General features: G+C 71.9%; 96 protein-coding genes (2 of these 96 cut by a window edge). 35 read left to right on the top strand and 61 right to left on the bottom strand.

Features of this window, described 5'->3' with window-relative positions; all coding sequences use genetic code 11:
* The 9 genes from ACIP6U_RS39910 to ACIP6U_RS39870 form a co-directional block, all read right to left on the bottom strand.
* Window positions 1–721, bottom strand: partial view of an FAD-binding oxidoreductase gene (locus ACIP6U_RS39910; RefSeq protein WP_401727644.1) — the 5' portion only. The gene continues 689 nt to the left of window position 1, outside the view; 721 of the gene's 1,410 nt are visible here — the first part of the coding sequence; the start codon lies at window positions 719–721; the stop codon falls past the left edge of the window.
* Window positions 722–763: 42 nt separating this feature from the next.
* Window positions 764–1,060: an antibiotic biosynthesis monooxygenase family protein gene (locus tag ACIP6U_RS39905; RefSeq protein ID WP_401727643.1), complete on the bottom strand. Its 297-nt coding sequence runs from the start codon at window positions 1,058–1,060 to the stop codon at window positions 764–766.
* A 22-nt stretch (window positions 1,061–1,082) separates the two neighbouring features.
* Complete coding sequence (locus tag ACIP6U_RS39900; protein WP_401727642.1) at window positions 1,083–1,595, bottom strand: cupin domain-containing protein; 513 nt, start codon at window positions 1,593–1,595, stop codon at window positions 1,083–1,085.
* Between the two features lie 100 nt (window positions 1,596–1,695).
* Window positions 1,696–2,646, bottom strand: a complete 951-nt coding sequence (locus ACIP6U_RS39895; protein WP_401727641.1) for an NADP-dependent oxidoreductase — start codon at window positions 2,644–2,646, stop codon at window positions 1,696–1,698.
* 89 nt (window positions 2,647–2,735) lie between these two features.
* Window positions 2,736–3,428, bottom strand: coding sequence for an EthD domain-containing protein (locus tag ACIP6U_RS39890; RefSeq protein WP_401727640.1), 693 nt, complete (start codon window positions 3,426–3,428; stop codon window positions 2,736–2,738).
* Between the two features lie 25 nt (window positions 3,429–3,453).
* Window positions 3,454–3,762 (bottom strand): muconolactone Delta-isomerase family protein, encoded by a 309-nt coding sequence (locus ACIP6U_RS39885; RefSeq protein ID WP_124002651.1) that lies wholly within the window; start codon window positions 3,760–3,762, stop codon window positions 3,454–3,456.
* Window positions 3,763–3,784: 22 nt separating this feature from the next.
* A complete protein-coding gene (locus ACIP6U_RS39880) occupies window positions 3,785–4,819 on the bottom strand; it encodes an ankyrin repeat domain-containing protein (RefSeq protein ID WP_401727638.1) in 1,035 nt (344 codons plus the stop codon).
* Window positions 4,816–5,262: a nuclear transport factor 2 family protein gene (locus tag ACIP6U_RS39875; protein ID WP_124002649.1), complete on the bottom strand. Its 447-nt coding sequence runs from the start codon at window positions 5,260–5,262 to the stop codon at window positions 4,816–4,818. The genes ACIP6U_RS39880 and ACIP6U_RS39875 overlap by 4 nt, the downstream gene beginning before the upstream one ends.
* Entirely contained in the window at window positions 5,259–5,759 is a 501-nt protein-coding gene (locus tag ACIP6U_RS39870) for a nuclear transport factor 2 family protein (protein WP_401727637.1), read from the bottom strand. Before ACIP6U_RS39870 ends, ACIP6U_RS39875 begins: the two co-directional genes overlap by 4 nt.
* Before the next feature lie 395 nt (window positions 5,760–6,154).
* Between ACIP6U_RS39870 and ACIP6U_RS39865 the strand changes: the two genes are divergently transcribed.
* The gene (locus ACIP6U_RS39865) at window positions 6,155–7,030 is read left to right on the top strand and encodes an LLM class F420-dependent oxidoreductase (protein WP_401727636.1); all 876 of its coding nucleotides are present in this window, start codon (window positions 6,155–6,157) and stop codon (window positions 7,028–7,030) included.
* 62 nt (window positions 7,031–7,092) lie between these two features.
* On the opposite strand, the gene ACIP6U_RS39860 is transcribed toward ACIP6U_RS39865, so the two are convergent.
* The 24 genes from ACIP6U_RS39860 to ACIP6U_RS39745 all read right to left on the bottom strand — a co-directional run bounded on the left by ACIP6U_RS39860 (window position 7,093) and on the right by ACIP6U_RS39745 (window position 45,530).
* The gene (locus ACIP6U_RS39860; RefSeq protein WP_401727635.1) at window positions 7,093–7,989 is read right to left on the bottom strand and encodes a LysR family transcriptional regulator; all 897 of its coding nucleotides are present in this window, start codon (window positions 7,987–7,989) and stop codon (window positions 7,093–7,095) included.
* A gap of 159 nt (window positions 7,990–8,148) precedes the next feature.
* Window positions 8,149–9,210, bottom strand: coding sequence for a LuxR C-terminal-related transcriptional regulator (locus ACIP6U_RS39855; RefSeq protein WP_401727634.1), 1,062 nt, complete (start codon window positions 9,208–9,210; stop codon window positions 8,149–8,151).
* 110 nt (window positions 9,211–9,320) lie between these two features.
* Entirely contained in the window at window positions 9,321–10,310 is a 990-nt protein-coding gene (locus ACIP6U_RS39850) for a TauD/TfdA family dioxygenase (RefSeq protein WP_401727633.1), read from the bottom strand.
* Window positions 10,311–10,314: 4 nt separating this feature from the next.
* On the bottom strand, window positions 10,315–11,421 hold the full coding sequence (locus ACIP6U_RS39845) for an aspartate kinase (RefSeq protein WP_401727631.1): 1,107 nt from the start codon (window positions 11,419–11,421) through the stop codon (window positions 10,315–10,317).
* The gene (locus ACIP6U_RS39840) at window positions 11,418–12,464 is read right to left on the bottom strand and encodes an aspartate-semialdehyde dehydrogenase (protein ID WP_401727630.1); all 1,047 of its coding nucleotides are present in this window, start codon (window positions 12,462–12,464) and stop codon (window positions 11,418–11,420) included. The genes ACIP6U_RS39845 and ACIP6U_RS39840 overlap by 4 nt, the downstream gene beginning before the upstream one ends.
* Window positions 12,461–13,417 carry a DMT family transporter gene (locus ACIP6U_RS39835; RefSeq protein ID WP_401727629.1) on the bottom strand — a complete coding sequence of 319 codons (957 nt, stop codon included), beginning with the start codon at window positions 13,415–13,417 and terminating at the stop codon, window positions 12,461–12,463. The genes ACIP6U_RS39840 and ACIP6U_RS39835 overlap by 4 nt, the downstream gene beginning before the upstream one ends.
* A gap of 33 nt (window positions 13,418–13,450) precedes the next feature.
* Window positions 13,451–14,443, bottom strand: a complete 993-nt coding sequence (locus ACIP6U_RS39830) for a transporter substrate-binding domain-containing protein (RefSeq protein ID WP_401727627.1) — start codon at window positions 14,441–14,443, stop codon at window positions 13,451–13,453.
* Window positions 14,440–15,717 carry a methylaspartate mutase gene (locus ACIP6U_RS39825; RefSeq protein ID WP_401727626.1) on the bottom strand — a complete coding sequence of 426 codons (1,278 nt, stop codon included), beginning with the start codon at window positions 15,715–15,717 and terminating at the stop codon, window positions 14,440–14,442. Before ACIP6U_RS39825 ends, ACIP6U_RS39830 begins: the two co-directional genes overlap by 4 nt.
* Window positions 15,717–16,217, bottom strand: a complete 501-nt coding sequence (locus ACIP6U_RS39820) for a cobalamin B12-binding domain-containing protein (protein ID WP_401727624.1) — start codon at window positions 16,215–16,217, stop codon at window positions 15,717–15,719. The genes ACIP6U_RS39825 and ACIP6U_RS39820 overlap by 1 nt, the downstream gene beginning before the upstream one ends.
* A 105-nt stretch (window positions 16,218–16,322) precedes the next feature.
* Window positions 16,323–17,684, bottom strand: coding sequence for an acetyl-CoA carboxylase biotin carboxylase subunit (gene accC / locus ACIP6U_RS39815; RefSeq protein ID WP_401727623.1), 1,362 nt, complete (start codon window positions 17,682–17,684; stop codon window positions 16,323–16,325).
* Window positions 17,685–17,695: 11 nt separating this feature from the next.
* Window positions 17,696–18,202 (bottom strand): acetyl-CoA carboxylase biotin carboxyl carrier protein, encoded by a 507-nt coding sequence (gene accB / locus ACIP6U_RS39810; protein ID WP_401727621.1) that lies wholly within the window; start codon window positions 18,200–18,202, stop codon window positions 17,696–17,698.
* Complete coding sequence (locus ACIP6U_RS39805; RefSeq protein WP_401727620.1) at window positions 18,192–19,973, bottom strand: acetyl-CoA carboxylase carboxyltransferase subunit alpha; 1,782 nt, start codon at window positions 19,971–19,973, stop codon at window positions 18,192–18,194. The genes accB and ACIP6U_RS39805 overlap by 11 nt, the downstream gene beginning before the upstream one ends.
* Window positions 19,974–19,989: 16 nt before the next feature.
* Window positions 19,990–20,457 (bottom strand): DUF4188 domain-containing protein, encoded by a 468-nt coding sequence (locus tag ACIP6U_RS39800; protein WP_401727618.1) that lies wholly within the window; start codon window positions 20,455–20,457, stop codon window positions 19,990–19,992.
* A 9-nt stretch (window positions 20,458–20,466) separates the two neighbouring features.
* A complete protein-coding gene (locus ACIP6U_RS39795; protein WP_401727617.1) occupies window positions 20,467–21,882 on the bottom strand; it encodes an aldehyde dehydrogenase family protein in 1,416 nt (471 codons plus the stop codon).
* Complete coding sequence (locus ACIP6U_RS39790; protein ID WP_401727616.1) at window positions 21,879–22,736, bottom strand: RNA polymerase sigma factor; 858 nt, start codon at window positions 22,734–22,736, stop codon at window positions 21,879–21,881. The genes ACIP6U_RS39795 and ACIP6U_RS39790 overlap by 4 nt, the downstream gene beginning before the upstream one ends.
* Before the next feature lie 131 nt (window positions 22,737–22,867).
* The gene (locus tag ACIP6U_RS39785) at window positions 22,868–23,671 is read right to left on the bottom strand and encodes a 4'-phosphopantetheinyl transferase family protein (protein ID WP_401727615.1); all 804 of its coding nucleotides are present in this window, start codon (window positions 23,669–23,671) and stop codon (window positions 22,868–22,870) included.
* Window positions 23,672–23,678: 7 nt separating this feature from the next.
* Window positions 23,679–25,436, bottom strand: a complete 1,758-nt coding sequence (locus ACIP6U_RS39780) for an acyl-CoA dehydrogenase family protein (protein ID WP_401727614.1) — start codon at window positions 25,434–25,436, stop codon at window positions 23,679–23,681.
* Window positions 25,433–27,244, bottom strand: a complete 1,812-nt coding sequence (locus ACIP6U_RS39775) for an acyl-CoA dehydrogenase family protein (RefSeq protein WP_401727613.1) — start codon at window positions 27,242–27,244, stop codon at window positions 25,433–25,435. The genes ACIP6U_RS39780 and ACIP6U_RS39775 overlap by 4 nt, the downstream gene beginning before the upstream one ends.
* Entirely contained in the window at window positions 27,241–28,851 is a 1,611-nt protein-coding gene (locus ACIP6U_RS39770) for a PfaD family polyunsaturated fatty acid/polyketide biosynthesis protein (protein WP_401727612.1), read from the bottom strand. The genes ACIP6U_RS39775 and ACIP6U_RS39770 overlap by 4 nt, the downstream gene beginning before the upstream one ends.
* Before the next feature lie 23 nt (window positions 28,852–28,874).
* Window positions 28,875–36,350, bottom strand: coding sequence for a beta-ketoacyl synthase N-terminal-like domain-containing protein (locus ACIP6U_RS39765; protein ID WP_401727611.1), 7,476 nt, complete (start codon window positions 36,348–36,350; stop codon window positions 28,875–28,877).
* 23 nt (window positions 36,351–36,373) lie between these two features.
* Window positions 36,374–43,000 carry an SDR family NAD(P)-dependent oxidoreductase gene (locus tag ACIP6U_RS39760; protein WP_401727609.1) on the bottom strand — a complete coding sequence of 2,209 codons (6,627 nt, stop codon included), beginning with the start codon at window positions 42,998–43,000 and terminating at the stop codon, window positions 36,374–36,376.
* Window positions 43,001–43,052: 52 nt separating this feature from the next.
* A complete protein-coding gene (locus ACIP6U_RS39755) occupies window positions 43,053–43,961 on the bottom strand; it encodes an alpha/beta fold hydrolase (protein ID WP_401727607.1) in 909 nt (302 codons plus the stop codon).
* Window positions 43,945–44,211: an acyl carrier protein gene (locus ACIP6U_RS39750; protein WP_124002631.1), complete on the bottom strand. Its 267-nt coding sequence runs from the start codon at window positions 44,209–44,211 to the stop codon at window positions 43,945–43,947. The genes ACIP6U_RS39755 and ACIP6U_RS39750 overlap by 17 nt, the downstream gene beginning before the upstream one ends.
* An 11-nt stretch (window positions 44,212–44,222) precedes the next feature.
* Entirely contained in the window at window positions 44,223–45,530 is a 1,308-nt protein-coding gene (locus tag ACIP6U_RS39745; protein ID WP_401727606.1) for an NAD(P)/FAD-dependent oxidoreductase, read from the bottom strand.
* A gap of 393 nt (window positions 45,531–45,923) precedes the next feature.
* Here ACIP6U_RS39745 and ACIP6U_RS39740 point away from each other — a divergent pair, with 393 nt between their 5' ends.
* The 5 genes from ACIP6U_RS39740 (at window position 45,924) to ACIP6U_RS39720 (ending at window position 53,976) form a co-directional block, all read left to right on the top strand.
* Window positions 45,924–46,352: a DUF3291 domain-containing protein gene (locus ACIP6U_RS39740; protein ID WP_401727605.1), complete on the top strand. Its 429-nt coding sequence runs from the start codon at window positions 45,924–45,926 to the stop codon at window positions 46,350–46,352.
* Window positions 46,349–47,950: an MFS transporter gene (locus ACIP6U_RS39735; RefSeq protein ID WP_401727603.1), complete on the top strand. Its 1,602-nt coding sequence runs from the start codon at window positions 46,349–46,351 to the stop codon at window positions 47,948–47,950. Before ACIP6U_RS39740 ends, ACIP6U_RS39735 begins: the two co-directional genes overlap by 4 nt.
* Before the next feature lie 262 nt (window positions 47,951–48,212).
* Window positions 48,213–52,070 (top strand): Pls/PosA family non-ribosomal peptide synthetase, encoded by a 3,858-nt coding sequence (locus ACIP6U_RS39730; protein WP_401727602.1) that lies wholly within the window; start codon window positions 48,213–48,215, stop codon window positions 52,068–52,070.
* 77 nt (window positions 52,071–52,147) lie between these two features.
* Entirely contained in the window at window positions 52,148–53,527 is a 1,380-nt protein-coding gene (locus ACIP6U_RS39725) for a M1 family metallopeptidase (RefSeq protein WP_401727601.1), read from the top strand.
* A 26-nt stretch (window positions 53,528–53,553) separates the two neighbouring features.
* On the top strand, window positions 53,554–53,976 hold the full coding sequence (locus ACIP6U_RS39720) for a YchJ family protein (RefSeq protein WP_401727600.1): 423 nt from the start codon (window positions 53,554–53,556) through the stop codon (window positions 53,974–53,976).
* A gap of 28 nt (window positions 53,977–54,004) precedes the next feature.
* On the opposite strand, the gene ACIP6U_RS39715 is transcribed toward ACIP6U_RS39720, so the two are convergent.
* Window positions 54,005–54,706, bottom strand: coding sequence for a FadR/GntR family transcriptional regulator (locus ACIP6U_RS39715; protein ID WP_401727599.1), 702 nt, complete (start codon window positions 54,704–54,706; stop codon window positions 54,005–54,007).
* Window positions 54,707–54,868: 162 nt separating this feature from the next.
* On the opposite strand from ACIP6U_RS39715, the gene ACIP6U_RS39710 reads away from it, so the two are divergent.
* From ACIP6U_RS39710 to ACIP6U_RS39690, 5 genes are all read left to right on the top strand, one after another.
* The gene (locus ACIP6U_RS39710) at window positions 54,869–55,390 is read left to right on the top strand and encodes a gluconokinase (RefSeq protein ID WP_401727598.1); all 522 of its coding nucleotides are present in this window, start codon (window positions 54,869–54,871) and stop codon (window positions 55,388–55,390) included.
* 17 nt (window positions 55,391–55,407) lie between these two features.
* Window positions 55,408–56,805 carry a GntP family permease gene (locus ACIP6U_RS39705; protein WP_401727597.1) on the top strand — a complete coding sequence of 466 codons (1,398 nt, stop codon included), beginning with the start codon at window positions 55,408–55,410 and terminating at the stop codon, window positions 56,803–56,805.
* A gap of 24 nt (window positions 56,806–56,829) precedes the next feature.
* Window positions 56,830–57,588, top strand: coding sequence for an SDR family oxidoreductase (locus ACIP6U_RS39700; RefSeq protein WP_401727596.1), 759 nt, complete (start codon window positions 56,830–56,832; stop codon window positions 57,586–57,588).
* Between the two features lie 14 nt (window positions 57,589–57,602).
* Window positions 57,603–58,631, top strand: coding sequence for an L-idonate 5-dehydrogenase (locus ACIP6U_RS39695; RefSeq protein WP_401727671.1), 1,029 nt, complete (start codon window positions 57,603–57,605; stop codon window positions 58,629–58,631).
* Between the two features lie 107 nt (window positions 58,632–58,738).
* Window positions 58,739–59,824 carry a hypothetical protein gene (locus tag ACIP6U_RS39690; RefSeq protein WP_401727595.1) on the top strand — a complete coding sequence of 362 codons (1,086 nt, stop codon included), beginning with the start codon at window positions 58,739–58,741 and terminating at the stop codon, window positions 59,822–59,824.
* Here ACIP6U_RS39690 and ACIP6U_RS39685 read toward each other — a convergent pair.
* The 4 genes from ACIP6U_RS39685 to ACIP6U_RS39670 all read right to left on the bottom strand — a co-directional run bounded on the left by ACIP6U_RS39685 (window position 59,762) and on the right by ACIP6U_RS39670 (window position 63,764).
* Window positions 59,762–60,388 carry a cytochrome b/b6 domain-containing protein gene (locus tag ACIP6U_RS39685; RefSeq protein ID WP_401727593.1) on the bottom strand — a complete coding sequence of 209 codons (627 nt, stop codon included), beginning with the start codon at window positions 60,386–60,388 and terminating at the stop codon, window positions 59,762–59,764. The two genes, ACIP6U_RS39690 and ACIP6U_RS39685, sit on opposite strands and share 63 nt — an antisense overlap.
* Window positions 60,372–61,124 (bottom strand): molybdopterin-dependent oxidoreductase, encoded by a 753-nt coding sequence (locus ACIP6U_RS39680; RefSeq protein ID WP_401727592.1) that lies wholly within the window; start codon window positions 61,122–61,124, stop codon window positions 60,372–60,374. Before ACIP6U_RS39680 ends, ACIP6U_RS39685 begins: the two co-directional genes overlap by 17 nt.
* A gap of 113 nt (window positions 61,125–61,237) precedes the next feature.
* Window positions 61,238–62,779, bottom strand: coding sequence for an APC family permease (locus tag ACIP6U_RS39675; protein ID WP_401727590.1), 1,542 nt, complete (start codon window positions 62,777–62,779; stop codon window positions 61,238–61,240).
* 34 nt (window positions 62,780–62,813) lie between these two features.
* Window positions 62,814–63,764, bottom strand: a complete 951-nt coding sequence (locus ACIP6U_RS39670; RefSeq protein ID WP_401727589.1) for a hypothetical protein — start codon at window positions 63,762–63,764, stop codon at window positions 62,814–62,816.
* A gap of 410 nt (window positions 63,765–64,174) precedes the next feature.
* On the opposite strand from ACIP6U_RS39670, the gene ACIP6U_RS39665 reads away from it, so the two are divergent.
* The 4 genes from ACIP6U_RS39665 to ACIP6U_RS39650 are packed head-to-tail and all read left to right on the top strand — an operon-like array spanning window position 64,175 to window position 66,395.
* Window positions 64,175–65,068 (top strand): DMT family transporter, encoded by an 894-nt coding sequence (locus tag ACIP6U_RS39665; protein WP_401727588.1) that lies wholly within the window; start codon window positions 64,175–64,177, stop codon window positions 65,066–65,068.
* A 37-nt stretch (window positions 65,069–65,105) separates the two neighbouring features.
* Window positions 65,106–65,621, top strand: a complete 516-nt coding sequence (locus ACIP6U_RS39660) for an NUDIX hydrolase (RefSeq protein WP_401727587.1) — start codon at window positions 65,106–65,108, stop codon at window positions 65,619–65,621.
* A 43-nt stretch (window positions 65,622–65,664) separates the two neighbouring features.
* Window positions 65,665–66,057: a YidH family protein gene (locus ACIP6U_RS39655; RefSeq protein WP_401727586.1), complete on the top strand. Its 393-nt coding sequence runs from the start codon at window positions 65,665–65,667 to the stop codon at window positions 66,055–66,057.
* Window positions 66,054–66,395 (top strand): DUF202 domain-containing protein, encoded by a 342-nt coding sequence (locus tag ACIP6U_RS39650; protein WP_401727585.1) that lies wholly within the window; start codon window positions 66,054–66,056, stop codon window positions 66,393–66,395. Before ACIP6U_RS39655 ends, ACIP6U_RS39650 begins: the two co-directional genes overlap by 4 nt.
* 19 nt (window positions 66,396–66,414) lie before the next feature.
* On the opposite strand, the gene ACIP6U_RS39645 is transcribed toward ACIP6U_RS39650, so the two are convergent.
* A complete protein-coding gene (locus ACIP6U_RS39645; RefSeq protein WP_401727584.1) occupies window positions 66,415–67,380 on the bottom strand; it encodes an NADP-dependent oxidoreductase in 966 nt (321 codons plus the stop codon).
* Between the two features lie 156 nt (window positions 67,381–67,536).
* On the opposite strand from ACIP6U_RS39645, the gene ACIP6U_RS39640 reads away from it, so the two are divergent.
* The 3 genes from ACIP6U_RS39640 (at window position 67,537) to ACIP6U_RS39630 (ending at window position 70,290) form a co-directional block, all read left to right on the top strand.
* On the top strand, window positions 67,537–67,833 hold the full coding sequence (locus ACIP6U_RS39640; RefSeq protein WP_401727583.1) for a hypothetical protein: 297 nt from the start codon (window positions 67,537–67,539) through the stop codon (window positions 67,831–67,833).
* A 195-nt stretch (window positions 67,834–68,028) separates the two neighbouring features.
* A complete protein-coding gene (locus tag ACIP6U_RS39635; protein ID WP_401727582.1) occupies window positions 68,029–69,060 on the top strand; it encodes a phosphotransferase family protein in 1,032 nt (343 codons plus the stop codon).
* 6 nt (window positions 69,061–69,066) lie between these two features.
* A complete protein-coding gene (locus ACIP6U_RS39630; protein WP_401727581.1) occupies window positions 69,067–70,290 on the top strand; it encodes an acyl-CoA dehydrogenase family protein in 1,224 nt (407 codons plus the stop codon).
* 247 nt (window positions 70,291–70,537) lie between these two features.
* Here ACIP6U_RS39630 and ACIP6U_RS39625 read toward each other — a convergent pair whose 3' ends face one another.
* The 3 genes from ACIP6U_RS39625 to ACIP6U_RS39615 are packed head-to-tail and all read right to left on the bottom strand — an operon-like array spanning window position 70,538 to window position 73,615.
* Window positions 70,538–71,131, bottom strand: coding sequence for a TetR/AcrR family transcriptional regulator (locus tag ACIP6U_RS39625; RefSeq protein ID WP_401727580.1), 594 nt, complete (start codon window positions 71,129–71,131; stop codon window positions 70,538–70,540).
* A 37-nt stretch (window positions 71,132–71,168) separates the two neighbouring features.
* Window positions 71,169–72,845 carry a class I adenylate-forming enzyme family protein gene (locus ACIP6U_RS39620; RefSeq protein ID WP_401727579.1) on the bottom strand — a complete coding sequence of 559 codons (1,677 nt, stop codon included), beginning with the start codon at window positions 72,843–72,845 and terminating at the stop codon, window positions 71,169–71,171.
* Window positions 72,842–73,615 (bottom strand): SDR family oxidoreductase, encoded by a 774-nt coding sequence (locus ACIP6U_RS39615; protein WP_401727578.1) that lies wholly within the window; start codon window positions 73,613–73,615, stop codon window positions 72,842–72,844. Before ACIP6U_RS39615 ends, ACIP6U_RS39620 begins: the two co-directional genes overlap by 4 nt.
* 273 nt (window positions 73,616–73,888) lie before the next feature.
* Between ACIP6U_RS39615 and ACIP6U_RS39610 the strand changes: the two genes are divergently transcribed.
* The 3 genes from ACIP6U_RS39610 (at window position 73,889) to ACIP6U_RS39600 (ending at window position 78,637) form a co-directional block, all read left to right on the top strand.
* Entirely contained in the window at window positions 73,889–75,928 is a 2,040-nt protein-coding gene (locus ACIP6U_RS39610; protein WP_401727577.1) for a DUF4157 domain-containing protein, read from the top strand.
* Window positions 75,929–75,952: 24 nt separating this feature from the next.
* The gene (locus ACIP6U_RS39605; protein WP_401727576.1) at window positions 75,953–77,221 is read left to right on the top strand and encodes an exo-beta-N-acetylmuramidase NamZ domain-containing protein; all 1,269 of its coding nucleotides are present in this window, start codon (window positions 75,953–75,955) and stop codon (window positions 77,219–77,221) included.
* Between the two features lie 81 nt (window positions 77,222–77,302).
* Window positions 77,303–78,637 (top strand): serine-threonine protein kinase, encoded by a 1,335-nt coding sequence (locus tag ACIP6U_RS39600; RefSeq protein WP_401727575.1) that lies wholly within the window; start codon window positions 77,303–77,305, stop codon window positions 78,635–78,637.
* 18 nt (window positions 78,638–78,655) lie between these two features.
* Here ACIP6U_RS39600 and ACIP6U_RS39595 read toward each other — a convergent pair whose 3' ends face one another.
* Window positions 78,656–81,463: a penicillin acylase family protein gene (locus tag ACIP6U_RS39595; protein WP_401727574.1), complete on the bottom strand. Its 2,808-nt coding sequence runs from the start codon at window positions 81,461–81,463 to the stop codon at window positions 78,656–78,658.
* Window positions 81,464–81,684: 221 nt separating this feature from the next.
* On the opposite strand from ACIP6U_RS39595, the gene ACIP6U_RS39590 reads away from it, so the two are divergent.
* Window positions 81,685–82,290, top strand: coding sequence for a hypothetical protein (locus ACIP6U_RS39590; RefSeq protein ID WP_401727573.1), 606 nt, complete (start codon window positions 81,685–81,687; stop codon window positions 82,288–82,290).
* Window positions 82,291–82,426: 136 nt separating this feature from the next.
* Entirely contained in the window at window positions 82,427–83,152 is a 726-nt protein-coding gene (locus ACIP6U_RS39585) for a 3-keto-5-aminohexanoate cleavage protein (protein ID WP_401727572.1), read from the top strand.
* A gap of 72 nt (window positions 83,153–83,224) precedes the next feature.
* Here the strand turns inward: ACIP6U_RS39585 and soxR are convergent, their stop codons facing one another.
* Window positions 83,225–83,749, bottom strand: coding sequence for a redox-sensitive transcriptional activator SoxR (soxR, locus tag ACIP6U_RS39580; protein WP_401727571.1), 525 nt, complete (start codon window positions 83,747–83,749; stop codon window positions 83,225–83,227).
* Between the two features lie 131 nt (window positions 83,750–83,880).
* On the opposite strand from soxR, the gene ACIP6U_RS39575 reads away from it, so the two are divergent.
* Complete coding sequence (locus ACIP6U_RS39575) at window positions 83,881–84,342, top strand: MaoC family dehydratase (RefSeq protein WP_401727570.1); 462 nt, start codon at window positions 83,881–83,883, stop codon at window positions 84,340–84,342.
* Window positions 84,343–84,379: 37 nt separating this feature from the next.
* On the opposite strand, the gene ACIP6U_RS39570 is transcribed toward ACIP6U_RS39575, so the two are convergent.
* The 3 genes from ACIP6U_RS39570 to ACIP6U_RS39560 all read right to left on the bottom strand — a co-directional run bounded on the left by ACIP6U_RS39570 (window position 84,380) and on the right by ACIP6U_RS39560 (window position 86,544).
* Window positions 84,380–85,012 carry a TetR/AcrR family transcriptional regulator gene (locus tag ACIP6U_RS39570; RefSeq protein ID WP_401727569.1) on the bottom strand — a complete coding sequence of 211 codons (633 nt, stop codon included), beginning with the start codon at window positions 85,010–85,012 and terminating at the stop codon, window positions 84,380–84,382.
* A 73-nt stretch (window positions 85,013–85,085) separates the two neighbouring features.
* Complete coding sequence (locus tag ACIP6U_RS39565; protein WP_401727568.1) at window positions 85,086–85,331, bottom strand: YiaA/YiaB family inner membrane protein; 246 nt, start codon at window positions 85,329–85,331, stop codon at window positions 85,086–85,088.
* A 61-nt stretch (window positions 85,332–85,392) separates the two neighbouring features.
* The gene (locus tag ACIP6U_RS39560; RefSeq protein WP_401727670.1) at window positions 85,393–86,544 is read right to left on the bottom strand and encodes an acyl-CoA dehydrogenase family protein; all 1,152 of its coding nucleotides are present in this window, start codon (window positions 86,542–86,544) and stop codon (window positions 85,393–85,395) included.
* Between the two features lie 88 nt (window positions 86,545–86,632).
* Between ACIP6U_RS39560 and ACIP6U_RS39555 the strand changes: the two genes are divergently transcribed.
* Window positions 86,633–87,274 (top strand): TetR/AcrR family transcriptional regulator, encoded by a 642-nt coding sequence (locus ACIP6U_RS39555; protein WP_401727567.1) that lies wholly within the window; start codon window positions 86,633–86,635, stop codon window positions 87,272–87,274.
* 544 nt (window positions 87,275–87,818) lie between these two features.
* Window positions 87,819–88,823 (top strand): DMT family transporter, encoded by a 1,005-nt coding sequence (locus ACIP6U_RS39550; protein ID WP_401727566.1) that lies wholly within the window; start codon window positions 87,819–87,821, stop codon window positions 88,821–88,823.
* 9 nt (window positions 88,824–88,832) lie between these two features.
* Here ACIP6U_RS39550 and ACIP6U_RS39545 read toward each other — a convergent pair whose 3' ends face one another.
* The 10 genes from ACIP6U_RS39545 to ACIP6U_RS39500 all read right to left on the bottom strand — a co-directional run bounded on the left by ACIP6U_RS39545 (window position 88,833) and on the right by ACIP6U_RS39500 (window position 100,980).
* Window positions 88,833–89,915, bottom strand: coding sequence for a Zn-dependent alcohol dehydrogenase (locus tag ACIP6U_RS39545; RefSeq protein WP_401727565.1), 1,083 nt, complete (start codon window positions 89,913–89,915; stop codon window positions 88,833–88,835).
* An 11-nt stretch (window positions 89,916–89,926) separates the two neighbouring features.
* Window positions 89,927–91,315, bottom strand: a complete 1,389-nt coding sequence (locus ACIP6U_RS39540; protein WP_401727564.1) for an aldehyde dehydrogenase family protein — start codon at window positions 91,313–91,315, stop codon at window positions 89,927–89,929.
* Between the two features lie 117 nt (window positions 91,316–91,432).
* The gene (locus ACIP6U_RS39535) at window positions 91,433–92,770 is read right to left on the bottom strand and encodes an ABC transporter ATP-binding protein (RefSeq protein ID WP_401727563.1); all 1,338 of its coding nucleotides are present in this window, start codon (window positions 92,768–92,770) and stop codon (window positions 91,433–91,435) included.
* 163 nt (window positions 92,771–92,933) lie between these two features.
* Window positions 92,934–93,674: a class F sortase gene (locus ACIP6U_RS39530; protein ID WP_401727562.1), complete on the bottom strand. Its 741-nt coding sequence runs from the start codon at window positions 93,672–93,674 to the stop codon at window positions 92,934–92,936.
* A gap of 133 nt (window positions 93,675–93,807) precedes the next feature.
* A complete protein-coding gene (locus ACIP6U_RS39525) occupies window positions 93,808–94,359 on the bottom strand; it encodes a hypothetical protein (RefSeq protein ID WP_401727561.1) in 552 nt (183 codons plus the stop codon).
* Between the two features lie 119 nt (window positions 94,360–94,478).
* Window positions 94,479–95,714, bottom strand: coding sequence for an MFS transporter (locus ACIP6U_RS39520; RefSeq protein WP_401727669.1), 1,236 nt, complete (start codon window positions 95,712–95,714; stop codon window positions 94,479–94,481).
* Window positions 95,715–95,737: 23 nt separating this feature from the next.
* The gene (locus tag ACIP6U_RS39515; RefSeq protein ID WP_401727560.1) at window positions 95,738–97,201 is read right to left on the bottom strand and encodes a CitMHS family transporter; all 1,464 of its coding nucleotides are present in this window, start codon (window positions 97,199–97,201) and stop codon (window positions 95,738–95,740) included.
* A 138-nt stretch (window positions 97,202–97,339) separates the two neighbouring features.
* On the bottom strand, window positions 97,340–99,577 hold the full coding sequence (locus tag ACIP6U_RS39510) for a molybdopterin oxidoreductase family protein (protein ID WP_401727559.1): 2,238 nt from the start codon (window positions 99,575–99,577) through the stop codon (window positions 97,340–97,342).
* 171 nt (window positions 99,578–99,748) lie between these two features.
* Entirely contained in the window at window positions 99,749–100,366 is a 618-nt protein-coding gene (locus tag ACIP6U_RS39505) for a TetR family transcriptional regulator (RefSeq protein ID WP_401727668.1), read from the bottom strand.
* Window positions 100,366–100,980, bottom strand: coding sequence for a hypothetical protein (locus ACIP6U_RS39500; RefSeq protein WP_401727558.1), 615 nt, complete (start codon window positions 100,978–100,980; stop codon window positions 100,366–100,368). The genes ACIP6U_RS39505 and ACIP6U_RS39500 overlap by 1 nt, the downstream gene beginning before the upstream one ends.
* A 171-nt stretch (window positions 100,981–101,151) precedes the next feature.
* On the opposite strand from ACIP6U_RS39500, the gene hmgA reads away from it, so the two are divergent.
* From hmgA to ACIP6U_RS39485, 3 genes are read left to right on the top strand one after another with little or no spacing between them, the layout of a single operon-like run.
* On the top strand, window positions 101,152–102,477 hold the full coding sequence (gene hmgA, locus ACIP6U_RS39495) for a homogentisate 1,2-dioxygenase (RefSeq protein WP_401727557.1): 1,326 nt from the start codon (window positions 101,152–101,154) through the stop codon (window positions 102,475–102,477).
* Between the two features lie 26 nt (window positions 102,478–102,503).
* Window positions 102,504–103,253: a GntR family transcriptional regulator gene (locus ACIP6U_RS39490; RefSeq protein WP_401727556.1), complete on the top strand. Its 750-nt coding sequence runs from the start codon at window positions 102,504–102,506 to the stop codon at window positions 103,251–103,253.
* Between the two features lie 40 nt (window positions 103,254–103,293).
* Window positions 103,294–104,436, top strand: a complete 1,143-nt coding sequence (locus tag ACIP6U_RS39485) for a type ISP restriction/modification enzyme (RefSeq protein ID WP_401727555.1) — start codon at window positions 103,294–103,296, stop codon at window positions 104,434–104,436.
* 101 nt (window positions 104,437–104,537) lie between these two features.
* On the opposite strand, the gene ACIP6U_RS39480 is transcribed toward ACIP6U_RS39485, so the two are convergent.
* Window positions 104,538–105,254 carry a TetR/AcrR family transcriptional regulator gene (locus tag ACIP6U_RS39480; protein WP_401727554.1) on the bottom strand — a complete coding sequence of 239 codons (717 nt, stop codon included), beginning with the start codon at window positions 105,252–105,254 and terminating at the stop codon, window positions 104,538–104,540.
* A gap of 63 nt (window positions 105,255–105,317) precedes the next feature.
* Between ACIP6U_RS39480 and ACIP6U_RS39475 the strand changes: the two genes are divergently transcribed.
* Together ACIP6U_RS39475 and ACIP6U_RS39470 are read left to right on the top strand one after the other, a co-directional pair.
* Window positions 105,318–106,265 (top strand): ATP-binding cassette domain-containing protein, encoded by a 948-nt coding sequence (locus tag ACIP6U_RS39475; RefSeq protein ID WP_401727553.1) that lies wholly within the window; start codon window positions 105,318–105,320, stop codon window positions 106,263–106,265.
* A complete protein-coding gene (locus tag ACIP6U_RS39470; RefSeq protein ID WP_401727552.1) occupies window positions 106,262–107,044 on the top strand; it encodes an ABC transporter permease in 783 nt (260 codons plus the stop codon). Before ACIP6U_RS39475 ends, ACIP6U_RS39470 begins: the two co-directional genes overlap by 4 nt.
* Window positions 107,045–107,175: 131 nt before the next feature.
* Here the strand turns inward: ACIP6U_RS39470 and ACIP6U_RS39465 are convergent, their stop codons facing one another.
* From ACIP6U_RS39465 to ACIP6U_RS39455, 3 genes are all read right to left on the bottom strand, one after another.
* Window positions 107,176–107,445: a hypothetical protein gene (locus ACIP6U_RS39465; protein ID WP_401727551.1), complete on the bottom strand. Its 270-nt coding sequence runs from the start codon at window positions 107,443–107,445 to the stop codon at window positions 107,176–107,178.
* Window positions 107,446–107,571: 126 nt separating this feature from the next.
* Window positions 107,572–108,378, bottom strand: coding sequence for an anti-sigma factor domain-containing protein (locus ACIP6U_RS39460; protein WP_401727550.1), 807 nt, complete (start codon window positions 108,376–108,378; stop codon window positions 107,572–107,574).
* Window positions 108,375–108,917 (bottom strand): sigma-70 family RNA polymerase sigma factor, encoded by a 543-nt coding sequence (locus tag ACIP6U_RS39455; protein WP_124002580.1) that lies wholly within the window; start codon window positions 108,915–108,917, stop codon window positions 108,375–108,377. Before ACIP6U_RS39455 ends, ACIP6U_RS39460 begins: the two co-directional genes overlap by 4 nt.
* Before the next feature lie 251 nt (window positions 108,918–109,168).
* Between ACIP6U_RS39455 and ACIP6U_RS39450 the strand changes: the two genes are divergently transcribed.
* The 4 genes from ACIP6U_RS39450 to ACIP6U_RS39435 all read left to right on the top strand — a co-directional run.
* Window positions 109,169–110,704, top strand: coding sequence for a DUF4331 domain-containing protein (locus ACIP6U_RS39450; RefSeq protein ID WP_401727549.1), 1,536 nt, complete (start codon window positions 109,169–109,171; stop codon window positions 110,702–110,704).
* A 207-nt stretch (window positions 110,705–110,911) separates the two neighbouring features.
* The gene (locus ACIP6U_RS39445) at window positions 110,912–112,606 is read left to right on the top strand and encodes a tetratricopeptide repeat protein (RefSeq protein WP_401727548.1); all 1,695 of its coding nucleotides are present in this window, start codon (window positions 110,912–110,914) and stop codon (window positions 112,604–112,606) included.
* Window positions 112,603–114,285, top strand: coding sequence for a nickel/cobalt transporter (locus tag ACIP6U_RS39440; protein WP_401727547.1), 1,683 nt, complete (start codon window positions 112,603–112,605; stop codon window positions 114,283–114,285). The genes ACIP6U_RS39445 and ACIP6U_RS39440 overlap by 4 nt, the downstream gene beginning before the upstream one ends.
* 63 nt (window positions 114,286–114,348) lie before the next feature.
* Window positions 114,349–115,343, top strand: partial view of a protein kinase gene (locus ACIP6U_RS39435; protein ID WP_401727546.1) — the 5' portion only. 628 nt of this gene lie beyond the right edge of the window; the window shows 995 of its 1,623 coding nt (coding positions 1–995); its start codon is at window positions 114,349–114,351; its stop codon lies off the right edge, out of view.

Below are 115,343 nucleotides of genomic sequence, written 5' to 3'. Positions count from 1 at the left end.
CGACCAGCTCGCGGTAGCGGGCCAGTACGGCGGACGCCTGGTCCAGCGGGTACAGCAGCAGGCCGGCGAAGACCGTGCTGACGGGGTGCAGCCGGTAGCGCAGCGCGGTGACGACACCGAAGTTGCCGCCGCCACCGCGCAACGCCCAGAAGAGATCGCTCAGTTCCTCGCCGCTCGCCGTGACGGCGCGGCCGTCGGCGAGCACGACCCGTGCCTCGACGAGGCTGTCGAGGGCGAGCCCGTGCTCCCCGGCGAGCAGGCCGTAGCCGCCGCCCAGGGTGAGCCCCGCCATGCCGACCGCCTTGACCGTGCCGGTGACCGGGGCGAGCCCGAAGGCACGGGTCCGCTCGATGAAGTCGCCGGCCTTGGTGCCGCCCCCGATCCACGCGGTGCGGGCGGCGAGGTCGACCTCGACCGAGCGCATCGCGCTCAGGTCGATGAGCAGGCCGCCGTCGCGCAGGGCCCGGCCGGCCCAGTCGTGTCCGCCGGCCCGTACCGACGGGCGCAGGCCGTGCCGGCGCGCGATGTCGATCGCGCGCGCCACGTCCTGCTCGTCGGCGCACCGCGCCACGACGGCGGGGCGTGCCTGGACGGCGCCGTTCCAGACCGTGTACGCCTCCTCGAAGCCGCGGTCGCCGGGGGCCAGGACGCGGCCCCGCAGCGTGGCCCGAAGCGCGCGCACGGCGGCCGTCGGTGTGTCCGATGTCGTCGGTGATGCCATGGGCCCACCGCACCTCCTCGCGTCCGCCGCAGGGCGTGTGGGTCAGTGGGGTACGAGCTCGTAGCGGCCCGACTGCACCGTCGAGACGTCGACGGCGCCCAGGAAGCCCTGGGTCTCGGGGGCGCCGAAGAACTGGCCGATGGTGGCCTCGGCGGCCTCGACGGTCTCCCAGTGCACGGTGACGAGGTACTCGCCGTCCGCGGAGCGCGCGGTCGTCCGGGACACGAAGCCCGGACGCTTGGCCATGTACTCGTCCTCGACCGTGCGGTTGAGGACCTGGAAGTCGGCGTCCTCGACGCCCTCGCGCAGATGGAACCGGATGGTCTCCACGGTGCTCATGTCGTCACGCCTCCCAGCGCGGTCACGGTGCGAGCTTGAGGTTGTACTTGGGCGCGACCTCGACGATCCGCCGCCGGTCCGCGTCGCTGAACGGGGTCGGGGCCTCGCCCTTGCGCGCGGGGACACCGAGCTCGTTGAAGAAGCCCTCCATGCCGGCGGTGGTGAAGAAGAAGATCAGCCGGGCCACGTGCAGGCCGACGTTGCGGAACCGGTGCCGGGTGCCGCGCGGCACGTAGACGAAGGAGCCCTCCTCGGCGATGAACGTGGTGGTGCCGTTGAGGAACTCGATCTCGCCGCCGAGGATGATGAAGCCCTCGTCGGCGTGCGGGTGGATGTGCGGGGGCGGGCCGCTGCCGGGGGGCACGGAGGCTTCGGCGAGGGTCAGCACGCCGTTGGTGTTCTCGGCGGTCGCCTTGAAGGTGTAGATGGCGTCGCCGAACCAGATGGTCGGGCCGGAGCCCGCCGGGTGGTGGATGACGTTGCCCTGCGGGTACTGCGTCGAGGGCGCGGTCGCGCTCTCGGTGTCGGTGCTCATCACGATCTCCGATCTCGCTTCGGGTCTCGCTTCGGGGTTGGGGGAACTGCCGGCACCTCCCGCGGGGCCCGGGGCGCGCGGGGCGCCCCGGGTGCGGGAGTCAGCCGACGTCGAGGACGATCCGGCCGCGTACGTGGCCCGTCTCGCCGATGCGGTGCGCCTCGGCCGCGCCGTCGAGGGGCAGCGCCTGCTGGATGCCGATCCGCAGCCGCCCCTCGGCGAGCAGCGGGGCGACCCGGTCCAGGGCGGTGCCGTCGGGGGCGACATAGGTGTAGGCGGCGCGGACGCCGTGTTTGCGCAGGAGCGGGGTGTGGTCGGGGCGTTCGCCCTTGAGGGTGACGATGAGGCCGCCGGGCCGCAGTGTGGCCAGGAGTTGCTCGAAGTCGGGGCCGCCGCGCGTGTCGATGACCACGTCGACGTCCTTGACCAGGTCCTCGACCCGCTCCTTGGTGTAGTCGACGACCTGTCGGGCGCCGAGTGAGGTGACGAAGTCGTGGTTGTGCGCCGAGGCGGTGGCGCTGACCTCGGCGCCCGCCAGCGCCGCCAGTTGGACGGCGACGTGGCCGACCCCGCCGGCGCCGCCGTGCACCAGGACGCGTTGGCCCTCTGTGATGTCGGCGTGCAGGTGCACCGATTCCCAGGCGGTCAGGGCGGGCATGGCCGCGCCGGCCGCGGTGCGGTCGTCGAGGCGGTCGGGGATCTCGGCCAGGTCGTCGGCCGCGGCGGCCACGTACTCGGCGTAGCCGCCGGCCAGGCGCGGGAAGCCGACCGTGCCGAACACCCGGTCGCCGACGGCGAACCGGCCGGCCCCGGGCCCTGTCTCGACGACCGTGCCGGCGATGTCCCAGCCGAGGACGGCGGGGAAGCGCGCGACGCGGACGGCGTGGCCGGCCCGGCTGAGCCAGTCGATGGCGTTGACGCCCGCGGCACGGACCCGGACGAGCACCTCGCCGTCGCCCGGCTCGGGCCGCGGCACCCGCGCGACGCGGAGTACCTCGGGCGGCCCGTAGGCGTCGATGACGGCGGCGTGCATGGTGGGGGAATCGGTCACTGTCCGTGCCTTTCGAAGTGGTGCTGTGTCACTGCCGGTCGGCGGCGATTCAACCGCCGCCGACCGGCGAACCGTGGGACGCGGGTCGTTCAGTCGGATTCGGAGCCGATGATCCAGTTCTCCTTGACCGCCATCTGGTGGAGGTAGCGCGGCTGGACGAAGGTGACGAGGTTCTCGCTCGCCTTCGCGTACTCCGGCGAGGCGACGGCCGCCTCCAGCGCGGCCGGGCTGTCGAAGGAGAGCAGGTAGGCGGCGTCCAGGAGGGCCTCGCCGATCGCGTAGGCGCCGTCCCGGGCGAAGCACTGGAGATAGCGGCGCAACCCGGGTACCCGCAGCACCAGTTCGGCGTGGTCGCCGAGGCTGGCGGCGCGGAACTCCTCCACGGTGGTGCCCTCGGTGCGCTTGACCAGGAGGACGAGCTTGACGCCCTCCTCGGGTGCCGGGTGCTCGCCGGAGCGCAGCACGTGGGCGTCGGTGTCGAGGACGACGGTCCGCCAGAACGCGGCCCACTTGGGCTCGTCGAGCCGGGCGCCCTGGAGGAACTCCGGGGTCTGGAGGGAGGCGAGCTGGTCCTCGTCGTTCTCCAGCCAGATCTCCGCTATGCCGCTCCACAGCGGGTCCTCCGGCTCGGGGCCGAAGGGGACGCGGGTGTCGACGAGGTACCTCTTGATCTGCGGGATCTTGCTCGCGTACTGCACGGCGTGGACGTTGACCCAGTAGTCCTGGAACTCCTGCTCGGTCATGCCGGGTTTGGGGTGCGCGAAGATCAACTGGTGGATCATGGCGGCCTCCTGAGGGTCGCGAGGGTCAGACCTTGTAGGCCTTCTTGACGTCTTCGGCGAAGCCGAGGTAGTCGCGCAGCGGCCAGACCTCCTCGAACTCCAGGTACTCGCGCATCGGCAGCCGGCCCAGCGCGGTCCGGTCGAGTTCCTCGGCGTTCGGGGCGTCGATGATCCCGATCACCATCTTCTTGGCGGCGACCTTCCACAGGCCGACGGCGAACCCGGAGTCGAGGGTCTCCTGGGCGTGTTCGGCCTCTTCGCGCTCGACCTCCCACAGCTCGTCCAGGGTGATCCGTCCCTCGTGCTTCCAGCGCATCTGGACGTAGAACAACATGGCGGTTCCTTAAGGGAGTTGGTCAGGCCGCGGCGAGCGCCGCGATCCGCACGGTGAGGGCGTCGTCCCGGCCGAAGACCTCGACGGCCAGGTCGAAGGGGGTCTTGCCGTCGTGCCCGACCAGGTCGATCGGGGCGCCCGCGTCCAGGAGCACGGTCACGCAGTCGGCGTAGCCGTGCCACAGGGCGTCGTGCAGCGGGCTGTAGCCGTTGGTGGCGCCCTGGAAGCCGAGGTCGATGCCGGGCTGGGCGACCAGGTCGGCGGTGATGCCGGCGTGGCCGTTGTAGACGGCCTTGTGCAGCGGTACCGCGCCGAAGCAGGGTTCGACGGCGTTGATGTCGGCGCCCGCGGCCAGCAGCAGCCGGACGATCTCGTCGTGGCCGTCGCGGGAGGCGACGAGCAGCGGGGTGTGGGCGTCGTTGAAGCCGTTGAGCATGGGCGCGCGGGCGTCCACCTCGGCGCCGGCGGCGAGGAGTTGACGCACCGCCTCGGTGTCGCCGGCGGCGACGGCGGCCATCAGGGGCTGTGCCTCGACGGCCGAGGCGTCGTGCTCCTGGCGCTCCTTGAGCAGCTGCTCGGCGCGCAGGAGCTTGTCCTTGCCGAAGGTGTTGACGTTCAGCTCGTACGCGAAGTGCTGCTCCAGGGAGAAGCCGTAGTGCGTCTGGACCTTGAGTCCGGCGCCCCGCTCCAGCAGGTACTCGACGAGGTCGGGGTACTTGTACCAGAGGGCGTCCATCAGCGCGGTGTGCCCGGTGGTCGGGGCGACGGCGTCCACGAACGCCCCTGCCTCGACCAGGAGTTGGGCCACCTTGAGGTCGCCGCCCTGGCAGGCCTTGTGCAGGGCGGTGGCCCCGGCCCGGGTGTCGGCGGTGTGCACGTCGGCCCCGGCGTCGATCAGGACTCCGGTGGTGGCGGGGTCGGCCTGGCCCGCGGCGATCATCAGGACGGTGAGTCCGGAGGCGCTGTCGCGGGTGGAGGGGTCGGCGCCGGCCTCGATGAGCCGGCGTACGTCGTCGGTACGGCGATCCCGTACGGCGGCGATCAGTTCGGCGCTCATGAGCCCCCGCTCTCGGGGGCGTCGCCGCGGATGGCGCGGATGATCGTCGAGGGGTCGGTGTGCGACTCCCAGCGGACGATCTTCCCGTCGCGGACGGTCAGCCAGTGGGTGAAGATGATCTCGAAGTCCTGGCCGGTCGCCTTGACCTTCGACACCTCGTGGATGACCCCGGCGGCCTTGTCGCCGTCCACCACGAGGTCGAGGAGCTCCTCGAAGGTCACGTCGCACTGGCCGGCGAAGACACCGACGCTGGCGGCGACGTCGTCGCGGGTGTGGAAGGTGCCGATCCACTTCATGTCGTCGTTGTAGCCGGGCACCACGCGGTAGTTGATCCACTCCACGTCGTCGGCGAGGAGGCCGAGCGCGGTGGGGAAGTCGCCGCCGGTGAGAGCGGAGAACCACTGCTTGGCGACGTCCCGGGTCTGTTCGGTGAGCTCGCTCATGACGTCTCCTTCTGGGCGTGCTGGTCGAGCTGGTCAACGGGGTCGGGCGGCCCGTCCGGCGGGGTCATGATCTGCTGGTTGCCGTCCGCCCACAGGGCCGTCATCACCACGCCGGCGATACGCCAGCCGGCCGGGGTGCGGGTCAGGTCGAAGCGGTAGCGGCCGCCGAGCGTCCAGGTCGCACCGCCCTGCGGATTGGGCAGCAGATGGGTCGCCTGGAAGTGCGCGGTGACCACCGCCGCGTCCCCGTTCACCTCGGCGACCTGGTTGCCGATCATGTGCTGGGTGGCCCTGAGGTGGCCGAGACCCGCCGTCCAGTCGGCGATGATCTGCGTGCGGGTGCGCACGGCCGGTTCGCCGCCGAAGAGGCTGGTGTAGTCGAGCGCCACCTTCTCGGCGAGCAGCGCGGGGAGCGCCTCCCACTGCCGCAGGTCGACGGACCACAGCATCCTGGTGCAGGTCTCGATCACGTCGAGACGGTCTTCCGCGGAACTCATGGGCGACTCCGGGGGTGACACGGGATGGTCGTACGGACGGTGGGCCACGCCCGGCGGGCGCGTCGCGATCGACGCTAACCAGGCCGGTGACCTGCGGCGCGGCCCGATGGCGGGGCCCGCCGGACTCTGGAAGCTCTGACCCGGTACTACGTCAGTTGCGGGAGGGGGCGACTACTTGACGCAGTGCCGTCCCGCGTCTGACGGAATGCCCGATCACCCCGCCCCGCGCCGCTCGGGGGCCGCTCCCGGTGGGAAGGGTGAGGCGACGACCGACGAGGAGGTTCCCATGGCGAACGTGACCTACAGGCGGGGCGGGACTACGACGTCCGAAGAGGACGACGGATGGGGTCTGGCCGGAAACGGGTGACGCCCCGGTGATGGACAACCGCAGGTGCATGCGCGTCGGTGTGGTCTTCCCGCACCTGGAGATCGGCCCGGATCCGGGAGCCGTCCGGGACTGGGCCCAGGCGGTGGAGGACCTCGGCTTCCGGCATGTGGTCGCCTTCGACCACGTGCTGGGCGCCGGCACCGGCACCCGGCCCGGCTGGTACGGCTTCAGCAGCGAGGACCTCTTCCACGAGGTCTTCGTGCTGTTCGGCTTCCTCGCCGCGGCCACCCGCACCCTGGAACTCGCCACCGGCGTCCTGGTGCTGCCGCAGCGGCAGACCGCCCTGGTGGCCAAGCAGGCCGCCGAGGTGGACGTGCTCAGCGACGGCCGGCTGCGCCTGGGCGTGGGCATCGGCTGGAACCGGGTGGAGTACGACGCCCTCGGCATGTCGTTCGCCGACCGGGGCGCCCGCTGCGCCGAACAGGTCGAGCTGCTGCGGGCGTTGTGGGCGCGGCCCACCGTGAGCTTCGACGGCCGCTGGCACCGGGTGGACGACGCGGGCATCCTGCCCAGGCCGGTGCGCGGCACGATCCCGGTGTGGTTCGGCGGCAGCGCGGAGCCGGTGCTGCGCCGGGCCGGTGAACTGGGCGACGGCTGGCTGCCGGAGCGCCCGCCCGACGAGACGGCCCGCGCGATGGTGGGCCGGGTGCGCTCCTACGCGCTGGGCGCCGGGCGTGATCCGGCCGAGCTGGGCGTGGAGGCCCGGCTGGTCCTCTCGGAGGTGCCGGAGCCCAAGTGGCCGGACTTCGTGGCGGGTTGGCGCGACCTGGGGGCGACCCACCTGTGCCTGAACACGATGGGTCTGGGCCTGGCCACCGCCGACGACCACATCCGGATGCTGCACAGCACCCTGCGCGATCTGGGCCCCGTGGCGGGGAGATGAACGCCGCGGCAGCGCCGCCGCCGGCCGCTCCCCCACCGACCGCCCCATGCTCGCCCGTGCCCCTATCGCCCGTACTCCTCGGCGAGGAACCGGATCGTCTGGTCGACGAAGACCCGCATCTCGCGGGTGAGGTTCTTGCCGCGCCGCCAGGCGAGCTGGGTGAACACCTCGAAGGGGATCTCCCAGTCGAGTGTGACGAGCAGGCCCGCGTCCAGGGCGTCCTGGACGGTGGCGGTGGGCAGCAGGCTGATGCCGAGCCCCGCGGCCACCCCGCGCTTGATGGACTCGCTGGTGCCGAACTCCAGGAAGGGCAGCGCCTCTCCGGTGCCGTCGTTCAACTCGGCCTCGAACAGCTCGCGGTAGGCGCAGCCGGCCTCGGCGGAGATGACCTGGGTGCGGCGCAGCTCCTCCGTGGTCACCTTGGGCAGCCGGGTGAGCGGGTGGTCGGGGGCGGCGACGACGCTGAGCGGTTCGGAACCGAGGACCTCGGTCTGCACGCCGGGATGGCTCGTCTCGGCCTCCATCAGGAAGCCCATGTCGAACATGCCCTGGCGAAGCGCGTGACAGGTCTCGGCGCACAGGCTGGGCCGCAGCACGATGTGCAGGGCCGGATAGCGGTGGTGGAAGAACTCCAGCAGGGGCGGCATGCGATAGGAGGTGATGGACTCCATCGAGCCGACCGTGAGGACGCCGGCGGGGTCGCCGGTGCCGACGGTGGCGCCGCGCGCCTCGCCGGCCAGGGCGAGCATCTGCTCGGCGTAGGGCAGGAGCCGCTGGCCCGCCTCGGTCAGTTGTATGCGGCCGCCGAGGCGGTCGAAGAGGTCCACACCGAGCGACATCTCCAGCCCCTTGATCTGGCTGGTGACGCTGGATTGTGCGTACTTCAGCTCGGTGGCCGCCTTCGAGAAGCTCAGCAGCGTGGCCACTTTGTGGAATGCCGCCAGCTGCCTGATATCCATGGTCCACTCCCTTTATGGGTCGACACCGGATGGATTTGTCGTGCCTGTTCCGGCCCAGTTCTCCGGGCCCGGTCCTCCGGTGCCGTTTCTCTTTCCAGGAGAACACCGGGCCGCGGGGGAACGCCATGTCCCCGGGTTGTCACATAGCGGCCAACGGCGTCATTTAGCGGCCAGCCCGGTGAGGTCGACGTCGAATTCGGCGTCGGGGACGATGCCCTGACGGCCGATCATCAGCCCGGCCTGGAAACGGCTCACGGCGCCCATCTCCTCCATGATCGCGGAGATGTGGCGGCGGCAGGTGCGGGTCGCCATGCCGAGCCGGCGGGCGATCACCTCGTCCTTCAGGCCCAGCGCCATGAGGCGGATGATGGACATCCGTACCTCCTCCGCGAGTTGGTGGTACTCGTCGGGCCGCCCGTCGGCCTCCCAGGGCCGGCCGATCTGCCACACGGCCTCGAAGGACCGGCAGAGATAGCCGACCAGGGTCGGTTCGGTGACGACGGCGGCGCCGGGCGGCCGGCTGTCGGGCCGCTCCTTGGGGATGAAGGCGACCTTGCGGTCGTAGACGATGAGCCGCTCCGAGAGGTCCTCGACGGTACGGACCTCGGCGCCGCGGCGGGTGATCTCCTGCACGTAGGTGCGGGTGGCGAGGCTGGTGCGGGCGGTGTGCTGGTACAGGATGCGTACCCGCACACCGCGGCGCAGCAGTTCGAGGGTGTGCTCCCGGTCGGCCTCCAGGAGTTCGGGGGGCCGGCCGCCGCCGGACTGCAGGCTCATCCGCTCCTCGCAGCAGCCGTACCGGGCGCGGTCGATCTCCCGGCGCACCTCCTCGAAGTCGTCGAGGACCGTGATGGGCACCTCGTCGGCACTGCCGTCGCGGCGGGTGCGGTACGTGGCGGCCAGCGAGCGCAGCTCCTGCTGGATCCGGGCGATCTCCCGGCGCCGCCGGGCGACCGCGACCTCCAGCGGGGTGACGAGTTCGGCCTCCGCGACCTCGGGGTCCAGCGGGACGACGGGCCGGCCGGGCAACTCCGGGCTCAACAGCCGCAGTTCCTGCAGCGCCTTGCGGATCCGGGTGACCGCGCCGGGCTCGGCGCCGAGTTCGGCGGCGATCTCCTCGTCCACGAACCGCCCGTGGTCCAGGGCGATTTCGTACGCCCGGACCGCGAGGTCGCCCAGAAGAGGAATGCCGTCGGACAACTCGTCACCCTTCCCCGTCACTTCGCCCGATCGCGGCGGGCGCGTGGGTGTGCCTTTTCCACCCTAGGACACCGACGCCGCCCCGAAGTCCTGGCAGCCGTCCACGCATTCGACAACGTCATCTCGGGGGCTCAGTAGTGCACGCGCCGGTCCTCCGGGGTCGCGCGGTAGCGCACGCTCCACAGGTTGCGCCGGATGTAGGTCCGCTGGAGCCAGCGGTCCCGGCCGTCGTAACGCGCCTGGAACACGGAACGGGCGTGCACGCCCTTGCGGTTGTTGATGAGCAGGGCCTGGCCCGGACTGAGCCGGACCTCGTCGGCGGCCACCCGGCAGGCCTGGCGCAGCGCCTCCAGGGCCGCCGTCGCGCCGCGCGTGAGCGGGCGCGTGCCGTTGGCGGAGACGGCGATCTCCGGGAACCGGGCCGCGCCGCTGAGGATCGGCACCGGTTCGGAGAGCACCTCGTCGCCCTCGGCGACGTCCCGGGTGTAACTGCCGGGCGCGTTCAGCCTGAACAGCGGGCTGCGCAGCGTGTCGACGACGCTGTCGGGCAGCGCCGCGCAGATCGCCCGGGCGTCCGCGTAGTACGTGACGGCGTCGCCGTCGGGTGCGCCGCGCAGACAGTTGAGCACCAGGAAGTCGGGGTTGGCGAGGTCGTAGCGGCCGATGGCGTCATAGGTGATGTCGCTGTGGAAGTTGAGGAAGACCGCGGAGCCCTGGTTGGTCTGGGCGTGCGCTCCCTGCGGGACGGGGACGACGTCGTGGACGATCCGGCCGTCCTTCTCGGTCAGGACGCCGATCGGTTCCCCGAGCAGTCCGGTGAGGCCGAGCAGCACCCCCTCCGCGACGAAGCTGGTGCGGCCCTGCGCGGGTCCGCCGTCGACCGGGGTCGGCGGCAGCTCCGCGTCTCTGGGCAGATTGCGGACCAGCATCAGACCGGGCGCGTCGTTGTGCCGGCCGAAGTCGATGATCTGTTGCAGCAGGGGCGTGGGCAGGTCCGCGAAGGCCTGGTGGTAGCGGGTCAGCGCGCGGTCGACGTCCGCCGCCGGGTCGGGCAGCGGGCGCAGCCGGGCGCCGAGGGCGTCGCGGACGGGATCGGTCAGCGCGAGGTCGGCGAAGGTCAAGGCGTCACACTCCGGCGAGTTGCGGCTGCGGGGCCGCGGGGCCCGCGCTCGGCAGGTCGATGGTGTCGTGCAGTCGCTGGGCCAGGTGCAGGGCGTCCTCGCCGTCCCCGGCGATGTGGGTGACGACCTTGGAGCCGCGGATCTCGGCCACCGGAACCCCCACGTACGTACCGGGTTTGAGGTTCTGGCGGCGCTGCACCTCCTCCAGGTCGACGAACCCGCCGACCACCGCGACCCAGGGCTTCTCGGTGAGCCGCACGGTGTCGATGCCGGCCGCGTGGAAGAGGCCGTGCGCGATGTCGGCGGCGTCGTCGGAGTCGTAACCGAGCACCACCGAGCGCTGGTTGAAGACGATTGCGGTGAGCTGGTTGCCCTCCCGGCTGATCGTCGTGCCCTGGGCGAAGGGGGCGCGGTTGTAGCGGCAGACGATCTCGATGTTGTGCCGCAGGGCGAGTTGGACCGCGCGCCGGTGCAGCACCTTGGCGCCGTACAGGGACATCAGCGCGGCCATGTTGAAGGAGACGTGCGGCAGCATCCGCGCCCCGCGCACCAGGTGCGGGTCGGAGGTGTAGATGCCGTCGACGTCGGAGTGGATCTCGCAGGCGCCGCCGCCCGCGGCGCGCGCGACGGCGATCGCGGACAGGTCGGAGCTGTTCTTGCCCAGCCAGGTGGGCCGCCGCTGGGCGTCCACGGCCTGTCCGCCGGGCACGACGACGACCTCGTACTCCTGGAGGGAGCGGCTCAGCGGTCCGGGGTCGGTCTCGATCACCCGGGCCCACAGGAACGCGGAGTTGGTGGTCAGTCCGACCTGGTGGCCGGCGAGCACGGTGGCGCTGCGGCCCCTGCGGTGCAGGGCGGTGGCCAGCAGATGGGCGCTGATCAGGTCGGCGGTGGCGAGCATGCCGGCCGACGTGGCGTCCTCGGGATGCACGTTGACGTCGTGCAGCCGGCCGCGCAGTTGCTCGGTCTCCCCCGACATGGCGCTGACCACGACGGCCAGCCGGCGTCCCTCGGTGTCCAGCCGGCGTTCCAGGCCGGCCGCGAGGTCGTCGTAGGAGGAGTGCGAACGGAAGGTGGAGCCGCCGAACTTGAGAATGGCGGTGTCGCTCACAGCAACCCCCGGTCGAGGACGTACTCGGCGATCTGGACGGCGTTCAGGGCGGCCCCGATCCGCACGTTGTCGGCGACCAGCCAGAGCCAGAAGCCGCGCGGATTGTGCGGGGCGACCCGGATGCGGCCGACGTGCACGTGGTCGGGCTCACCCGCGGTGCGCGGGGTCGGGAAGCCGCCCGGGGCGTCCTTGTCGTGGACGGTGACCTCGGGCAACTCGGCGAGGCGCGCGACGAGTTCGGCGCGGTCGACGGGCTCGGTGGCCTCGACCCAGACCGCCTCGGAGTGGGAGTTGACCACGGGCACGCGGACGCAGGTGGTGGTGACGTCGAGGTGCGGCAGGCCGAGGATCTTGCGGGACTCCTGGAGCATCTTCTGCTCCTCCATGGTGAACCCGGTGTCCAGCAGCTTGTCGATGAACGGCACGACGTTGAAGGCGAGCGCCGGCTTGAAGCGGTCGGCGGGGAGTTCGGCGTCGGGGTCGCTGAGCGCGAGGGCGCTGCCCTCGCGCAGTTCCGCGATGCCGTGCTGGCCCTGCCCGGAGGCCGCCTGGTAGGTGCTGACGACGACCTGGCGGATGCCCCAGCGCTGTTCGACGGTCTGGAGCAGCCGGACCAGCGGGATGGTCGAGCAGTTCGGGTTGGCGATGATCCCGCTCGCCGGGCGTCCGGCCAGCAGGACGTCGGCGTTGACCTGGGGCACCACCAGCGGGGTGTCCGGGTCCATGCGGAAGGCGTTGGTGTTGTCGATGACCAGGGCGCCCTGCGCGGCGGCGGGCCGGGCCCACTTCTCGCTGACGGAGGTGCCCGCGGAGAAGAACGCCAGGTCCACGTCTGAGAAGTCGAACCCGTCGAGGTCCTCGACCACTTGGGCACGGCCGTCGACCTCGACGGTGCGCCCCGCCGAGCGGGCGGAGGCGGCGAGCCGGACGCCGCGATGGCGCAGTCCGCGCGAACTGATGAGCTCGATCAGGGTGTTGCCTACGGCGCCGGTGGCGCCGGCGATCGCGATCCGCGGGGCCGCGGGGTCGCTGACGTAAGTCATCGGGGTTCTCCGATCCGGGTGAGCGCGGCAGGCGAGGTGTCGTCCCGGGAGGGGCGTCGCCCGAAGGCCGGCAGCAGGTGCCAGCCGAGGTTCACGCCGAGGCCCGCCAGGACGATCAGCGGGATGCCCAGGGCCTGGAGCAGCGAGATGTGGTGCCCGTAGACCGTGAAGTCGACGAGGATCGCCACGGCCGGGTAGACGAAGGACAGCACCGCGATCCTCGCGGTGGGCAGCTTCTGGTACGAGGCGTAGAGCAGGATGTACAGCAGACAGGTGTGGATCACGCCGAGTCCGACCAGCCAGGCCCAGTCGGCGCCGAGTCCGGCGGTCCGGCCGAGCGCGGTGAACGGCAGCAGCAGCGGGATGCCGACGGACGCCTGGGTGAAGGCGGTGATCTCGGGGCGGATCGACGTCAGGTGCTTGGCGATGACGGTGGCGAAGGCGTACAGGAGCGCGGCGAGCAGGGCCTGGCCGACGCCCAGGAGATACGTTCCTCCGTTGGCGCCGGTGGCCGAGCCGAGGTCGGCGACCAGGACCACACCGGCGAAGGCGAGCAGGATCCAGCCGGCCTGGTGGCGGTCGAGGCGCTCCTTGAAAAGGATCAGGCCCAGCAGCACGACGTAGAACGGCTGGGTGTGGTAGACGACGGTGGCCACCGAGATGGACGTCTTGCTGTACGCGCTGAACAGCAGCACCCAGTTGAAGACGATGCACACCCCGCCGAGCACCGCGAGCGCGAAGGTGCGGCGGGTGAAGTTGTGCGTCCTGAACAGGCCGCGGGCCAGACAGTACGCGCCGAGGGCGAGGGCGCCGAAGACGCAGCGGAAGAAGACCACGTTGAAGCTCGGCTGGCCCGACTCCAGGACGAAGACGCCCAAGGTGCCCGACAGGACCATCGCGGCGGTTAACTCCAACGCCCCTCTGGTCTGCTGTCGGTTGGTGGGAGTGGTCACGGTCGGTACCTCGTCTCCGGTCGCGGGTCGGGGTCAGTGCAGGGGGACGGCGTAGTGCAGACCGCCTCTGGTCCACAGCTCGTTGGGACCGCGGGGCACGTCGAGCCCCGAGGAGTGGCCGAGGTTGCGCTCGTACAGCTCGGCGTAGCTGCCGACGGCGTCCAGGACCCGGGCCGCCCAGGCCTCGTCGAGCCCTGCCGCGGGGCCGTGCCGGCCGGCCTGGCGGGCGACGGCGGCGCGGCCGGGGAAGCCGTCGCGGTGGGTCTCGTACTCGGCGGCGAACAGGAGTTGGAGGACCCAGCGGCAGACGCGGAACCAGCGCGGGTCGTCGTCGCGCACGACGGCGGCCATCGGTTCGCGGGAGATCTCCGCCGGGAGGATGCGGTGCGCCTCGGGGTCGGGCAGGGCGCGGCGGGCGCCGGCCAGCGCGACCTTGTCGAGGACGTACGCGGCGCAGTCGCCGACCGCGTAGGCGTGCAGGGCCTCCTGCGGGTCGCCGAAGACGACCGGGGTGACCGTGAGGCCGCGCGGCCGGTACCACTCGGCGAGGTTGTCGGGGGTGGTGGAGCCGGCGTGCACGGCCAGGCGCTGTCCGGCGAGGTCGGCCGGGTCCTCGATGCCGGAGTGGGCCGGTACGAGGAAGCCCTCGCCGTCGTAGCAGGTGACCCCGGCGAACAGGAGCCCGTGCGCGGCCTCGCGGCCCATGGTCCAACTGACGTTGCACACCGTCACGTCGGCCTCTCCGGCGGCGAGCCGGGTCAGCCGGGCGGCGGAGTCGGCGGGCCGCCAGTCGACGGCCTCGGCGTCGTCGAGCACGGCGGCGGCGACCGCCCTGGCCACGTCGGCGTCGAGGCCGGTCCAGCGACCCTCGGCGGTGCACAGGGACAGCCCCGGCTGGCCGCGCGAGACCAGGGCGCGGACGGCGCCGCGGGCGCGGACCTCGGCGAGGGTGTCGGCGAACGGGTTCCCGGGCGGCACGATCCCGCCCGTCGGGGTCGGCGGCGACAGCGGCGCCGGGCCGTTCACGCCACGCTCCGCAGCAGGGAGCCCGCGAAGTCCTCGCGGTCGTAGCGGCGTTCGTTGTGGGACAGCATCCGGGTCAGCCGCGCCGCCGTGAGGGGGGCCGCGGCCAGGGCGTCGGTGCGCGGCACCCGGACCGGCATGCCGCCGGCGCGGGACCAGGCCAGCATGCCGCGTTCGTCGATGACGGCCCTGGACTCGCCCGCGTTGTCGCGGTGCAGGCAGTAGGGCACGTCCAGGACGCCCCGCGCGAAGGCGGCGACGAGGGCAGAGCCGACGCTGTGGCCCAGTTCGAGGGTGGCCGCCAGGAGGGTCCTGGTCTCCGCCAGCAGGCCGGTCTCGGCGGTCGGCGGGCAGTGGGACCGCACGCAGTCGGCGGCCTCCTTGGCGCCGACGGCCGCGGCGAACTCCAGTGCCTCCACGTTCTCCTCGACCGCGGGGATGCGCCGGGCCTCGGCGGGCGTCTTGACGATGAGCCGCTCGGTACGACTGTGCACGGCGAGCCGCACGCTGTCCTCCAGGAGCCGGAAGGAGCCGACGGGGGTGCGCGGGAAGACGCCCATGTACGTGTAGAGCGTGACGTGCCAGTCGATGTCGCCGAGGTACTCGGCGGCCAGCGAGCGCAGGGCCGCGAGGGCCTCCAGGTCCTGGCCGAGGTGGACCTGTTGGGCGTAGCTGAGGGAGACCGAGCGCAGTCCGTGCTCGCGGAAGAACATCCCCTCCAGGACGCTGAGCGCCACCAGCAGGGAAGGCGGGCAGAGTTGGCCGAGCATGCAGCCGCCGAAGGTCTCCAGGTGCATGGGATCGGGCGCGGCGGCGGCGAGTTCGCAGCAGCGGGCCCAGTTGTCGGTGGCCTCCGGCAGCGGGACCCGGCCGTAGGGCAGGCAGTAGGAGACCGGGCCGCCCTCGGTGGCGTCGACGCCGGCGGCGACCATGATGCGGAACAGGCTCAGCGGCAGCGGTGAGCCGTGGCGGACCTGGACCGGGAAGTTCCGGGAGCTCACGTCGTCGAGCAACTCCCGTACGGCGCCCACCCCGTGGGCCTCCAGCGGGAAGCCGTTGAGTTCGTCGCCGGCGCGCAGGGCGCGGCGCGCGGAGTCGAAGTCCCCGACGCGGGTGTAGCTGTCGAGGGTCACGGTGCCGACGGTGGAGGCCCGGCAGTCGCGTACGGCGGTGAGCCCGGCCCGCATGCGGTCGAGCGGGCCGAAGCCCATCCGGGGCTGGACGACGAGCACGCCCGCCCCCGCCGCGGTGCGCACGAAGTCGGCGAACCGCGGCATCACCGTGCCTCGGCCAGGGCCGCGGGCTCCCTGGGCGCGAGGTTCCCGGCCAGCGTCCGCAGGAAGGCGCCGAAGTCGGCGAGCATCCGCGCGACCGGGGCCTCGGACTCGTTGAACACCGCGTTGAACCCGGCGTCCAGCAGGCGCTCGCCGAACCCGTCGTCGCCGCCGCGCACGCCGAGCTTGCCGCCGATCACGACGGGCAGCAGGGCGAGTTCGGCATCCCGGCGGATCGCCCGGATCAGCCGGAGTCCGTCGAGGTGGCCGTGCCCGTTCACGGTGCTGAGGACGACGAGGTCGGGCCGGTCGGCACCGCGGCAGGCGTCCATCACGGTCGCGTCCGGCGGGCATACGCCGAGATTGGTGACCTCGTGCCCCGCCTCTTCGAGGAGCAGCTGGAGGTAGACCAGGTTCCACATGTGCGCGTCGGACGAGACGCTGGAGACCACGACGCGCAGGGAGCGTTCCGGCATCGGGGTCGTAATCGGGTATTCAGACATACCCTTCACTCTTCGAATCACCAGGGGATACGTACAGCCTATTCCGAACGGAATTCCAGAACGGGCCGATCACTATTTTCTATGCGGGTCACCGCGGGAGCCCTTTTAAAGGGAGAAATTCCGCTCCAGGAAATCGGTGGTCACACCTGTTCGGTTGAATTCCGGATGACTCAGTATCTGCTGGTGCAGCGGAATGGTCGTGTGCACCCCGGGACCCTTCACATCGAATTCGGCGAGTGCGCGTTGCGCACGGTCCAGGGCGGTGGCCCGGTCGGGCCCCCAGACGATCAGCTTGCCGATCATCGAGTCGTAGTAGGGGCTCACCCGGGAGCCGGGCACGTAGTCGGTGTCGACGCGGACCCAAGGGCCGCCGGGCACGCGGTAGTTCTCCAGCAGACCGGGGGTGGGCGCGAAGTCGCGGTCCGGGTCCTCGGCGTTGATGCGGCACTCGATGGCGTGGCCGCGCACCACCACGTCCTCCTGCTTGACGGAGAGCGGGGCGCCGGAGGCCACCCGTAACTGCTCGCTGACGATGTCGACGCCGGTGACGAGTTCGGTGACCGGATGCTCCACCTGGATACGGGCGTTCATCTCCATGAACCAGAAGGTGTCGGCCGCGGCCGGGTCCGTCTCCAGCAGGAACTCCACGGTGCCGGCGCCCCGGTAGCCGACGGCCCTGGCCCCGGCGACGGCGGCGGCACCGAGCCGTTCGCGCAGCTCGGGCGAGATGTCCGGGCCCGGCGACTCCTCGACCAGTTTCTGGTGCCGGCGCTGCACCGAGCAGTCGCGTTCGCCCAGGTGGATCGCGCCGCCGAAGTCGTCGCACAGCACCTGGATCTCGATGTGCCGGGTGCGGGTGAGGTAGCGCTCGATGTAGACGGCGCTGTTCTTGAACACGGCCTGGGCACCGGCCCTGGTGCGGGCGTAGGCGTCCCGCAGGTCGTCCGGGCGGTGGACGACGGTGATGCCGCGTCCGCCACCGCCCGCCGCCGCCTTGATGATCACCGGGTAGCCGATCCCCCGGGCGATCTGCTCGGCGCTGTCGGCGGAGTCGACGGGTTCGGTGGTGCCGGGCAGCAGCGGGAGTCCGGCCTCCGTCATCAGCCGGCGGGCCGTGGCCTTGTCGCCGACGTTCTCCATGACGTCCGGCGGCGGGCCGATGAAGGTGACGCCGGCGTCGGCGCAGATCTCGGCGAAGTAGGGGTCCTCGGAGAGGAATCCGTACCCGGGGTGGACGGCGTCGGCGCCGGTCCTGAGCGCGGCGCCGATGATGTTGGGGATGTTGAGGTAGCTGCGGCTGGGCGCGCCGGGCCCGATGTGCACGGACTCGTCGGCGGCCTTCACGAACCGGGCGTCGGCGTCCGGGGTGGAGTACACGGCGACCGTCCGCACGCCCAGGTCGCGGCAGGTCCGGATGATCCGCAGCGCGATCTCGCCGCGGTTGGCGATGAGCACCTTCTCGAACATGGCGGTCCGCCTCAGCCGGCCGGGACGAGGTCGATCAGGGGCTGGTCGTACTCGACGACCTCGCCGTCCTGCACGTGGATGGCGTGGACGACGCCCCGGACCTCGGCGGTGATGGAGTTGAGCAGCTTCATGGCCTCGATGACGGCGAGTTGCTGTCCGGCCTCGACGGTGTCGCCGACCTGGACGAAGGGGTCGGCGCCCGGGGAGGGGGCCTGGTAGTAGGTGCCGACGAGAGGGGCGGTGACCTGGACGACGCCGGCGGGCGGCTGCTGCGCCTCCGCCGGGGCGGCCTGCGCGGGCGGGGCCGCCGACGCGGCCGGTGCGGCGGGAGCGACCGCGGCGACCGGCGCCACCGGGGCGTTGTCCCACTCCACGTCCACGCTCAGGGAACCGGCCCGCAGCGTGATCCGCCGCAGGGTGCCGGGGAGTTCACCGGCGAGCAGGCGGGTCTGGGCCCGCAGCTGCTCCACCGTCAGGTCGGCGGCGTCCTCGGCCGTGGTGTTCAGCTCAGTGCTCATCGTGCGTCTCCCAGTCCACTACGGGCTGCAGTTGCGGATCCCCGAAGCGGTCGTACCGCCTCCGTCGGGCTGCGACGAGTTGTTCGCCGTCGAGGTCGAGCAGGGGGGCGAGGGCCCGCGCCAGGGCGTTCTTCACCGTCAGGGCGGTGGTGTGCGGGGCGGTGTGGGCGCCGTCGGGCGGTTCGGGCACGACGCCGTCGACCACGCCGAGCCGGAGCAGTTCGGAGGCCGTCAGGCGCAGCGCGTCGGCGGCGCGGTCCGCGTGTTCGGCGGTGCCGAAGAGGATCGTGGAGCAGCCCTCGGGGCTGATCACCGAGTAGTAGGCGTTCTCCAGGATCAGCACGGTGTCGGCGACACCGAGGGCCAGGGCGCCGCCGCTGCCGCCCTCGCCGGTGACCACGGAGACCACGGGGACGCGCAGCCGGGACAGTTCGAGGATGCAGTCGGCGATGGCGACGCTCTGGCCGCGCTGTTCGGCCTCGATGCCGGGGAACGCGCCCGGTGTGTCGATGAAGTTGACCACCGGCAGTCCGAACCGGTCGGCGAAGCGCATCAGCCGCAGCGCCTTGCGGTAGCCCTCGGGATTGGGCATGCCGAAGTTGCTGCGGACCAACTCGGCGGTGTCGTGGCCCTTCTGGTGCCCGAGGACGACCAGGCTCTGCCCGCCGAACCGGGCGACCCCGCCGACCAGTGCGTGGTCGTCGCCGAAGGCGCGGTCGCCGTGCAGGGAGACGAAGTCGTCGAAGACGTACCCGAAGTACTCCAGGGCGGTGGGCCGCCCGATGTCCCGGGCCAGCGACACGGTCTCGCGGGTGGTGCGCGTGGACGGCACCGGGGTGGTGCGGATGGCCTCGGGGCCGCCGGTGTCCGGGAGTTGGGGCAGCGACGGACCCAACAGGGCCAGCAGTCGGGCCAGTTGCTCGCGCTGGTTCTCGCGCGGCACGACGGCGTCGATCATCCCGTGCTCCAGCAGGAACTCGGCGCTCTGGAAGCCGGGCGGCAGCTCCTGGCGGATGGTGTTGCGGATGACCTGGGGTCCGGCGAAGCCGATGAGGGCGCCGGGTTCGGCGAGGATCACGTCGCCGAGCATCGCGAAGGAGGCGCTGACACCGCCGAAGGTCGGGTCGGTGTTGAGGTTGATGACGGGCAGCCGGGCCTCGCGCAGCGCGGCGACCCACTGGGCGGTCTTGGCCATCTGCATCAGCGACAGGGCGCCCTCCTGCATACGGGCCCCGCCGGAGGCGGCGATCAGCAGCAGCGGCAGCCGCCGGTCCAGCGCGTGCCGGGCCGCGGCGGCGACGGCCTCGCCGACCACCGCGCCCATGCTGCCGCCCATGAACGTGAAGTCGAGGACGGCCACGACGACCGGCCGGCCGCGCACGGTCATCCGGCCGGTGAGGATCGCGTCCTGCCGGCCGGTGCGCGCCTGGGCGTCCCGCAGCCGGTCCGGGTAGGGCTTGGAGTCGGTGAAGCCGAGCAGGTCGCGCGGCGCGTAGGTGTCGGGGAACGCCTCGAAGCTGCCCGGGTCGGCGAGCTGTCCGATGCGCACGTCCGGCGGGATGCGGAAGTGGAAGCCGCACTCGGGGCACACCTTGAGGTTGCGGTCCAGGCGCTTGCCGTAGATGAAGGACCCGCAGGAGGCGCACCTGCGCCACTGCACGTCCTGCTGTGCGGCCCGTACGGGCGAGGGGCTCTGCGGACTCTGCGGCACCGGTGGCAGCTGCGTGCCCTGCGGAGGCTGCGGAATCTGTGGCATCTGTGGGATCGACACGGGGGCTCCCTTCCTCTCAACTGCCGTCGCCCGACGGCACCGGAGCGGACCGCTGCGGCCGGTGCGCGGTGGCCGCGCCGAGGCCGAACGGCGGCATGTTGCGGTACACGGTGTGGGTGCGCGCCGGGTCCACGACGTACGCCTCGTGGTAGATGCCGACCGCTCCGTTGTCGCCGACGGCCCGGTTGAAGCGGGCCCAGGCGGGCCGGTGTTCGGCGTCGAGGTTGTGCGCGTACGCCATCAGCTCGTCCATGGACCGCCAGTACTGGACGACGACGACCGTGCGCGCGAGCCAGGTCCTGGCGGCGAGGAAGCCGTACTCCCGCTGCCGGTGCAGCTCGGTCAGCATGCGGATCATCGCGAGGAAGGAGGGCACCCAACGGTGCACTTTCCAGAGGCTGTTGACGCGCATGCCGATCAGGAAGACGACGGTGCCCGCCGGTGGATCGGCCACCTGGGGCACACGCTGGACCTCGACTGCCACGGGGACTCCTCAGAAGGGGTACGTGCGGGGCGGTGTGCTGGTCGTGCGGGTCCGCCAGCGGGTGAACGCCTCCAGGGCGGCCCGGCCGCCGAAGCCGGAGCCGTTGCCGGAGGCGCCGACGCCGGCGAAGGGCAGGGCGGCGTCCTGGACGACGGTCTGGTCGCCGACGTGCACGACACCGGTGTGCAGCCGGTCGGCGATCGCCTCGCCGCGCGCGGTGTCGGCGGTGTAGACGGCCGCGGTCAGTCCGTAGTCGGAGGTGTTGGCGAGGCGGACGGCGTCGTCGTCGTCGGCGAAGGGCGTGACGGTGGCGACGGGTCCGAAGACCTCGGTGTGGAAGACGTCCAACTGCTCGGTGACGTCGGCCAGTACAGTCGGCGGGTAGTACGGGGGCAGCGGCCGTCCGCCGGTGACGAGCCGGGCGCCCTGGGCGACGGCCTGTTCAACGGCGTTGGCCACGCTGGTGAGTTGACGCCGGTCGATCATCGGCCCGATCTGGGCGTCGGAGCGGTGCGGGTCGCCGATGCGCAGGGCGTCCGCGTGCCGGGCGAGCGCCTCGGTGTAGGCGTCGGCGATCGCGTGGTGGACGAGGTGGCGCCGGGCGGACATGCAGATCTGGCCCTGGTGCAGGAAGGAACCCCAGGCACCGGCCGCCGCGGCCGCCTCCACGTCCACGTCGTCGAGGACCACGAAGGCGTTCTGGCCGCCGAGTTCGAGCACGACCCGCTTGAGCAGCCGGCCGCAGGCGGCGCCGACCTCGCGCCCCACCTCGGTCGAGCCGGTGAAGGACACCATCACCACGTCGGGCGCCTGGACCAGTGCCGCACCGGTCTCCGCGTCGCCGTGCACGACCTCCAGGACGTCCGGCGGCAGCCCCGCGTCGGCGAACACCTCGGCGAGGATCCGGCCGCCGCTGAGCGGGGTGTGCGGGTCGGGCTTGAGCAGGACGGCGTTGCCGAGGGCGAGCGCGGGGCCGATCGAGCGGGCGGCGAGCAGCAGCGGGAAGTTCCAGGGCACGATCACCCCGACCACGCCCAGCGGGACGCGGGTCACCTCGGAGGCTCGCGTCGGGTCGTCGGCGGGCGGGTGCGGGAAGCCGGGGTGGCGGGCGAGGGAGGCGCCGTGGCGCAGCTCCTGCGCGGACTGGTAGACCTCGAAGAAGGCCTTGCCGGGGATCGCGCCGCCCTCACGGACCAGCAACTCCTGTACCTGGGGCGCCCGTTCGACCAGCAGCTCGGCGGCCCGCTCGACGATCGCGGCCCGTTCCTCGGCGGGCGTGGCCGCCCACGCGGGCGCGGCGGCCCCGGCCCGCCGGCCGGCCGACGCCACGTGGTCGGGTGTGCACAGCTCGACGGTCCCGAGCGGATCACCGGTGATGATCTCCCGGCTGACCAGTTGGGTCGCGGTTTCGGCGAGGGTGGTCACCTGGGCACCTCGGTTCCGTCGGGCGTGCGTGCGGGGGTTGGGGGGTGGGGGGTCTCGGGGGCCCGGACGGGGGCGGCGCCGGAGGACCCGCTGGGCGCCGACGGGGCGGCGGAAGCGCGGTCGGGCAGGGTGCCGTACATGGGTCCCGGCGCGCGTACGGCCCCGGTCTGCCCCGCGGGCGCCGCCCTGTGCGCCGCGGCGGACGTGGCGGTGGGCGCCGGCGTGTGGCCGGCCTCCCGGGTCGGCGCGGCGGAGGCGCGGGCCGGGCAGCGTGTGCAGTCGTCGGCCGAGGGCGCCGGCACCGCACCGTCCCGGTCCAGGGCGCGGCGCAGTCTGCGCAGGCAGCGGGTGCGGATGGGGCCGACCGAGCCGAGGGGCATGGACAGGGCGGCGGCGATCTCCTGGTAGGAGGCGGGCGGGTCCTGGAGGGCCCGTAAGAGCAGTTCGCGGCACTGGTCGGAGAGGCTGTCGATGGCGCGCAGCACCTCCTGGCCGCGGTCGGCGCGCAGGGTGATCTGTTCGGGGCTCTCGTGGTGGTCCAGGAAGTGTTCGAGCGTGGCGCTGTCGCCGACCATCACCAGGCGCCGGTCGCGGGTGGCCGCCTTGATGGCCTCGCGGCGGGCCACGGTGGCCAGCCAGTCCCCCAGCCGGTCCGGGTCGCGGATGCGGTCGGCGTTCTGCATCAGCCGGAACCAGGTGACCTGCCGCACGTCCTCGGCGTCGACCCGGCTGACCCGGTGGCTTCGCGCCACCGACCAGACCAGCCGACCGAACCGGTCGACCGTCTCGTCCCACGCCTCCGCCTCGCCCCGGGCACAGCCCGCGAGCAGCTCCGCGTTCCCCATCGCCGGCATCGCTCGTCCTCCGTCTGCGACCGCCCGCGCTGCGGCGGGATCCGGCTTCCATGCAACACACCGGACACGGTGGCCGGATACGGATGACGGCGGCAGGTAGCGGTCATGCCAGGAGTGGACAGCACAACGGTTCATCGCGGGCCGCTCCGGGAGCCGGCCGGCAGCAACTCGGCCATGGCCGAGCGCAGTCGTACGGGGATCGGCCCGGCGTCGTCCTCGCTGGCCCGGATGGCGATGCCGAGCGCGAACCGGTCCCACACCTGGAGCACCTGGATCTGCCACAACGGCCGTTCGGGCTCGGGGATCTCCTCGTCCACCACGGCCAGCCCGCCGCCGCGCAGCCGGTGCACGGAGAAGGCGTCGAAGCCGCGCGCCATCCCCATACCGGTGGCCTTGGTGTACGCCTCCTTGGCCACCCAGGAGTCCGCGAAGGCGTGCCCGCGCTGGTCCTCGCGGTCGCGGCGCAGCACCTCCTGCTCCAGCGGCGTGAAGACCTTCGGCGCGAACCGGACGGCCTCGGGCCGGGCCGGCGTGTTCTCGGCGTCGACTCCGGCGGTACGGCCGCGGACGACGATCGCGGCGATCAGTCCGTTGGTGTGGGTGAGGTTGAAGTCGAGCCCCCAGTCGGCGCCGTGGACGCTGGGCCGGCCGAACCGGCCCTTGTCGAACCGCCATTCCTCCGGTGCCACATCCGCGTACTGCGACAGCACCTCGCGGGAGAGCAGCCGGGCGCCCAGGAAGCGGGTGCGGGCGGCGGGGAAGAGCAGCCGGTCGTGCCGGGCGCGTTCCTCCTCGGTGAGCAGGTCGAGGCCGCCGGTCGCGGCGGCGAACTCCTCCACGTCCTCCTCGGCGAGCAGCCAGACGTCGGCTCCGCCGGCCAACGGGTCGTCGGCCGGCTCGCGCGCGGTGTCGGGGGCCTCGGCGATCACGGGCATCTGCGGGTCACCAACTCACCTGGAACGGACGGAAGGAGAACAGCCGGCCCGCGCGGTGGGCGTCCGCCATGACCTCGGCGACGGCCTCGATGTCCGCGGGTCCGGTCGTCCACCGCGTGGGGTGGAAGCGCCGCAGCAGCCGCTCCAGACAGAGCAGCAGCACGGCGGGCGAGCGCAGCGCGGGCGCGAAGCTGTCGCGTCCGCGCAGATAGAGATGGACGCAGGCGGCCGCCGCCGACACCGCCGCGTACTGCTTGGCGAGGTCGTACAACTCCGCCGACTGCCCGGCTTTACGCCCTTGTTCGGCTACGAGCTTGGCGTGCTCGTCGGCGAGCCGGTGCACCTCGTCCGCGAGCAGCCCCGCGGTCTCGGCGCACCCGGCCAGCCAGCCGGCCTCGCGCCCCTCGGCCGCGTCCGCCTCCCGGCGCAGTTCGGCGACGGCCGAGCGCAAGGCGAGCACCGAGTCGTCACCGCCCCGGCTGAACAACTGCTGCGCGGCGGGCTCGTACGGATCCATGGGGTGCGCGGGGTCGAAGAGCCGGGCGGTGGAGGCGACCGCGTCGGCGACCGGACCGGGCTCCTGGGCGACGGCGCCCGCGAGCAGTGCGGGCAACTGCAACGCGATGTTCTTGAGGTTCACCACGGTGTTGCCGTCGGCGAAGTTGGAGATGGCGAAGTCCCGCAGCACCTTCTGGAAGATGCCGTGGCGGGGGTGGGCGCGCAGGTAGTAGCGGGCACCGAGCACGGTGGTCAGCCGGGCCAGGGTCTCCTCGAGGAGGGTCGGCACGAAGTACTTGACGACCGAGGACCAGATGCTGGCCTGGGCGGGCGCGAGCTGGAGCGACCGCACCGCGCCCGTGGTGAGCGCGTCGGCGATCAGCAGCTCGGCGAAGCTCTCCGCCAACTGCCTTTTGGAGTACGGCACTTCGAGCACGGTCCCGCCGAAGATGACGCGTCCGGAGGCGAAGTCGAGGGTGGAGCGCAGGGCGGTGTCGACACAGCTCATAGCGATGCTGGAGATGGCGATCCGCGCCAACTGGCTGCTCTTCAGTGCGACTTCGAGCCCTTGCCCGACCCGGCCGAGGAGCGCGGAGTCGGGCACGAAGCAGTCGGTGAGCCGTACGCCGCTCATGTCGAGCCCACGCAGCCCGTGCAGGGGCTCGTCGCGCAGGTGCGCCAACTGCTCCGCCGGAATCCCGTCCTTCTCCACGGCGAAGATGGAGTAGCCCCCGGGCCCGCCCTTCTCCGAGGTCCGGGCGAAGACCATCACCGCGGCGGCGACCGTCGCGTTGCCGATGGTCCACTTCTCACCGTTCAGCAGCCAGCCGCCCTCGGTGCGGCGCGCGGTCGTCTCGTTGGCGAGGATGTCGCTGCCGTGACCGCGCTCGGACAGCCCCCAGGCCAGCTTCCGCCCGGCCCGGATGGCGTCGGCGAAGTGCTGCCGCTGATCGGGGCTGCCGGCGATCCACACCGGCATGTAGCTGAGGCTGGTCAGCACCATGGCGGTGGCGGAGGTGGGGTCGCGGCGCCCGACGAGCCGGTACAGGTTGAACCCGTCCTCGACATGAACGGCCTTGCCACCGTTGGCCGCCGGCACGATCCAGTCGTACAGCCCCCAACTCGCCAGCACGTCCACGAACTCGTGCGGGTACGCCTGGCGTTCGTCGAGGTCGAGGATGCGCGGGTAGGGCATGGGACCGGCGGCGTCCCACGGATCCCCGAGATACGCCTCCAAGTCCCCCATGAGCGCGATGAGATCGGTCATGTCGTCTCGTCCCCCTCCTCGGACTCCGGCCCCCCGTCGGACAGTTGGACCGGGAGCGCGGTGAACAGCAGCCCCGCCGCGTCGAGCCGGGTGAGCGCACGCACGGCGGGCGCCAGTTCGGAGGCGGCCTGCCGCGGATCACGCCCGTCGGCCAGGGCGAGGAGGACGGCCAACACGGAGGTGAGCCATCCACTCCCGCCGGGCTCGTCCCCGTAGAGCCCCCGCTCGGGATGGGCCCGCCAGGCAAGAACGGCCGCCGCACCCGCGTACAGCAGACAGCAGCGCTCGGCGAGATCCAGTAGTTCGGCCGACGCCCCGAGCCCCCGGGCCCGGTCCTTCTGGGCCTCGGCGGCGGTGGCGAAGGTGTCGTCGAGCGCGGCCCGCAGCTCCCGCACCAAGTCCCCGCCCCGCTCGTCCCCACCGGCCGCCATCCGCCGGGCCGTGTCCTCGGCCTGCTCCGCGAACCCGAGCAGCACGAGGTCCTTGGGACGGGCGGAGAGGTCGAGCGCGGCGGGGTCGAGATCGGGAAGCGGGGCGCCGAAGGCGAAGAGGGAGGCGGAACCGGGGTCCGGGGCCGGCGTGTCCCCAGGAGCCAATGCCGTTGCATATCCAGGGAGTTGGACTGCGATCGCCCGCAGAACCCCGAAGGGGCTCGTGTCGATGGATTCGACGATCTCGTTGTCCCGTCGGGCCTTGTCGAGGACGGCGCCGGGGCCGTGGACCAGGACGGCTCGGGCGCCGAGGAGGGTGCGGGAGCGGGCGATGGACGAGGAGGTCAGGCGGGTGGCCACCCGCTTCACCACCGAGGAGCACAGGCCGAACGTGCCCGGGGAGAGGTGGACGTAGCGGGCCGCCGTCAGGGAGAGCAGGTCGGCCGCGAACAACTCCGCGGCGGCGACGGCCAGTTCACGCGAGCCGTACCCCGTGTCGGCGACGCGGACGCCGCCGACCCGCCGGTCACGGGTGAACCGCAGCGCCGTACGAAGAGCCGTGTCGGCGGTGGCCAGGCAGGCCCCGGTGCTGAGCAGACGCACCACCTGTTGGGCCCGCATCGCTCCCGCGAGGCCACCGCCCACGGCTCCGATCACCGCCGCCCGCGGCACCGGAGTCCCTTCGAAGACCAGGTCGGCGAAGTCGATCCCGCGCATCCCGGTGACGGTCTGCGCGGGCTCTCGCCCCACCCGGTGGGCCAGCTCGCGCGGCCCGAGCAGCACGGCCGTGAACGCGGCCGGTCCGCGCTCCGCCGTACGCGCCACCACGACCACCGCGTCGGCGGTGGCGCCCCGTCCGACCAGCCATTTGCGGCCCCAGAGCCGGTAGCCGTCGCCCGTCGGGTCGAGGCGGGCCTCGCCCGCGAGGACGTCGCTGCCGGCCTGTTCCTCGGAGAGCGCGAAGGCGATCGTGCGGCCCTCCTGCACCCAGTCGGCGACCGTCTTGGCCTGTTCGTCCGAGCCGGCCGCGAGCACGGTGAGCACGGCGGAGCAGGACAGCAGCGTGGCCGGCATCAGCGCGGCGTCGCGCCGGGCCGCCACCCGGACCAGGAGCAGCGTCTCGTCGAGCCCGCGCAGCGTGCCGCCCAGCGAGGGCGGCAGATAGGCGAGCGGGAAGTCGACCGAGTCGAGGCGGGCGGCGAAGGCGTGCGGGAAGTAGCCGCGTTCGTCCCGCTCCACTCCCGCGGCGAACCCGTAGACGTTCTCCACCCGCCAGGGGTCGCCGAGCAGCTCGTCGAGCCGCGCGACGGCGGCGAACTCGGCGGTCGCGACAGTACCTCCCGAACCGCTCACGTCCGTACCTCCGGATCCGCTCATGGCCGTACCTCCAGGGCCTGGTCGGGCTGTGGTACCGGGTAGTCGGCGATCGCCGGGGAGAGGGCGAGGCCGGCCGCGCGCAGCAGGGAGAGGCGTTGGTGGAAGGCGGCGCCGGTCATGATGTGGCGGGCGACGTCGGCGACGTGGCGGTTGCGCGGGGCGGCCAAGTAGGTGCCGCGGACCCAGGAGTTGAAGCTGCCCATCGCCGGGCCGCACCAGATCTGGTAGTCGACGGCGCGGTCCGCCTCTCCCGTCTTCGCCCAGCGCGAGGCCATCCCCAGGTACCAGCGGAAGATCAGCGCGGCCCGCCGCTTGGGACTGGCGGCGGCACGGGCGAGCTGGTCGGGGTCACGACGCTCGAAGTAGCCGACGGTCTCCGCCCAGACGTCCTCCAGGGGGCGCCGGAAGATCTGCGTCTCGATCCGCCTGCGGGCCGCCGCCGGGAGGTCGTCGATGCCGTCGTGGTCGCGGTAGAGCTCGTAGAGGAGCCGGGCCCGCATCGGGAAGAGGGTGCCGCGCTTGAGGACCTGGAGTTCCACGCCCATCTCGAACATGTCGGCCGCCGGCGCCATTTCACAGTCGGCGAGGTCGGCCTGCGCGAGCATCTCCTTGACCTGGCTGGAGGTGCCGGCCTCGACGCAGGACTGGTTGACCGAACCGGTCACCACGTAGTCCGCGCCCATAGCGAAGGCCGCCCAGGCCGCCTCGGGGGTGCCGATGCCGCCGGCCGCGCCGACCCGGATCCGCGTCGGGTACCCCAACTCCTTCATCAGGGCGTCCCGTTGACGCATCAGAACGGGCAGCTGCGCGGGCAGCGGGCGCCGGTCGGTGTGCCCGCCGGAGTCCGCCTCGACGGTGATGTCGTCGGCGAGCGGCACCCGTTCGGCCAGCCGCGCCTGCTCGGCGGTGATCGCGCCCTCCTCCACCAGCGCCCGCACCATCGCCTCGGGCGCGGGCCGGATGAACTGCTCCGCGATCTCGGTCCGGGAGATCTTGGCGATCACCTTGTTCTCCGCCACGACCCCGTGCGGCCCGCCCGCGCGCAGCCCGGCGAGCCGGTAGCGCACGATGTGCGGGGTGAGCCCGAGGAACGCGGACGCCTCGACGCACGGCACCCCGTGGCGCAGGTACAGGTCCACGGCGGTGCGTTCGAGGCGCTCCTCGCTCGGGCTGTGGATCAGGTTGCAGGCGTACGGCAGCCCGGGGATCTCGGCGGCGAACCGCCCCAGCGCCTGCTCCACCGCCTCGGGCAGCAGCCCGGCCGCCCCGTACGAGGCGAGGTACCCGGCCCGCGCCATGGCGATCACCAGGTCGGCCGAGGCGATGCCGTTCGCCATGGCGCCGCTCATGTACGCCTCGCGCACGCCGTACGCGTCCAGGAAGGCGCCGCTGCCCAGGCGTTCGGGCCCCGACGGCGGTACGGCGGCGATGACCTCGTGCTCCCCGCCCGCGTGCACCCGCCCGCCGACGGCCGCGCCGAGCCCGTAGCGCCCGCGCAGGATGTAGACGGTCTCGTCGAGACGCGCGAGCGCGTCCTGGATCCCGCTCTCGCCGACCGCCGGTGCCCCGGTCCCGCTCCACCGCGGCCGCGGCTGTTCGCTGCTCATGGACATGTCTCCTATGGGGGCCGCTAGTCGTGGTGGATCTCGATGCCGATGTCGTCGAGCCGGTAGATCCGCAGGGTCGACTTCCAGACGTGGGCGGTGCCGAGGAGGACGATCCGGCCGGGCTCGCGGCGGACCTCCTTGACGTGGACGTCGAACTCCATGTCGGGGTCGGTGCGCAGGATCTGCCCGCGGTAGCTCCACTTCGTCTCGACTCCGGCGCTCAGCGCGAAGCGCGGGTTGCGCAGTCCGTCGGTCAGTCCGCTCTCGACGGCGTACACCTGGAGCCCCTGCAGCAGCGCCTCGACGCCGAGCGAGCCGGGCATGACCGGGTCGCGGTGGAAGTGGCAGGAGAAGTACCACTCGTCGGGCCGGATGGCGCGGTGCCCGCGCAGATAGCCCTGCCCCTGCTCGCCGCCACCGGGCAGGATGTCCAGCCACTCGACGAGGTCCAGATGTCCGCCGGCCAGCCGCGGCCCGTGCCGGGCGGGCTCGGCGGACCGGTAGGCACGCAGATCGACCCTGCGGGTCCCGGGCGGCCGCGACGGCTGGGTGTCCAGCCAGGGCAGCACGTGCTGTCCCTTGTCGAGGCCGACCTGGTGGGCGAGCGCCTTCTCGTTGAAGTACCCGAAGAGGGACTCGCCGGTGTAGAACACCTCGCCGTCGCAGGAGAGTTCGTAGGAGAAGTTCTGGAGGATCGAGCCCGGCATGCGGTCGCTGGACAGCAGGGTCGAGCGGTGCTGGATGGTCTTTCCGCGCAGGTCGATGTCCTTCACGAGGGTGGCGTGGCCGTCCAGGTTGCGGATGCTGAACTGCTCCTCCGGGTAGGGCAGGGTGGCGCCGAGGTAGTAGCCGAGGAGGATGGCCGCCTGGAGGCTGGACTCCATGTAGATGCAGTTCGGCATGTACGGGTGGCCGTTGTCGGTGTAGTACCAGGCGTCCTCGGGCGCGTCGTACTCCGTCACCATCACCGCCCCGCGCTTGAGCGTCCCGCGCGTGCCCTCCAGCTTCATCACCCGGTCGACGAACAGGAAGTCGCCGTTGGGGATGTACGGGGCCCTGCTGTCGGCGTAGACCTCGAACTCCGGGCCCATCGCGATCGCGAGATCGCCCTTGGCCGCGTGCGCCATGTGGAACTCGTTGAGCAGGGCGGGCTCTCCGGTGGCCGGGGAGAGCCGGCCGAGGAAGTGCGGGACCGTGCCGGCGGTCTCCGGGCGGTACGGCGTGCCGGGCTTCTCGCGCAGCCGGATGCCGAGGCCGGTGACGCCGATGGAGGGGGTGCCGTCGCGCAGCACGACGACGTCGGCGACGAGCGACGGACGCGGCAGCAGGGTCAACTCGGTGATGTCGATGCGGTATTCGATCCGGCTGTTGCGCGGGGTGATCTGGCCGCGCACCTTCACCTCGGTACGGAGATCCGGCACGGGCTGGAAGCGGGCGTCGGGGAGCGTGAGGTGCAGGCCGAGCGAAAGGGCGTACAACTCCAGGAGCTGGACGGCGCCTTCGGCGACGAGCGAGCCGGCGAGTACGGGGTCGTCGGGGAAATGGCTGGTGAAGTACCAGGCGTCGGGCTGGAGTTCCTTGACGGCCTCGATCCGCCCCAGCCCGTGCGGGCCGCCCTTCCGGTCCAGCACGGTGACCTCGTCCGCCATCAGCAGCGGGCGGGCGGGCAGGCGCAGGGAGGTGTTGCAGCCCGGGGGTTGGCGGTGGCCGGGTCCGAAGACATCGGCGATACGGCCCTCGGAGAGTGCGTCGAGGTCGGCGGCGGAGAGGGCGGTGCGATGGGTGGGCGCGAGCGGCTTGAACGCCGAACGCCCGGGATCCGCCTTGACCTTGAGGCCGGGCGCCACCCGCCCCTGCACCAGCCCGGGTGAACTCTCCAGCTCCTCGTCCGTGAAGAACCCGGCACACGCGTTGTTGAGCTTGAGGATCAACTCGCCGTCGGCGTAGCAGTCGTAGTGGAAGAAGAAGAGCAGGGTGTCGCCCTGGCGCACGAACTGGTCGATCCAGATGTCGTAGCGCAGGGTCTGCCCGGTGCGCGGCAGGTCGCCGACGAAGCTGAGGCTGCTGTCGAGGAGGCGGTAGACGCGGTTGCCGCGGTTGGTGAAGTCGGCGCCGAGATAGCTGATCAGCAGCAGGTCGCACTGCCCGGCCTCGATCGTGACGGCGGGCGGCACCTGCCCGTCGACGGCGTACCAGGCGTCCTCCGGCACGTCGTACTCGGTCCGGATGAAGGAGGGCTTGAACTCCCCCGGCTCGGCGTCGAGTTGGGTGACCCGGGTGGCGAAGAGGTAGGGCGGGGCGGGGAGTCGTACGCGCCGCTGGTACCCGTCGATCCGGGCGAACCGGGGGCCGAAGACGTTGCCGACCTTGCCGGTCGCGAACTCGAGGAGGTCCTCCTCGTCCCAGACGACGCCTTCGGGTTTGGGGCGGTTGGAGCGGGGCGCCGGGGGCTGCTCGGGGCCAGGGGGCGCCACGGGCGGGACGACCGGTTCGGCGGCGGGATCGGCAACCGGCTCGACGACGACCGCGTCGACCGGCTCGGTGAAGGCTGCGGTGACCGGCGTGGCCGTCGCCGCCGCCGACAGCACCGCGACCAGTTCCTCCCGCAACTCCCGCTGGGCTTCCAGGACTTCCTGATGCGCCTCCAGGATCTCGGCACGCAGGCTGCGCACGAGCGCGAGGGTGGAGGCGTGGTCACTGGCGGCCCGCGCCGACGGCTGCGACTCCGGCTCCGGCCTCGGCTGCGGCTGCGGCTGCGGCTGCACCGCCGGCGGCACGGGCAGGGGCGCGCCGAAGATCGCCGGGCGCTGGGGCACGTCGGGACGCGGAGCCGGTGGCGGTACGGCGTCCAGGGGCCGTGCCGGGACCGCGTCGGCGGGCACCATCGTGATCGGTTCCCGCTCCAGCGTCAGCGCGGGTACGGGCGGACCGTCGGGGCGGATCGGCATCGCGGTGTCCCATTCCGTGGGGTCGGGTTCCGGGTCGGGGAACTCCTGGGCGGACGGCGTTGATTCGGGGAGCGCGGCCGAAGGCATCGGCTCGGTGAGGAGTGCCACGGGCACGGGCTCGGGTTCCCGCTCCGGCTGTGGATCCGGAAGGACCGGGACCAATGCCGGGACCGGCGCGGACACCGGCGCGGACACCGGCGTGGGCACCGGCGTGGGCACCCCACCAGCCGCCCTCTCCCCTGCCGGAACCCTTCGTATGGAGCCGACGATCCCCTCCGCGCCCCGCGCCACCAGCGGTGCCACCGGTTCGCCGCCCACCGGGAACGTGCGCAGGCCCAACGGGCGTCGGGCGGTGGTTGTGTGCGGGCGGAACGGGGTGAGGTCGACCGGGACGCCGTGGGCGGCGAGGCGGGCGACCAGGCGGGCGATGTCCGTGGCGCCGCGTGCGCCCCGGCGGTCGACGGGGACCGACAGGTGGGGGGCGTCGGCGAGGGTTTCGTGGATCCAGCGGGTGCAGGTGCTGGAGGGGCCGACCTCGATGAACGCGCGGAAGCCGTCCTCGTAGGCGCGGCGGATCAGGCGCGGGAAGTCGACCGTCTCACGGAGGGTGATGGCGATGTTGTGGGCGACGGTGTCCTGGTCGAGGTCGCCGACGGGGGCGTAGTGCCGGCTGCTGTAGAGGACGAGGTCACCGACATCGCCGGTGGGGTAGCGGTTGAGGTCGGCCAGTTCGTTCAGGTCGCCGTCCACCACCGGGCAGTGCATCACGTGATTCGCGGGCGAGCGCGCGCTGCGGCAGCCCAACGCGTCGATCAGGTCCCGGCATTGGGCCGGATCGCCCGCGACCACGACCTCGGCCGGGGTGTTGACGTGGGTGATGAAGACCCGGTCGTAACAGGCGACCGCCTCGCGGACGTCGTCCGCCGGGGCGAGCAGCACATGCGTGGCCCACACCGCCGCGTCGGGCACGTCGTCGCCGAGGTGCCACAGCGCGCGGACCGTCTTCTTCGGCCCCCGCAACCGGTCCACGAACAACGGCGACGCGTCGATCTTCGCCGTCCCGCGGGCCTCCTTGACCCAGCCGCCGGTCGCGAACAGCATGCTGCTCTCACCGAGGCTGTACCCGAACGCCCCGTGCACCGGCACCCCGAGCACCTCACGCACCAGGTCCGTCGACAGCAGCGCGTAACTCGTGCCGACGGCCAGCATCAGCGGAATGTCCTCGATCAACTCGGCCTCGCGGCGCATCAGTTCACGCCGGTCGAGTGGCCCGAGGGCACGCGGGTACAGCGCGGCCGAGCGAAGCATCTCGGCGGGCAGTTCGGCCTGCGCCTCGAAGCGCGGCAGCAGTCCGGGGAAGGCCCGGAACAGCGCACGGCCCAGGCCGAGATACGAGTTGAAGGCACCGGGGTACACCAGCGCCGTCTTCGTCCCGGGACCACCGGCGGGCCGCGCCGCGAAGCAGCTCCCCGACGGCGAGGTCCACTCGCCCCCGGCCCGGTACACGTCCGGCAGGTCCTTGGCCGCCTGCTCCAACTGCCGTACCAGGCCTGCCGGATCGTCGGCGACCAGTACGGCCTTCAGCGCGGCCGGCCGGTCCTCCGCGAGTGCGGCCCAGTCGCCGCCGTCCTCCACTGCGGCGCGGACCTCACCCAACCGCCGTACCAGCGTGTCGATGTCGTCGGCGCCGACGGGCACGACGAGGCTCCCGCCCGAGCGCACCCAGTCCGTGGCCGCCACCTCGCCCCGCGTCTGCGCCCCGCCGAGCACGATGTGGGCGTGGCTGCCCGCGGTCCCGGTGACACTGACGGATGCGGTGCGCCGGCCCTCGCGCCGTTCGCGCAGCCAGGGCCGCGAGTCGGTGGCGAGGAAGAAGGCCGACCCGGCGAGCCGGGCGCCGTCGACCTCGTCGGGGGCGATCGGCTGATAGGCGTAGTGCAGGCACAGCGCGGCCCGGATCACGGAGGCCAGCGCGGAGGCACAACCGGTGTCCCCCACCTGGGAGTTGACCCCGCCGAGCGCGGTCCGCAGCAGTCCGCCGCCCCGTACGCCCGTCCAGACGCGGGCGAGCCCCTCGACCACTTCCTCGCGCAGAGCACCGGCCTCGACCAGCTCGACGTCGGCCGGTGTCACCCCGGCCGCCGCCAGGGCGTCCTCGGCCGCGGCGGCCACGAGGTCGGGGGCGGGCCGCGGGTCGAGGGTGGGTGTGTGGTGGACGGCGAGGCCGTCGACGGTGGCGTACACGGTCCGTTCGGGCGGGATGGAGCCGGGCCGGGTGACGACCACCGCGCCGGCGCCGTCGCCCAGCACGGTGCCGGGCTCCAGGATCGAGCGGGCCAGTTGTGATTCGGGCCCCGCCGCCAGGTCGACGGCGCCGACCAGCACGGCCTCGACGCTCGGGTCGAGCAGCAGCAGCCGGGCGGTGTCGAGGGCGTCGACACCGACCGCGCTGTCGGAGGAGACGGTGAACGACGGGCCGGTGAGGTTCCACAGGGAGGAGATCCGCGCGGCCATGATGTTGCCGATGTAGCTGAGGACCTCGTTGGCCTCGATGGAGTCGTGGATGCCGTTCCGGGCTGCTTTGGTCAGCGCAGCCAACTGCTCGTCCGTGGGGTCGAGTCCGGCCGCCGCGCACCAGGCGGCGAGCTTGCGGCCGAGCGCGTACCGGGCACCGTGACCCTCCGCGCTGGGCTCCATCTCCATGCCGAGCACGACGGCGACCCGCCGCCCCTTGGCCCCGGACCCGGGACGCTCGTACCCGGCGTCCTTCAGGGCCTCCTCGGCCACCCGCATCATCAGCAGGTGCTGCTGGTTGAAGTGGTCGAGGTCGTTGGGCGGGATGCGGTAGGAGGTGGCGTCGGCCTCGAACCCGTCGAGGTATGCCGCCTTCGGCACCAAGTCGTGGGCCAGCCCGGCCCGTTCAAGGGGCCCGTCCGGCGCGGACTCGAACCCGCGCCACCGGTTCGACGGCAACTCCCGTACGCCGCTCAGACCTTCGTACCCCGCCCGCTCGAACGCGTCGAGCGTGCTGAAGGAGCCGAAGTGGGCGCCCATGCCGATGATGGCGAGCGTCGGCGGCTTCGTACGCTCCGTGTCTTCGTCGGCGGGCCCCGCGACCTGGTCCGGTTCCGACAGGACGACGTGCGCGTTGGTGCCGCCGAAGCCGAACGCCGAGACGGCGGCCCGGCGTACGCCGTCGGTGGCCGGCCAGGGCGTGGGTTCGCGGACGACGCGGTCCGCCACCGTGCCGGGCAGCGGTTCGGCCACGCCGGTGGTCGGCGGGATGACGCCCCGGCCGAGCGCGAGGACGACCTTGACCAGGCTGCTCATGCCGGCCGCGGTCAGCAGGTGACCGATGTTGCCCTTGACCGAGCCGAGCAGCGGGCCGCGCCCGAAGTAGCGTTCCACGCCGTCGAGTTCGGTGCGGTCGCCGAGCGGGGTGCCGGTGGCGTGGCACTCGACGTACTGCACGTCGTGCGGCTCGATGCCCGCGTCGCGGTAGGCGAGTTCGTAGGCCGCGAGCTGGCCGGTGACGTTCGGGGCGAGCAGGTGCTTGCCGGGGCCGTCGTTGCCGAGCGAGACCGAGTCGATCACGGCGTACACCCGGTCGCCGTCGCGCCGGGCGTCGGCGAGCCGCTTCAGGGCGACCATGGCCGCGCCCTGCCCGGTGATGATGCCCTTGGAACGGGCGTCGAAGGGCTGGCTGAAGCCGTCCGGCGGATAGGCGTGCAGGTCGGAGAAGGAGAGGTGGATGACGGTCGGGTCGGGCGCGCAGACCCCGCCGGCCAGCATCAGGTCCGCTCCCCCGGTGGCCAGTTGGGCGCAGGCGAGCTGGATCGCGTAGAGCGCCGACGAACAGGCCGCGTCGAGCGTGTGGCGCGGACCGTCGAGACCGAGGGCGGCGGCCACGACGTGGGCGGGCAGACCGCCGGGCCAGAGGTTGTGGGCGTCGGCGGGGTTGCGGGGATCGCCTGAACCGCGGGCGCCGGACGAGCCGTTGGAGCCGGCGGAGGAAAGGGCGTCCCCCTCTCCCCCGCCCCTGGCCGGGCCGCCGTCCTCCGCACAGGACGGCAGCCCGGCCGCGGGGAAGCCGGCCGCCGCGAGGCCCTCGTAGACCGCGGCGTCCCACAGCTTCCCCGCTGTGCGGCCGGAGGACGGCGTGGGGAACGGGTAGTTCCCGAACACCACGCCGGTCCTCCGCCCGACTCCCCGGCCGGCCGCGGAAGCGGGGGATACACCCGCGTCGGCCAGGGCGTTGTCGGCGACCCGGAGCGCCCAGTGGAACGAGCGGTCCAGGCCGGCCAGATAGTCGGCGGGCAGTGCGTACGCGGCCGGGTCGAGGTCCGGCACGGCATCGACGAACCCGCCGCGCGTGCAGTAGATGCGGTGCCGGTCCGCGTTCTCGTCCTCGGCCGCCGGATCGTGCCCGAAGATCCGCTCGCCGCCCTCGGTGCGCGAATCCACCGCGCCCATCAGGTTGTTCCAGTAGGTGTCCGGCGTGGCCGCCCCCGGAAAGAGGCACGACAGTCCGACGATCGCGTACTTGCCCATGACCGATCAGCCTCCGAGCGTCGTCAGACCGAGACCGCGGCCCGGCCCGGCTGCCGGAACCGGCTCTCCAGTTCCGCGTCCTCGACCGCGACCACGTCCCGCAGGACCGCCAGCACCCGGCCTCGCGGATCGAGCGCGGTCACCGTGCAGGTCACGCCGGTCCGGCCGGGCCTGATGTCCTCGACGGCGATCAGGAAGTCCCCGTCGGAGGGCAGCGGTTCGAACAGGCTCAGACGGCCGATCTCCATGGGCAGGCAGGCCCGCCCGCGCCGCTCGCGCACCCAGACCAGCACGGCCTGGAGCAACAGGTCGGCGAGGACCGGGCTGTGCAGCCGCCCGTGGTAACCGCCGTGCGCGGGACGGGAGTCGGCCAACCGGGCCCGGACCAGCAGCCGTTGCTCGTCGACCGACAGCACCGAGCGCAGTCCGCGCAGCGAGGGCCCGTGGAAGAGCGTGCCGTCGCGGTACAGCGGAGCCGCGTCGCGGCCGGCCGAACTCCCGGCCAGGGCCACCAGATCGGTGCGGTCCGCGGGCCGCGGCCCGGCGGCGCCCGTGCTCAGCCGGACGCTGTACGCGGGCCGGCTGCGCCCGCCGCTGTCCACGGAGGAGGCGAGCACGTCGACTCCGGTCCCGCCCGCGGCGGGCTCGACGGCCAGCCGCAGCCGCTGGGGCCGCTGCCCGTCGGGCTCGTCCCAGGAGACGCCCTTGAACACCTTGAACCCGCTCGCCCCGGTGACGGTCTCACCGGTCGCCGTCTCGATCGCGTTGGCCAGCACACCGAGGGCCGCCGTGGCGGGCAGCACCCGTCGGTCGCCGATGGTGTGGTCGGTCAGCAACGGTTCGTCGACCAGGTCGGACAGGGTCCGGTCGACCACCAGCGGGGCGAGCCCGGCGCCCTGCGTCTCGGGCGGCGCGGACAGCGGGGTGAGCGGGCCGGTGACGATCACGGTGTCGTGCGCGTGCCCGGCCGTGAACTGCTCGGCGAACATGCCCGCGCCGGTCGTCAGCGGCACCAGCGCGATCCCGCGCTGTGCGAACATCGCCCGCAGGTCGTCGGAGACCATTCCGCCGTCCCAGGCGCCCCAGTTCATCGCGGTGACGCGCGCGGTGGGCAGTTCCCGCTTCAGCCGTACGGCGATCCGGTTCAACGCCTCGTTGGCCATGGCGTAGTCGGACTGACCGCGGTTGCCGAAGAACCCGGCGACGGAGGAGAACAGCACCAGGTGTCGCAACTCGGCGATTCCGCGCAGGACATCGAGCACGTTGCCGAGTCCGAGCAGCTTGGTCGCCAGCACCCGGCGGATCTCCTCTGCGGACTTCTGCGCGACGAGCCGGTCGGCCAGTACGCCGGCCCCGTGCACGACACCGGTCACGCGACCGGCGTACGGCGTCAGTACGCGGCGGGTCTCGGCGGCGTCGGTGATGTCGACGGTGAGGTACTCGACGCGGGCGCCGGTGGCGGTGAGCCGGGCGAGGTTCGCGGCGATCTCACGGGATGCGGTGATCTCCCTGAACTCGGCTTCCACAGCACGGGGGTTGGGCTTCTGCCCGCCCTGTGCCGCGCGCCGCGCGATCAGCCCGCGCAGCGCGGGACCCTCGGTGCCGACGGCCCACTCGGGCTCGGGAGCGGGCCGGCTGCGGCCGAGCAGCAACAGCCCGGCCGGCCGCGCCGAGACGAGCGCGTGCAGGCAGTCGGCGGTGATGCCGCGGGCTCCGCCGGTGACCACCAACAGGTCGTCCGCGGTGATCTCCGGGACGGCCGCCGCGCGTGCCTGATGCGGTTCGGCGGCGAGGGCGACGGTACGGCGTCCGGCACCGTCGTGCGCCACGTCGGCGTACGCACGGGACAGGTCGTCGATCTCGCCGAGGAACCGCGCACCGACTGTGGTCAGTGCCAGCTCCGGCGCGAAGTCGACGGTACGGACGAAGAGTTCGGGCACCTCGATCGCGAGCGTCTTCACCAGCCCGGCGACCCCGCCGAGCAGCGGCGAGGCGTCTCCGGCACCGCGATACCCGCTCGCCCCGTCGAGCCGTGTGACCGCGACGAACCCGGCCCGGGTCCCCTGCGCGGCCACCGCCTTCAACGCGGCCAGACTGTTCTTGGCGACCAGCAGGCAGTGCTCAAGACGCCGCGTCCCCTCGGCCCACTCCGGCCCGGCCGCCGCTGCCATCTGCACGACGAGGTCGACCCGCCCGCCGGTCAGGTTCGCGGCGAGCTCCCCCTCGTCCCAACTCACCAGCCGCCGCTGGGCGTCCGCCTCGGCCACGACGTTGTCCACCCCGGGCAACGACACGACCTCGACCCGCCACCCGTCCCCGCGCAACGCCCCGGCGAGCGGCCGCGTCAACAGGGACCCGTCGTCCACGACGACCGCGGTGCGCGTCTCCGCGTAGGCACCGACGAGGGTGTGGGGCGGGGCGACCTCCGTGACGTCGGCGTAGGTACGGCCGATTCCGGGGGTGGGCGGGTAGGTGATGGTGAGGGGGGCGGTGGGAGTGGTGGGCTGGGGAGACGTCGCGGGGGCGGACACCGTGGAGGCGAGGAAGCCGGCGATGTCGTCCAACGTCCGGAGTTCCGCGAGCACTTCGGGGTCGACGTCCTCGGAGACCGGGTACGACTCCTGCAACGCTCCGAGAATCTGCACCCGCTTGATGGAGTCGATACCGAGGTCGGCTTCTACGTCCATCCCGGGCTCCAGCATCTCCACGGGGTAGCCGGTCTTCTCCGCGACAGCGCCGAGCAGGGCGTCCATCACGCCTGCGGCCACAGCCGAGTTGGCCACGGGAGCGGGCTCAGGCAGCGGAGCGACGGGCTCAGGAGTCGGCTCGGGACTCGACTCGGCAGGGATGGTGGATGCGAGGAACCCGGCGATGTCATCCAGGGTCCGCAGCTCCGCCAGCACCTCCGGATCCACGTCCTCCGACACCGGATACGACTCCTGCAACGCACCCAGAATCTGCACCCGCTTGATCGAGTCGATGCCCAAGTCGGCCTCGACATCCATCCCCGGCTCCAGCATCTCCACCGGGTACCCGGTCTTCTCCGCCACAGCACCGAGCAAGGCGTCCATCACGCCTGCGGCTACAGCCGAGTTGGAGACGGGCGCGGGCTCAGGCAGCGGAGCGACGGGTGCAGGAGTCGGTTCAGGACTCGACTCGGCAGGGATCGTTGAAGCAAGGAACCCGGCGATGTCATCCAGGGTCCGCCGCTCCGCCAGCACCTCCGGATCGACGTCCTCCGACACCGGATACGACTCCTGCAACGCACCCAGAATCTGCACCCGCTTGATCGAGTCGATGCCCAAGTCGGCCTCGACATCCATCCCCGGCTCCAGCATCTCCACCGGATAACCCGTCTTCTCCGCCACAGCACCCAACAGCGCATCCATCACGCCTGCGGGGATGGCCGAGGTGGCGACAGGGGCAGGTTCAGGTACGGGCTCAGGCTCGGGTACGGGCTCCGGCACAACCTCGACAACCCGCTCCTCGACCACCTCTTCCTCAACGACCTCCGCCTCGACAACCGCCTCCTCCACAACGGCCCTCTCCTCGACCGCTGCCCCCCGCAACGCCTCCAACAACAGCCGCGTCGACCGCTCATGAGCCGCCCCGATCGTGGCCCCCTGCTCCCGTATGAGAGCCAGTGCCGCCTCCGTGTCGGGATGTCCGCCCGCCCGTACCGACTCCTCCAGCGAGCGCACCGACGCGTGCACCGTGTCCACGTGGGCGGTGAGGATCTCCGCCTGGAGGCCGAGTCCTTCGCGTACGGCGGACTCGATGCCGTCAGTGCCGTCCGCAGGGGCAGCGGCGGCGGCCGCCGTCAGAGCCAACGGCTCCGCCAGCGCCTCCTGGTACGCCGAACGCCGTTCCTGGGTCACGTAGTTGATGCCGCGCAGCGGAATCGTCATGCCCTTGCGGGGCGCCTGTTCACGCCGGGGCTCCACGCGGTCGTCGAAGCCGACGAGCGGCAGGCCGAGGACGGCCAGTTCGATCGCCGCACGCTTGAGGGAGACCTCGCTGTCCTTGGAGGGGCCACCGTCCACCGCGAGGGTCACGACGTCCGTGCGGCCTTCGAGGATGCGGTCGACGAGGTCGGTCAGCACCCGCTTGGGTCCGAACTCGACGAAGACGCGGAATCCGTCGGCGTACATCTTCTCGATGCCGGAGACGAAGTCGACGGGCTGGAGCAACTGGTCCACGAGGGTGCGGCGGTTGGCCGCGGGGTCCGTGCCGTAGGACGAGCCGGGGGTGTTGGCGTAGACGGGGATCCGAGGGGCTTCCAGCCCGGTCGACTCCACGGCCTGCCGGAACGCGTCCGCCGCGTGGGCGACGAACCCGGTGTGGAAGGCGGCCGAGACCGGCAGTCGCTTGGCGGGGATGCGGCGGCCCGAGACGTCGGCGACCAGGCGGTCGATCTCGTCGGTGGGGCCGCCGACGACGATCTGGCCGGGGGCGTTGATGTTGCAGATGGCCACGTTGCGGTAGGTGGCGACCAGGGCCTGGACGTCGGAGAGCGAGGCGCGGATGGCGGCCATCGCGCCCGGGTCGAAGTCGGCGGGGGCGTGCTCGGGCGGGGCCATCGACGTACCGCGGGCGCGGGCGAGCCGGGCGAACTGCTCGTCGTCGAGGGCGCCGGCCGCCCACAGCGCGGTGAGTTCGCCGAAGCTGTGGCCGATGACGCCGTCGGCGCGGAAGCCGAGTTCGCGCAGCCAGGTGTACTGGCCCGCGGAGAGCGCGCCGATGGCGGGCTGGGCGAAGTCGGTGCGGCGCAGGGCGGTCTCCTGCTCGCGGCGGACCGTGTCGCTGAAGGCGGGCGGCGGGAAGACCGTGCGGGCGAGGGTGTCGGGGCCCTCGGTCAGCCGGTTGGCCCGGTCGAACGCGGCGCGCAGGGGCGGCAGTGCTATGGCGGCCCGGCGGCCCATGCCGACGTACTGGCTGCCCTGGCCGGCGAAGACGGCGGCCGCCTTCACCGAGGTGGGCAGCGCCTGGCGGCGGTAGGTGATGCCCTTGGGGTGCTGCCACTGGGGGGCGTCGGGGCGGGCGCGCAGCAACTCGACCGCCGTGTCGCGCAGTTCGGCGAACTCGGCGTCGCTGCGGGCGACGATGCCGATGCGGGCGTCGGAGGCGGGGATCGCGCCGGACTCGTCGGTGGCGGCGCCGTTCTCGATGCGCAGGGCGAGCGCCTCGGGGCCCGCCGCGTGCCACAGGCCCCAACGGACCACCGGGCCCAGGGTCTTGGCGTCGGTGTCGTCGTGCTCCTCGAGGACCATGTGGAAGTTGGTGCCGCCGAAGCCGAACGAGGAGACGGCGGCCCGGCGTTTGTCGCGCGCCGGGTCCAGCACCCACGGGCGTGCCTCGGTGTTGACGTAGAACGGGGTGGTGGTGGGGTCGAGGGCGTCGCTGGGGGTCTCGACGTTGATGGTGGGCGGCAGGACCTTCTGGTGCAGGGCGAGGGAGAGCTTGATGAGGCTCGCGGCGCCCGCGGCGGCCTTGGTGTGCCCGATCTGGGACTTGACGCTGCCGATGGCTGCGTAGCCGTGGTCGTCGTTGCCGGCCGAGACGACCGAGGAGAGGGCGGCGAGTTCGGTGTGGTCGCCGACCGCCGTGCCGGTGCCGTGCGCCTCGAAGAGCTCGATGGCGGAGACGGGCACGTCGGCGTCCTCGTAGGCGCGGCGCAGGGCGAGTTGCTGGCCCTCGGCGCGCGGGGCGTAGATGCTCTTGAAGCGGCCGTCGCTGGAGGTGCCGATGCCGCGCAGCACGGAGTAGATGCGGTCACCGTCGCGTTCGGCGTCGGCGAGGCGCTTGAGCGCCAGCATGCCGATGCCCTCGCCGATCAGCGTGCCGTCGGCGGACTCGTCGAAGGGGCGGATCTGCTGGGTCTTCGAGAACGCCGGGGTCTTGCTGAAGCACATGTACATGAGGATCGTGTTCTCGGCGTCGCAGCCGCCGGTGATCATCATGTCGGCGCGGCCCTCGATGAGTTCGCTCACCGCGAGCTTGACGGCCGCGAGGGAGCTGGCGCAGGCCGCGTCGACCGTGCAGTTGGTGCCGCCGAGGTCGAAGCGGTTGGCGATCCGGCCGGCGACGACGTTGCCGAGCATGCCGGGGAAGGAGTTCTCCTCCCACGGGATGTACGCCTTCTTGAACCGCTGCGCGATCTCCTCCGCGTCCGCCTCGCTCAGTCCGACGCTGCGCACGACCTCCTTGAGGACCGGGGTCTGCAGGCGCGCGGAGAGCGGCTGGGTGAGGGAGTTGGCGCCGGTGATGCCGAGGATCACGCCCGTGCGGGAGGCGTCGTACCAGTTGCTCTGGTCGGCGCCCGCGTCGCGCAGCACGTCCCGTGCCACGGTCAGGGAGAGCAGCTGGAGGATGTCGGTGACCTCAAGGGTGTTGGGCGGGAGCCCGAACTCCATGGGGTTGAAGGGGATCTCGGGCAGGAAGCCGCCGCGCCGGACGTAGGTCTTGTCCTCGGCCGCCGGGTCCGGGTCGTAGTAGTCCGCGGTGTTCCAGTGGCTCTCGGGAACGTCCTCGATGCAGTCCTCGGCGTCCACGATGTTGTGCCAGAACTCGCGCAGGTCGCGCGACTTGGGGAAGAGGCCCGCCAACCCGACGATCGCGATCGGTGTCTCGGCCAGACGTGAGTGCTGCACGGTGTTCCTCCGCTGGTGCTCTGTGTCTGCGGGTCGGATGGGGCGGACGTGTTCAGTCCGCCTGGGGCGGGGCAGTGGGCGGCGCGGCGAGCAGGGCGGCCAGCGCGGCGACCGTCTCCGGCTCGCCGAGCAGCGTGTAGTGGTCGCCGGGGACGGCCAGTTGGCGCAGTGGCCGGCCGCTCAGCTCGGACCAGCCGAGGTCGGGGCTGGCGGGCAGCAGGGAGCCCTGGGGTTTGACGAGCGTGACGGTGCGGTCGAGCGGGTCGGGCAGATAGCCGGCGGTGCAGCGGTTGTTGCGGACGAGCCCGGCGTGGAAGGCGGTGAACAGCTTGCGCAGGCCCGCCTCTTGCGTGTCCGCGGGCAGCAGGCCCTGGGCGGTCGCGGCGGCGAGCAGGGTGGCGAGGTCGTCCTCGTCGGTGGGCACGAAGTCGAACCGGCGGCCTCGCTTGGCGCCCAGGTACATCGCGAACCAGTCGAGCAGCAGGGTCGGTTTCAGGGCGTCGTCGGCGGGCTGGAAGGCGGCGACCGGCGCGATGGAGTCGAGGACGACGAGCGCGTCCACGACGTCGGCGCGGCCCTGAGCCGCCAACTGGGCGGCGATCTCGTAGGCGACGACTCCCCCGAACGACCAGCCGATCAGCGTGAGTCGGCGTTCCGTGAGTCCGGCCGCGGTGAGTTCGGCCAGGCACTGCGCGGCGAGTTCGCGGACGCCGGGCACGGGTGCGGTCGGGTCGAGGGCGGCCATCGCGTACGCGGGGACGTTGCCGAGGTCGCACAGGTGCGGTGCGCTGTCCTCGGGCAGCCTCGCGACGAGGTCCTGCCAGATGGTCGGCGGGAGCGCGCCCGGGTGGACGGCGCAGACCGTGCGGGCGGTCGGGCCCGCGGCGGTCCCCAGCGCCGTCAGCAGTGGGCGCCGCAGGGACCGCCGGTCCGCGACGGCCGTGTCAGGCCGTCGCGACATGGCGGTCGCTCTCCTCGGCGATGTGCTCGGACAGGGCGGCGATCGTCGGGTGGTACCAGAGCGCGGTGGCCTCCAGTTCGAAGCCGAGCCACTTCTCCAGTTCGCCCGCGAGGATCAGCGCCTCGGTGGAGTCGAGGTCGAATTCGTCGAAGTACCGCTCCGCGTCGATCTGTTCCTTGTCGACGCCGAGCCGGACCGCGAGCTTCTCGACCAGCCAGAGCCGGGCTTCGTCGGCGGTGACACGCTGCATGGAGATTCCCCTCACTTCGCTGTGCGGTTGGCTTGGTGGTGCAGCTCGCGGGTGACGGCCTCGGCCGCCAGCCGCCCGGAGACGAATCCGGCCTCGTGGGAGCCGATGAGGTCGACGCCGATGCGCGGCGCGTGGAAGTAGGAGCCGGCCAGCTTGATCCGGCCGCCGGGCGCGTTGACGTCGTAGATCGTGCGCTGCATGGCGCGCACCTCCAGGTCGATGACCGGGTGCGTGAACGGCAGTTCGCGGATGACGAGTTCGTCGCGCGGGGCGATCGGCGAGTCGAGGGTGACGAAGTAGTCGCGCTCGGCCGTGAAGCCCTGGAGGGAGTTCATGTAGTAGGCGACCCAGGTGCGGGGGCGTCCGTCGACCGTCTTCACGCCGTAGTTCCAGCTCTGCCAGCGGGCGCGGTCGGGCGGCATGCTGGAGGGGTCGGTGTGCAGGATCGCGGTGGTCTCGCTGTAGCGGACCTTGCGCAGGATCTTCGCCTGGAGCTGGGTGGGGTGTTCCAGGACGGCGAGGGTCTGGTCGGCGTGCGCGGCGAGCACGGCGAGGTCGTAGCGCTCCTCGCCGGCGGCGGTGGCGACGACGACTCCGTCCTCGTCCTCGCGGACGCGGGTGACCTCGGCGCCGGTGCGGACCTTGCCGTTGACGCCGGCGACGACCCGGCGGACGTACTCGATGCTGCCGCCGCCCACGGTCTTCCACGCCACCGAACGGCCGCCGAGGCCGCCGGGGTCGTGGGACATGAAGAAGGCGATCACCGTGGTCGCGGGCATCTCCCAGATCAGCTCGGCGGGCACCGACCAGACGGCGGTGGCGAGCAGGACGACATAGCCGTACTTGAAGGCGTCGGTGTAGCCGCCGCGGTCCAGGTAGTCGCCCAGGGAGAGGTCGGTGCGCTTGCGCAGGAAGTCCCGGGGCGCCTCGCGGTGGAAGCGTTCGGCGTCCCGCCACAGCGGGAGGAAGTCGGCCGGGTAGCGGGCGGCGATCTCGTCCTCGGAGAGCTCGAACTCCCGGGTGCCGTAGTCGAGTCCGCGGTCCAGGTCGAAGAAGTCGAACCCGCCGGTGTGGTCCAGGGCGGTCACGCCGAGCTTCTCGAAGAAGGCGGTCAGCTCCGGGTAGGTACGGGCGTTGAAGACCACGAAGGCCGTGTCGACGCCGATCGTCCGGCCGTTCTCGTCGACCTCCACGGTGAGGGCGTGGCCGCCGGGACGGTGCTGGCTCTCGTACACGGTGACTTCGACGTCGTCCGGCAGGTGATGGGCGGCGGAGAGGCCGGATATTCCGGCTCCGACGACAGCGACACGGGTGGTCATGACAGGGCTGCACCTCGGCTCGAACAGTTCTCGGGAACGGTCACGTGGCGGGATGGGGCACGTGGAGCGACGGCCGATGCGCAGAGGGCTGATACCTCTGAAGTGGGGTGGCAGTCCGCGGAGTTGCCCGGTGGACGGCGCAGAAGGAACCGTAGGCCTGGCCGGAAAACGGGGTCAATCGACCCATCGGCGGGCGGACTTGCCCTATCGAGGCATTCGATGGGGGCCCGAGCGGACTGTCCTGATCCGGTCGGTCGGCCGCTCCGCGTGCACGCTGCCGCGTAACAAGCGGGAATTCACCCTTCCGGGGGTGTACGGAAACACGCGCCCGCGGACTCTTATGAATGACCGCCGTGGAACCGGCGACGCAGCACCGCCGAGGGGAGATCTTTCATGCCGACGATTCCGTGGATGCCCGGCACCGCGAAGGACGGGGCCGACGGCGGTGAGCCCGCCGGGCCGCCGCTGGTCATGGCATCCCGGCTGGAGCTGCGCTCGCTGCTCGGCGTGCCCCGGTTCTTCCTGCTGTCCCTGGTGATCTTCCAGCAGGTCCGTAGGTCGCCCGGCCTGCTCGGTGCCTCGCTGCGCGCCGAGCCGCTGAAGAAGACGTTCTGGACGCTGTCGGCCTGGCGGGACCAGGAGGCCCTGAACACCTTCAACAGCACCGACCCGCACGCGAAGAGCGTGCGGGGGCTGCGGCCGGGGATGAAGGGTTCGGTGTTCGTGTTCTGGAACGCCGAGCGCGACCAGCTGCCGATCACCTGGGACGAGGCGCAGCGCCGCCTGGCCGACCAGGCGGAGAAGGAGACCCGGTCGGCATGAGCACGGTCTCGGCGGAGTCGGACGGCACGGAGTCCGGGGCGGACGCGTCGACGGGCGAGGCGGCCGACGCGGCGCCCGCTCCCCCAACTGCCCCGCCCACCCCGGTCATCCCGCACGCCCGTCTCGTCCTGCTCGCCGCCTGTCTCGGCCTGTTCATGTCGTTCATCGAGGTGACCGCGGCCATCTCCACACTGCGCGCGCTCCAGGTCGACATGGAGGTGGCGCCGGCCGACCTGAGCTGGGTGTCGAGCACGTACACCCTGGTGGTCGCGGCCTGTGTGCTGTCGGGCGGGGCGCTGGGCGAACGGCTGGGCAGGCGCCGGGTGTTCCTCGCCGGCGTGGTGCTGATCGCCGCGGGTTCCCTGGTGGTGGCGTCGGCGCAGGGCTATCCGCAGGTGCTGATCGGCCGCGGGATCAGTGGTCTGGGCGGCGCCCTGGTGCTGCCCACCTCGCTGGCCCTGATCACGACGACGTTCTTCGTCGATCTGCCGCGCATGCTGCGGTACATCTCCGTCTGGGTGTCGATCTCGGGCGTCGGCCTGGCCGTCGGCCCGCTGCTCGGCGGCGTGCTGCTCCAGTCCTTCGACTGGCGCGCGGTGTACCTGGTCAACACCCCGCTCGCGGTGATCACCGTCCTCGTCACCCTGCGCGCGGTGACGGACTCCCGCGTACCCGACCGACCGCTGGACCTGCCGGGCCAGTTCTGGGCGGTGCTCGGACTGTCGACGCTGGTCTACGGCATCGCGGTGGGCGGCCGGGCGGGCTACGACGATCCGGTCGTCGTCACCGTGCTCGCGGTGGCCGCCGTCGCCCTGACCATGCTGGTGCGCACGGAGCGCCGCCGGTCCGTCCCGATGCTGGACGTCCGCATGATGGCCAACTCCCGCTACACGGCGGCCCTGTGTGTGGCGGCGGCAGCCCTGTTCGTGTTCGTCGGTGTCGTCTTCCTGGAGGTCCTCTTCCTGCAACGCGTCCGCGAGTTCGGCCCGTTGGGCACCGGCGTACGGCTGCTGCCCGCGATGCTCGCCTTCGTGGCGGCCACGGCGTCGGCGCAGCGTCTCGCCGGGCGGATACGCGCGGGCCGGCTGCTGGCGGCGGGTTCGCTGCTGACCACGGTCGCGGCGCTGGTGCTGCTGCGTCAGGAGCCGGACGGGAGCTACGCGGTGACCGCGCTGGGTCTTGTCCTGGCCGGGCTGGGCAGCGGGTTGGTGGTGGCCCCGTCCACGGCCGCCGCGTTCGAGGTGGTGGAGGGACCGCAGATGGGCGCGGCCTCGTCGGCGGTGACGGCGTTCCGGCAGGTCGGTTCGGTGCTGGCGACGGCGGTGCTGGGGGCGGTGCTCGCGGTCCGCTTCCTCGGCGTGCTGCCGGAGCGGCTGGCCGAACACCGATTGCCTGCCCCGGTGATCGACCAGGTGGTGGCGGTCGCGCGGGACGGCGGAAGTGCGTCCGGGCGGTCGACTCCACAGATCACGGACGCCGTCGCGGAGGCGTTCACCGCGGGTGTGCACAGCGCGCTGTGGGTGGTCGCGGGCGTCTCGTTCGGCGCCGCCGTGCTCGCGTCGGTGCTGTTGGCCCGGCGGGCTCCGCAGCCGAGTTGAGTGCCCTTTTCGGTACCGGAAAGGGCCTCTTCACGCACAGTGTGTGCCATCTCTCCCGGGAGTGAAGAACCCCAGGTCACCGGAGCCCGAATGGGCCCCGGACGCCCCCTGATCAGGTGTCCTGAGTGGCCGGTCCCCGTGCGGGAACCTAGCGTCGTACTAAAATTTCCTGCTTGTTAACCGAGCTGGAACCGGACAACCCCAGGCAACCCTGCGGGCCCGCCAGCGCCCCGGCGTTCCGGGAACGATACGCGAGGACCCGATGGCAGCCACACACGAGAGCAGTGCTCTCGGCCTGCTCGAGGACGAAATCCGCGAGCAGCTCGGCAACAAGGCACGATTCTCGGGAGGCCAGGCGGCCTCACCGCGCACCCTGGTCGACGTCTTCGACGCGTCCGTCCGCTCCTACCCCGACGAGCTCGCGCTCGACGACGGTACGACCCGGCTGACCTACCGTGCGCTGGCCATAGAGGTCGAGCGGCTGCGCCGTGACCTGGGCGCGGCCGGGGTCGGTCTCGGTGACCGTGTGGGTGTCCGTGTCCCGTCCGGTACCAACGACCTCTATGTGGCGATCCTCGCCGTCCTCGCGGCCGGTGCCGCCTATGTCCCGGTGGACGCCGAGGACCCGGACGAGCGGGCCGAGCTGGTGTTCGGCGAGGCCGAGGTGCGGGCCGTCGTCGGCGCCGGGCACGAGCTGACCGTCCACGGCCGCAGCGAGGTCCCGGCCCGGCGGCCCGGTGTCGAGCACGACGCGTGGATCATCTTCACCTCCGGTTCCACCGGCAAGCCCAAGGGCGTGGCGGTCAGCCACCGCAGCGCGGCGGCGTTCGTGGACGCGGAGGCCGCGCTGTTCCTGGCCGACGACCCGATCGGTCCCGGTGACCGGGTCATGGCGGGCCTGTCGGTCGCCTTCGACGCGTCCTGCGAGGAGATGTGGCTGGCGTGGCGCTACGGCGCCTGTCTGGTGCCGGTGCCCCGCTTCCAGGTGCGCAGCGGCGCCGACCTCGGCCCCTGGCTGGTCGAGCAGGAGATCACCGTGGTCTCCACGGTCCCGACCCTCGCCTCCCTGTGGGAGCCCGAGGCGCTCAACGAGGTACGGCTGCTGATCTTCGGCGGCGAGGCCTGCCCGCCCGAGCTGGTGCAGCGCCTGGTGACGGAAGGGCGCGAGGTCTGGAACACGTACGGGCCCACCGAGGCGACCGTCGTCGCCTGTGCCTCGCTGATGACCGGCGACGAGCCGATCCGCATCGGGCTGCCGCTGAACGGCTGGGAGCTGGCCGTGGTGGACGAGGCCGGCGAGCCCGTCCCGATGGGCTCCACCGGCCAGCTGGTGATCGGCGGGGTGGGCCTGGCCCGGTACCTCGACGCCGAGAAGGACGCGGAGAAGTACGCGCCCCTGGACTCGCTGGGCTGGGAGCGCGCGTACCGCAGTGGTGACCTGGTCAAGGCGGAGCCGGAGGGGCTGATCTTCCTCGGGCGCGCCGACGAGCAGATCAAGCTCGGCGGGCGCCGCATCGAACTCGGCGAGGTGGACGCGGCCCTCCAGGCGCTGCCCGGCGTCGCGGGCGCGGCGGCCGCCGTACGCACCGCGCGCAGCGGCAACCAGCTCCTGGTCGGCTATGTCGTCACCCAGGAGGGCTGGGACCACGCCACCGCCGTGGAGAAGCTGCGGGCCGAGCTGCCCGCCGCGCTGGTCCCGCTGATCGCCCCGGTCGAGGACCTGCCCACCCGCACCTCCGGCAAGGTCGACCGCAACGCCCTGCCCTGGCCGCTGGAGGGTCTGGAGACCACCGGCGGTCCGGCCGAGCAGCTCTACGGCACCGAGGCCTGGCTCGCGGAGCAGTGGACCGAGGTCCTCGGCATCCCCGTGGGCAGCGCCCGTGACGACTTCTTCGCGATCGGCGGCTCCAGCCTGGCCGCCGCCCTGCTGACCACCCGGCTGCGCACCCGCTACCCGAGCGCGGCCGTCCTCGACATCTACCAGCAGCCCACCCTGCGCAAGCTGGCCCGTCACCTGGAGGAGTCCTCCCAGGACGACGGGGCCCGGCGCACGATCGCCCCGGTGCCGACCCGCGCCAAGGTGATCCAGACCCTGCTGCTCCTGCCGCTGTACACGCTGCTCGGGCTGCGCTGGACGGTGGCGCTGGCCGCCGCCGGGAACCTGCTGCCCGCCTACTCCTGGCTGCCGACCGCCCCCTGGTGGCTACTCGTGGCCGGTGCCGCCCTGCTGTTCAGCCCGCCCGGCCGGCTCGCGATCGCCGCGGGCGGCGCGCGGCTGCTGCTGCGGGGCGTGCAGCCCGGCCGCTACGAGCGTGGCGGGAGTGTGCATCTGCGGCTGTGGACGGCCGAGCGGCTGGCCGAGTTCAGCGGGGCGACCTCGCTGACCGGGTCCTGGCTGGAGCGGTACGCGCGGGCGCTGGGCGCCAAGGTCGGCCAGGACGTCGACCTGCACTCGCTGCCGCCGGTCACCGGCATGCTCAAGCTGGGCCGCGGCGCGGCCGTGGAGTCCGAGGTCGATCTGTCCGGCTGGTGGCTGGACGGCGACCGGCTCGAGATCGGCCAGGTCAAGGTCGGCGCGCACGCCGTCGTCGGCACCCGCAGCATGCTCTTCCCGGGCGCCCGCGTGGGCAAGCGGGCCGAGGTGGCCCCCGGTTCCGCGGTCACCGGTCAGATCCCCACCGGTCAGCGCTGGGCCGGCGCGCCCGCCGTCAAGCTCGGCAAGGCCAAGCGGAACTGGCCCAAGGAGCGGCCGCAGAAGGGCACGTACTGGCGCGTGATGTACGGCCTGACCGGCCTCGTGCTGACCGCGCTGCCGCTGCTGGCGGGCGGGGCCGCGTTCCTCGTGGCACAGGCGCTCGTCGACGCGGACGCGCCCGTGAAGGGTGCCGCGCTCGCCCTCGTCCCGGCCACGCTGGCCTTCGGTCTGGCGTACGCGCTGCTGATCCTGGTCGGCGTGCGGCTGCTGAGCCTGGGGCTGCGGGAGGGCACGCACCCGACGCACAGCCGGATCGGCTGGCAGGCCTGGACGGTCACGCAGCTGATGGACCGCTCCCGCGAGACCCTCTTCCCGCTGTACGCCGGGCTGGTCACGCCGGTGTGGCTGCGGCTGCTCGGCATGCGCATCGGGCGCGGCGCCGAGGTCTCCACGGTCCTCGCGCTGCCGAGTCTGACCACGGTCGGCGAGGGCGCGTTCCTGGCCGACGACACCCTGACCGCGCCGTACGAACTGGGCGGCGGCTGGATGACGATCGGGCGCGCGGAGATCGGGCGGCGGGCGTTCCTCGGGAACTCGGGGATGACCGCGCCGGGTCGCAGCGTGCCGGACGGCGGTCTGGTGGGCGTGCTGTCGGCGACGCCGAAGAAGGCGAAGAAGGGCAGCTCGTATCTCGGCCTGCCGCCGGTGAAGCTGCCGCGCAACACCTCGGCCGGCGACCAGAGCCGGACCTACGACCCGCCGGCCCGGCTGCTGTGGGCGCGCGGTCTGGTGGAGCTGTGCCGGATCGTGCCGGTGTTCTGCTCGGCCGCGCTGGCGGCCGGCACGGTGGCGCTGCTGTGCCTGCTCGGGCCCTGGGCCCCGCTGCTGTCCGGTCTCGTCCTGCTCGCCGCCGGCGCAGCGGCCGGGCTCCTGTCGATCGTCGCCAAGTGGCTGCTGGTGGGCCGCCACCACACCGGTGAGCACCCGCTGTGGAGCGGCTACGTGTGGCGCAACGAGCTGGCGGACACCTTCGTCGAGGTCGTGGCCGTGCCCTGGCTGGCCGGTTCCGTACCGGGTACACCGGTGCTGACCGCGTGGCTGCGGGGCCTGGGCGCCCGGATCGGCAAGGGCGTCTGGGTGGAGAGCTACTGGCTGCCCGAGACCGACCTGGTGACCCTGGAGGACGCGACCACGGTGAACCGTGGCTGCGTGCTCCAGACTCACCTCTTCCACGACCGGATCTTGCGGACGGATACTGTTGTTCTCCGTGAGGGCGCCACGCTGGGCCCTGGCGGGATCGTGCTGCCCGGCAGCACGATCGGGGCCCGCACCACGCTGGGTCCCGCGTCGCTCGTCATGGCCTCGGAGTCCGTCCCGGACGACACCCGCTGGCTGGGCAACCCGATCGAGGCATGGCGCCCCTGAGCGCGGGTCACTCGGAGTCGGTGAGCGAGGCATCGACGGCACCGAGTGGCAGCGCAGCGCAGGGAGCAGAAGCGGCAGTGGCAGTTCAGCAGTCAGTGGGTCCGGACCCGTACTTCCCGGCCAACGGCGATGCCCGTTACCGGGTGCACCGCTACGAACTCACGCTGGACTACCGCCCTGGCCCCAACCGCCTGGCGGGGGCGGCCCGGATCAACGCCATAGCGGGCCGTTCGCCGCTGCCCGAACTCCAGCTCAACCTGGCCGACTTCAAGATCGGCCGGGTCCGGGTCGACGGCCGGCAGGCGCACTACACGCACCGCGGCGGCCGGCTGCGGGTGCGCCCGGCCAAGCCGGTGCGGCCGGGCGCGGCCTTCACGGTCGAGGTGCACTGGGCGGGCAACCCCAAGCCGGTGAACAGCCCCTGGGGCGGCCTCGGCTGGGAGGAGCTGGAGGACGGGGCGCTGGTGGCGAGCCAGCCGATCGGCGCGCCGTCCTGGTACCCGTGCAACGACCGGCCCGCCGACAAGGCCTCCTACCAGATCTCGATCACGACACCGTCCGCGTACGCGGTGGTGGCGGGCGGCCGGCTGCTGACCCGGACGACGAGGGCGTCGACGACCACCTGGGTCTACGAGCAGGCGGCGCCGACCTCCAGCTATCTGGTGGGCTTGGCGATCGGCAAGTACGAGACGGTGCTGCTGGGCGACCCGGGTCCGGGCGGGGTGCCGCAGCACGGGCACATCCCGGCACATCTGCTGCCGCAGTTCTCCCGGGACTTCGCGCGGCAGCCGCAGATGATGGAGCTGTTCCAGGAGCTGTTCGGGCCCTACCCGTTCGACGAGTACGCGGTGGTGGTGACGGACGAGGAGCTCGATGTCCCCGTCGAGGCCCAGGGGTTGTCGCTGTTCGGCGCCAACCACGTGGACGGGGCCCGGGGTTCGGAGCGGCTGGTCGCGCACGAGCTGGCCCACCAGTGGTTCGGCAACAGCGTGTCCATCGCGGACTGGCGGCACATCTGGCTCAACGAGGGCTTCGCCAAGTACGCCGAGTGGCTGTGGTCGGAGCGCTCCGGCGGGCCCGGCGCACAGCAACTGGCCGCCGCCGCGCACCGCTTGGTGGCCTCGATGCCGAAGGACCTGCGGCTGGCCGACCCGGGCCGCAAGTCGATGTTCGACGACCGGCTCTACGAGCGCGGCGGCCTGACCCTGCACGCGCTGCGCTGTGCGCTGGGCGACGACGCGTTCTTCCGCATGCTGCGCGGCTGGGTCGCGCTGCACCGGGGCGGCTCGGTGACGACGGCGACGTTCGCGGCCCACGCGGCACGCTACGCGAGCGAACCGCTGGACGACCTGTTCGCCGCGTGGGTGCACGGCACGCGGCTGCCCCCGCTGCCGCGCCTGGAGAGCCGGATCCCGGCCCGCCCGACCCACCCGCCGACCAACGCGGAACCGGCGTAGCCGGCACAGCGGGGAGAATGACGGGCATGTCCCGACGTACCTCGAACTCCCGGCGGGGGCGCGCCTCCGCCCCCGCTCCCAGCCCCTCGTGCCCGTGCGGTCTGCCGGACCCGTACGACTCCTGCTGCGGCCGCTTCCACCGGGGCGAGGCCGCGGCGCCGACCGCCGAGACCCTGATGCGGTCGCGTTACGCCGCCTTCGTGAAGCTCGACGAGGAGTACCTGCGGCGCACTTGGCACCCGCGCACCCGTCCCGCCCGGCTCGATCTCGACCCCGCCCTGCGCTGGACCGGCCTGGAGATCCTGGGGACGGCGGACGGAACGGCCTTCCACAGCACCGGGACCGTGACGTTCCGGGCGTCGTTCAAGGGCGGGTCGCTGCACGAGCGCAGCCGGTTCGAGCGGGTCGAGGGGGCGTGGGTGTACGTGGACGGGGAGTTCCTGGACTGATCCCCCGCCCCAAGCCGTCGGCTCCCGACTAGGGCGCCAGGATGTCCAGTTCGTGCAGCGCGCCCACGGTGATCTCGCGGGTCAGCGACTCCGCGCGGGCCGCGTCGCCCTCGCGGACGGCCTCGGCGACCTGGACGTGGAGGGTGACGGCGGCCGGGTCGGGGTCCTCGAACATGACCTCGTGGTGGGTGCGGCCCGCGAGGACCTCGGCGACGACGTCTCCGAGGCGGGCGAACATCTCGTTGCCGGACGCGGCGAGGATCACCCGGTGGAAGGCCACGTCGTGGACGAGGTAGTCCTCCAGCTTGTGGCCGCGCGAGTTGGCGACCATGCCGATCGCGCACTCGGTGAGTTCCGCGCACTGCTCCGCGGTGGCGAACTTCGCGGCCAGGCCCGCCGCGACCGGCTCGATCGCCGAGCGCAGGACGGTCAGTGAGCGCAGCTGGTGGGGGCGGTCGGCGCCGGCCAGCCGCCAGCGGATGACCTGCGGGTCGTAGACGTTCCACTCGGCCTTGGGGCGCACCGTGACGCCCACCCGCCGGCGCGACGCGACCAGGTGCATGGATTCCAGCACCCGGACCGCCTCCCGCATCACGGACCTCGACACGTCGAAACGCTGGGCCAGCTCGTCCGTGCGCAGAACGCTGCCCGGCGGGTACTCGCCGGCGGTGATGGCGGGACCCAGGGTGTCCAGTACTCGGCCGTGCAGGCCCCGGCCCGTGGTGCTCATGCACTCAGCGTACGGGCCGCGTCACGGAACCAAAAAGTCAGACTTATTTGTCACAGACTCTTGAATTCGTCGTACCTAATCGGTTTCATCGTGGTCGACGCCCGTTGTCGTCCAGGTGTCGAAGAAGACCGAGCAGACAGCGAAGAGGACAGCGAGGTAGCGATGAGGGCCCCCCACGTCGTCGTGGTCATGGGTGTCGCGGGCACCGGCAAGACCACCATCGGCCCCCTGCTCGCGGCACGTCTCGGCGTCCCGTACGCCGAGGGCGACGACTTCCACCCGCCGGCCAACATCGCCAAGATGTCGGCCGGTCACCCGCTCGACGACGACGACCGGTGGCCGTGGCTCGACGCCATCGGCACCTGGGCGCACGGGCGGGCCGGACTCGGCGGAGTGGTCAGCAGCTCGGCGCTGAAGCGGTCCTACCGCGACCGGCTGCGCGCCGCCGCCCCCGATGTCGTCTTCGTCCATCTGACCGGCGACCGCGCCCTCATCGAGGACCGGATGTCCCACCGGCAGGGCCACTTCATGCCGACCGCGCTGCTCGACTCCCAGTTCGCCACGCTCCAGCCGCTCCAGGCGGACGAGGCGGGCGTCGACGTGGACGTCACCGGCAGCCCCGAGGAGATCACCGAACGGGCCGTACAGGCCCTGTCGACCCTCCCTGAACCGACCACCCCGTAACCCCGAGGGAAACCACCGTGACCAGACTCAACGTCGAGTTGCTGGCAGCGGACGCCCCCGAGCCGATCACCTCGGCCGGACACGCTCAGCTCGGCATCGCCGTCCTGGTGGGCATCGCCGTCATCGTCGTGCTCATCACCCTGTTCAAACTGCACGCCTTCCTGTCCCTGACCATCGGCTCGCTGGTGCTCGGCGCCGTCGCGGGCGCCCCGCTCGACAAGGTCATCACCAGCTTCACCACCGGGCTCGGCTCCACGGTCGCGAGCGTGGGCGTGCTGATCGCCCTGGGCGCGATCCTCGGCAAGCTGCTGGCCGACTCCGGCGGCGCGGACCAGATCGTCGACACGATCCTCGCGAAGGCGAGCGGGCGGGCGATGCCGTGGGCGATGGTGCTGATCGCCTCGGTGATCGGGCTGCCGCTCTTCTTCGAGGTCGGCATCGTGCTGCTGATCCCGGTCGTCCTGATCGTCGCCAAGCGCGGCAACTACTCCCTGATGCGCATCGGCATCCCGGCGCTGGCCGGCCTGTCCGTGATGCACGGCCTGATCCCGCCGCACCCCGGCCCGCTGGTCGCGATCGACGCGGTCCACGCCAACCTGGGCGTGACCCTGGCGCTGGGCATCCTGGTCGCCATCCCGACGGTGATCATCGCCGGTCCGCTGTTCTCGAAGGTCGCCGCCCGCTGGGTGGACGTCCCCGTCCCCGACCGGATGCTGCCGCCGCGCGCCTCCGAGGAGCTGAAGGGGCGCCCGAGCTTCGGCGCCACCCTGGCCACCGTCCTGTTGCCGGTCGTGCTGATGCTGTCCAAGGCGCTGGTCGACATCGTCGTGGACGACCCCGACAACCGCACCCAGCGCGTCTTCGACGTCATCGGCTCCCCGCTGATCGCCCTGCTCGCCGCCGTGATCGTCGCCATCTTCACGCTGGGCCGGCCCGCCGGGTTCACCAAGGAGCGGATCACCGAGACCGTCGACAAGGGCCTCATGCCCATCGCGGGCATCCTGCTGATCGTCGCCGCGGGCGGTGGCTTCAAGCAGACGCTGATCGACTCGGGCGTCGGCCAGATGATCCTGGACATCTCCAAGGACTGGTCGATCCCGGCGCTGCTGCTCGCCTGGCTGATCGCGGTGGGCATCCGTCTGGCGACCGGTTCGGCGACGGTGGCGACGGTCTCGGCGGCCGGCCTGGTCGCCCCGCTCGCGGCCGACATGTCGACCGCCCACACCGCCCTGCTGGTCCTGGCCATCGGCGCCGGCTCGCTCTTCTTCAGCCATGTCAACGACGCCGGGTTCTGGCTGGTGAAGGAGTACTTCGGGCTGAGTGTCGGCCAGACGCTCAAGACCTGGTCCGTCATGGAGACGATCATCTCGGTGGTCGCCGGCGGCCTGGTCCTGCTGCTCTCTCTGATCATCTAGCGGTACGGAAACAGGAGTACGGCAATGAGTCACCCCCTGTTCGACATCAGCGGCCGCACGGCCCTGGTCACCGGCTCCAGCCGGGGTATCGGCCTCGCCCTCGCCCGGGGTCTGGCGGAGGCGGGCTGCACGGTGGTCCTCAACGGGCGGGACGCCGACCGGCTCACCAAGGCGGCAGCCGACCTGCCCGGTGACGTCCGCACCGCCGTCTTCGACGTGACCGACGGCCCGTCGGTGGCCGCCGGTATCGCGGACATCGAGGAGCGGGTCGGCCCGCTGGACATCCTGGTGAACAACGCGGGCATGCAACTGCGGGCCCCGCTCCTGGAGTTCACCGACTCCGACTGGCACCGCATCATCGACACCAACCTCACCAGCGCGTTCCTGGTCGGCCGCGAGGCGGCCCGCCGGATGACGGAGCGCGGCCACGGGAAGATCGTCAACATCTGCTCGCTCCAGAGCGAGGTGGTCCGCCCCGGCATCGCGCCCTACGCGGCCACCAAGGGCGCCCTGAAGATGCTCACCAAGGGCATGTGCGCCGACTGGGGCCCCAGCGGCGTGCAGGTCAACGGCCTGGGCCCCGGCTACATCGAGACCGAACTCACCCAACCCCTGGTCCAGGACGAGGAGTTCAGCGCCTGGGTGCGCCGTCGCACCCCGGCCGGCCGCTGGGGCACCACCGAGGACCTGGTCGGCGGGGTGCTCTTCCTCGCCTCGCCCGCCGCGGACTTCGTCAGCGGCCAGATCCTGTACGTCGACGGCGGCATGACGAGCGTGCTGTGAAGGGACCGCGAGAGATGCTCGGTTGTGTGATCCACGGTCAGGGCGATCTGCGCGTCGAGGAGCTGCCGGTCCCCGAGCCCGGCCCCGGGCAGGCGCTGGTCGCGGTCCGCTACGGCGGGGTCTGCGGCTCCGACCTGCACTACTGGCGGCACGGCGGGGTCGGCGACTTCCGCCTGAAGGAGCCGATGCTGCTGGGCCACGAGGTGGTGGGCACGGTCCTCGCGTACGGCTCCCCCGAGGCCTCAAGTCCCGCTGTCGGTACGCCTGTCGCCGTGCACCCGGCGACCCCGTGCGGGGTGTGCCCGGAGTGCGTGGCCGGACGCCGGAACGTCTGCCGGGACACCCGCTACCTCGGCAGCGCGGCCCGCCACCCGCACGTACAGGGCGGCTTCGCGGCCCAAGTGGTGGTCCCCGCCGAGCAGTTGAGGCCGCTCCCGGCGGACCTGGAGCTGCGCCGGGCCGCCCTCGCCGAACCGCTGTCCGTCGCCCTGCACGCCGTGCGCCGGGCCGGTGACGTCGAGGGCAGGCACGTCCTCGTCACCGGTGCGGGGCCCATCGGCTGTCTGGTCGTCGCGGCGGCCAAGGCGGCCGGTGCCGCCCGGGTGACGGCCACCGACATCCTCCCGGCCGCCCTGGAGTACGCGCGGCACGCCGGCGCCGACACCCTCGTACGGGCCGACGATCCGGACGACACGGGGTGGCCGGACGAGGTGGACGTGGCCGTGGAGGCGTCCGGGGTGGCCGCGGGTCTGGAGACCTGTCTGCGGCTGGTGCGGCGCGGCGGGGTCGTCGTGCAGCTCGGGATGCTGCCGCCGGGGCCGAGTCCGTTCGCGGGGAACCTGGTCGTGAGCCGGGAGATCGAGCTGCGCGGGGCGTTCCGGTTCGACGGCGAGTTCGACGAGGCGCTGCGCCTGCTGGCCGCCGAGCCGGCGTTCGACGCGCTGGTCAGCGCGGTGGTACCGGTCCGGGAGGCGGAGTCGGCCTTCGAGCTGGCCGCCGACCGCGCCCGGTCCTGCAAGGTCCTGCTGGACTTCGGGGCTTGATTCAGGGCTTGATTCGGGGCCCGATTCGGCTTCCCCCGGGGGCGCACTCGGCCTCATCATGAGGGGACCCCCGGGGTGACTCCCGGGGGGTAACCGTGTCGGGGGGCATGATGGCGGTTTCCCTCGGGGTCCGTATCTCGGGGCTGCTCCTGGTCGGAGCCGTGGCGGTGGCCGTGGCTGCCGTGACCAGTGACGGAAGTGGTTCCGCGGACAGAGGGGGCGGCGACAGCACGACCGTCTCCGCCGGTCCTTCGGCCGGCCCGGGCGACCGTGCCCCGGCGCCGAGCGGCTCCGCCACCCCCGTACGGCCCTCGCCCGCCGGCGCGGCGAGCGCGACGGCGATTCCGGGCCCCACCATCCACCACAGCCGGACGCCCACGCCGACACCCCCCGCCGCCGCGCCCTCGCCCACGCGCAAGGTGGTCCTTCAGGCCCCCGCGTGGCTCCCGCCGGGTCCCCGTTCGCCCGACGAGGACGGCATCGCCGACCCGTCCGGCGGCTACGACCGGCTCACCGCGCCCGACCAGTGCCGGGCCGGCCTGGACCCGGGCTCCCGGGCGACGGACCCGCAGTGGCGGCTGCTGCGCGGCCTCGCCGCCGCCTGTCTGGCCGTGCAGGGCGAGCGGGGCGGCAGCTGGGACACGGCCGCCCAGGACTACGCGGCCCTGGCGGACAAGGCCGACACCTGCAAGGGCCGGGCCGCCTACGCCGTACTCGGCGGGCTCCTCGACTTCCACCGGCGCCACCCGGCCGCCACCGTGCGGCTGAAGGCGCCGACGGGTGCCGCGCCCGCCTGCGCGTACGAGGTCTCCGGGACGGAGACCGGCGGTGACGGCGAGGCGCTGCCGGGCGAGATGGTCGGGATCGAGCTGCGCGGGACGTACTTCGAGCACGTCGAACTGCTGCGGTACGGCAGCCTGTTCATCGGCGGTGTGCAGGTGCCCGGGCCCCTGGTGATGGTGTCGCAGACGGGCGACCGGATGGTGCTGGCGGTCGAGGTGCCGGGCTTCGAGGGCTATCCGCGGAAGGTGGACGTGGTGGTCCGGTACGGCGGCACCGAGGCGCGGCTGCCGGACGCCTTCACCGTGGTCGCCCCCGGCGGGCTCCCGTCCGGCAGCCCGGATCCGGCGTCAAGGTCGCCACAAGGGGTGTTCCCGGTCCGCCCACTCCCGGCTCACCGAGCCCGTCCGTAGGCCCCGGCGCGCCTCCGGGTCGCCCAGGGCCATGCCGATGTGGCCGCCCAGGACGATGCCGATGGTGAGGGCGAGCCAGTCGTGGACGAAGGTCGCGCTGGTGCGCCACTGGATCGGCGTGAGATGGGTGAACCACATCAGCAGACCGGTGCCGAGCATCACCAGGGTCGCCCCGGCGATCCAGGCCGCGTAGACCTTCTGCCCGGCGTTGAACTTGGCGGCCGGCCGCACCGAGCGCCGCTTGTCCCGGTGCAGGGCCGCGCGCAGCCAGGTCCGGTCGTGCGGGCCGAAGCGGTTGAGGTGGCCGAGGTCGGCGCGGAAGGCGCGGGAGACCAGGCCCACCAGGAGGGGCACGGGCAGCGCGACCCCGGCCAACTCGTGCACGCGCACCACCAGTTCGCGGCGGCCGACGAGTTCGGCGAACTCGGGGATGTAGAGGAAGGCCGCCGTCACCACGCACACGCCCATCAGGGCGGCCGTCGTGCGGTGCACCCAGCGCTGCGCCGCGCCGAACCGGCGGACGTCGGCGGACGGCGGCGCGGCCGTGTCAGGTCGTAGGGTCATCGTCCCGTCCGTTCGAACGGCCGACCCAGGCGTCGACGTCGTATCCGCGCTCTTCCCAGTAGCCGGGCCGCACGTCCTCGGTGACGGTGATGCCGGACAGCCACTTGGCGGACTTGTAGAAGTACATCGGCGCCACGTAGAGGCGGACCGGGCCGCCGTGGTTGTGGCCGATGTCCTTGTCCTGCATGCGCAGCGCGACCAGGATGTCGGAGCGGCGGGCCTGGTCGAGGGTGAGGCTCTCGGTGTAGGCGCCGTCGAAGCAGCTGAAGCGCACCGCCCCGGCCTTGGCGCGCACGCCCGCGGCGTCCAGCAGCCGGGACAGCCGCACCCCCTCGAACGGCGTGTCCGGCACCCGCCAGCCGGTGACGCACTGGACGTCCTTGACCAGCCGGGTCTGCGGCAGCGCGCGCAGGTCGTCGAGCGTGTACGTCTTCGGGGTGTCGACGAGCCCGTCGACGGTCAGGCGGTAGTTCGTGGCGTTCTTGTGCGGCACGGACGAGGTGACCGAGTAGTAGCGGAAGCCGCCGCCGTTGGGGAGCAGTCCGGTCAGGCCGGTCGGGTCCTTCTCGGCCGCGCTGCCGAGGAATCCCTCCAGACCGCGCTGGAGGGTGGGCGCGGTGATCACGCCGAGGGCGCCGAGACCGATGGTGCCGAGCAGGACCCGGCGCCCGATCGGGGTACCGCGCTCCTCGGGAGGCACCGACGCCGTGGGCTCCTCGGGTTGTTCGGGGTTCACCCACCCATTCGAACACCCGCGACCCCTGCGGGGCGAGGAATCGCGGGTGCTCGTCAGAGTTCCGTAATGAGTTCTTACCGGTCTCTCAGAACCGGGACCGGCCGCCCGAAGGCCTACGGGGTCTCGCTCGCCGCCTTGTCCAGCTGGAACGCCTCGTTGCCCAGGCCGATGCGGGCGTGCTGCTCGGGGGCGCGGGAGCGCAGGACCAGGCCCTGGACCAGGCCGACGACCAGGGCCAGGCCGATGATGCCGGGCAGCACCCAGCTCAGGGACGAGTCGGGGCCCGCGCCGACCAGGACGTCGAAGTCCTTGACCGTGTAGCCGGCGATCACCAGCAGGGCAATGGCGGCGAGCGCGGAGGTGACCAGGCGCCAGGCCTGGGCGGCCACGGCCCCGCGGCGGGCGAAGAAGACGATGACCGACACGGAGGCGGCGGCCATCAACACGATCACGCCGAGGGCGCCGATGTTGCCGAACCAGGTGAACAGGTGCAGGACCGGCTCGGTCGGGTCGCCGGTGGGCTTGTCGTCGGCGATCGCGAAGACGATCACGATGACGGCGGCGACGACCGTCTGGAGCAGGGAGCCCGTGCCGGGCGCGCCGCTGGTGCCGGTGGTGCGGCCGAAGGTGCGCGGCAGCAGGCCCTCGCGGCCCATGGCGAAGGTGTAGCGGGCGACGACGTTGTGGAAGCTGAGCAGGGCGGCGAACATGCCGGTCACGAACAGGATGTGCAGCGCGTCGGTGAAGGTGCCGCCGAGCCGGGCGTCGGTCAGCGTGAAGAGCATCCCGGCGCTCTCCTTCTGGGCCACCCCCACGACCTGGGACGGTCCCGCGGCGACGGTCAGCGCCCAGCTGCTGACGGCGAAGAAGACGGCGACGCCGCCGACCGCGAAGAACATCACGCGCGGCACCAGGATGTGCGGCCGGCTGGTCTCCTCCGCGTACACCGGGGCCTGCTCGAAGCCGAGGAAGGCCGCGATGCAGAAGCAGAGCGCGGTGCCGACTCCGGCGCCGCTGAGCGTGTCCGGGTTGAAGGCGTGCAGCGACAGGCCCTCCTTGGCCGGGTCGCCGATCGCCGCGATGTCGAAGATCACCACGAGGGCCACCTCGACGACCAGCAGGACGCCCAGCACGCGCGCGTTGACGTCGATCTTCAGCCAGCCCAGCGCGCCGACGACGGCCACGGCCACCAGCGCCGGTATCCACCAGGCGACGGTCAGGTCGGCGTAGGTGTCGAAGAGCCCGGAGACCTCGAAGCCGAAGATGCCGTAGATGCCGACCTGGAGGGCGTTGTAGGCGACCAGGGCCACCAGGGCGGCGCCGGCTCCGGCGGTGCCGCCCAGGCCGCGGGAGATGTACGCGTAGAAGGCGCCGGCGTTGTGGACGTGCCGGCTCATCTCGGCGTAGCCGACGCTGAAGAGGATCAGCACCACGCCGAGGAGGACGAAGAGGAGCGGTTGTCCGACGATGCCCATCACCGCGAATGTGGTGGGCATGACACCAGCGACCACCATGAGGGGGGCGGTCGCGGCGAGCACGGAGAGCAGCAGGCCCCCCGTGCCGAGGCGGTCGGCGCGCAGGGCGCGCTCCTGCCCCTTGAACGTACTGATGCCGTCGGCGGCGGATCTGCTCGCGCTGGAACTGCCCGTGGTCATCGAGATTGCGTCCTTAGGTCGAAGTCGGGGGATGTCACACCGAGCCGAGCGCCCGGTCGCGCGCGGCTCGGAAGGCGGAGAGGGGATCGCGGTCGGGGTAGGACCACGGGGCCGTGGTGGGGTGCTCGCCGATGCGGTGGAACAGGGCGGTGGCCTCGGCGCCGCGGCCCTCGCAGACCTTGGCGTGGGCGAGGAAGTTGAGGTCGACCAGGCGGCGCGGGTGGCCCTCCTGCTCCCACTCCAGCCACCAGTCGAAGGCGGCCTTCATCACCTGCCGGGCCCGGCGCCCGCTCCAGTGGCCCGAGGCAACCGGATCGGCCGGTTCGTGACCGGCGAGGGCGAGTACGCGGTAGCGCTCGGCGTGCGCGATCACCGGCAGGATCGCCAGCGGTGAGTCGGCGGGGGCCTGCTCGGCGGCCCAGTTGGCGAAGTCGTAGACCTCGTGCAGCGGGTCGGGTCCCGCGGTGGCGCGGCGCTCGGCGAGGCGGGCGACCATCAGGTGGTGGCCGTGGTGGTGGTCGGCGTGCCGGCTGCGGACCTCGTCGAAGAGCTGCTCGGTCTCCTCGTCGGTGCCGCCCGCGCAGGCCAGCATGAGCAGGCCGAGCCAGGGCGTGGGGTCGGCGGGGGCGAGGGCGACGGCGTCCCGGCAGGCCTTCTGGGCCTTGGCGATCTTCTCCTTGCCCAGCAGGGCGCGCTGCACCAGGGAGAGCGCGAGCAGGACGGCGGCGTCGGCGGAGTCCGGCTCGGCCAGCAGCCAGTCCCGGGACCAGGCGGCGCTGTAGGACTCCAGGGCGAGGACGGTGACGCGGTGGCCGCGGCGGTCCCAGTCGTCGCCCGTCTGGACCAGCAGGGAGCGCGCGGCCTGCCAGCGGCCCTGGGCCAACGAGGCACGCGTGGCGACGAGTTCGGCGTCGTCGAGGGCCGCGTCCAGTGCCTGGGCCGCACGCTTGCGGCCCCGACCGAGGGGTGGCGGGGGTGGAGACACCGCGGGACTTCCTCACGCGACGCGCTCGTCGTCAAGGTTTCGGATTGCCGTCAACTGATCACGCACAGCAAACCGGGACCCAACGCTTTCCGTCAAGTGCCGAGTTTTTGTAACCTCCGTCAACTACCGCCACAGATCGGGCACTTGCGGTTCACCGTTCCACCACATACCCACGTCACAGCCGTCTCGACAGTGACACGTGTGGCGTACGCCATGGCGTACCGCGCGTCCGCACCGCACCATGGCCGAAACGGTCATGTCACCCCCCTTCACCCCCGACCGGGCACCGTGACCGAGGCAACGCCCCGTTTCCGGGTACTCGCAGGGGCACTCCGCTCGCGGGGACGCTACAGTCGGCCACTACGCAGCCCGTGGCCCGTGGCCCGACCGAATCCATCGAGGTACGCAGCGTGTCGCTTCTGGTTCTGATTCTCGCCGTGAGTGCGGCCTGTTGCCTCGGCTTCGGGTTCGTGCTCCAGCAGAACGCGGCCCAGCAGGCACCACTGAGCGACTTCCTGTCGCCGCGGCTGCTCCTCGACCTGATGAAGGTGCCCCGCTGGCTGGGCGGCATCGGCCTGATGGTGGCCGGCATGGTCCTGGGCGCGATCGCGCTGGGCCAGGGCGAGGTCTCCCTGGTGGAGCCCCTGCTCGCCACGAACCTCCTGTTCGCGCTCACCCTCTCCCGCAGGCAGACCAGACAGCCGCTGGGCCGGCAGGGCTGGGCGGGGCTCGCCCTGCTCGCGGGCGGCGTCACCGCCTTCATCGTGGCGGGCGAGCCGCGCGGCGGCTCCGCGGTCACCGACCCGATGCGGCACTGGCTGATCATCGGCGCGATGCTGGGCCTGGCCCTGCTGCTCACCACCTACGCCAAGCGCTCCCGCCTCAGCTCGGGCCCGGTCCTGCTGGCCCTGGCCGCGGGCCTGCTCTACGGCCTTCAGGACGCCCTCACCCGGGTGAGCGGCCAGCACTTCTCCGAGGACGGCATCGCCGAGACGCTGACCACCTGGCAGCCGTACGCCGTGCTCGCGCTCGGCGTCACGGGCCTGGTCCTGGTCCAGAGCGCCTTCGAGACGGCCCCCCTGCGCATGTCGCTGCCCGCCCTGACCGCGGCCCAGCCGCTGGCCGGCATCATCTGCGGGGTCGGCTTCCTGGGCGACCGGCTGCGCACCGACACCGGGGCGCTGGCCTGGGAGGCGGCCGGACTCGCGGCGATCGTCGTGGGCATCGTCCTGCTCGGCCTGCACCCGGCGATGCCGAGCGGCGCGGGCAAGCCGGAGCGGGTACGGGACCTCCAGCCGAACTGACCGCGGCCCGCGCACCGGCGCCTGCTTGGATGGCCGTATGAACCCTGCTGACGAGATCCTCGACATCGTCGACGAGCACGACCGGGTCATCGGACAGTCGCCCCGCGGCGAGGCCTACGCCGAGGGCCTGCGCCACCGCTGCGTCTTCATCCAGGCACGGGACGCCGAGGGCCGGCTCTTCGTCCACCGCCGCACCCCCGTCAAGCTGGTCTTCCCCTCCCTCTACGACATGTTCGTGGGCGGGGTGGTCGGCGCGGGCGAGTCCTACGACACCGCCGCCCTGCGCGAGGCGGAGGAGGAACTGGGCGTCTCCGGCCTGCCCGCCCCCGAGTTCCTCTTCAAGTTCCTCTACGACAACGGCGCCGGCCAGAGCTGGTGGTCCGCGGTCTACGAGGTCCGCTGCGAGCTGCCGGTCAGCCCACAGGTGGAGGAGGTGGCCTGGCACGACTTCCTGCCGGACGAGGAGGTCGAGCGCCGGCTGACGGAGTGGGAGTGGGTGCCGGACGGGCTGGCGGCGTACGAGCGCCTGAAGGCGTTCCGGGCCGCCCGATGACCGTGGACGTCCCGCCGGTGGGCCGACCGATAAAGTCCACACCGTGATCGATTTCGCACGGAACGTCCGGCTGTGGTTCGCCCCGCAAGAGGTCCGCGAGGACGGCCACACCCCTGATTACCGGTTCTCGCTGGCGAACGAGCGGACCTTCCTGGCCTGGCTGCGCACCGCCCTCGCACTGATCGGCGGCGGCTTCGCGGTGGACCAGTTCCTGCCGGACCTGCGCTGGGGCTGGCGCGTCGGCCTCGCCCTCGCCCTGCTCGCGGCCGGCGTCCTGTGCTCCCTGCGCGCGGTCAACCACTGGGTGCGCTGCGAGCGCGCCATGCGCCACGACGAGGACCTCCCGGTGTCCCGCTTCCCGGCCCTGCTGAGCGTGGTCGTCGCCGTCGTGGCCATCGTGATGGTCGTGGTCGTGCTGGCGGGGTGGGAGGGGTGAGCTCCGTCGAGGGTCCCGACAGGAGCGGTGCCGAGGCCCGTGATCCCGGGCTTCAGCCCGAACGGACCCGCCTCGCCTGGCGGCGTACGACACTGTCGGGCTCCGTCGTCGCCGTGCTCGCCGTGAAGACGGCACTGCACGGCGGCGCCTCCGCACCCGGAGTCGTCGCCTGTGCCGCGTGCTGCGGACTGTGGCTGGGCTTCCTGCTCGTCGCCCACCGTCGCATCAGGGTTCTCGCGGCCGGGGACGCTCCTCCGGTGCTCGTCCCGTTGCAGGCCACGACGGCGGTCCTGTGCACGGTGGCCATGGCGGTGTGCGGAGCGGTCCTGGTCTTCTAGCCCTCGGACTCTTCGTCTTCTAGCCCTCGGACTCTTCCGGAAGCCCCTCCTCGGCCTCCCAGTCCACCGTCACCACGATCTTCCCCCGCGTCCGGCCCTCCTGGTTCAGCCGGTACGCGTCCGCCGCCCGCTCCAGCGGGAACGTCTCCGACACGTGCACGGACACCACGCCCTGTTCCACCAGTTCGGTCAGCCGGGTCAGGTCCTCGGCGTCCGGGCGGACCCAGCAGTACCGGCCGCCGTAGCCGAGCACCTCGCCGTCGGCGATCGACGCCAGGCGGCCCTCGGGTGCCAGCAGGACGGCGGAGTCCTTGAGCGCCTCGCCGCCCACGGTGTCGAACACCGCGTCCACACCTTCCGGCGCCAGCCCGCGCACCCGCTCCACCAGCCCCTCCCCGTACGTCACGGGCTCACCGCCCAGTCCGCGCACGAAGTCGTGGTTGCCCTCGCTCGCCGTGCCGATCACCCGCGCGCCGAGGTGCCGGGCGAGCTGGACGGCGATCGAACCGACCCCGCCGGCCGCCGCGTGGATCAGGACGGTCTCGCCGCGTCTGACCTGGAGCGCCTTGAAGAGGACCTGGTACGCGGTGAGCCCGACCAGCGGCAGCCCGGCCGCCTCCTCGAAGGAGAGGTTGCGGGGCTTGCGGGCGAGCGTGCGCACCGGCGCGGCGACGTACTCGGCGAACGTGCCCCGGGAGAGGAAGTCCTCGCGGACGTAGCCGATGACCTCGTCGCCGACGGCGAACTCCGTGACGGAGACGCCGGGTTGGACCACGACACCGGAGACGTCCCAGCCGATGACGACCGGGAAGACGGCGTCGAGCATGCCGTCGAGGTATCCCTCGCGGCACTTCCAGTCGACCGGGTTGACGGCCGCCGCGCGCACCTTGACCAGCACCGCGTCCGGGCCGACCTTGGGCTCGCGGACCTCTCCGTACTCCAGGACCTCGGGTCCGCCGTACCGGCTGTAGCTGATGCCCTTCATGCCACCGACCCTCCGGGGTCCCCGGACGCCACGCAAGCGGGATGCGCCGGATGACCGGAAATGCGACGTTTGCATGGCAGCCTGTCCGTCGACATCACCCGGCACCCGGCACCAGCCCGCACGTCCGAATCACCCCGTACTCCGAAGGGGAGCACCATGACCACCCAGCACCTGGAACACACCTCCCACGCACACGTCCACGGACCGGACTGCGGACACGCCGAGGTGCCGCACGGGGACCACGTCGACTACGCGCACGACGGCCACCTGCACCGCGAGCACGCCGGCCACTACGACGAGTGCGAGGCCGACGCCCACGCGGCGCACGAGACGCACGAGCACCGGCACGGCGAGGGCTGCGGGCACGACAGCGTCCTGCACGGCGACCACGTCGACTACCTCCACGACGGCCACCGGCACGCCGCGCACGACGGGCACTGGGACGACCACTGACATCCAACATCCAACGTCCGACGTCTGACATCCGAGACCTGGCCTGGATTCACCCACCGACAGCTCCCCGCCGCACCCGGCGGGGAGCTGTCGGCCTATCGTGGCCCCGATCACGTTGGCCCCACACACTGGACGACATACCGACCGGTCGGCATCATGGGACTGGTCCAGTTCACGCGCCGGTAAGGAGCACCGATGAGTCCCGACCACCCGCCAGGTCTCGATCTCGACCGGTTGCGCGGACTGCTCGACCACGAGCGGCCCGGCCTGGTGCAGGGCCCCCTGTCCGGCCGGCTGATCGAGGGCGGCCGGTCGAACCTCACCTACGCGGTCTCGGACGGCACCTCGAAGTGGGTCGTCCGCCGGCCCCCACTCGGCCATGTGCTGGCCACCGCGCACGACATGAAGCGCGAGCACCGGGTGATCAGCGCGCTGCACCCGACGGACGTGCCGGTACCGCGTCCGGTGCTGCTGTGCGAGGACCCCGAGAACGAGGCGGTGCCCGGGGCGCCGTTCTACGTCATGGAGTTCGTGGCGGGCACCCCCTACCGCACGGCCGAGCAGCTCGCGCCGCTCGGTCCGGAGCGCACCCGGGGCGCGGTGCTGTCCCTGGTGGACACGCTCGTCGAGCTGCACGCGGTGGACCCCGCCGAGGTGGGCCTCGCGGACTTCGGCCGTCCGGAGGGCTTCCTGGACCGGCAACTGCGCCGCTGGGGCAAGCAGTTGGACGCGTCCCGCAACCGCGAGCTGGCCGGCATCGACGAGCTGCACGCGACGCTCGGGCGCCGGCTGCCCGACTCCCCCGCGCCGACGGTCGTGCACGGCGACTACCGCCTCGACAACGTCCTGATCGACGACGGCGACCGCATCACGGCGATCCTCGACTGGGAGATGTCGACGCTCGGCGACCCGCTCACCGACCTCGGTCTGCTGGTGATGTACAGCCTGCCGCTCGGCACGCCGGACTCGCCCGTCTCGACCACCGCCGAGGCCCCCGGGCACCCGGCCCCGGCCGAGCTGATCGAGCGGTACGCGCAGCGCTCCGGGCGGGACGTGTCGGCCGTCTCCTGGTACACCGCGTTCGCCTGGTTCAAGCTCGCCGTGATCCTGGAGGGCATCCACTTCCGCTACACCCAGGGCCAGACGGTCGGCCGCGGCTTCGACCGCATCGGCGACCTGGTCCCCGTCTTCATCGAGCACGGCCTGACCACCCTTCAGGAAGGCTGATCCGCCATGGACTTCGCGTTCGACGCGCGCACCGAGGAACTGCGCGCCAAGCTGCTCGCCTTCATGGACGAGTACGTCTACCCGGCCGAGCCGGTGGCCGAGGAGCAGCGGGCCGCGCTCGCGTCCCCGTGGGACACCCCTGTCGTGGTCGAGGAGTTGAAGGCCGAGGCCCGTCGCCAGGGCCTGTGGAACCTCTTCCTGCCCGACGCGGAGTACGGCGCGGGGCTGACCAACCTCCAGTACGCCCCGCTCGCCGAAATCACCGGCCGCTCCCCGCACTTGGCGCCGACCGCGCTGAACTGCGCGGCGCCGGACACCGGCAACATGGAGGTGCTGGCCCAGTTCGCCGACGACGCGCAGAAGAAGCAGTGGCTGGAGCCGCTGCTCGCCGGTGAGATCCGCTCGGCGTTCGCGATGACCGAGCCGGAGGTGGCCTCCTCGGACGCCACGAACATCACCACGCTGATCGAGCGAGCCCCCGATGGCGCAGACGACTACGTCATCACGGGCCGCAAGTGGTACATCTCCGGGGCGATGAACCCGGACTGCAAGATCTTCATCGTGATGGGCAAGACCGACCCGGACGGCGCGGACCCCCGCCGCCAGCAGTCCATGGTCCTGGTCCCGCGCGACACCCCGGGCGTCACGATCAAGCGCGCCATGCAGGTCTTCGGCTACGAGGACCACAGCCACGGCGGGCACGCCGAGGTCGTCTTCGACCACGCGCGCGTGCCGGTGTCCAACCTGATCGGCGAGGAGGGCGGCGGCTTCGCCATCGCCCAGGCCCGGCTCGGTCCCGGCCGGATCCACCACTGCATGCGGCTGATCGGCATGGCCGAGCGGGCGATCGAGCTGATGTGCCGCCGGGCCGTGGCCCGTACGGCGTTCGGCAAGGCGCTGGCCCAGCAGGGTGTGGTCCAGAACTGGATCGCGGACGCGCGCGTGGCCGTCGAGCAGTTGCGGCTGCTGGTCCTGAAGACCGCCTGGATGATGGACACCGTCGGCAACAGGGGCGCGCACACCGAGATCCAGGCCATCAAGATCGCCACGCCCCGTACGGTCGTCGAGATCCTCGACCGTGCGATCCAGTTGCACGGTGCGGGTGGTGTCAGCCAGGACTTCCCGCTCGCCGAGCTGTACGCGAGCGCCCGCACCCTGATGCTGGCGGACGGCCCGGACGAGGTGCACCAACGGTCGCTGGCGCGGCGGGAGTTGAAGCAGTACGTGTGACTCCGTGGGGTGGTGGGGGGTTTTCCTCGCCCCCGCCGCCCCTACCCGTCCCATCCTTCTGGGGCTCCGCCCCAGACCCCGCTCCTCAAACGCCGGAGGGGCTGGATTGTGCCGGCCTGGGCTTGAATCTTTTAGCCCGTCCGGCGTTTGAGGACGAGGCCGTTCAGGCCGAAGCGGGGGTCTGGGGGCGGCAGCCCCCAGAGATGGGACGGGTAGGGGCGGCGGGGGCGAAAAACACCCTCGGCGCTCAGGGGCGCAACGCCCGCAGCAGCAGGTCCGCCAGGTGGTCCGCGACCTCCTGCGCGCCCATCGGACCGTCGGGGCGGTACCAGGTGGACAGGTGGTGGACGGAGCCGAAGTGGTAGTCGACCACCAGGTCGGCCGGGGTCGCGGTGGAGAAGACACCCGCCGCCTGCCCCTCCTCCACCAGCGCGCGGAACCGCTCGTGGTAGCGCCGGCGCTCGGCCCGTACCTGCTTGTTCTTCTCAGGGCTGAGATGGTGCATGGAGCGGAAGAAGATCATCGCGTCGTCGAGGTTCTCGATGGTCGTGACCACGACGTCCGCCGCCGCACCCCGCAGCCGCTTCTCGATCGGCTCGTCCGCGTCCGCGAAGGCGTCGAGCCGCTCCTGCTGGACGCGCAGCACGCGCGCGTAGACCTCGTGCAGGAGGTCGTCCTTGGAGCCGAAGTAGTGGTACAACGCCCCTTTGGTGACGCCGGCCGCCTCGACGATCTCCTGCACGGAGGTGCGGTCGTAGCCCTGCTCGGCGAAGAGCCGGGTGGCGGCGGCCAGCAGCCGCTGCGGGACGGGCGTACCGTCGCCGTCCGTGGTTCTGGGCACTCTGCCGCCACCTGCCTTCCGAGCCTTGTGCTGTGTCTCAGTCTGCCTGTTTGCTGTTCTGCGCGCGGGAACGCAGTTCTCGACGGAGGATCTTGCCAGTCGCCGTCTTCGGCAGATCGGGCAGGATCTCGACCTGCCGCGGGTATTTGTAGGCGGCCAGTCTCTCCTTGCAGTACACCGCGAGCTCACCCGGGTCCGGGTCGGCGCCGGGGCGAAGGCTGATGTACGCCTTGACGGTCTCGCCGCGGTACCCGTCGGGCACCCCGACGACGGCCGCCTCGCGCACCGCCGGGTGCGTGTAGAGGACGTCCTCGACCTCGCGCGGCCAGACCTTGAAGCCGGACGCGTTGATCATGTCCTTCTTGCGGTCGACGACGTAGAGCCAGCCCTGCGGGTCCATGAACCCGATGTCGCCGGTGCGCAGTTCGCCGTCCGGGAACGTCTCGGCGGTCTCGTCCGGGCGCCGCCAGTAGCCGGGCACGACCTGCGGACCGCGCACGAGGATCTCGCCCTGCTCGCCGAAGGGCACCTCGGCGCCCTGCTCGTCGACGATCCGTACGACCGTGTCGGGGCCCGGGACCCCCACGGCCAGCGTCCCGGAGACCGGGTCGACGGGCGCCTCCAGCTGCGGCGGGACGGAGGCGCAGGGGGCGGTGCACTCGGTGAGCCCGTAGCCGTTGCGGATGTAGGGCCCGAAGCCGGCCCGGAACTTCTCCACCAGGGCGGGCGGCACCGGGGCGCCGCCGCTGGAGATGTTCGTGAAGGAGGCGAAGTGGTCCGGGGTGGCGGCCGGGTGGGCGCCCAGCGCCATGAAGGCGGTCGAGGGGCCGACCGTGTAGAGCGGCCGGTGTTCGGCGAACGCGTCGAGCACGACCCCCGGCTCGAAGCGGTAGGTCAGCGCGAGCGTGCCGACGCTGTTCAGACACGCGCCGAGCTGACAGACCATGCCGGTGATGTGGAACAGCGGCGCGAGCGCGTAGTAGACGGGCCCGTCGGGCAGGGCGAGCGCGGTCCGCTGCCGTTCGGCGTTGTACATGATGTTGCCGTGCGTGTTGGTGGCGCCCTTGGGGGCGCCGCTGGTGCCCGAGGTGTAGCTGATCAGCGCGGTGTCGGCGGGCGCCAGGTCGCGCGCGTCCGGCGCCGGGTGCCCGGCCCGCGCCACGGTGACGAGATCGTCGGCGTCGGCGGCCTGCGGCAGCCGTTCGAAGGTCAGCACGCGCGCGTCGTCACGCGTCTGGAAGTCCAGCTCGCACGCGGTCAGCGCGATCCGCACCGGCGAGTCGGCGACGGTCTCGCGCAGATACGACTCCCAGGCCCGGTCGGCGCAGATCAGTGCGGTGACCTCGCCGTCCCGCAGGACGTGGGTGACCTCCCCCGACTTGTACATCGGGTTGACCGGCACCACCACGGCCCCCGCCTTCCACGCGCCCAGCAGGGCGAGCACGAAGTGCGGGGAGTTCTGGAGCAGGATCGCCACCCGGTCGCCGCGCTCCAGACCGCGCTCGGCGAGGTACCCGGCGACCGAGTCGCTCAGCTCGTCGACCTCGCGGTAGGTGAGGCGGCCGTCGAAGTAGGCGAGGAAGTCCCGGTCGGGCGCCTCGGTCACGGCCCGGCGCAGGGCGTGCACCAGGGTGTCGAGCGGGGCGATCGGGGCGCGCTGGGCGTCGTTGAGCAGCGCCGTCCAGGGCTTGGCCGCGTACCCGGAGGCGGTCACCGCGTGGCCTCCCACTTCTGCTGGAGGTGGTTCATGTTGCTCAGCCAGCGGTCCGGCTCAGCGGCCCTGACCTGGTAGTACTGGGCGACCTCGGGGTGCGGCAGGATCAGGAAGCGGTCCTCCTCGATGCCCTTGATCAGCGCCGCGGCGACCTCCTCGGGCTCGATCGCCGTCGGCTGCAGCACCAGGTCGCCCGCGCTGCCGGTGGCCGCGAGCATGTCGGTGCGCACCCCCTGCGGGCAGATCGCGTGGACCTTGATCCCGCGGTGCCGGTACGTCAGCGACAGATACTCGGCGAAGGCGTACGCGCCGTGCTTGGTGACGCTGTAGGGCGCGGACCCGATCATGGTGAGCAGCCCGGCGGCCGACACGGTGGACACGAACCGTCCGCTGCCGCGCTCCAGCCAGGCCGGCAGCAGCTCGTGGGCGGCCCGGACGTGGGCCATGACGTTGACGTCCCAGGACGCGGCCCAGGCGTGCTCGTCGAGCCCCGTCTCGACGTTTCCGCCCTCGAAGCCGACACCGGCGTTGGCGCAGTAGACGTCGATGCTCCCGTCGAGCGCGTCGCGGGCCGCACCGACGATCGCGGAGGCGTCCCCCGGCACGGCGATGCCACCGATCTCCTCGGCGACGGCCTTCGCCCGCTCGCCGTCCAGATCGTTGACGACGACCCGGGCTCCTTCGGCGGCGAATCGTCGGGCGAGCGCGGCCCCGATGCCACCCCCGGCTCCCGTCACAACCACACCGGCACCCTGAACGGCTTCCACCATCGGTCTCCTCATGACTGCGGCTCGGCTGCGCGGCCAGACTAGATGACCGCGACTCTGTTGCGGGTCCATACTAACCGGTTGGTATGTCGCTGGAAGGGGCGGAGGAGCAGTCGCAATCGTCCGAACCGGAGGTGCTGTTCACCTTCTGCCCGCCACCCGTTCCTGAGAAGTGAACCCCTTGTTTGCCCGATTTCCTGTCCGGGCGACTCTCGGTTCCCTTTCGGGCAGCGTCGAGCATGAACTCTTCCCGTCCGGACGAGCACAGGAGAGCTGATGGCGGCGCAGCGTCCCTCGCACGAGCGGGAGCAGGACGGCGCCGGTGTCCGCCCGGCGCGGCTCGCGCCCCGCTCCCCCGCCGGCCGGCTTCCCGCCCCCGGACGGCTGGGGTCCGCCGACCCGACCGGCCTGCTCGCCCTGCAACGGCTCGCCGGGAACACCGCCGTCGGACAGACCCTCCAGCGGGAGCGCGCGGCGGACGACGGCGCACAGGAGACGGGTGAGACGGCCGTGCAGCGGTCGGTGCACAGCGTGCTGCGCGGTCCCGGGCAGCCGCTCGACCCCACGACCCGCACCGACATGGAGGCCCGCTTCGGGACGGACTTCTCCGACGTACGTCTGCACACCGACGGGGCGGCCAAGGAGTCCGCGGCGGGCCTCGGCGCCCGCGCCTACACCTCCGGCAGCCATGTCGTCATCGGCGAGGGCGGCGCGGACCGGCACACGCTCGCCCATGAGCTGACCCATGTCGTCCAGCAGCGCTCGGGCCCGGTCGCGGGCACCGACCGCGGCGACGGACTGCGGGTCTCCGACCCCGGCGACCGCTTCGAGCGCGAGGCCGAGCAGCAGGCCACGCGCGTCCTGGGCGCCGCCTCCCCCGCGGGCGGGGAGCACGCGCACGCCGAGCACGCCGGGCACTCCCACGCGGGGCACGCGCACGCGGGCGGGCCCGGAGCGGCGGTGCAGCGCATGCGGTCCAGCCGGGCCCCGGATCCGCTCCGGGCGACGGCGGACGAGCAGCTGGCACAGCGCGACCAGATCGACGACATCGTGGCGCTGTGGGTGCCGAACGAGGAGTTCGACGCCGAGGGGCAGCTCGTCCGGACCCCGGAACACGCCTACGCCGCCCAGCGCCAGGGATACGACACGGACGCACTGCGGGTCCCGCGTACCGCCTCGCTGCCCCGGGCGACGGCGAGCCGCCGGGGCGGCACTCTTCAGCAGAGCTGGGAGGTGGAGTACCAGACCTCGTTCTACGTCTACCGCGTCGAGATCATCAACACCGATGTCCGGCACAGTCCCACGCTGATCGACACCGCGCGGCGCTTCCGCATCGTCCGGATGACCCCCAAGGGGTCCGGCGGACGGTCGATGGGACGGACCTACCGCTTCGGGGACTACTGGGCCCCCAACCCGGCGTACGTGGGCGGCCAGGACCTCGACTCCCTGGCCCAGGCGCGAGGTCTGGGGCCGGACAACCGCGTCGACGGGAACACCCAGGGGCTGGTGCCGCTGCCGACCGATCCGAGCGAGCCGTTCGTCTTCTACACGCGCAACGTCGTCGACCCGAACTTCACCAACGCGGACGGGACGGCCAAGGACGAGCGCCGTTTCCTGAGCCGACGCGGCTTCGACGCACTCGCCGCCGGGGCCGAGGCGCAGGGCAGGACGCGCGCACAGACCAGGGTGTCCCGGCCGCCGACGGTGGACCGGGCGACCGCCGGGCGCCACACCGCGACGGCCATGGGCGGGTTCGCCGCGCACCAGATGATGCCGACGACCGGCCGGGGCGGCGCGAACGGGCGGCTCGCCTCGCACGAGTGGTGTCACCTCGTCGGCGACGGCGACAACGGCCCCACCGTGTTCCAGAACCTGGTGGTCGGCACCAACGCGGTCAACTCGGAACAGCTGGCCATGGAGACGGCGTTGCGGGACTTCCGGCAGCGCCTCCTGGGACTCGGCTACGCGATCCGGCTGAACGTCGAGGCGATCGTCGAGCGGACGGAGGCCGAGTCGCCGGGCATGCCGGGCGGCGCGTACAACAAGGCGGACTGGATCAGCTTCGCCATCGACGTCATCGAAGATCCCGGCCGGCGGGCCGGCGCCGGCGAGGTGAGCCGGGCACCCTCGGTCAGCGGGCCCGTGCACCGGCAGATCATGGACGCGCAGCGCGGCACGATCACCGAGTCCGAGTTCACCAGCCTCCACAACCAGGTGCGCAACAAACTGCGCTCCGTGCACGCCGAACTGAGGGAGGCTCAGGAGGCGGCACGCAGGCGGTCGCGACACGGCTCCCCCATGGCCGTCGACTACTAGCGGCGGCGCCCATACCGTGCACGCATGCGCCCCTCCAGACGAGCCCTCCTCGCAGCGACCACGGCAGCGGCACTCACCTCTTCGGCACCCCCGGCATCGGCGGCCCCGGCCCCGACGGCCCCGAACTCGACAGCCCCGGGCCGTCGGCCCCTCCGTACCGGCTTCGAGCGCCTGGCCGCGTCCGGCTACGCGCTGCTCGACGGCCGGCGGGTCGGCGTGGTCACCAACCCCACCGGCGTCACCCGGGACGTCCGGCACATCGTCGACGTCATGCACGCCGACGACCGCGTGGACCTGGTCGCCGTCTTCGGCCCCGAACACGGCTTCCGCGGCACCGCCCAGGCCGGCGGCTCCGAGGGCCGCTACGACGACCCCGCGACCGGACTCCCCGTCTACGACACGTATCTGAAGAGCGGTCAGCCCCTCGCCGACGTGTTCACCGCGTCCGGCGTCGACACGGTCGTCTTCGACATCCAGGACGTCGGCGCCCGCTTCTACACGTACATCTGGACGCTCTACGACTGCATGGAGGCCGCGCAGCTGGCCGGCAAGCGGTTCGTGGTGCTGGACCGGCCGAACCCGGTGTCCGGGCGGTCCGCCCAAGGGCCCGTGCTGCACCGGGAGTTCGCGACCTTCGTCGGGCGGCAGCCGATCTCGCAGGCGCACGGGATGACGGTGGCCGAGCTGGCGCGGCTGTTCAACGGGGAGTTCCTGACCGCGCCGGTGCCGCTGGAGACCGTGACGATGACGGGGTGGCGGCGGTCGGAGTTCTACGACGCCTGGTCACTGCCGTGGGTGCCGCCGAGTCCCAACATGCCGACGCCCGACACCGCCCTGGTGTACTCCGGGACGTGTCTGTTCGAGGGCACCAACCTCTCCGAGGGGCGCGGCACCACCCGTCCCTTCGAACTGCTGGGCGCGGAGGGTCTCGACGGGCGCTGGGCGGCCGCGGTGAACGAACTCGGCCTGCCCGGTGTGCGCTTCAGGGAGGCGTACTTCGCACCGACCTTCTCCAAGTTCCAGGGAAAGACCGTCGGAGGTGTGCAGATCCATGTGCACGACCGGGCCGCGTACGACCCCGTGCGCACCGGGATCGCGCTGCTGGTGACCGCCAAGAAGGCGTGGAGCGGCTTCGCTTGGCGCTCCGACAACTGGATCGACAAGCTCACCGGCTCCACGCACGTGCGCACGGCGATCGACGCCGGCGCGGGCACCGACGAGGTGGTGGGCGGCTGGCGCCGGGAGCTCGCCGCGTTCCGAAGGACACGGAAGGAATACCTTCTCTACGGATAGGTCCCGGTGTATGGCCATCCCTCCCCTGGAGCAGGACTATGTGCCCACATAGCACCACCACGGGGGACGAAGGGAACAGTCATGGCACAACCGACAACTGCCCAGACGGCGACGAGGGTGAGTCCGTACTGGGAGCTGACCTTCGACGCGGACGGGGACGTCGACGCGGCCGAGCGGGACCGGCTGCTCACCGAGGTGTCCCGGCGGGGCGTCAAGGACCTGGTCGTCTTCGCGCACGGCTGGAACAACGACCGCTCGACCGCGACCGCGCTCTACCACCAGTTCCTCGCGCCCTGCCGGGAGTTGGCGCCGAAGGCGAAGATCGGGTACGTGGGCGTGGTGTGGCCGTCGATGCGGTTCTGCGACGAGCCGATCCCGGACTTCCCCAAGTCCGTGGTGGCCACGGAGGCGGAGGCGGCACCGGGACCGGCGCTCGACAAGGACACCCGGCGCGCACTGCTGGAGGCGTTCCCCGGGCGGACCACGGTGGTCGAGCAGATCGCGCGGATGCTGGACGGGCGGCCCGGGCCCGAACTGGACGAGTTCGGGCGGCTGGTGCGGCTGCTGGTCGAGGCCGCACCGGACGGCCCGCAGCCGCTGTTCGCGGCGGACACGCTCGCGGAGGACGGCCCGCGCAGCGAGCCCGCGCTGCTGGCCGAGGACCCGGCGGCGCTCTGCGACGAGTTCGCGCAGGCGCTGACGACCCTTCAGCCGGGCGGTGAGCACGCCGGGTTCGCGCTGCCCAACCCCTGGGAGGGCGCGAAGGAGCTGCTGCGCCAGGGGACGTACTACGCGATGAAGCGGCGCGCGGGGACCGTCGGGGAGCGTGGACTGGGGCCGGTGATCGGGCAGTTGGCGAAGGCGGCGCCCAAGGTGCGGGTGCATCTGGTCGGGCACAGTTTCGGCGGCCGGCTGGTGTCGTTCGCGCTGCGCGGGCTGCCGGACGGGGTGCGCACGGTGAAGTCGGTGACGCTGCTCCAAGGCGCCTTCTCGCACTACGCGTTCGCCGCGCGGCTGCCGCAGGACCCGCACAAGGGCGGGGTGCTGCACGGCCGGCAGAACCGGATCGACGGGCCGCTGGTGTGCTGCTACTCCCGCTTCGACCAGGCGCTGAGCACGATGTATCCGCTGGCCTCGCGGGCGGCGCGCGAGAACAACGCGTTCGCGGGCGTCGACCTGGGGCGGACGCTCGGCCCCGAGTGGGGGGCGATGGGCCACGACGGGGTACAGGGCGTGCCGGGCACCCAACAGCTCGATCTCGCCGGGGCGTTGCGCGGACCGCTCGCCGCGTCGGGGTGCGTGAACGTCGACGCGGCGGCGGTCGTCCGGCGGGGTGGCCCGCCGGCCGGGGCGCACAGCGACATCGTGCACCCCGAACTGGTCCGGCTGGTCCTGGCGGCGGGGCGTATCGCGTGACCCCGCCGCCACTGGGCATCAGCGGTGCGAGGTGTACTCCACGACCTGCTGGAAGGTGGGCCGGTTCTGCCAGCTGATGTTGTAGTGCTTGATGCCGCCCAGGGTGCGCTGGACGATCGAGTCGGCGCACCACTGGTCGCCCGCCGCGCACAGCGAGTCGCCCGGGTAGACGGTGGAGGCGCTGGTGCCGGCCGCCGTCTTCAGGGTGCTGATGAGGATGTCCCGGCAGGCGCTGAGGCTGCCCCCGCCGCAGTACTGCTTCGCCAGCGGCCCGGACACGCTCTGCCCGAGCACCGACCGGATGTCCTTGTCGACGTAGCTCCACCAGCCGTACTGGAAGGAGCTGCCGGCGTGCGATCCGGTCGGGCCGTGGGCGGCCGACGGGGTCTCGTCGATGTAGAGGTTGTTGGTGAAGGCGGTGTACAGGTCGGTGCCGAGGCCGGGCTGGAACTCGGCCTTCACCAGCAGCGGCCACCAGGCGTCCAGGATCCGGACGGCGTCGGCGTTGGCGTACGTCTTGGAGCCCGCCGAGGTCTCGGTGCGTTTGCCGCCCGCCGTGAGCCAGGTCTGGAGCTTGGTGACGGCGGCGGCCGCCGTGGTGTCGGTGACCGTACTGCTGTTGATCACCTTCAGCAGGTCCGGCAGCACGTCCTCGGCGCGCAGGTCGGTGAGCGCCGCGTCGGCCATCGCCTTCACCAGCGACGTCCGGGTCACCCCGCCCGCCGCGACCAGCTTCTTCACCCGGTCGTTGAGCAGGTCGCCGCGGTGCACCGAGCCGTCGCCCCAGCTCGCGGTCGTGTAGTTGAGGGCCTGTTTGTTGTTCCAGGAGATGTAGTAGTCCTGGTCGATGGAGTTGGGGTGCGCGGAGGCGGGTGTGTAGTCCGAGGTGTTGGTGGTCGGGTTCCAGTTCTGCCACTCGTTGGCCGACTGCGCCCAGACCGGGAACTCGGCGTCGACGCCGCTGGGCCGCACCGGGTTGTTGCCGCTGTTGTAGTACGCGGTGTGCTGGGAGTCGGCGTAGAACCAGTTGAAGGTGTAGTTGATGTGCTGCGCCGCGCTCTGGAAGGTCTGCGGACTCTTCACGTAGTCCGGGTCGTTGAGCATCTGGAAGCCGATGATCGAGTCGGCCTCGTGCATGTAGGAGGAGCGCAGGGTGGTGTAGGCGACCTTCTTGCCGCCGACGGTCGCTCTGTACTCCACGGGCCCGTACTTCGTTTTCCAGACTCTCATCGTGTACGAGCCGGCCGCCGTGCCGTCGGCCGTGGTCGGCTTCCAGGCGTTCTTCTGCTCGATCTTGTCCATGGCCGTGCAGGTGCCGTGGAAGAGGTAGTGGTAGTCGTCCTGGCACAGTTCGACCGCGTAGGTGTCGATGATGTCCTGGCCGGAGGTGGTCGCGGACCACGAGTAGTCCTGGCCGCGGCCGAGTTCGACGTACATGCTCAGACCCGCGAAGGAGGCGCCGCGGGCGCTGATGCCCGGGCCCTGGATCTCCTGGAGCATGAGCAGCTGGGGTGCGAAGTAGCCGGTCTGCGGGCCGAAGACGGCGACCGGATGGCCGCTGGCGGTGTGACTGCCGCTGACGACAAGGGCGTTGGACATGCCGCGTTTCGCCGAGCTGAGGGCGGTCGCGGTCGCCGCGGCGGAGGCGGCGTCGGCGCTCTGGTTCGCCCCGGTGCCGGTGGCGTCGTAGATCAGCGGTTCCGTGGTCACCGAGCCGGCGTCGGGCAGGGCCTGGCCCTGGGCGGTGGCGGGCTTGGTGCCGTACGGGAAGCTCGAACCGTCGTGGATGGTGAGCGCGGCCTCGGGGTCGTTGCGCTCGCGGAAGGACTCCCAGACCTTGGTGCCCTCCTCCACGCCGTACTGGGACTGGGCGGCGAGCAGCGAGAGCGCGTTGTTGACCTCGCCGCCACCGCCGGAGCCGAACAGCGAGCCGATCACGGAGGCCAGCGCGACCAGGTCGGTGAGCTTGAAGTGGTCGATGGTGCCGGCATTGGTGATCGAGTCCTTGTGCCCGGTCAGCACGTACTCGCCGGGGAAGTACCGGCCGCTGTCGGAGGCGTCGATGTAGGAGTTGATGCCGGCGATATAGGCGTTGGCGTCGTCGAGGGCCTGTTGGCCGCGGGCTCCGTTGTTCGCGATGACGCTGTCGATCTGCGCCTGGAGGTCTGCCTCGGAGTACGGGGCGTTGCGGTAGAACTCCTGTTCAAGGCCCTGGTTGGAGGCCACACCGCCCGCGAAGGTGGTGAGCTGGCCGCGGCCCACGTGCCGGAAGACGTCCATCAGCCACAGCCGGTCCTGGGCCGCCGCATAGCCGGCACCGAACTCCGTGCCGTATCTGGTGGTACCGGTGATGTGCGGAACGCCCGTCTTCTTGTCGCGGACGATCGTCACGTCGGTACGGCCCGCGGGACTCAGGGTGGAGGCGACTTGATCGGACGCGACACCGAAGGACGCGTCGTTGAAGAAGGTGTTGATCTTCGCGTCGGTGAGGGTGGAGTACCCGGAGGCCAGGTTGGCGTAGGGCCCGAGCTGGTCCTCGGCGTGGTCGGGCTGGATGCCGAAGGCCTGGTTGAGAAGGACCTGCGCGAGCGTGGCGTTGCCGTTCTCGCCCGGCGGCAGGATGTCGGAGCACTGGCCGCCGCAGTAGTCGTTGGCGGCGGCCGCCGCGGTCGGGCCGGCCGTGTCGGCGGCTTCGGCCGCCACTTGGGAAAGCGGGGACAAAAGTCCGGCAATCAGGGCGCATACGGCAGTGGTCTTCAGGAACCAAGGGAATCTGCGGGGAGTTCTCAGTCTGTCGAGCACGTTGGGTCCGGTACGCCGTGGCATGGCAGCTCCTACCGACAGGGGGGTGAGCCGGGACGTTACCGCCGGTATCCCCGGGATAGAAGATGAACATGCGTCAAGTTTTGGTTGGCGAGCCTGCTTATGGAGGTCATCGGAAATCGGATGGAGCCAAATCGCGTGTCGATACGTCTACTCGGCGACGTCCGTACGACGACGCCGAAGTGACCGAAGTACAGGTGCAGGTGTGACGGAGGTGCAGGGCGATGGCAGGTTTCCGGAGTCTGGCGAGACAGGTCCGCGATCCGCGGAGCGATCTCGCACTGCGGCGCTACTCACTGCGCAAGTGCCTTGAGCGGTTCGCTCCGTACGGGCACAGGGCGACCTGGGACCATTTGTGCTCCCGGGCGGGGTTCGGCCCCGAGGACCGCTCCCCCGACCCGGTGCGGCTCGTGGCCGCACTGGACGAACTGGAAGAGGCGCGTTCGGTCTGGCTGGCCTACGAGGGCGACTTCGCCGAGCGGCGCCGCAAGGAGAAGCACGACGGACTGCGCAGTCCCGGAACCATCGACGACTGGCACCGACTGACCTGGGGAGGTTTCGGTGTCGCGTGGTGCGACGACCCGCGGGTCCACCCCCGTGAGCCGCTGGCCGAAGTACTGCGCCGACTGATCTCCGCACTGGAACACGACCCGGGCTCCGGCTGCCCGGCGTGCGGCGGAGCACGTCTGACCTGGAAGTACGACCTGGACCACGAGCCCTCCACCGGTCCGGTCTGCACGCACTGCGGAATCCTCGTACCACGGCCCGTGCTCACAGCCGAGGCCCTGGCGGACGCAAGGCGCGGAAGGCTGCTGCTCGTCTCGGCCTGAGTCGGACGGGGGTGCGCCGGGGATGCCGCGCCCCCGAAACAGTCGAACACCCGGTCCCGCACCGGTGTGAACCATGACCGTCCCGCTACCGAGTGCCGCCACATGTCTTGTCAGTGGTGGCTGGCACCATCGAGCCATGGTGCAGGTGTGTCTGAACGGGCCCCGGGAAGCGGCCGACGGAGCCGCGGTGCCGGTGTCGCCGGAGGCGATGGGTGAGGCGGCGGAGGCGGCCGTCGTGGTCGGCGCGACGGACGTCCATGTCCACCCCAAGACCCCGTGCGGCGGCGACTCCCTGTCGCCCAAGGTGCTCGCGCCCACGCTGGCGGCGATCCGGCGACGGGTGTCGGTGCCGGTCGGTGTGACCACGGGCGCCTGGGCGGAACCGGACCCGGCGGCTCGGCTTGCCCGTGTACGGAGTTGGGCCGCCCTGCCCGACCTGCCCGACCACGCCTCGGTGAACTGGCACGAGGAGGGCGCGGAGGAGATCGCCGCCGCGCTGCTCGGCCTCGGCGTGGGCGTCGAGGCCGGCATCTGGTCCGGCACGGACGGGGCGGCCCGGTTCGCGGCCTCACCGCTCGGCCCGAAGGTGCTGCGCGTGCTCGCCGAGGTGACGGACACCGACGCGAGTACGGCGCGGGCGTCGGCGCGCGCTCTGCTGGCCGCCCTCGGTCCCGCGCACGGCCGCCCGGTGCTGCTGCACGGCGAGGACGGCGGCGCCTGGCCGGTGCTGCGACTGGCGGGGCGTCTCGGCCTCGCGACCCGGATCGGCCTGGAGGACACGCTGGTCCTGCCGGACGGGCAACGGGCGCGGTCCAACGCGGAGTTGGTGGCGGCGGGGCTGGTCGAGTACGGCGCCGGGTGATGGTCGCGACCGCGAAGGAGGCCGGCGGCAGCGCTCCGTGCGAGCGGGGGCAGACCTCCGTACACGCAGGGCTCAACGGCAGCTCTTCGGCTCCTGCTTCTCTTCCTCCGTCGGCTGTCGCGCACCCGTCCTCCGCGTCCCCCGGCGCTCCACCAGCAGCCGGGACCCGTTCCCGCGTTCGCCCACCACGTCGTCCGGGTTGGACAGGACACAGGTGTCGAGGGAGAGGCAGCCGCAGGCGATGCAGTCGGTGAGGTGGTCGCGCAGGCGGCCGAGCTGACTGATGCGCTCGTCGAGTTCGGAGCGCCAGGCCTCGGAGAGACGGGCCCAGTCCTCACGGGTGGGCGTGCGCTCCTCCGGGAGTTCGGCGAGCGCCTCGCGGATCGTGGCGAGCGGGATGCCGACCCGCTGGGCGGCCCGTACGAAGGCGACCCGGCGCAGCGCGTCACGTTGGTAGCGGCGCTGGTTGCCCGTGGTGCGGCGGCTGGTGATCAGGCCCTTGGACTCGTAGAAGTGCAGGGCGGAGACGGCGGCACCGCTGCGCGCGGCGAGTTGACCGACCGTGAGCTCGTGGATCTTCTCGGGAATCTGGGGCACCCCTCGAACCCTACCCACCCGTCCGGCGCCCGGTCCGTTGACATTGCCTCCCGACCCGACCATGCTAAGCAGTTGCTTAGACGTGGGAACACAGCTTGGGACACAGCTTCAGGCACATGGGAGGCCGGGACATGGCAGAGCCGAGGATCTTCGCGTCCGTCGACGAGCTGAAGGCGGCGGTGGACGAGCAGTTGGGGTACACCGACTGGCTGGAGGTCGACCAGAAGCGGATCGATCTGTTCGCGGACGCGACCGGCGACCACCAGTGGATCCACGTGGACCCGGAGAAGGCGGCGGCCGGGCCCTTCGGGACCACCATCGCGCACGGCTATCTGACCCTGTCCCTGCTGCCCCTCTTCGGCCCGCAGCTGATCAAGGTCGAGAACGTCAAGATGGGCGTCAACTACGGCACCAACAAGGTCCGTTTCCCCGCCCCGGTCCCCGTCGGCTCCCGCGTGCGGGCCACCGCGCGGATCACCGGCGTCGACGACGTGGCCGGCGGTGTCCAGGTCTCCGTCGCCTTCACCGTGGAGCGCGAGGGCGGCGACAAGCCGGTGTGCGTGGCGGAGTCGGTCTCCCGGTACTACCTGTAGGCGCTCGTACGGCCTGTGGGCGCACGGGCGACGAGGGTCACTTCGCGGTGCCCGCGCCCACCATCCGCAGCACGAGGTCGGCGTAGAGCGCGCCGATCTCGTCCGGCGTCCAGCGGCCTTCGAGGCTGAACCAGCGGGCCACGTCGATGCAGAGCGACAGCACGGCGAGGGTGGTGCCCTTGACGTCCAGCACGTCGAACTCGCCGGAGTCGATGCCGTCCTCGATGATCCCGCGCACCTCGGCGTCGCACTGCCGGCGCAGCGCGAGGATCTCGGCGCGGGCGTCGGGGCCGAGCGAGTCGAGTTCGTACTGCACGACCCGCGCGGTGGTGCGTCCGCCGGCGTGCCAGCCGACGAACGAGCTGACGGCGTCCGCGAGGCGCTCGGTCGCGGTGCCCTCGCGCCGGGCCGCGGTCCGCAGGATGTCGAGGGCCTTCTCGTGGCCGATCCTGCTGATGCGGTGGAGCAGCTCTTCCTTGGTCTTGTAGTGGATGTAGAGCGCGGCCGGACTCATCCCGGCGCGGCCCGCGATGTCGCGGGTCGTCGTCGCGTGGTACCCGCGCTCGGCGAAGGCCTCCACGGCGGCGACCAGCAGCCGCCGGGCCGCGTCGGGCGTGACCTCGCCCCAGGCCTGCGTCTCGCCGCCGGCCGTCTCCTCCGCCGTACTCATCGCTCGTAAGCCCCTCTCGATGGCAAGGGCTCCACCATACCGCCGAAGCTGAGCGAGCGCTTAGGCTGCCCGCTCAGAGCTTTTCGAACGGGTTGTAGACGCCGCGTGCCCCGTCCTGCCGGTCCCGGATCACCTTGGCGAGGGTGAAGGAGGAGGTGACCAGATACAGGACGGCGATCGCGAGGAAGGCCCGCACCCAGGCGTCGGCCTGGAGCTTGAAGATGCCGATGGCGGTCGCCGCGATGGCGACGGAGAAGGACGCGACGGCCTGGCCGTAGAAGGCGGCCGTGTTCTGCGGTTTGCCCGATGCTTCGCTCATGGGGACAAGCGTCGGGCGATCCGGCGGCCGCCACATCCGTCCGCGTACTCAGCCGACGTACTCAGAACGCCGAAATCCCGGTCAGCGCACGGCCGATGAGCAGCTTCTGGATCTGACTGGTGCCCTCGTAGAGGGTCATCACGCGGGCGTCGCGCAGCAGCTTGCCGACCGGGTACTCGTCGATGTAGCCGTAGCCGCCGAACACCTGGACGGCGTTGTTGGCGGCGCGGACCGCGGCCTCCGAGGCGAAGAGCTTGGCCTTGGAGGACTCGACGGCGAAGGGCTGCCCGCGGTCGATCAGATCGGCGACCCGCCAGGTCAGCAGCCGGGCCGCGTCCACGTCGAGGGCGATGTCGCTGATCAGCTCCTGCACCAACTGGTGCTGGGCGATGGGCTTCCCGAACTGCTCCCGCTCGCCCGCGTAACGCAGGGCCGCGTCCAGCGCGGCCTGGGCGATGCCGACGCAGCCGGCCGCGACCGACATCCGCCCCTTGGCCAGTGCCGACATGGCGACCGAGAAACCCTTGCCCTCGGGGGCGAGCATCGCGGAGGCGGGGACGCGGACGTCGTCGAGGACCAGTTCGGCGGTGGCCTGGCCGCGCAGGCCGAGCTTGCCGTGGATGGTACGGCGGGTCAGACCGGGGGTGTCGGTCGGTACGAGGAAGGCGGAGACGCCCTTGTGGCCGGGAGCGTCGGTCGAGCGGGCGAAGAGGAGCACGACGTCGGCCCACGTCCCGTTGGTGATGAACATCTTGGTGCCGCTGATGACGTAGTCGTCGCCTTCGCGCACCGCCCGCGTGGTGAGGTTGCCGGCGTCGGAGCCGGTGCCCGGCTCGGTCAGGCCGAAGCAGCCGACGTACTCGCCGGAAGTGAGCCCCGGCAGCCAGCGCCGCTTCTGCTCCTCGCTCCCCCAGGCCGCGACCGACTTGGCGACAAGGCCGAGCGAGACGGACACGATCCCGCGCACGGACGAGTCGCCGCGTCCCAGCTCCTCGGTGACCAGGCAGTACGCGAGGTGGTCGCCGCCGGAGCCGCCGTACTCCTCGTCGACCGTCAGGCCCAGGAAGCCGACCTCGCCGAGCTTCTTCACGATTCCCCGGTCGACCTCCTCGGCGCGGTCCCAGTCGACGACGTGCGGGGCGATCTCGCGGGCCACGAAGTCCTTCGCGAGCTGCCTTACGGCCTCCTGCTCCTCGCTGAGCCCCAGGTTCACCACGAGATCACCCCAAAGAAACGGATCGTGAGGACATCCACTTAAATTAGCACTGCTAGTTTCCGAGCGCAGCCCTACTATGTGCGCCATGGCCCGACCGCGCAAGCCCCTGCTCAGCACCGACCGGATCGTCGAGACGGCACGTGCGCTGGTCGACGCGGAGGGCCTCTCGGCCGTCTCCACGCGTCGGCTCGCGGCCGAGTTGGGGGTGAGCGGGCCCTCGCTCTACAACCACTTCCGCACCAAGGACGAGATCCTTGAGGCGGTCGCCGACTCGGTGAGCGCACAGGTGGATCTGTCGATGTTCGAGGACGGGCGGGACTGGCGGACCGCGCTGCACGACTGGGCGGTCTCCTATCGCGGCGCGCTGCGCGACCATCCGAACATCGTGCCCGTCCTCGCGACGGGGCCCGGCCGGCGGCCGGCGGGGCTGCGGCTCGCCGACGCGGTGTACGGGGGGATGGTGGCGGCGGGGTGGCCTGCGGCGCAGGCGACGTCGATCGGGGCGTTGATGCGGTACTTCATCATGGGGTCGGCGTTGGGGTCGTTCGCGGGGGGATTCGTGGATGACGCGAGCGCGTACGACCCTGCCAGCTATCCCCATCTCGGGCAGGCTCATTTGCTCGCGGAGCAGCAGGAGAAGATTGATCAGCGGGCGTTCGAGACGGGGCTCACTGCGTTGCTCGACGGGTTGACGGGGCAGTTCGAAGAGGTTCGGCGGGCCGGGTAGGAGTGGGGTGGTCCTGTGCGGTGCGGACTGACGGTCCGTCGTGGCTTGTCGCGCAGTTCCCCGCGCCCCTGGGGGTATGCCTCGCCTGCCTCATGAGGTGCCCATGTACGCCCTGGGCAAGTACGCCGAGACCACCCGGTTCGGGGCGTCCACCAATCGGGGTGCGTCCGGGGCTGCCCGCATTAGGTCGGCGTCTGTACGGAGGGGGCCTGCCGTTTCGAACTGGGGCCGTGTTGCCGCCGAAGTGGCCCTGCGGCAGGACGCTTTGGGGTTCGGTGACGTCCGGGCAGACTCCAACCACCCCACAGAACGGGCGGATCGGGGTCTCGGCCACGTCCAGGAAAGGTGCATTGTCTTCGCTGCTCAGGTCCCACAGGTGCAGGTGTGCGTCGGGGAAGTCCTCGGTGAGGTCGAAGGCCACGGTGTCGCCGTCCTCACCTGTCGGAACCGTCGACACCTGGGCCGGACTCTGCCCTCCCCGGTGCCGAGCCTTGCGTCCGATTTCCGCCAGCGGTGTGTATGCGTCACTGCCTAACCTCGGGGCATGAAGAAAACCCCTCGTCCTGCCGGAGCGAGCGCTGCCGCCGCCGCTGTCGTCACCGTTGTGCTGTGGGCCTCCGCGTTCGTGTCGATCCGGAGTGCGGGGGACGCCTACTCGCCGGGGGCGTTGGCGTTGGGGCGGTTGGTGAGCGGGGTGGTGGCGCTGGGGATCCTCTGGGGTGTGCGGCGGGAGGGGTTGCCGCCGCGGTCCGCGTGGCGGGGGATCGCGATATCGGGCGTGCTGTGGTTCGGGTTCTACATGGTCGTCCTGAACTGGGGCGAGCAGCAGGTCGACGCCGGTACCGCCGCCCTCGTCGTGAACATCGGGCCCATCCTCATCGCCCTGCTCGGCTCACGGCTCCTGGGGGACGCGATGCCGCCGCGGCTGCTGGCGGGGATGGCGGTGTCGTTCGCCGGTGCGGTGACCGTGGGGCTGTCGATGTCGGGGCAGGGCGGTTCGTCGGTGCTCGGGGTGGTGCTGTGTCTGCTCGCGGCGGTCGCGTACGCCGGTGGGGTCGTCGCCCAGAAGCCTGCTCTCGCCCAGGCGAGCGCGCTCCAGGTGACGACGTTCGGGTGTCTCATCGGGGCCGTGGTCTGTCTGCCGTTCGCCGGACAGCTCGTCCAGCAGGCGGCCGACGCGCCCGTCTCCGCCACGCTCAACATGGTGTATCTGGGCGTCTTTCCGACCGCCCTCGCCTTCACGACGTGGGCGTACGCCCTGGCCCGGACGACCGCCAGCAAGATGGGCGCGACCACGTACGCGGTGCCCGCGCTGGTCGTCCTGATGTCGTGGCTGGCGCTCGGCGAGGTGCCGGGGCTGCTCACGCTGGCGGGCGGGGCGCTGTGTCTGGCGGGTGTGGCGGTGTCCCGGTCCCGGGCGCGAGCGGCGGTCGTGACCGAGCCGGGGGCGCCAGAGCCAGGGGCGACCGCGGTGGCCTCGGCCGAGCCGGAGGCGACTGCGGTGGTCTCGGCCGAGCCGCCCTCCGAGGACGCGTCCGTCAAGAAGTGACCGCCCTCCTCAGAACGTGACCAGCGCCCGGCCGCCCTTCCCCGCCAGCATGTTCTCGAAGGCCGCCGGGATGCCGTCCAGGGCGATCCGTTCCGTGACCAGCGCGCCCAGGTCCAGGCGGCCCGCGCGGACGTGGTCGGCCAGGACCGGCAGGTCCTTCGCTGGGTCGGAGTTGCCGTAGACGCAGCCGGCCAACGTCCGTCCCCAGTGGAAGAGTTCGAGGGCGTTGAAGGTGACCTGCTGGTCCTTGCCGCCGATGCCGACCACCGTGGTGCGGCCGCCGCGGCGGGTGGAGTCCCAGGCCGCGCGGATGGTCGTGGCGCGGCCCACGCACTCGATCGCCACGTCGACCCCCTGCTTGCCGGTGAGACCGCGGATCTCGCGGGCCGTGGTGTCGGAGGCGAGGACGTAGTCCGTGGCGCCCGCGGCCCGCGCCAACTCCTCCTTCTCCGGGGAGACATCGACCGCCACGATCCGCGAGGCACCCGCGATCCGGGCGCCCTGGAGCGCGGCCAGGCCCACTCCCCCGACGCCGTACACCGCCACCGTCTCGCCCTGCCGGACCCGTGCCGAGTGGTGGACGGCTCCGTAGCCGGTGAGGACGGCACAGCCGAGCAGGGCCGCGTCGGTCAGCGGGATGCCCTCCGGGAGGGGCAGGACACAGGCGGCCGATACGACCGTCTCCTCGGCGAACGCGGCCACGTTCAGGCCGGGGTGGAGGTCGGAGCCGTCGTCCGCGCGGTGGGCGTACACGTCGGCGGCACCCTTGAGGGCGTTGGCGCACAGCCACACCTCGCCGAGCGAGCAGGCGTGGCAACCGCCGCAGGACGGGGCCCAGTTGAGGACGACCTCGGCGCCGGGCGAGATATGCGTGACGCCCTCGCCGACGGCCACGACCGTGCCGGCGCCCTCGTGGCCGAGCACGGCGGGGACCGGCACGCGCATGGTGCCGTCGGACAGGGACAGGTCGGAGTGGCAGACGCCCGCGGCGGCGAGGCGGACGCGGACCTGGCCGGGGCCGGGGTCGGGCAGGTCGATGTCCGTGATCTCCAACGGAGCACCCACGGCGGGCAGGACGGCGGCGCGAACCACGTGGACGCTCCTCAGAACTGGAAGGACTTGGTCTGGAGGTACTCGGACAGGCCGTGCGTGCCGAGTTCACGGCCGACGCCCGACTGCTTGTAACCGCCGAAGGGGGCAAGGGGGTTGAAGCGGCCGCCGTTGATGTCGACCTGGCCGGTCTCCATGCGGCGCGCGAAGGCGACGGCCTCGGCCTCGTCGCCGGCCCACACGGCGCCCGCGAGGCCGTAGACCGTGCCGTTGGCGATGCGCAGGGCGTCCTCCTCGTCCTCGTAGCGCAGGACGGACAGGACCGGGCCGAAGATCTCCTCCTGGGCGATGGTCATGTCCGGGGTGACGTCGGCGAAGACGGTCGGGCTGACGAAGTAGCCCTGTTCGCGCGGTGATTCGGGGCCGCCGGCGACGAGGCGGGCGCCTTCCGCGATCCCCGTCTCGATGTAACTCCGCACCCGGGCCTGCTGCTTGGCGTTCACGACCGGGCCGATGCGCTCGCCGTACTTGGCGGCGGCCGCGGCGGCCAGGCCCACCGCCTCCTCGTACTGGTCCCGGTGCACGAGCATTCGCGTCCAAGCGCTGCACGTCTGGCCCGAGTTGGACATCACGTTGGCGACGCCGACGTTGACCGCCTTGGCGAGGTCGGCGCTCGGCAGGATGACGTTGGCGGACTTGCCGCCCAGTTCCAGGGCGACCTTCTTGATGGCGGCGCCCGCGATCGCGCCGATCTGCCGGCCGACCGCGGTGGAACCGGTGAAGGAGACCAGGTCGACGCCCGGGTGTTCGGCGAGGGCCTGTCCGGCGACCGGGCCGAGGCCGGTGACCAGGTTGAAGACGCCCGCCGGGAGACCGGCCTCGTGGACCGCCTCGGCGAAGAGCTGGGCGGTCAGCGGGGTGTCCTCGGCGGGCTTCAGGACGACCGTGCAGCCGGCCGCGAGCGCGGGGGCGACCTTGGCGACGATCTGGTGCAGGGGGTAGTTCCAGGGCGTGATCGCGCCCACCACACCGATCGGCTCCAGGTGCACGGTGGAGTTGCCCGCCTTCTCCTCGAAGGCGTAGGTCGCGGCGAGTTCGGCGTACGAACCCGCGACCGCGATCGGCACGGACGCGTGGACGGCCTGCGAGAACGCGAGGGGTGCGCCCAGTTCGGCGGTGACCGTCTCGGCGATCTCGTCCTTGCGGGAGACGAGCACGTCCCTCAACGCCCCCAGGAGCGAGGCGCGTCGGGCGGGCGGGGTCGCGGCCCAGCCCGGGAGGGCGGTACGGGCGGCCCGTACGGCCGTGTCGACGTCGTACGCCGTGCCTGCGGGGACCCGGCCGACGACCTCCTCGTCGACCGGGTTCACCACCTCGATCGTGTCCGGGCCGGCGGCGGGGCGCCAGGCACCGTCGATGTACATGCCGTCGTGTGCCTTCATGGTGCGTCCTCCCGGGCGGGCCACTTCGTCGTCGTCCGGCTCATAAACTAGCGACGTTAGTTTTGAGGCGCCAGACGCCGGGCCCTCGGAAGGTCCCCGCACTCTCCCCGGGAGGGGTCATTCGTCCAGGTCGGGCAGGCGTGCCGGGGCCGGGCAGATGCGTTCGCCGTGCTGGTCGAAGACGAACAGGTGGGCGATGTCGACGAGGAGCGGGACCTGCATGCCGTACCGCAGCTCGATGTCGGGGGTGGTGCGGACGACCATGTCGCCGGGGAGGCGGCCGTCGGCGGGCGCGGTGTCCTGGTCCGCGGGGTCGTCGTCCAGGACCACGACCCGTCCGGCGCGCAGACCTCCCGCCCGGTCCCGCAGCCGCCCCAGCACCGACTGGCCCTCGCGGCGACGGCGTCTGGAGGGGCGGGGGGCCGGGCGCGGGGCCTCCAGGTCGGGTACGAAGGCGGGCCGGGAGCCGGTGTTGAAGTGGACGAGGACCTCGTGCCCCTGGAACTCCACGTGCTCCACGAGACCGGTGAGCACCACCTCGCCGGGCCGCGCGGCCTCCCGCTTGGCGATCCGCACGGCCTCCGAACGCAGCCCGACGATCACCTCGCGCCCCTGCTGCACGCGCAGCAACTGGTGGTCCAGGGACAGGGGTTCGGGCAGCCGCAGGAACTGCTTGCCGAGGCTGATGGTCATCGCGCCGTCGAGCGGGGCGCGCACGATCCCGCGCAGCAGGTTGATGCGCGGGGTGCCGATGAAGGCGGCGACGAAGACGTTGCGGGGCAGGGCGTAGACCGAGCGCGGGGTGCCCACCTGCTGGAGCACCCCGCCACGCAGCACGGCGACCCGGTCGCCGAGCGACATGGCCTCGGCCTGGTCGTGGGTGACGTAGACCGTGGTCACCCCCAACTCCCGGGTCAGGCGGGAGATTTCGGCGCGTAAGTGGTTGCGGAGCTTGGCGTCGAGGTTGGAGAGCGGTTCGTCCATCAGGAAGACCGAGGGGTGGCGGGCGATGGCCCGGCCCATGGCGACGCGCTGGCGTTCACCGCCGGAGAGCTGGCTGGGGTAGCGGTCGAGGAGGTCCTCGATGCCGAGCATGCGGGCGGTGGCGTCCACGCGGGCGCTGGGATCGTCGCCGGGATTCTCGATGCGGAGCGGGAAGCCGATGTTGCCGCGGCTCGTCATGTTCGGGTAGAGCGCGAAGTTCTGGAAGACCATCGCCATGTTCCGCTCGTACGGGAACAGGTGGTTGGAGTGTGTGCCGTCCAGCAGCAGCCGTCCCTCGGTGATCTCCTCGAGACCGGCGATCATCCTGAGCACGGTGGACTTTCCGCAGCCGGAGGGCCCGAGCAGGACGAGGAACTCACCCGGCGCGATGTCCAACGACAGCCGGTCCACCACCCGGACACCTCGGGTGTAGGACTTGCTCACGTCGAGCAGGGAGATGGCGCGTGTCATTTCCGGTGCCCCCGGGGGCTGCGTCAGGCGTTGGTGCTCCGCGGTGCGACACCCCGCGCGGGTCGCGCGGGGCCTGTGAGTCACGGAAGCTAACGGAATGTGCGCGGTCGGGGGAAGACTTCGGGCGGTTCAGTTCAGCCTGTGAGAAAGCGGACGATCCGATTCAGGGCGCGGTGTGCGGCCCGCGGGTCCCGGTGAGATGGGCGAAGACGACGGTGTTGCCCGCGTAACCGGTCCGCCGGTCGTAGGAGCCGCCGCAGGTGATCAGGCGGAGTTCGGGGCGGTCGCGGGTGCCGTAGACCTCCCTGTTGGGAAAGTGCGCCTTCTCGTACGTCAGGACGGCGTCGACGGTGTAGACGGCGGTACGGCCGTCCGCGCGCCGGAGTTCGACGCGGTGGCCGGCGTCGAGTTCGCCCAGACCGGCGAAGACGGCGGGGCCGGCATGCGTGTCCAGGTGACCGACGACGACCGCGGTGCCCCGCTCGCCGGGCGAGGGGCCGCCCCGGTACCAGCCCACCTGGTCGGCGTCGCCCTCGGGCGGCGCGGTGAGCCGGCGGTCGCGGTCGAGCCCGAGGCCGATGACGGGGGCGTCGACGTCGATGAAGGGGATGGTGACGCGGATCGGGCGGGAGCGGGGCAGGGGGTCGGGGCGGGAGCGGGAGTGCGAGGGGGAGTGGGGCGAGTGCGGGTGGACATCGGTGGCGCGGGGGCCGGTGGCCTTGGAGGAGGGGGCGCGGGAGCCGGGGGCCCCGGAGGAGGCGGCGCTGGGGCCGGGAGCCCCGGAGGAGGGGGAGCTGGGGCCGAGGGCACCGGAGGAGGGGGCCGGCGCACCCGTCGTCGCCGGACCGGCGGGTTCCTCGTCCTGGGCCCACCAGATGCCGCCCACCACCAGCGCGACGGCCACGACGACCGTCCGCGTCAGGCGGTAGGCGCGCGTCGGGCGCCGGGGCCCGACGGGCGGTTCCCGTCGTCCGCCACCGCGGCGGACCGCGACGGACGGAACCGCGCCGCCGGGCCTCGGGGGCCTGCGCAGCTGACTACGCGGCGCCATGCGGGCGGCGACGAAGCCGCAGCCAGACCGCCCCGACGACCGCGGCCACGCCCACGGCGGCGGCACCGGCGACCGGGCCCATAGCCGCGTCACGGGCGAGCCCGCCACCGCCGGCCGGAGGGCCACCGTGCGGGCCGCCGGGACCACCCGGCGGGGTGGTCGGCGGGGTGTCGTCGCAGTCGACCTTGAACACCTTGTGCTTGCCGGCGCCGTTGCCGCCGATGATGGTCCACGTCAGCTTGTACTGCCCGTTGGGCAGCGACTGGTCCGCGGTGTGGCCCGAGCCCTGCGGGAGGACGAGGGCGCCGCTGCTCGTCGCGCCGCCCTGGACGAGGGGCTGGGTCTCGATGGACCAGGTGATGCTCTGGTTGCGGTCGAAGCCCGTCGCGTCGATGTAGAACCCGCAGACCTTGGGCTCGTCCCTCGGGTTGCCGACCGTCGTGCGCGGATCCGACGAGTGGATCTTGACCGTGCCGTTGTCACCGGGCGCCAGCGGCACGGCGGCGACGGCCGGAACCGTCAGAGCGCCGACGGCCACGGTGAGCGCCGCTAGGGCGGCGGTCCGCGCTCCGGGGCGGCACGGCAGGGACGTGGTGGGTATGCGAGTCCTCTGAGTCAGACGATTTTCATACACATCGCGTTTCGTCTGACTCTCTTTCACATACGCCGGGCGAATCGCGGGAGCAGCGCCCGACGCCCCGTCGGTTCTCCCCCGTCCGGCCTACCTCGGGAGCCGGGCGACCGCATCGCGACCCCCGCCGACAGCAGCAGCAACCCGCCCAGCATCACGAACGGCGCCGCCACGCCCGCGACCCCGGCGACCAGGCCCGCCGCCGCGGGGGCCGCCACCTGGCCGAGGCGGTTGCCGGTCAGGCGCAGGGCGAGGGCGGTGGAGCGGGCGGCGTCGGGGGCGGCCTGGACGACCGTCGTCATGGAGAGGGGCTGCCCCACGCCCAGACAGAAGCCGAGCGCGGCGAGCATCAGACCGATGGCCCACACCGGTACGGGCAGGGCGATGCCCGCGCACAGCAGGCCCGCCAGGAGGCAGGTCGCCGTCAACAGCGCGGCCCTGCCCAGGAGTCGGAGCAACGGGGTGAGCACGAGACGGCAGGCGATCGTGGCCGCCGCGCGGATGCTGAGCAGCACGCCGATTACGGAGGGCGCGATGCCCCGGTGCTCGCCGACCACCGGCAGGTAGGCGGTGAGGATGTCCGTCGCGGACAGCACGGAGAGGCTGACGAAGATGCCCGCGGGCACACCCCGGGCGCCCAGGATGCTCCGCATGGGCACGCGATCGCCTTGCCGGGTACGGGACTTGACGACCGTACGGTCCTCGATGCGCCACAGCGACGTGAACGACACGGCGGCGCCCGCGCCCGCGACGAGCAGGGCGAGCGCGCTGCTGCCGGCCATGTCGGAGCCGCCGATCAGCGCCCCCGCGGCGACGGGGCCGATGAGCTGGCCGAGTGAGGCGCCGATGGTGAAGTGGCCGAAGTTGCGGTCCTGTTCGTGCGGGGCGGACTGACGGGCGACCAGCGACTGGGCGCCGATCACGAAGCAGAGGTGGCCCAGGCCCATCACGCCGCTCCAGATCGCCATCGCCCAGAGGGAGTCGGCGAGTCCGCTCAGCGCGCAGCCGCCGGCGATCAGGACCACGCCGACGGGCAGCAGGGGCGCACAGCGGCCGTGGTCGGTGCGGCGGCCGAGCGGTACGGCGGCGAAGAGCGGGAGCAGCGCGTAGACGCCCGCGATGACGCCGACCGCCCGCTCGTCCGCGCCGAGCGCGAGGGCCCGGTACGACACGGCCGGCCGGGCCATCGACACCGCCCCCTGCGCGAAGCTGAAGGCGACGACGAGGCGGAGCAGCCAGCCGCGGTTCGTGCCGGGCCCCATGGTCAAGTCCTCCGTCACGTGGGTCAGATGATGCCGAACAGGATTCCTGAAACGAGCACCACCAGCGAGGTCAGGGCCGCCCACTTCACCACGAACCTGGTGTGGTCGCCGAACTCGACCTTCGCCATGCCGACCAGGACGTACACGGCCGGCACCAACGGGCTGGACATGTGCAGCGGTTGGCCGACGAGCGAGGCGCGGGCGATCTCCAGGGTCGAGACGCCGTGCGCGTTGCCGGCCTCGGCGAGCACCGGGACGATGCCGAAGTAGAAGCCGTCGTTCGACATGAAGTACGTGAGCGGGATGCTCAGTACGCCGGTGACGAAGGCCATGTGCGGGCCCATGCCGTCGGGGATGTTGTCGACCAGCCAGGTGGCCATGTGGTCGACCATGCCGGTGCCCTGGAGGACGCCGGTGAAGACGGCGGCGGCGAAGACCATGCCGGAGACGTTGAGGACGTTCTCCGCGTGGGCGCCGAGGCGGGCCTTCTGGTCGGGCATGTGCGGGAAGTTGACGGTCAGGGCGAGGGCGGCGCCGAGCAGGAACAGGACCGGGATCGGCAGCCACTCCATGATCATGGCGGTGAGCAGCGTGACCGTGAGCAGCGCGTTGAACCAGTACAGCTTGGGGCGCAGGGTCGGGCGGTTCGGGTCGAGGCCCTTGAAACCGTCGTCCTCGTCGTCCTCGTCGGACAGTTCGCCGTCCGTACCGGAGCCGGCACCGCCCGTGCGCTTGGTGAACTTGCCGGAGCCGGAGCCGGCTCCCGCACCCGAGCCGGCGCCCACCAGGACCGTCTCGGTCTCCTTCTCCTCTACCTCCTCCACGACCTTCGCCGTGGCCTTCTCGTCGACCAGCACCTCGTCGAGCGTCAGCACCCCGAGCCGCTTCCGCTCGCGCCGCCCGAGGACGTACGAGAGGGCGATGACGAAGACCAGGCCCACGGCGAGCGCCGGGATCATGGGGACGAAGATGTCGCTGGCGTCGACCTTCAGCGCGGTCGCGGCGCGGGCCGTCGGGCCGCCCCAAGGGAGCGTGTTCATCACGCCGTTGGCCATCGCGGCGACGCCGGTCATCACGACCAGGCTCATCTTCAGGCGCTTGTAGAGCGGGTACATCGCCGAGACGGTGATCATGAAGGTGGTCGAGCCGTCGCCGTCGAGAGACACGATCGCGGCGAGCACGGCCGTGCCGACGACGATCCGCATCGGGTCGGCCTTGCAGAACTTCAGGATCCCGCGAACGATCGGGTCGAAGAGGCCGACGTCGATCATCACACCGAAGTAGACGATCGCGAACATGAGCATCGCCGCGGTGGGGGCGAGGCTGGTGACGCCGTCGATGACGTAGTCGCCGAGGTGGGCGCCCTTGCCGACGAAGACGCAGAACAGCGCCGGGATCAGCACGAGCGCCGCGATCGGCGACATCTTCTTCAGCATGATCAGGACCAGGAAGGTCGCGATCATGGTGAAGCCGAGGATGGTCAGCATGAGTGGATACCTAACGTTCGCCCTTGAACTCCCACCGGAGACGGCGGTCCGACGACGTTAGGTCCGTTCAAATGCTGTTAACAAGACGTTGACGCGTGAGCAATAAGCGCAAAACTGCAGGTCACAGCTTTGCTCAGGTCACAGGGTCAGGACGGCGGCGCATTCGACCGGCACTCCGTTGAGGACGGCGTTGCCCGAGAGCGGGTCCAGGAGGCTGCCGTCGAGGAGCTGGTTGACGTTGACTCCGGGGTCCACGGACGCGTGGCTGAGGCGGGTGCCGGCGCGGCTGTGCCCCCAGCCGTGCGGCAGGCTCACCACGCCCCGGCGCACGCCGTCGGTGACCTCGGCGGGCGCGGTCACCTCTCCCCCGGCGCCCTTCACCCGTACCGGCGCCCCGTCGCGCACGCCGAGCCGCTCGGCGTCCTCGGGGTGGATGTGCAGGGTGCAGCGGTTGGTGCCGCCGGTGAGGGCGGGAACGTTGTGCATCCAGCTGTTGTTGGAGCGCAGGTGCCGGCGACCGACCAGGACAAGGCCGTCCGGGCGCTCCCGCAGGGCCCGCCGCAGCCGCGGCAGATCGTCCACGATCGGTGCCGGCAGCAGCTCGACCTTGCCGCTCGCGGTCTTCAGCGGCTGCGGCAGCCGTGACTTCAGCGGTCCGAGGTCGATGCCGTGCGGATGCGCGAGCAGCTTCTCCAGGCCGAGCCCGTCCGGTCGTACGCCGAAGCCGTCGCCATACGGGCCAAGGCGCAGCATCATGTCGATCCGGCGTTCGGGACCGGTGTCGCCGTGCAGGAGGCCGGCCAGTTCGTGCGGGTCGCGGCCGTGGACCGGTGAGTGGGGGTCGCTGACCGCCTTGCCGAGGGTCTGGTCGATCACCATGGCGTCGACGGCCCCGGGGTCGGCGCCGTGCATGCCGGTGGCGGCCAGGATCAGCCGGGCGAGGATCTCGGTCTCGGCCATGCGGCCGGGTTCCAGCGGGACCGCGGGGCGGGTGTAGCGGACCTGGTTGTGGACGGCGAGGGTGTTGAACGCGAAGTCGTGGTGCGGGCTCTGCGACGGCGGGGGCGGCGGCAGCACGACGTGCGCGTGGCGCGAGGTCTCGTTGAGGTACGGGTCGACGCTGACCATGAAGTCCAGGGAGTCGAGGGCCTTGTCGAGCCGGTCGCCGTCCGGCGCGGACAGCACCGGGTTGGCGGCGACGGCGATCAGCGCGCGGATCGGCTCGCCCTCCGGGGTCGCGGTGTCGATCTCCTCGCCGAGCGCGGAGAGCGGCAACTCGCCCTTGGCCTCGGGGTGTTCGCTCACCCGGGAGCGCCAGCGGCCGAGCTGGAAGCCGCGCCCCGGCCCGGCGGGGCGCGGTGTCCGGTCGGTGGCCGCCAGCGGGAAGAGGGCGCCGCCGGGGCGGTCCAGGTTCCCGGTGAGGACGTTGAGGACGTCGACGAGCCAGCTGCCGAGCGTGCCGTACGGAACCGTGCAGCTGCCGATCCGGGCGTACACGGCGGCAGTTGGGGCCGCCGCGAGTTCGCGGGCCAGGGTGCGGATCAGGGGGGCCTCGACGTCACAGGCCTCGGCGACCGCCTCGGGCGTGAAGTCCCGTACGGCGTCCTGGAGTTCCTCGACGCCCTGGACGTGCGGCGCCAACTCCCCGAGCGCCAGCAGGTCTTCCTCGAAAAGGGTGTACGCCATCGCCGCGAGGAGCAGCGCGTCCGTGCCGGGCCTGATCGCGATGTGGCGGTCGGCGAGCTTGGCCGTGCGGGTGCGGCGTGGGTCGATGACGGTGAGGGTGCCGCCGCGCGCCTTGAGGGCCTTGAGCTTGCCGGGGAAGTCGGGGGCGGTGCACAGACTCCCGTTGGACTCGAGGGGGTTGGCGCCGATGAGCAGCAGGTGGTCGGTGCGGTCGAGGTCCGGCACGGGGATCGCGTTGGCGTCACCGAAGAGCAGCCCGCTGGAGACGTGCTTGGGCATCTGGTCGACCGTGGACGCGGTGAAGACGCTGCGGGTGCCGAGTCCGGCGAGCAGGACGGTCGGGTAGAGACCGCCGGCCACGGTGTGCACGTTGGGGTTGCCGAGCACGACGCCGACGGAGTTCGGCCCGTACCGCTCGACGACCGGGCGCAGGCCCGCGGCGACCGCGTCGAAGGCCTCCGACCAGGTGGCCTCGCGCAGCACGCCGTCGCGCCGCACGAGCGGGGTGCGCAGCCGGTCGGGGTCGGCGTCGACGGCGCCGAAGGAGGCGCCCTTGGGGCAGATGAACCCCTTGCTGAACACGTCGTCGCGATCGCCGCGGGCGCCGGTGACCCGGGTGCCCTCGATGGTGAGGGTCAGCCCGCAGGTGGCCTCGCACAACGGGCAGATTCGCAGGGCGGTGCGGGACACGGGTCCTCCCGGGGGCAGCGGTGCCTGTCCCGGTGAGCATACCGACCGGTATGGACGGAGGGGAGGCCTCTCGGGGGTGAGGTCGCAAACCCGCGAGCCGCCAGGACCGTAGAACCCGATCGGGAGGCGGACACCGGTCGGGACGCGGACCCGGCCGAAAAAGGGCCGCCCCTAGTCGAGCACCCGGGACAGATACGCCCGCAGCAGCTCCCGTGCCTCCTCGATGATCTTCTCGTCGCCGTCCGGGGCCATCCGGAAGGCCAGGTGGACCAGGGTGTCGGCGGTCTCCACGGCGATCAGGAAGGTCCGGCGCAGATCCTCGTCGGGCTCCCGGTCGATGTAGCCGGAGAGCATCTCGGTGAGGCGGTCGGCGACCCGGTGGTTGGGTTCGGCGTGGCGGGTGCCGACCGGGATCTGGTTGCCGAAGTCGACGAGGGAGAAGCCGGGCGCGGTGCGCTTCATGGCCAGGTACTCGTCGAGGACGGCGTCCATCGCCGTGCGCCAGCCGCCGGCGCCGGCCGTCTTCAGCCGCTCGGTGACGCGCTCGGTGAAGCGCTCCAGGTTGCGCTGGGCGAGGGCGTCGGCCATCTGCCTCTTGTTGCCGAAGAAGCGGTAGACCGAGCCGATGGGCACGCCGGCGCGCTGGGCGACGGCGCGGGTGCTCAGGTCGTCGTAGCCGACCTCGTCGAGAAGGTCGGCACAGGCGTCGAGAATCCGGGTCAGGCGTTCGGCGCTGCGCCGCTGTACCGGCGCACGGCGTAGCGATGTCGCTTGGGGCACGGGCTTCATCATGCCGTTCCGACGCCGTTCGGTGAAGCTCGCCCCCCAGCCTGGAGATCAGCGTTCGGTATGTCGAACGCGGCGGGGCTCGCGGTGGAGCCGGGCGTCACCCCCGAATCCGGCTCCGACTCCGACGCGGTGATGTCGGCGGTGCTCTCCACGGCCTTGCCGTCGACCGCCCACACGGTCCCGTCGTCGGCGTACAGCCGGGCGGTGACGTGATGGGTGCCGCGCGGGACGAGCTCGGCCGGGAGGCGGTAGGACGGGCCGCGCAGCCGGGTCACCAGGTGGTGGTCGACGAAGAGGTAGGCGAAGCCCTGTCCGGCCACCGCCTGGGACTTCGTACCGGTCGGCGAGAAGCGGAAGTGCTGGACGGTGAGCCGGACGTCCCAGCTGTCGTCGGTGTCCGGCTGCACCTCGATGCCGACCTCGGGCGCGCCCTTGCCGTCGACCTCGCGCAGGTGCCGCCCCTCCTTGTCGGTGTCGTCGAGGAGCTTGCCCACCGGCGAGGGCGAGTCGCCGTTCTTCTGCTCGTGGGCAGCGCTGCTGTCGCAGCCCGCGGATCCGGTCGACAGCAGGACACAGACCGCGAGCGCGGCAAGAAGACCCCGTGACCACGCCATGCTCGGGAGACTAGAACAACGGTCCGACACTCCGAATCCCCCTGGAGTCTGGTTCTGGTTCCTCCCTGGTGAGGAGGCCGGCCCCGGACGAGACCGCCCGACCGCCCTCTTGCGCCCGCGAAACCGCATTCCTATGGTGATACATAGGAATCAGACCGCAAGGGAGCGCTCATGTCCGGGGACGCCCGCAATACCGCGGAGGGGTTGACCTACCTCTCCGGCTTCGGCAACGAACACAGCTCCGAAGCCGTGCCCGGCGCCCTGCCGGACGGCCGCAACTCACCCCAGCGGGCACCGCTGGGCCTGTACGCGGAACAGCTCAGCGGTACGGCCTTCACCGAGCCGCGCGCCCACAACCGCCGCTCCTGGCTCTACCGCATCCGCCCCTCGGCCGCGCACCCGGCGTTCACGCGCACCGCCAACGGCGCGATCCGTACGGCCCCCTTCACGGAGTCCGTGCCCGACCCGAACCGGCTGCGCTGGAACCCGGTCCCTGCTCCCGCCGAGGGCACCGACTTCCTGGCCGGCCTGTGGACCCTGGGCGGCAACGGCGACGCCACCCAGCGCACCGGCATGGCCGTGCACCTCTACCACGCCAACGCCTCCATGGACCGCGTCCTCAGTGACGCCGACGGCGAGCTGCTGATCGTCCCCGAGCACGGCGGACTGCTGCTGCACACGGAGTTCGGCCTGCTGCACGTGGAGCCCTCGCACGTGGCGCTGATCCCGCGCGGGGTCCGCTTCCGTGTCGAGCTGCTCGACGGGTCCGCCCGCGGTTACGTGTGCGAGAACTACGGCGCCCCCTTCCACCTCCCCGACCTCGGCCCGATCGGCGCCAACGGCCTCGCGAACGCCCGGGACTTCCACGCCCCGGTCGCCGCCTTCGAGGACGTCGAGGGCCCGGTGGAGGTGGTCAACAAGTTCTGCGGCAATCTCTGGACGGCGACCTACGACCACTCGCCCCTCGACGTCGTCGCCTGGCACGGCAACCTCGTGCCGTACGTCTACGACCTGCGCCGCTTCAACGTCATCGGGACGATCTCGTACGACCATCCCGACCCGTCGATCTTCACGGTGCTGACGTCCCCGTCGGACACCCCGGGGCTGGCCGGCGTGGACTTCGTGGTGTTCGCGCCGCGCTGGCTGGTGGGCGAGGACACCTTCCGGCCGCCGTACTTCCACCGGAACGTGATGAGCGAGTACATGGGCCTGATCGAGGGCGCCTACGACGCCAAGACGGCCGGAAAGGGGGGTTTCGTGCCCGGCGGCGGCTCGCTGCACAACATGATGTCGGCGCACGGTCCGGACCGGGAGACCTTCGACCGTGCGAGCGCGGCGGAGCTCAAGCCGCAGAAGGTGGACGACGGCCTCGCGTTCATGTTCGAGACGCGCTGGCCGGTGACACTGACCCCGCAGGCGGCCCGCGCGGAGCACCTCCAGCGGCACTACGACGACGTGTGGCAGGGCATGGAGCGACACTTCCGCCCATTGCACTGATCGCGGACGACCGGTACGGATAGCCCGTGACCTCCTTCGCCCCGGACTCGATCGTCCTGAACCGCAAGCTGCCGCTCTGGTATCAGGTGTCGCAGTCCCTGCGCGCCTCGATCCTGGGCCGCTCGCCCCAGGACCCGCTGCGGCTGCCCACCGAGGAGCAGTTGGCGGGGCACTACGGGGTGAGCGTGCTGACCATGCGGCAGGCGCTGAAGGAGCTGGAGGACGAGGGCCTGATCACGCGCCACCGCCGCCGGGGCACCTTCATCGAGCCGACCGCCCGCCGGGGCACGCCGGTCCGGCTGCTGGGCTCGGTCGACGCGATCGTGGCCCAGCAGTCCGGCATGGTCACCGAGCTGCTGGCGTACGGCAGTTCACCGGTGCCGCCCGAACTCGCCGAGTACTTCCCGGACCTGGCCGAGGTGGCGACGTACCACCGGCTGCGCGCCGACGAGAAGACCGGCGAGCCGACCAACCACGCGCACAATCACGTCCGGCCCGAACTGGCCGCCCGTTTCGACCCGGACGAGCTGGTGCGCTGGCCGATGACGAAGGTGCTGCGGGACGTCGTCGGGGCGGACATCAGCCGCATCACGGACACCGTGGAGGCCCGGCTCGCGGACCCGGAGACGGCCCGGCTGCTCCAAGTCCCGCTGCTCAGCCCGATCCTGCACTACACGGGCATCACGTACGACACCGAGGGCCGGGTGCTGGACGTGGCGGTGATCCACTACCGCGGCGACCGCTTCTCCTTCACCGTGACGCTGGACGCCACTTGAGCCCGGCGGCCCAGGCTGCCTGTCGGCGGCTCGTCGTACGATGCCCAGCGTGACGCACGACGACGCTCCGCCGCTGGCGGACCTGATGCCGTGGTCCGTCGCACCGCCGCGGCTCGGCCGGGGGTGGCCGACGGGCCCCGACCCGGCCTCCCTGAAGGCGCGTTGGGACGCCCTGGTCAAGGCCGAGGGGCCGGACCGGGAGGCCCTGTTCGAGCCGACCCGCTCACGCACCCTGCACACGGCCGTGGGGCAGCTGCCCGGACAGCCGGGCGGCACGGAGAAGTTGTTCCGCGCCTCCGGCCCGTCCGCCGAGCCGGTCCGGGTGCTGGCCGCCGCGTTCGACGAGCAGTGGCTCATCCCGGACCACCGGCTGATCGACGCGGCCCGCCCCGAGTTGTGGCGGGTGGCGGACGAGCACCAGGTGTTCGTGGTGGAGACAACGGACGCACCCCTGCTGGCGACCCGGCTGATCCCGCTCCTGCGCCCCGGCCGCGTCCGCCCGCTCTACCGACGCCCCGGCGGCACGGAACCCAACCTGGCGCCCGGGCTGTTGGCGCACCTGGGCCACTCCCCCGATCCGGTGGACTTCCTGGCCTGGACGCTGACGGCGATCCGCCCCGACCTCACCGTCCCGCTCCCCCGCGACCCCGAACTATGGTCCCGAGGAGTGGAGTTGGGCCACCGCGCCCTGTGGCTCCTGAACCGCGACGGAGACCGCCCCAAGCTCCCCGGCGGCCGCCGCCCCTACGTCCGCGCCCCGCTCCCGGCCCGCCCTCTCACGGTCCACTACGACCGCGAGGAAGAGACACTCCACCTGGACGAGGGCCGGGTCTCCCCGGTCCCACCCGAGGCCTGGGACTTCGAGACGGCCCCCGGAGTCCGGGTCCTGGAGCACTGGTTCACGGCGCGAACGGCGGAGGACGCGGAGCGAGGCACCCTCGCGGCGATCCGCCCACCGGGCTGGCAACAGAGCTGGACGTCCGAACTCCTGGAACTCATCACGGTATTGACCCTGTTGGCGGAAGTGCGGGATCAGCAGAAGGAGTTGACGATCCCGGACACCATCACAGCAAAGGAGCTACGCACGGCGGGCATCCTCCCGCCCCCGGAGTCGACACGACACCCGGCGACGGTCCTGGACCACCACGAAGAGGGCCCCGAGGGACAGTTCGCACTCATCTGACCGGCAACTCCTGCCAACCCAGGGGCGCGGGGCTGTGTCAATTTGCGGCTCCGCCGCGTGGGCGCGACCAGCCAGATCGGACCCGCACCCGCAAAACAACGTCACCCCCGCGGAGCAAACGCGTCCAACACCCTCTCCAACGCCAGCTCGAACACCGCCTCCAGATCAATCGGCCCGGCGTCCTCGGAGAAGGCGGCAGCCATCCGCGGATACGCCCCCGTGGCGACCTGCCCGAACAGGTACTCCATCCGCACCTCACCCTCCTGCTCCGGCGACCACGGCAGCGACCGCGAACGCTCAGCCGTGGCCAGCTCGTTGGCGACATACGTCGTCACCACACCGTTGAGCATGCCGACCAGCTGCATCTTCAGGCCGTAGGTCAGATCCTCGCGCGAGTCCAGACAGGCCAGACAGTGCTCCAGGTAGCGCAGGGCATTGGGGCTGAACCCGTACACCGGTGACATCAGCCGCGGCAGCCAGGGATGACGGTGCATCAGCGAACGCGTCTGGTGGGCCACCCGCGTCATGTCGCCCCGCCAGTCCCCCGTCGGCTCCCACAGCTCGTGCTCGCCACTGATCGCGTCCACCATCAGTTCGTGCAGGTCCTCCTTACGGGGGACGTAGTTGTACAGCGACATGGTCCCGCAGCCCAGTTCGGCCGCGACATGCCGCATCGACGCCCCGTCGAGGCCGTCCGCGTCGGCGACCCGCACCGCCGCCGCCGCGATGTCCGCGCGGCTGTACGCGGGCTTCGGCCCCCGGCCCGTCCGCTCGGGACGGGCCCAGATCACTTCGGGTACGGCCGCTCGGCCCGCCATCGATCATCACCTCGCCCACCATGGTAGTTACGTACAGCGTACGTAGTGCGCTATGGTCAGGGCATGGATACTACGTACGCTGTACTTAGTGAAGGTCTGGAGAAGCGGTTCGGCGAGGTGCGCGCGGTGCGCGGCCTGGACCTCGCGGTCGCCCGGGGCACGGTCTGCGGTGTCCTCGGACCGAACGGGGCGGGCAAGACCACGGCCGTACGGCTGCTGACGACCCTGCTGCGCCCGGACGCGGGCTCGGCCCGGATCGCCGGGCACGACCTCGTGCGGGAGGCCGCGGCGGTACGGCGCAGCATCGGCGTCACCGGGCAGTACGCGTCGGTCGACGGCGACCTCACGGGGCGCGAGAACCTGCGCCTGTTCGCACGGCTGCACCGGGTGCGCGGACCGGCCGACCGGGCCGGCGAGCTGCTCGACCGGTTCGGGCTCACCGAGGCCGCCGACCGGCCGGCGTCCACCTACTCGGGCGGGATGCGCCGCCGCCTCGACCTCGCGGCGAGCCTCGTGCGCCGTCCGGAGGTGCTGTTCCTGGACGAGCCGACGACCGGCCTCGACCCGGCCAGCCGAAACCTCGTCTGGGACGCCGTCCACGAGCTCACCGGGCACGGCACGACGGTGCTGCTCACCACGCAGTACCTGGAGGAGGCCGACCAACTCGCCGACGACATCGCGCTGGTGGACCGGGGGCGGGTGGCGCACACGGGATCGCCCGCGCAGTTCAAGGCACTCATCGGGACCCATGTCGAGGTCGTCGTCGCCGACCCGGACATCCTGGTGAAGGCGGCCGCCGTGCTCGACCAACTCACCGGCACTGAACCGACGTTCGACCGCGAGCGGGCGGCCGTCGGCGCGGTCGCGCGGGACACGACGCTCACCCTGCCGCGGCTGGTGCGCGAACTGGACGCGGCGGGCGTGCCGTTGCTCGACGCGAGCCTGCGGCCACCGACGCTCGACGAGGTGTTCCTGCAACTGACCGCCGACTTCGAGGAGCGAGTGGCATGAGCGCGCTGGCGTACGACGGAACAGCCATGCTGGGCCGCCAGTTGCGGCGGATACGGAACAACCCGGGGCTGCTGATCCTGACCCAGACGATGCCGATCAGCATGCTGCTGTTCTTCGGCTACGTCTTCGGCAGCGCGCTGGCCATGCCGGGCGGGGAGTACCGGTCCTTCCTGGTACCCGGGCTGCTGGTGGCGACGGCCGCGAACGGGATCATGACCGGCATGTTCCAGGCGGCCCAGGACACCCACCGGGGCGTCATGGACCGCTTCCGCACCCTGCCGGTCAGCCGGGCCGCCGTACCGCTCGGACAGGCGCTCGCGGATGTCGTCGTCACCGCCGCGGGGACCGTGCCGTTCCTGCTCGTCGGGTACGCGGTGGGCTGGCGGATCGAGGGGAGCGCGCTCGAAGCGGTGGGCGCCGTGGGGCTGTTGCTGCTGTTCCGGTTCGCGACGACCTGGGTCGGGATCTTCCTCGGGCTGCTCACGCGCAGCGAGGAGGCGGCGGGGCAGCTGGGCGGGGCGACCTTCATGCTGCCGCTGCTGTCCAACGCGTACATCCCCACCGAGGGGCTGCCGGGCTGGCTGCGCACGATCGCCGAGTGGAATCCGATCAGCGCGGTGACGACGGCTCTGCGGGACCTGTTCGGGAACGCGCCGGTGCCGGAGGGCGCGGCCTGGCCGGTCGCACATCCGGTCGCCGGGTCACTGATGTGGTGCGCGGTGCTGATCGCGGTGTTCCTGCCGTCGGCGGTGCGACGGTACGCGCGCGGGGAGCGCTGACCTCAACGGGCATGGGAAAGCCGGGTGTTGTCTCTCGGTACCGAGTGGGTGGGAGGTACCGAGAGACGACCGGACGGCGTGCCGAACCGGGCATGGTCCCTCGATGACGGCGTCGAGGGACGCCGGTGAACTCAGCGGCCCCCGAACAGCGAACGCCGCAGCCTGCGCAGCGGAGCGAAGAGCGAGACCCGACGCACGCGCGCACCCTGGTCGCTGCGGGTCCTGGTGGTGTCGCGAGCGGTGAGCTCGAGCATCAGCGAGGTCGCCTCCGCCGTCTCCCGCTGCGGCACGGCAGGGCCCGCCAGCACCGAGAGATGTCGGTCGAGACGCGAACTGGTCGCGCTGCTCCCGCACGTGATCGCAGGGACCCTGGCCCTGCTGTGCATCGTTATCTGATCCATGTCACTCCCCACCCGTACAAGTCCACCCGGCCCGGGCAGGGTAACCCTATCGCCCCAACCGGGCACTCGTGTATCGCGGTCACAGGATTCACCTTCCCCGTAAGGAGGTTGACGACTCCCTTCTCGTCACTCTCCGAATCCAACCGATTTCAGGGCGAGTTGGACAATCGGCTGGCTGGTGGGCTGCGCCGAGCCCCCGTCCGGCTCGACGGTCACAGCGAGTGATGTTGCCGACTTGTTGAGACCGGACGCGACCAAGGGCGTGTCGCCCTTGAACAGGCCGAGGGAGCGCGGTTGCTCGTCGGGGCGCATTAGCCACAGTTGGTGCACGCGGTCGCTCGCCAGATCGTCGTATCCGCTCAGTGTCACCACCGCGCTCCCCTCCTCGGCCGAGGCGACCACGCCGATGCTCCGGCCCTGCGCGTCCTTGCCGGTGCTCGCCCGCGCGTCCGGAGCGGAGAGAACGTGGGCGATCTCACGCGACTGCGACTGCGCCGCGTCCAGCTTGTCCTGGGTGCGGTTCGCCTGCACCGCGAACAGGGAGGCGACGACGAGGGCCGCGGCGGCCGTGGCGGTGGCGAACGGCACGAAGAACGGGCGGCGCTCGCGAACGCGCCGCGGGGGCGGCTGAACGCCCCAGACGTGCGGCGGCAGTTGCGGTGTGTGCTCCCGCGCCTGTTCCCGCACCGGCGGGGGCACCTGCGGAGTCGTGCGTACGGCGGCCAGCACCCGGTCGCGCATCGCGGCCGGCGGCGGGGCGGCCGTGGACCAGGCCAGCCGGACGGCGTCCTCGGTGAGCGCCCGCACCTCGGCGGCGCAGACCTCGCACGTGCGCAGGTGGTTCTCGAAGCGGGCCCGCTCGGCGGGGTCCAGGGCGTCGAGCGCGTAGGGGGCGGCGAGCGAGTGCAGATCCTCTCGGCGGAACAGACTCATGCGACACCTCCCAGGCACTTGCGCAGCTGGGTGAGTCCGTCGCGCATCCGGGTCTTGACCGTGCCCAGCGGCAGTGAGAGCCGCTCGGCCACTTCACGGTACGTGTAGCCGTCGTAGTAGGCGAGGGTGACGGACTGGCGCTGCAGGGCGGTGAGGCGGTCCAGGCAGCGGCGTACCCATTCACGCTCCATGCCGGCCTCGACCTCCTCGGCCACGTGGTCGAAGGCGGGGCCGTTGGTGCGCTGGGCCTCGCGCTGTTCGCGTTCGCCGGCCGCGCGGGCGCTGCGGACCCGGTCGACGGCCCGGCGGTGGGCGAGGGTGAGCACCCAGGACAGCGCGCTGCCGCGCCCGGGGTCGAACCGGCCCGCGGAGCGCCAGAGTTCGAGCAGCACCTCCTGGGACACCTCCTCCGACTGCGCCGGGTCCCGCACGACGCGTCGGACCAGTCCGAACACCGGACCGGACACGAGTCCGTACAGCTCCTCGAATGCCTTCTGGTCGCCGCCCGCGACGAGCACCAGAAGCTCGTCCGCCTCCACTCGGTTCCCCTCTCCCCGCCCGCATGGGCCCCGTCCTGTCACACCAGGCATTCGCAACGAACGCACCTCCGGATGGGGTTACGGATGAGCGTGCCCGAAACGCGGGTCCGCGGCCGACGAAACAAGATTCCCGCTCCGGCTGAAACGAGGGTGCGAGTCCGCCGTAAGAACGTTTGGGATTCGACCAATCCATCCTGCCGACCGCTCCGAATCAGCGTTCGTCAGGCAAGTTGGCACTGAGGACGGACGGCATGACACCTATCTCCAGGAGCGGTGCGGGGCGCAGGAACATCGCGGCCCTCATATGCGGCGCGCTGGCCGCCGGGGGGCTCGCGGCCGCCGGTACGGCCGCGCTGGAACCGGGAGTGGCCTCGGCCTCCTCCCACCGGGAGGCGCCCCTGATCTCGGGGACTCCGCAGTACGACAACACGGACCTGTACGCGTTCGCGAGCCCCGACAAGGCGAACACCACGACGATCGTGGCGAACTGGATCCCGTTCGAGGAGCCCGCCGGCGGCCCGAACTTCTACCAGTTCGCGGACGACGCCCAGTACGACCTGCACATCGACAACAACGGTGACGCACTGGACGACCTGATCTTCCGTTACACCTTCAGCACGCAGATCAAGAACAAGAAGACGTTCCTGTACAACACGGGTCCGGTGACCAGCCTCACCGACCCCGACCTCAACATCACGCAGTCCTACGACATCGACCTGATCCGGCTGAAGCACGGCAAGCAGTCGTACAAGGCCCGGATCGCCGACGACATCCCGGCGGCCCCGTCGAACGTCGGCAAGGCGTCGATGCCGGACTACGCGAAGCTGCGCTCGCAGGCGATCTACAAGACCTCGCAGGGCGGCGCGACCTTCGCCGGCCAGGCCGACGACCCGTTCTTCGCCGACCTGCGCGTCTTCGACCTGCTGTACGGCGGCAACCTCTCCGAGGTCGGCAACGACACCCTCAAGGGCTACAACGTCAACACGATCGCCCTCCAGGTGCCGAATGACCTGATCCGGCAGTCGAAGTCCCGCCCGACCGTGGGTATTTACACGACGACCCAGCGCAGGAACGCGCAGGGCTACTACTCCCAGGTCTCGCGTCTGGGCAACCCGCTGGTCAACGAGGTCGTCAACCCGCAGAAGGACAAGGACAAGTTCAACGCGTCCCAGCCCAAGGACGACGCGCAGTTCCTCAAGAACGTGACCGAGCCGGAGATCCCGAAGCTCATCGAGGCGATCTACAAGATCAAGGCGCCGGCCGAGCCGCGCAACGACCTCGTCAGCGTGTTCCTCACGGGCGTCAAGGACCTCAACACCTTGCAGCCGTACGCGACTCCGTCGGAGATGCTGCGCCTGAACACGTCGATCCCGGCGACCAAGCACCCCAAGCGGCTCGGTGTCCTGGACGGCGACAACGGCGGCTTCCCGAACGGGCGTCGGCTCACCGACGACGTGATCGACGCCGCGCTCCAGGTCATGGAGGGTGAACTCGTCGGTTCCAAGAACGACCTGGGCGACGCGGTCGACAAGAACGACAAGGGCTTCGAGAACTACTTCCCGTACGTGGCCGAGCCGACCTCGGGTTCGCGCGGTCCGCTCGCGAAGGGCACCGCCGGCGGCACCGACGTCAAGAACCAGCTCGGTGACGCCCTGCAGCCGGCCGGTTCCTCCACCTCCGACAACACCGCGCTGATCGCCGGATCCGCCGGCGCCGGCGCGCTCGGCATCCTGCTGATCGGCGGCGGCCTGATGTGGTGGCGCCGGATGCGGGAGCGGGCGTACTAGGCCACTCGGCCACAACCCCCCATGGCCGGGCCGGGGTCACTGAACCCGGCCCTGGAGGTGGCGGATCGGGCGGCTCTTGAAGCGGTGCCGCCCGGTCCGCGAACCCCGGCCGACTCACGGACTGGCGCGGCCCGCTCGTACTCATCCCCCACGGCGCGGGCCGCGCCGCACGACTTCCGTTCACCGCATTCCGATCGAGGAGAGGGCATGGCCCCGCGTACGAACGACACCGAGCCGACGAGGACCGACGGCAGCGCGCCGCCCGCCTCCTCGGACCCCGAGGCCATGCCCACGAAGCCCGCCACCGGCGAGCCGGCACCGACGGACACGAAGCCCGCGAGCGGCGACGCGACGCCGCCCTCGGACACGAAGGCGGCCGGCACCAAGGCCGCGGCCACCAAGATCGCTGCCACCAAGTCCGCCGGTATCAAAGCCGCCGGCGCGAAGGCCGCCGCGACCAGGCAACGGCCCGTGCCCACCCTCCACTTGGTCTCCGCGGACTCCGGCAAGCCCGAGGCGTCCTCCGCCGCGACGGACGAGCGGGTCGCCGCCGTGCGGCGTGTGGGGGCCGTCGGACGGCGCTGGCGGGCGGCTCAACTCGGCGGTTCCGTCGTGCTGTTGGCCATCGCGCTCACCGCCGGTTCGATCGCGGTCGGAGCCATGCAGGACAGCGGCGGGACGACCGTGGCCGCCGCGCCGAGCGCCATGTCGCCGGCGCTCCTGTCCAGCGGTGACATCGACGCGACCATCACCTCGCTCCAGTCCCAACTGCGCTCGCAGCCCAGGGACTTCGGCAGCTGGGCCACCCTCGGACTCGCCTACGTGGAGCAGGCCCGCACGAAGGGCGACCCCTCCCGTTACCCGCAGGCCGAGAAGGCGCTGGCCCGCTCGCTGGCGGTGAAGCCCGGCAACGAGGCGGCCGTCACCGGCCAGGCGGCTCTCGCCGCGGCCCGGCACGACTTCAAGGACGCCCTGAAGTACGCCGACCAGGTCCTCAAGGAGAACCCCTACAGCGCGAACGCGCTCTCCTCCCGCATCGACGCCCTCGTCGAACTCGGCCGCTACGCCGACGCGTCGAAGGCCGCCGACATCGCCGACACCCGCCGCCCGGGCGTCCCCGTCTTCACGCGGTACGCCTACGTGCACGAACTGCGCGGCGACGTGAAGACCGCCCGCCGGGTCCTGGAGCAGGCGCTGACCACCGCGACCTCCCCCGGCGACATCTCCTACGTGGCCGCCCAGCTCGGCCAACTCGCCTGGAACCAGGGCGACTACAAGAACGCGCTCACCTTCTACGCCCGCGCGCTGGCCGCCGACGAGAACTACCTGCCGGCCCTGGAGGGCCGCGCCCGCGCCCTGTACGCCACCGGCGACAGGGCCGGCGCCGTCAAGGGCATGGAGCAGGTCGTCGCCCGCTACCCGCTGCCCGGCCCGCTCGTCGAACTCGGCGAGCTCTACGAGGACCGCGGCGCCGAGGGCGACCGGATGAAGGCCGCCGACCAGTACGCCCTCGTCGGCGCCTGGGTCGCGCTGGCCCGCGCCAACGGCGTCAACGCCGACCTCGACACCGCGCTCGCCGCCGCGGACCACGGCGACAAGGCCGCGGCCCTGCGCGCCGCCCGCGCCGAGTGGGCCCGCCGGCACACCGTGCACACCGCGGACGCCCTCGCCTGGGCCCTGCACGTCAACGGCCACGACGAAGAGGCCCTCCCGTACGCCCGGCAGGCCACGGCCACCGGTTACCGCAACGCCTCCTTCATCTACCACCGCGGCATGATCGAGCTGGCCACCGGTCACGCGAAGGACGGCCGCGCCCACCTGAAGGCGGCCCTGAAGCTGAACCCCGGCTTCTCGCCCCTGGGCGCCCGCACGGCCCGTGAGGCACTGGAGGCGGCCAAGTGACACCCCGTCGTCTGTTCGCCTCCTGCACTGCCGTGTTCACGGCCGCCTGCGCGCTCGTGCTCCTCCCTTCCGGAGCCGCGAGCGCGCACCCCCTCGGCAACTTCACCGTCAACCGCTACGACGGACTCGTCGCCGCCCCGGGCCAGTTGCGCGTCGACCACGTCGAGGACCTCGCCGAGATCCCCGCCACCCAGGCCAAGCCGGACATCAAGCGGCTCGGCATGACCGAGTGGGCGCGGGAGCGGTGCGAGAAGGCGGCGGACGGCAGCAAGGTCACCGTCGACGGCCGCGCCGCCGACCTCACCGTCGGCACCAGCAAGGCGCACGTGCGCCCCGGCCAGGCCGGCCTCGACACCCTGCGCGTGGAGTGCCGCCTCACCGCCCCGCTGCCCAAGGGCGAGACCGTCGCCGTCGGCTTCCACAGCGCGGGTGCCACCTCCGGGCCCGGCTGGCGGGAGATCACCGCGCGCGGCGACCGGATGACGCTGACCGCGACGGACGTACCGAAGACCTCGGTCTCCCACGAACTCACCAGTTATCCCAAGGAGTTGCTCTCCTCCCCCGCCGACACCGCGACCGCGTCCCTGCGGGTGCGCCCCGGCGGACCGGCCCTGGCCGAGGACGACCGGGCCGCCCCCGGCGCCTCCGTGCTGCCGCGCGGCGCCGACCGCTGGACCCGCGCCCTGGACGACCTGGTGGCCCGGCACGACCTCACCGTCGGCTTCGCCGCGCTCGCCCTGCTCATCGCGGTCGTCCTGGGCGCGATGCACGCGCTCGCCCCGGGCCACGGCAAGACCCTGATGGCCGCCACGGCAGCCGCCCGCGGGGGCAAGGCCCGCCTGAAGGACGTGCTGCCCCTGGCGGCCTCGGTGACGGTCACCCACACGCTCGGCGTGGTCGCCCTGGGCCTCCTGGTCACGGCGGGCTCGGCGGCGACCCCCTCGGTGATCGCCTGGCTGGGCATCGCGAGCGGCGTCCTGGTCCTCTTCGCGGGCGCGACCCTCGTCCGCAGGGCCTGGCGCAGCCGCGTGCACAGCCGCAGCCACGACCACCCGCACGAGCCCGCGGCCGAGAAGGTCGAGGAACGCGCCCTCGTCCTGGTCTCCGCGCACACCGCGCACGCCGACACCACCACCGAGACCCACCCCCACCCGCATCCCCACCCGCACACTCACGACCACCACGACCACCACGACCACAGCCACCACGACCACAGTCACCCCCACCCGCACCCCCATTCCCACGACCACCCGCATCACCCTCACCCTCACCCCGCCCCCGACTCCCCCCTCGAACACAGTCACGGCGGTTTCACCCACACGCACGCCATCGCCCCCACCGTGCGGGGGACGATCCTGCTCGGCTTCGCCGGAGGGCTCGTGCCGAGCCCGTCCGCCGTCGTCGTGCTCGTTGGCGCGATGGCGCTCGGTCAGGCCTGGTTCGGGCTGCTGCTCGTCGTGGCCTACGGCGTGGGGCTCGCGCTGACCCTGACGGCGGCTGGATTCGCCGTCGTCAAGCTGGGTACCGGAATGACTCGGGTGCTGGACAGGCGCCCGCGCCTGACGAGCCATCCGATGACGACCCTGGTCCGCAGGTCCGCGCCGCTGATGTCGGCGTTGCTGGTCGTGGCACTCGGGGCCGGATTGGTGCTCAAGGGGGCGGCATCCGCACTCGGCTGAGCTACTTTTGGGCACAAATGACGCGGAGTGGAGACATCGCGCGGATGCTATGGGGGGACGCCCGTGTCCGAAGAACCGGGCAGTGAACGTGTGATCGCCGGCCGTTACCGGCTTCTGTCGCCCCTCGGTGAGGGCGGGATGGGAACCGTGTGGCGCGCCCGCGACGAGCTGCTGCACCGCGAGGTCGCCGTCAAGGAGGTGCGCGCGCCCGCCGGGCTGCCGACCTCGGAGATCTCGCGGATGTACGCCCGCCTGGAGCGGGAGGCGTGGGCCGCGGCCCGGGTCGCCAACCGCAACGTCGTCACCGTGTACGACGTGGCGATGCAGGACGACCGGCCGTGGATCGTGATGGAGCTGGTGCGGGGCATCTCGCTGGCCGAACTCCTGGACATCGAGGGCCCGTTGAGTCCGCAGCGCGCCGCGCACATCGGTGCCGAGGTGCTGGCCGCGCTGCGGGCGGCGCACGCGGCCGGGGTGCTGCACCGGGACGTGAAACCGGCCAACGTGCTGATCTCGAACGACGACCGGGTGGTGCTCACCGACTTCGGCATCGCCATGGTCGAGGGCAGTTCGGCGCTGACCATGACCGGCGAGGTCATCGGCTCGCCCGAATTCCTCGCCCCGGAGCGGGCATTGGGCCGCACCCCGGGTCCCGAGTCGGACCTGTGGTCGCTGGGCGTACTGCTGTACGCGGCCGTCGAGGGCAACTCGCCCTTCCGGCAGGCCACTCCGCTCAACACCCTGCGTGCGATCGTCGACGAGGAGCTGCCGTACCCGCACCGGGCCGGTCCGCTCGCGCCGGTGATCGAGGCGCTGTTGCGCAAGGACCCGGCCGAGCGGCTGCCGGCCGAGCAGGCGGAGCGGGATCTGCGGATCATCGCCGCGGGCGGCACGGTCGACGCCCCCATGGCGCAGGCGCCGGTGTATCCGCCGACGACCATCGGCTATCCGTCACAGGAGTCGTCGACGCCGTCCCAGCCGTATACGGCCGCCACCCCGACGCGGCCCGTGCCCGGGCCGGGGCGCACCACGACCTCGCCGGCCACACCGCCGGAGCG

The organism is Streptomyces sp. NPDC088794, assembly GCF_044750545.1.
Classification (GTDB): domain Bacteria; phylum Actinomycetota; class Actinomycetes; order Streptomycetales; family Streptomycetaceae; genus Streptomyces.
Note: the sequence above shows the minus strand (reverse complement) of the source record. Positions and strands in the feature narration are given on the sequence as shown.

Coding starts and splice junctions, on each gene's coding strand:
- ACIP6U_RS39555 (WP_401727567.1), top strand. CDS start 86,633: ATGGCCCGACCGCGCAAGCCCCTGCTCAGCACCGACCGGATCGTCGAG.
- ACIP6U_RS39755 (WP_401727607.1), bottom strand. CDS start 43,961: ATGTCGCGACGGCCTGACACGGCCGTCGCGGACCGGCGGTCCCTGCGG.
- accB (WP_401727621.1), bottom strand. CDS start 18,202: ATGAGCACTGAGCTGAACACCACGGCCGAGGACGCCGCCGACCTGACG.
- ACIP6U_RS39860 (WP_401727635.1), bottom strand. CDS start 7,989: ATGGATATCAGGCAGCTGGCGGCATTCCACAAAGTGGCCACGCTGCTG.
- ACIP6U_RS39460 (WP_401727550.1), bottom strand. CDS start 108,378: ATGAGTCTGTTCCGCCGAGAGGATCTGCACTCGCTCGCCGCCCCCTAC.
- ACIP6U_RS39780 (WP_401727614.1), bottom strand. CDS start 25,436: ATGACCGATCTCATCGCGCTCATGGGGGACTTGGAGGCGTATCTCGGG.
- ACIP6U_RS39790 (WP_401727616.1), bottom strand. CDS start 22,736: ATGCCGGCGATGGGGAACGCGGAGCTGCTCGCGGGCTGTGCCCGGGGC.
- hmgA (WP_401727557.1), top strand. CDS start 101,152: ATGTCCGGGGACGCCCGCAATACCGCGGAGGGGTTGACCTACCTCTCC.
- ACIP6U_RS39825 (WP_401727626.1), bottom strand. CDS start 15,717: ATGCCGCGGTTCGCCGACTTCGTGCGCACCGCGGCGGGGGCGGGCGTG.
- ACIP6U_RS39880 (WP_401727638.1), bottom strand. CDS start 4,819: ATGAGCGCCGAACTGATCGCCGCCGTACGGGATCGCCGTACCGACGAC.
- ACIP6U_RS39745 (WP_401727606.1), bottom strand. CDS start 45,530: ATGACCACCCGTGTCGCTGTCGTCGGAGCCGGAATATCCGGCCTCTCC.
- accC (WP_401727623.1), bottom strand. CDS start 17,684: ATGTTCGAGAAGGTGCTCATCGCCAACCGCGGCGAGATCGCGCTGCGG.
- ACIP6U_RS39870 (WP_401727637.1), bottom strand. CDS start 5,759: ATGAGTTCCGCGGAAGACCGTCTCGACGTGATCGAGACCTGCACCAGG.
- ACIP6U_RS39900 (WP_401727642.1), bottom strand. CDS start 1,595: ATGAGCACCGACACCGAGAGCGCGACCGCGCCCTCGACGCAGTACCCG.
- ACIP6U_RS39775 (WP_401727613.1), bottom strand. CDS start 27,244: ATGAGCGGATCCGGAGGTACGGACGTGAGCGGTTCGGGAGGTACTGTC.
- ACIP6U_RS39485 (WP_401727555.1), top strand. CDS start 103,294: ATGCCCAGCGTGACGCACGACGACGCTCCGCCGCTGGCGGACCTGATG.
- ACIP6U_RS39570 (WP_401727569.1), bottom strand. CDS start 85,012: ATGAGTACGGCGGAGGAGACGGCCGGCGGCGAGACGCAGGCCTGGGGC.
- ACIP6U_RS39695 (WP_401727671.1), top strand. CDS start 57,603: ATGCTCGGTTGTGTGATCCACGGTCAGGGCGATCTGCGCGTCGAGGAG.
- ACIP6U_RS39685 (WP_401727593.1), bottom strand. CDS start 60,388: ATGACCCTACGACCTGACACGGCCGCGCCGCCGTCCGCCGACGTCCGC.
- ACIP6U_RS39520 (WP_401727669.1), bottom strand. CDS start 95,714: ATGGGGCCCGGCACGAACCGCGGCTGGCTGCTCCGCCTCGTCGTCGCC.
- ACIP6U_RS39840 (WP_401727630.1), bottom strand. CDS start 12,464: ATGACTTACGTCAGCGACCCCGCGGCCCCGCGGATCGCGATCGCCGGC.
- ACIP6U_RS39740 (WP_401727605.1), top strand. CDS start 45,924: ATGCCGACGATTCCGTGGATGCCCGGCACCGCGAAGGACGGGGCCGAC.
- ACIP6U_RS39865 (WP_401727636.1), top strand. CDS start 6,155: ATGCGCGTCGGTGTGGTCTTCCCGCACCTGGAGATCGGCCCGGATCCG.
- ACIP6U_RS39585 (WP_401727572.1), top strand. CDS start 82,427: ATGGTGCAGGTGTGTCTGAACGGGCCCCGGGAAGCGGCCGACGGAGCC.
- ACIP6U_RS39890 (WP_401727640.1), bottom strand. CDS start 3,428: ATGATCCACCAGTTGATCTTCGCGCACCCCAAACCCGGCATGACCGAG.
- ACIP6U_RS39700 (WP_401727596.1), top strand. CDS start 56,830: ATGAGTCACCCCCTGTTCGACATCAGCGGCCGCACGGCCCTGGTCACC.
- ACIP6U_RS39595 (WP_401727574.1), bottom strand. CDS start 81,463: ATGCCACGGCGTACCGGACCCAACGTGCTCGACAGACTGAGAACTCCC.
- ACIP6U_RS39905 (WP_401727643.1), bottom strand. CDS start 1,060: ATGAGCACCGTGGAGACCATCCGGTTCCATCTGCGCGAGGGCGTCGAG.
- ACIP6U_RS39645 (WP_401727584.1), bottom strand. CDS start 67,380: ATGAAGGGCATCAGCTACAGCCGGTACGGCGGACCCGAGGTCCTGGAG.
- ACIP6U_RS39640 (WP_401727583.1), top strand. CDS start 67,537: ATGACCACCCAGCACCTGGAACACACCTCCCACGCACACGTCCACGGA.
- ACIP6U_RS39605 (WP_401727576.1), top strand. CDS start 75,953: ATGCGCCCCTCCAGACGAGCCCTCCTCGCAGCGACCACGGCAGCGGCA.
- ACIP6U_RS39540 (WP_401727564.1), bottom strand. CDS start 91,315: ATGAAGGCACACGACGGCATGTACATCGACGGTGCCTGGCGCCCCGCC.
- ACIP6U_RS39500 (WP_401727558.1), bottom strand. CDS start 100,980: ATGGCGTGGTCACGGGGTCTTCTTGCCGCGCTCGCGGTCTGTGTCCTG.
- ACIP6U_RS39590 (WP_401727573.1), top strand. CDS start 81,685: ATGGCAGGTTTCCGGAGTCTGGCGAGACAGGTCCGCGATCCGCGGAGC.
- ACIP6U_RS39450 (WP_401727549.1), top strand. CDS start 109,169: ATGACACCTATCTCCAGGAGCGGTGCGGGGCGCAGGAACATCGCGGCC.
- ACIP6U_RS39710 (WP_401727598.1), top strand. CDS start 54,869: ATGAGGGCCCCCCACGTCGTCGTGGTCATGGGTGTCGCGGGCACCGGC.
- ACIP6U_RS39765 (WP_401727611.1), bottom strand. CDS start 36,350: ATGGGCAAGTACGCGATCGTCGGACTGTCGTGCCTCTTTCCGGGGGCG.
- ACIP6U_RS39535 (WP_401727563.1), bottom strand. CDS start 92,770: ATGACACGCGCCATCTCCCTGCTCGACGTGAGCAAGTCCTACACCCGA.
- ACIP6U_RS39630 (WP_401727581.1), top strand. CDS start 69,067: ATGGACTTCGCGTTCGACGCGCGCACCGAGGAACTGCGCGCCAAGCTG.
- ACIP6U_RS39445 (WP_401727548.1), top strand. CDS start 110,912: ATGGCCCCGCGTACGAACGACACCGAGCCGACGAGGACCGACGGCAGC.
- ACIP6U_RS39715 (WP_401727599.1), bottom strand. CDS start 54,706: ATGAGCACCACGGGCCGGGGCCTGCACGGCCGAGTACTGGACACCCTG.
- ACIP6U_RS39600 (WP_401727575.1), top strand. CDS start 77,303: ATGGCACAACCGACAACTGCCCAGACGGCGACGAGGGTGAGTCCGTAC.
- ACIP6U_RS39480 (WP_401727554.1), bottom strand. CDS start 105,254: ATGGCGGGCCGAGCGGCCGTACCCGAAGTGATCTGGGCCCGTCCCGAG.
- ACIP6U_RS39505 (WP_401727668.1), bottom strand. CDS start 100,366: ATGAAGCCCGTGCCCCAAGCGACATCGCTACGCCGTGCGCCGGTACAG.
- ACIP6U_RS39720 (WP_401727600.1), top strand. CDS start 53,554: ATGTCCCGACGTACCTCGAACTCCCGGCGGGGGCGCGCCTCCGCCCCC.
- ACIP6U_RS39610 (WP_401727577.1), top strand. CDS start 73,889: ATGGCGGCGCAGCGTCCCTCGCACGAGCGGGAGCAGGACGGCGCCGGT.
- ACIP6U_RS39565 (WP_401727568.1), bottom strand. CDS start 85,331: ATGAGCGAAGCATCGGGCAAACCGCAGAACACGGCCGCCTTCTACGGC.
- ACIP6U_RS39635 (WP_401727582.1), top strand. CDS start 68,029: ATGAGTCCCGACCACCCGCCAGGTCTCGATCTCGACCGGTTGCGCGGA.
- ACIP6U_RS39470 (WP_401727552.1), top strand. CDS start 106,262: ATGAGCGCGCTGGCGTACGACGGAACAGCCATGCTGGGCCGCCAGTTG.
- ACIP6U_RS39515 (WP_401727560.1), bottom strand. CDS start 97,201: ATGCTGACCATCCTCGGCTTCACCATGATCGCGACCTTCCTGGTCCTG.
- ACIP6U_RS39820 (WP_401727624.1), bottom strand. CDS start 16,217: ATGTCTGAATACCCGATTACGACCCCGATGCCGGAACGCTCCCTGCGC.
- ACIP6U_RS39735 (WP_401727603.1), top strand. CDS start 46,349: ATGAGCACGGTCTCGGCGGAGTCGGACGGCACGGAGTCCGGGGCGGAC.
- ACIP6U_RS39475 (WP_401727553.1), top strand. CDS start 105,318: ATGGATACTACGTACGCTGTACTTAGTGAAGGTCTGGAGAAGCGGTTC.
- ACIP6U_RS39575 (WP_401727570.1), top strand. CDS start 83,881: ATGGCAGAGCCGAGGATCTTCGCGTCCGTCGACGAGCTGAAGGCGGCG.
- ACIP6U_RS39770 (WP_401727612.1), bottom strand. CDS start 28,851: ATGAGCAGCGAACAGCCGCGGCCGCGGTGGAGCGGGACCGGGGCACCG.
- ACIP6U_RS39750 (WP_124002631.1), bottom strand. CDS start 44,211: ATGCAGCGTGTCACCGCCGACGAAGCCCGGCTCTGGCTGGTCGAGAAG.
- ACIP6U_RS39660 (WP_401727587.1), top strand. CDS start 65,106: ATGAACCCTGCTGACGAGATCCTCGACATCGTCGACGAGCACGACCGG.
- ACIP6U_RS39690 (WP_401727595.1), top strand. CDS start 58,739: ATGATGGCGGTTTCCCTCGGGGTCCGTATCTCGGGGCTGCTCCTGGTC.
- ACIP6U_RS39885 (WP_124002651.1), bottom strand. CDS start 3,762: ATGTTGTTCTACGTCCAGATGCGCTGGAAGCACGAGGGACGGATCACC.
- ACIP6U_RS39675 (WP_401727590.1), bottom strand. CDS start 62,779: ATGACCACGGGCAGTTCCAGCGCGAGCAGATCCGCCGCCGACGGCATC.
- ACIP6U_RS39730 (WP_401727602.1), top strand. CDS start 48,213: ATGGCAGCCACACACGAGAGCAGTGCTCTCGGCCTGCTCGAGGACGAA.
- ACIP6U_RS39615 (WP_401727578.1), bottom strand. CDS start 73,615: ATGGTGGAAGCCGTTCAGGGTGCCGGTGTGGTTGTGACGGGAGCCGGG.
- ACIP6U_RS39550 (WP_401727566.1), top strand. CDS start 87,819: ATGAAGAAAACCCCTCGTCCTGCCGGAGCGAGCGCTGCCGCCGCCGCT.
- ACIP6U_RS39875 (WP_124002649.1), bottom strand. CDS start 5,262: ATGAGCGAGCTCACCGAACAGACCCGGGACGTCGCCAAGCAGTGGTTC.
- ACIP6U_RS39465 (WP_401727551.1), bottom strand. CDS start 107,445: ATGGATCAGATAACGATGCACAGCAGGGCCAGGGTCCCTGCGATCACG.
- ACIP6U_RS39785 (WP_401727615.1), bottom strand. CDS start 23,671: ATGCCCGTGATCGCCGAGGCCCCCGACACCGCGCGCGAGCCGGCCGAC.